This is a genomic window from Furfurilactobacillus entadae, from assembly GCF_045862745.1.
Taxonomy (GTDB): domain Bacteria; phylum Bacillota; class Bacilli; order Lactobacillales; family Lactobacillaceae; genus Furfurilactobacillus; species Furfurilactobacillus entadae.
In genome coordinates this window covers 1-103,082 of sequence record NZ_BQXN01000007.1, presented here as the reverse complement: position 1 = coordinate 103,082, position 103,082 = coordinate 1, and the positions used below count along the sequence as shown (strand labels likewise).

Below are 103,082 nucleotides of genomic sequence, written 5' to 3'. Positions count from 1 at the left end.
ACCACATATAGTGGTGTGCTTTCCCATCTGAGCTACAATGGCATGCACAGGGCACCAGCTCCCTTCCGCTACTATAACGACAAGCGATAATCGGTAGTAATCACCCATACTACACGGGTTGTAGTCACCCATACTGCATGGGTCGTGAACCTGCCATGGATTCAGTTCACATGTGCAGACAGGGCTGGTGTTGCTATCTGCACCTATACCGTGTGGTGGAATCGAACCACCCATACGTCCTATCACGGCTACCTTTAATTTTTTTGAAAGGGAAATCAACTTGGCAATCGATTACTTTAACATAATACAATGGACCGTTACCGCTGAGTTACCGCTCAATTACCGCTTTTATAAACATGTAGATCATAAAAATGGTCATACTTATCAAATGCATCCGCAAATTGATTTAGTGCTTCTGTCTTTAACTCGTTGTACCTAGTGTGTTCATAGCCAATTAACGTTTGCATGTTGGCGTTGCTAACATGGCGAAAGTAGCATCCTTTTATAATTTTCTTGCTCATGGCGTCGCATCCATCAACGGCCTTATGTACATTACACACGATGGTTTCAGCGGTTAGCTGGCGTATAATGTTGTTTTCTGCTGTGTTAGTAAAGTTTGGTGACTTGGGTTGTCCATCACTCATCGGTGATTTTAAGGCAGTTGTGTCAGTTTCTGCATAACGTTTGAATTTAGGATACTGCCGTTCGAAGAAAGTTCGTACTTGCGCTGCTGTCTTATCCCTGTCTACCTCAGGAAAGAGTTTGTCGTAATCAATTGCCAATTTGTTGCCCTCCACTTTAACTGATATACTTAGACCTGTCAGAGTTTTAGTAATCAGTCGTCCTCGTCGAGGGCGGCTTTTTTTGTTTATGAAGCAGTTATTTTGTATTGTTATTGACTTTTGAATAAGATGAACTTGTCAAATGTATTAGTAGCTTACGTCACTTTGTCAACGGAGGTGATTTTATGAAAGCTTTAGATATTACTGCGTTAGTTCTGTTAATTATTGGTGGCTTAAACTGGTTGCTAATCGGCGCCTTTAGCTTTGATCTAGTTGCTACCATATTTGGAGGCCAAGGAGCCATGCTTTCCAGAATAATTTATATACTGGTTGGCATCAGTGCCATTTATTGTCTTCGTTTCATCGGCTTGATTAACGAGCCTAAGAAGTAAGAACGTTTGTGGCCACACTTATGTGGCCTTTTTTATTCAAAAGATCGGAGGCTAACTAATCATGAACATAAGAATGTCCCGTAAAAGATTCAGCTGGTTGCTACTACTGTTGTGGATAATAGCAGTGGAGTTTATTGGAATCCTATCATCCCTTTTTGCTGGCAATATCAAAGCCATGTACGAAGGACTTAACCTACCCGTGCTTTCCCCACCATCTTACGTATTTGGACCTGTGTGGACAGTACTATACGCTTTAATCGGTATCGCTGGATATTTACTTGTGTATCATTCCACTAGTCCCAAAGAATTACGAACAAACCTTTTCCTCTTCTTCGGACAGCTATTCCTGAATTTTATCTGGAGCATTGTGTTTTTCGGAGGAAGTAACTACTGGGTAGGTGTAGCTATTATTATCGCCCTGGTTGCCGTCGTCTTTGCCTGCATTAACATCTTCCACAAGACAAGTACACTAGCATCATACTTGCTAGTGCCCTACGTAATTTGGATTACATTTGCCACATATCTTACTTTAGGAGTGGCAATTTTAAATTAATCCATACCTACTTTGAAATAACCTTTGAAACCTACCTAAATGGTGGGCTTTTTACTTTTCAGATTAAACCCACACCTATCCATTAACTTTCTTCCACACATGGGGCAATTTTGTAGGTAGCTCTTAAAGTCGCTCACCATGTCGTCAAACTCTTGTTGCGTTAGCAATTGATCGTAGTCAGTCGTCAAATCAACATGGCTGTTTCCGTCCAGCATGCCGCTAACCTGTAATGCTTCTCGTACAGTATGCTCGGTTAACATCGGTGTTTTGATCCGCTTCCGTTTGCCACTGGTAACAACTAAATCGGAACCAAACCCGCTCATAACAGACACTTGTTCAAAATGAATTTCGTTTACATAAAAGATTCGATTCAGATAATCTAATGCGGCTTGTAATTGATTTCCAAAATAATAAAAATCATCAAGGGGATAACGAAGCTCAACCTGACCGTCTTTCATTTCCTCAGCAAACTGTTTGCTAACACCATCTCTCAGCAGTTCTCTCGCAATGTTTTTAACTCCGTACGCTTCGATTATTTTCATCTCCCTCACTAACATGCCAGTCGCCCAGCCGAAGCATCTCCGCGATACCTTGGTCAACTCGCACACCCTTTACTTGATATTTATTCATGAACGTCGTAATGCCAATCCGGTGTTGCTCCATGTGATGGCCGCGACACAATGGCATAACGTAACGTCCAACGTGGCTCATCGTTCGCCGGTTATTACCCATGCCGACCGATTGAATATGTGCAATATCAGCGTGGCGCTGGCAAATTGCACACCGTCGGTATTTAAGTCCGTAGTAGCTCAATGCGTAGTCACCAGTAATGGCGTCCATGGTCTGCGTAGCAAACGGAATGTCTTGCTGCAAACAGAAACCAATCAGGTAATCAATGAACAACTGTGCGATTTCAATTCCGCAATTGCTCAATGAAAACTGCTCAATCCCATAGCTAATACAAAACTCCTCTTTACGTTCAGCCTTGGTAAGCTCTGGTAGGTAGTTTCCCTGAAACTCGTCTACATCCCGTAGTAACGCATAGATTTTCCGGCGTTGGTCAACAGTAATCATCCGTGGATCATGGACTAAAAACTCAACTTTTCCGCCCTGGTCTTTGCCCAGTTGCCGAAGCTCATGTGGCTCTAACCCTGTCAGTGGTTCAATTGTCAGCTGCTTATTAGTGGTCCTTACTAGCCGCCCGAACAAGTGCATTGGTCCCATCTTTTCCATCATGTCAGCGCCCAATTTCTTTCTTGATGACTGGTAAACGTGATTTTAACCATGTTTGTGATCTGCCCAAATTGGCGGCCATGACCGAAAAACTGAAATCACCACGCTTGACCATGTAAGTCAGGGCATAATGCTCCTGCTTCGTCATATCAATGTCACCAGAGTCATTCGGTAGCTCCTCGGCGATTTCTTTAAGCACATCCGTAGGTATATTCGAGATACTGCCATACGTGTGCTCACGAGCTCTTACAAGTTTCATAAAATTATTGTTGCGTGACATGGTTATCCCTCGCTCTTACTGCTCCGCTTCGTGCCCAGAACCTGTACAGCCACATCAAGCAGCCGATACGGTTCTGACGACGCCAAGCTCCCGTCGTGTTCGCGTGTAATGGTACTAATACTGTTGTATTTTGTGCTGAACAAAATGTACCGGGTAAAGATTTCGTTAACTCCCACCACAAGGGCGACATCGCCGCCCATAAATTTGATCCATTCACCTACCTTGACGGGCAAATTACTAAATTCTTTATCGATTACTTGAGTTGTCATGATTGCTTTTCCTTTCGTGTTTAAATCTCTGCTGAGTGTGGATCTGACACTCTGAACAGAGGAATAGTTGGCCCAGTCACCGGAGCTTTACGTGTCTGTGGAACCTTTGCCTGCCGCCTTTTCTCAAGCTCCTGCTCAATCTGCGGTAGCGAAGTTAAATTCTTGCCGGCCCAGTTAACTAGAACAGTGTCCATGTATTTAAGGCTATATGCTTGGTTAAGCGTTGCTTCACGCAAAGCCACTTGAACGATTTCAGGTTTAAAGTGATCCTCATCAAACCAACGAGCAATCGTCTGCATCTCAATGGGGCTGAGAGGACGACCGAACTCTTTTTCAATTTGGTTGAAAGTTTCTTCGCGCGCGCCCGTGTCATTCTTTAATTTATTACTGTCGTCATCGTCAAGTTCAAAACCGTTTGGTTTGGTTTGGTCTTGTTTAGTTAATGTGTCCGTTTTGTTGTTCGAAGTGTTGTCCGTTGTGTTAACCGAAGTGTTATCCGTTTTGTTGTTCGGAGTGTTGTTCAATATGGACAACACTACTTCATCAGTGAGTTCCATAATCTGGTAGCGAGGTGCTCTACTAGAGCCACGACTTTTATACTTTAAGAAGCTTTTCTCAATTAGCTGTTTACGGCTACGCTGAAACGCCGATTGAGATAGCCCAGACAACCCTTTAATTTCATCGGCAGTACAAGTGAATGACTCAATCCATCCCAAAGTGTTGTTCTTATGCAATAAAGCAAAGTACAGCATTCTGGAAGGTGCAGTGAGTTCTGCGCTTCCTGCAATCCTGAAAAAGGTGTTTATCTGATTGATGTAGTTCAAGCCGACACCCCCTTACAAATAATGACTGTCATGAATTTCATCGATTTGACTAGTTAGCTTGCAGTAATCACAATGTTCACATCGTGAGGGCCGCTCGTCGCCAGCAATCAATTTATTCACTTGGCCTTGGTAAGACCGGATGACATCATAGTCTTCTTCGAAATCGTTCTCGTGGAACTTGTATAATGCCGCTTCTGGTGTTTTCTCTTTCGAGATAGCCACAATATACGGCGTGAACTTTCGTCCGTACTGTTCTTCTAGCAGTAATTCATAAACCCCCAGCTGTAATGAGTAGTTGTACTCATCAATGAAATTGTGCGGGTTCCTGTAGGTTCCGTAGTTCTTGTGAATGTCTCGGGTCGTTTTTAGATCAACGAAATAGTTTTGATCAAGGTTCAGACAATCAATCTTCCCCTTCCAAGGAGTGCCAAACACATCCCCGGTCACAACAACTTCCTTTTCACCCTGATACAGCCCGTTAAACACGTCGTCATGCTCTAACTTGGTAATCATGCCTTCAACTAACGTGAAATCGGCCCGTAACTCACCCTTTTGTGTCATGAGCTTCTTTTTGTTTGCTTCAATAAAAGCTCGATGTGCCTGAACTGATTCGAAATAGCTGTGTAAAAAATTGCCTTGTAGAAGTGCCGTGCCAAAATCAGGTTTGTACTCACCTTTGATTTCTGCAACAGCCTCCGCTTCACACGCAACAAATTTCTTAAAAAACGTCGGAGACAACCACGCCTTGTCCGTCCATGGCTCGTAGTAATTAGCTTGGGTTAGTGATGGGTTTATTGTCGAGGAGGTCAGTTTGCTTTGCGTCTTCGGCACCACCATCGTTTTCATCTCCTTGTCTCTTGCCCGTTGCTTCTTTACCAGCTTCTGCAAAGCCATTCAGTTCTGCTTCCTCAGTATCCGGCGTCACATCTTTAATCTCGGTGTTTGATTCTGGCGTGATTTCATCAGAAGTAACCGCCGTCTGCATCTCAACGCTTAACGGTCCCCAAGTTGTTAACATGCTCTTAATGACTGTTTTACGGGCCATTTGGTTGTAGTGGTCACCCCACGGGCTACCCTTCTTGGGTGTTTGACCGCCAGCGGCCTTTGAGAACTGCATACGATGATCTTCCATTTGCTCACGGGTCCAATAAACATACTTTTCAAAACCGTTGTTCAGTTTAAAGTAACCAGCAAACCCAATAGCATCTTCATTCTTGTGTGAGCCATTAACTGGTGAGTAACTAAGTTCTTCCGTCAGAGGGTTCCAATTGATCAATTCACCCTCATAGACAGGAATCGCATTCAATCGAACGTAGCGTCCTGAACGCTGTGCTAGTTGGATGTACCCTTTGTAACCAATTTGTGGTTGGGCGTGCCCACCATAAGGAACCAAATATACATATCCGAGATTCTGATCGATTGGCAAGTCTAATGTTGCAGCAACCATGGCTGAATTGATGACTGACATTTGATCGACCTTGGCCAATGACTGATTAGAATTAGTAATGTTAATTAAAGAAGTAGCAAATTGCGTTGCCTTTTTTCCTAAAGCTCTGTGAAACATTTCTTGTACCTTGTCTTGAGCAACTAACTGCTTCATCGGTACGTTAGATAGCTGATTGTTCATAATTATCCCTCCGTAGCGATCATGAAGAACGCCTTTCCTTCGTCATTAATCCGGTCAACCAGGTCAACTGCCACCGTGTCACCATAGGCCGCAATCACATCCATCATATTGACTTCGTTATCGAGTAATTGCTGGCCGGTGAAGCTAAAGGCTCCAAACGTGTAAACACGATCTGGCAACACCTGTCGTTCAAATTCTGTTTCAGTCATTGCGGACGCCTCGTTTCCGTGATAATCTTTAAGTACGAATATTTATCTGTGTTACCTAGTCGTAAACCATTGCCGTGGTTTGCGGCTTTTTTGTTACCCAAAAAATTCTTGCGACCAAACACCACATTGCTTAACAATGCCGTTGATAACGTGTTGGACTTTGGCAGTTTTAGCATCAAATAATTCTCCCTTCCGTAGGCAGTTAAATAGTTCCTTTAAAATTTCCCACGTGCCGATAGTTAACATGATTTTCATGATCATAATCATTTGCTATAGCCTTCCTGCCCATCTAAGAGCATCTTCAAACGGAATATCCCACCGTCCGCCAATCTTGTGGCCGGGCATCGGGTTAGTTGTTTGCTGCAAATATCGAATAATAGTTGATGTTGACCGGTGCAACGTTGCAGCCATTTCAGCGGCATTGACATGTTTTTGCGTCGCTTTTTCGATCTTGGTCAACTTCCTAACTGGTACCTCACTGCGTACAATGTTCATATTTTTACCCTCTTTATCCACCAAATTGTTTGTTGTAATCATCGATTGCCGCCTGAATGTCAGCGCCGGTATATTCACCCGACGAGATCAACTCATTAATTTCCGAGCCGATTTCTTCAGCGAACTCCTTGGCCCAACAGTTAATAATGTCCCAGTCTGCCGACTTTCTCTCTTGCGCCGGAATTGCCATGGCAACAAAAGCATCACGTTCAATCTGCATACGTTCTTGCTCCTCGCGGTGTTGATTAACGCTAGCCGCGAACATGTCGGTCCTTAATTTGTCTGATTTAAAAAATGAAATTGTGCCAAAATCAGATCGTGCTGATGAAAATGCCAATCTAATGTTGCTTGTAACTTCAACAGCAACCTTCTTAACGTCATTAGGCACATTGGCTGCGCCTTTAAGGTATTTACTGATGGCAGGCTGTGTTCGGTACGATTCTTGGGCTAACTGCTTCTTAGATCCTTTAATAACCCCTAGCGCTAGGCTCAATTGTCTGACGTATTTAGCGTCTGCCTGCAACGTAGTCACCCCCTTTCAATTTGGCCTACTATGAATTAACCAGTCCGGCCGTTATGATTTAGTTATGGTTAAGCAAAGTCATACGCTAATTCTTCTGCTTCACGTTCTGCTACACCTTTTGAAACAGCTAAAACATTCTCAGCAAACTCTTGGTCATGCTGGCTTAGCAATGTAACCAATTCGTCAACAGTGTGTGTGGCGTCATTAGCGTTAATCATTTTCGCGTAACTGCGTACTTCTGTTTGTGACATATAATCACCTCCTTTGAAAATTGAATAATGTGCCACCTCTTATGCGATAATTAATGCAAAGGAGGTGATATAAATGAATGATGATGAATTAACAAATGACGAAAAATACTATCTATCTGTTCTGTACAAAGAATATCTAACACGGATAAATGCTGGTACAAACAAAAAAGAAGCAAAATTTTTCGATAATGTAGTTACATTGAATGCTTCTCTTTTCCCGGAGTGGTCAAGAAAAGAGATTTCAGAAATAATAGATGAATTAAAGGACGCCGGATTTGCTACTTGTGAGCACTACATGAACTATGCTGGTATGGCATCGGAAATCAAGATAACATCCAAGGCCGTTGCTTACGGCGAACAAAAATTCAAACGCAATTTGAACTCTGTTATAAACGGCATCGCCACTATAAAAAAGCTCATCCTTTAGCAGATTGGTTATGCACAAACCAGTCTTTAGCCACAAGATCGTTCACGTCTGGAATCCATCCCCAAAGGATGGGTTCTGTTTTTTTAAAGGGAACCATTAAAATTCCCGCTGGTGTATTAGTTGGAATAAGTATTCCTCTCGCCGGAATCCCAGTCTTTCTTCTAATTCCTTTGCCTTCACGCATTGCTTGTTTAATTGCCTTGTCAATCTTCACTTTATTTCGTCCTCCTACGTGTTCTGCCTTTCAAACTACGTAAACGAGTTTTTATCTACTTAGAGTAGTCAAAAGCGTCAAAAAAAATTTTCTCTTTCGGAATATCAAAGTAATCTTCGATTTTTTGCATCATTCTGGGTCGTGGCGTCCTTTTTCCAGATTCCCATGCAGTCACGTTTTTTTGATTCGTTCCTAAAGCAAAAGCCAACTGCATTTGTGTAAGTCCTTTGTCTGTACGTAACTTTGATAGCATATTGCTCATAAACTCGCCTCCTTTCAAACTACTATAAGTAGCTTATGAGAATAATATATACTACTTTAAGTAGCTTGTAAAGAAAAAAAGCTACTTTTTGTAGCTTTTAACCAAATATACTACTAAACGTAGTATATTTACTACATAGAAAGGAGCCAATTATGTTTCCGGAACGGTTAAAAGAATTAAGAACTGAACGGCGCCTCACTCAAGAAGAACTTGCATCCAAAATCAACGTTTCATCAAAAACTGTCGGTGCGTGGGAACGAGGAACTAGAAAGCCTCCGGTTGAATCTGTCTCCGATTTAGGACGTTTTTTTAATGTCTCAACTGATTATCTTCTTGGCAATTCAACAGATCGCCAAGAAGTTGATTTAGATAAGCCAGGTGCCATCCTTCGCTATAATGGTCGACCAATTCCTCCCGATGATTTGGAGGTGATCAAACGTATTCTAAGGAGCGTTGAACATGGAGATAAGTGATGTAGTCGATGATTTAGTTTGTTACGCTTATTCAGAGGACATCAATGTCATTTGGTCTGATGAACTTGATGAGAATACTCCAAGTGTTGTTTCAACTAAATTACGAACCATCATAATGAATGACAAGGTAGGCAGAGACGTTGCTATGGAATTGGCACACGAAATCAGCCATATTGAAAATGGCGATGATGAAACAGCTATACTCCCATTCTCGGCCGCTAAAGAGGTCGATTACGGCATAGAACATGACGCTAATCTTTGCGCTATTGATATGCTACTACCGTACTACCTAGAGGATTTTGAAATTGATCCAACACAAATAAATGTAATGGGATTTATGCGGCAATTTGGCATTCCATTGCATTTTGAGAATTATATTCGTGAAAAAATAAGCAAAACATACGCCTGGTAACTTAACGATCTAGACCAAGAAAAGATGTCTTTAAAAGCTAACTTCATTAAAAGGGGATTTACATGAGCACTCTAGAGAAGCACAAGAAACAAATTATTTGGGGAACTGTAACTACCATTATTGTTTTATTCATCATATTTGCAGGGATTGCTAACGCAAAACCAACTCTTCATGTTTCGGCGAAGACAATTTCGCCTGAAGCAACTTTAAGGGGAACTGCTGCAAGAGAATCCACCATTTACTTCAAAAACGAAAAAGATAGTGATGACACAACCCATGTTTCCACAGATAAAAATGGAAAATTTAGCATTGACACTCTCACAGCCAATTCTACCTATAAAGTATTCGCACAAAAAAATGGAAAAAAGAGTGAAACCATTAAAGTACACGTGCGTGATTACTCGGATAGCTCCGATGACGACACAACTACTGATTCAAACGACGATACAGATAACGACGACTCCACAGATACTGATGAATCAAGTGACAGCGATTCAGAATCAACAGTGAATACAGACGATTACAATACCGGCGTAACCTACGATCAAATTGCCCGTACTCCGGATGACTACAAAAATAAAAAGGTTACTTTTTCTGGCGAAGTTGCCCAAGTCCAGGAAGACGACGGGAATACCACGGTGAGAATTGCAATTGATGGCGATTACGATCAAATGGTCATTGCAATGTTTGATTCTTCTGCCACTGACGGAAGCCGAGTTCTAGAAGATGATAATGTTACCTTCTATGGAGTAAGCAGAGGAATCATTGATTATAACTCAACTATGGGTGGTAAAATTTCTGTTCCTGGAATCAGGATTGATAAATTAACAGATAACGGTCCATCAGGTAATTAATTCCACTAAATAATCGCCCTCCTGGGCTTTTATTTATAAGCAAAAAAGAACATATGTACCCCAAAAAGGAGAAAAATTATGACTGAAATTGAATTTAAAGAATATTTGGAAGCAAACTCCAACATCAAAAATATGTACTGTGAACAGGCACTAACCTTTCAAGTCAAACGAAATAACGCTAGGCCCGCTGCCAAGCGATGGAATGAAGCTAAACTCGATCATGCCGTCGAACGAATGTATAACCCGACTGTTGAGCAAATCTATAACCAGATTCAAGCTGCTATCCAAAATAAAAATGCCACCAGTAAGGATTGGCAGCATTTTTTGCAAAACAAAAATGTGTTTGAAGACATCGAGGAATCAATGACAGAAATCCAATTCTAAGTATTTCGACAGGGAGATTTTTTTATGGCATCTTACAGAAAATACACAGATAAAACTGGAAAAGTTACATGGCGTTTCCAAGTATACGTAGGCCTTAATCGGGCAACTGGAAAAAAGAAAAGAATAACTCGAAGCGGATTCACAACCTTAGCAGCGGCTAAAAAGGCCGCTAAAGCTCTAGAGGCCAAAATTTCTACAACTAACACCGAGTATAGCGAGCCCTCGCGAATGCTTCTACAAGATTACTTCAATTTGTGGGTATCAAAATATAAAACAAATGTTAAAGAAGGCACCATGATTATTCACAGATATAACATTAAACACTACATCAATCCCAACATTGGCCGTTACCGACTAGATCAATACACAGCACGTGACCATCAAGATTTTATTAATTCCTTGTTTACAGCTCCTGATTTTGGGCGTTCAAAGCAGGGCTTATCTTGGAACACGGTCAACGTAATTAATGCTACTGTTTCAAACGCGCTTCAAAAAGCGGTTAAATTAGGACTAATTGAAACTAATCCAACTTCAAGTGTCGAATTTCCACGCAAATTTAAGCCCAGCGCCAAAAACAAAAAGCTTCATTACTGGTCAGTCAATCAAGTAGATGAATTTTTATCATGGGCATCATATGGTGGTCGTGATCCTTTTTGGTACTTATTCTTTTTGACTATCTTCGACGCTGGTTTGCGTAAGGGTGAAGTTATGGCTAGACGTTGGGAAGATATAGATTTTCGCACCGGTATGCTAACAGTTAATAGCACCCGTTTATATCGTGCCGAAACCCCTGAAACGGTGGTCATTGATGATCCAAAAACCGATCATGGTTTTAGGAAAATTCCTATGACCCCACGGCTTTTTAATGCCTATCAAGAATACTATTCGTTTAAGTACGCTCAGGACACTGCGCTTATCGCCTCCCCCAATGGTCATCTACACGATAAAGATTTTATTTTTACGTACACGAAAGGACGTAATGTTGGGCGGGCAGTGCGGGCTCGTGCTGTGGAAACCGCATTTAGCGCGATAACTAAATTAGCCCAGCTTCCTAAAATTACGGTTCACGATGGGCGGCATACTTACGCAGTTCATTTACGACAGGCAGGTGTACCTTTGGAAGACATCCAAGACCTCTTGGGCCACATTGATGTTGAAACCACCAGAATCTATGCTGAAATCTCCCCAATTGTAAAAGAAAAAGCCGTCCAGAAACTGAACGACTTTTACTCAGAACACAACGCAAGTGATTTTGGCGCTTCCTGATCCTACTGCTTGAAGATAAGCTAAAATCGGCTAGGGGAAACATCAAAGGAAATATTAAGGCGCTTCGTTGAAAGATTAGGCCTACATATTTGCGTGATCAAAAACTATCTATCCCTTACTCCTGCACACGTTTCTGAATTTCCTTTGTTTGTTCTTCGAAGCCGGGCTTTCCAAGTAATGCAAACATGTTCGTCTTATATGCTTCAACCCCTGGTTGGTTGAATGGGTTGATTCCGTTCAGGTAACCAGAGATCCCAACAGCAATTTCGAAGAAGTAGATCAGGTAACCCAATGAGTATTCCGTTTGGTCAGGAATGTGAACGGCCATAACCGGAACATCACCATCAGTGTGAGCCAACGTAACGGCGCGGAAGGCTTGCGTGTTCACGTAATCCATTGTCTTTCCTTCAAGGTAACCGATTTGGTCCAAATCGCTGTCTTCTTCAGGAATGTCAATGTCGTAATTTGGCTTATCAACCTTCACAACCGTTTCCATCAGGTTCCGTCGACCCTCTTGGATATATTGCCCCAATGAGTGTAAATCCGTTGAGAAGTTTGCACTTGATGGGTAAATGCCCTTTTGGTCCTTCCCTTCGGATTCACCCATTAGTTGCTTCCACCATTCGGAGAAGAAGGCCATGGTTGGTTCGTAGTTTTCAAGCAATTCCGTTGTCTTCCCCTTACGGTATAAAATGTTCCGTAAAGCGGCGTAACGGTAGGCATCGTTTTCCGTTAATTTGTCTGAGGTGTAGGCAACAGAAGCATCGGCGGCCCCCTTCATCAGTTGGTCAATGTCAGCACCAGAAGCGGCGATTGGCAATAAACCAACGGCACTCAGAACTGAGAAACGACCACCAATGCCATCAGGAACGACAAATTCTTCGTAACCTTCGGCATCTGATTCTGTCTTCAAAGCACCACGAACACGGTCCGTTGTGGCGTAAATCCGGTCTTTAGCACCGGCTGCGCCATACTTTTCAATTAACTTGTCCTTGAAAATCCGGAATGCAATGGATGGTTCCGTTGTTGTCCCAGACTTCGAAATCACGTTAACAGAAAAGTCACGGTCGCCAATAACGTGGATCAAATCATGCACATAGGAAGATGAGATGGAGTTCCCGGCAAAGAGAACTAACGCACCCTTCCGTTCACTGGCTGGTAATGCCGTGTAAAATGCTTCATTTAAAAAGTCAATGGCAGCACGGGCACCCAGGTAAGAACCACCGATTCCGATCACAACCAACACTTCTGAATCGCTTTGAATCTTCTTAGCAGCAGCCTTGATCCGGCTGAATTCTTCCTTATCATATTCAGTGGGAAGATCGATCCAGTCGCGGAAGTCAGCGCCTGCACCTGTACCATTCCGTAGTTCTGAGTCTGCGGCGGTAACCATTGCCTGCATTTCACCCAGTTCATTGTCTTGAACAAACTTCTTCAGATTGGAACTATCAAACGAAATATGTGCCATGCTTTTTCTACCTCTTTCTTTCTATGATTACGATTACAAGTATACACTAAAACGGCGACAGGTGGGCAATGAAAGCCAATTCATAAATTGGTATATACCAAAACCAAATGATGCTTACGGTGTAGAAGCCCACTGTTTAAACACCTAGACCAATTAAAAAAACTTTGGTCTAGGTTTTAAAAAAAAGACCGCTGAACAATTTGTTCAGCGGTCTTTGCTTTTAATTCTAGTTTACATGGTTCCTAACATGATCCCACCGGCAATGATCAGTACCGATCCAATCACAATGTTAACCATTTCCCAGTGCGTCTTCCGTTCGCCCAAAAGCCAAATTGAACCAAAGGTGGAAATGATGATTCCCATTTGGGCCATTGAGTACGCAACGGCCAGCCCCACTTTAACGGTCGCTAAGAACATAAACAGGTTCCCAGTTCCCCAGAAGAGCCCGGTAATGATGTTCTTCCATGTTGGCAACTGCCACATCTCACGACGAGCACCAATCATAATCACAAACACCAACGCACCGATAAACATTCCGATTGATTGTGGTAACACAACAGCATGGGTGAACTTCGTTGGGTCACCAACGCCGCCCCACTTTTCAAACGACTTAATGATCCCGGTGTAAATGACGTAACCAACGGTTGAATATGTCAATGCTCGAGCACCGGCTGCCGTGTTGTCACTTTCTTCGGGCTGAACATTCCGTTTATCCCGCCGTGACGTTAAGGTTGCACCAATGATCAACGCAATGACAGCAATCGTGCCAAGGGTGTACTGCTTACCAGTCACCCATTCATGGAAGATAAGTACCCCAACCAGCGCGTTCCCGGCCAGTTGCAGTCCTGTTGACAGCGGAATCGTTTTGGACACCCCAATGGCCTTCATTGCAGTAAACTGACCACTTTGACCAACGACCCACAACAATCCGGATAAGGTCCCAGCGATCCACACCTTTGCGTCGAGTGCTGGCTGGTAAATGAACCAGGCGATGATTCCAAAAACCACGGCGCCCATCGTCATTCCTAACGTTTGTTGAGCAGCTGAGCCACCCAACCGTCCTGAAACAAGACCAATACTCCCCCAAGCAACAACGGGGATCAGTGCAATAAGAATACCCATGATTCAACGTTCTCCAATTCTAATTCTCTCAATGTCTTTTTATGCAGTACGATTCAATTAGTCGGTTACAATGGCCGCTGTGCTAGCAACCTTGGCGGAATCCGTCAGGTCGCTGTCATCGGCAAACCGTAATGCCAGTGAGGAAGCACCGATCACACCGGCGTCATTTCCAAGTTTAGCCAAGCGTAGTTTTGTTGAGGCGCGAACCGTTGCGAAAGCCTCTTTTTGGAAGTTTTCGTCAACAAGATCCAACAGGAATTGGCCCGCAGCAGAAACACCACCACCAATAACAATGTAGCTTGGGTTTAACACATTCCCAAGGTTGGCAACGGCCAATCCAAGGTATTGGCCGACTTTCTTCGCCACTTCGTTTGCCAAAAAGTCACCCTGCTTGGCTAAATCAAAGACAATCTTAGCGGTAATTTCATCACCGTTATCAACCATCTTCTTTAGCTTAGAATTACCAGCATATTCCTCAGCAAAATCATGTGCTAAATGAACGATCCCGGTTGCAGACGCGTACGTCTCTAAACAACCGTGTTTCCCACAGGTACATAAATAACCACCAGGTTGAACCGTCACGTGGCCAACTTCACCACCGGCACCGTTAACACCATGCTGCAAACGACCGCTGGCGATGATTCCACCACCAACCCCGGTTCCTAATGTAATGAAGTCCACGTCAGCTTCGTTATTACCTGCACCCTTCCAGCGTTCACCAAGTGCAGCAACGTTTGCATCGTTATCCAACGCAAACTTCATGTGTGTGCCAGCTTCGATCTGTTCCTTCGCATTCTGAGTGGTCTTCCAGTTCAGGTTGTAAGCCGCTGTTACTGTTCCGGCTTTAAGGTCAACCGTTCCCGGCGTTCCCATTCCGATCCCAACAAAATCGGCCGCAGCCATCTTGTACAAATCCAGGTGGTGATTAATAGATTGGATGATGTCAGGAATGATGTGTGATCCCTCGTCTAAGATGTTCGTTGGAACGCTCCATTTTTGTTGAACATCGCCATCCAGTGTTAAAATCGCAAATTTGATGGTTGTCCCGCCAAGGTCAACCCCAATCAATTTCTTCTTAGCCATAACTACATTCTCCTTAAGTCGCTCAATCTAATCGATCCTGTAAAAGGTTTACGGTTTATTCTCTTACAATGTAAGCGTTTTTACAAGCCTTTTTTACACATTTGTTCAAAAAATGTAACCGATAACATTATCGAAACACAATCATTTAAAGGATTCACGCCGCTGGCATAGACCACGCCATTTCAAAATCAAAAAGAAAAAAATTTTCATTGTCAACTGACCATTTTGGTGCATAAAAACAAACAACGCCCTGACTTTTTAAGTCAAAACGTTGCGTCATTGTTCACACTAATTTGGTTCAATAACCAGTGAAACAATTTTATCATCTTTTAATGTGAAGCGAAGCGGACCAGTTCCGTTAAAGCCTTCACCAGTTACCGTAATGTTTAAGATCCATTCAGTCGCCGATACCTGTTCACTCCCCACAACTTTGAACCGTGAGTGTTTACTGATATTATCGGACTGAATCCAGCCAGCCACTGCTTTTTGACCGTTATATTCGTTTCCCCAGTCGTTCACAGACCCATTTTCTGCAAACGTTGCCAACATTCCGGCCGCGTCCTCTGCATTATTTGTTTCCACAAACGTCGTTAATACTTCAGGAATTGCCATTTCGTTTCCTCCATGATGCATCATTATTAGGATCATTCACGGGTAGTATACAATATCCTTGTTCAAAACTGAATAATTAGCACCGTTTTAACAAAACAAAAAGGTCACCCATTTAATCATGGGTGACCTTAAGTTTAATAAGTTAATGCTTAGAAGTGGATGTAACCAGCAGCTTCGCTAGTTGAGATCGTCCGTGAATGTGAAGGTAGGCCTTCGAAGTTACCTTCGATGATGTTAACCGTACCGTTCCCGTTAACGCCAGTTACGTAAGCAACGTGCATGTAACCGAAGTAAGCAACTGAACCGGCTGTTGGTGTGTTGTTAACAGCAATTCCGCGAGCGGCAGCTGAAGCGCCCCAGGCGTTACCATTACCTAAGTAAGAGTATTCACTGGCTGAAACACCTTCAGAGCCCAAAATTGCGGCAACGAATGAAGTACATTGGCCAGCTGGGTACCCGGCATAGCCATTGTAGAAACCGGCCTCACCGGCAGCAATTGCGCCAGTACCAGCAGCAACAGTTTGTGTTGACGTTGTTGTTGTGTTAGTTGTCGTTGTGACATTTACATTGGTTGGTGCTGCGGCAGCTTGTGAAGCTGGAGCTTGGCTAGCTGCTGGCGCTTGACTAGCTGCTGGTGCTTCACTGGCAGCTTGACTAGCTGCTGGTGCCTGACTAGCAGCACTTGCAACTGACGTAGCAGCTGATGGTTGTGCGTCAGAAGTTGCTGAGGCAGCTGACGTTGCTTGACTAGCAGCTGAAGGTGCTTGGCTAGCAGCACTTGCTTGGCCAGTTGTGTGCAATACTTGACCAATGCTCAAAAGACCATCAGCACTTGATAAACCATTAGCGTTCATCAAGTCAGCAACAGAGACACCGAGCTTTTCACTGATTGTTGATAACGTGTCACCGGATTGAACCGTGTAGTCACCGTTAACATCAGTCTTAGCGGCTTGTGAAGCAGCTTGGCTAGGAGCAGCTTGTGAAGTCGTTGATATCTTGCCATCAGGAATGATCAGCGTTTGGTCGATTTGGATCAAAGCTGGGTTGTCCAAGTGGTTTGCCTTGGCAATGGCATCAATTGTTGTGTTGTTCTTTTGAGCGAAAGCCCAAACAGTATCACCCTTGATTGTCTTAACAGTTGATGCATTGGCAACGCCGGCAGTAGCTAATAAACTAACTGCAACCGTTGAAGTAAGTAACGTAGCTTTTAACGCTTTATTCATTCTTAAAATTCACTCCTAAAGTTTTCATTGTGACAATCTTAGTTACGATTTCTCTAAGATTTCTTAATTACCTAACAGGTTATATTTAACTACGAGATCACCTTAATTACCATTACAAGGAAATTACAATCATATGTCGCAAACTTTCACGAATTAATAGTTAAGGATTTATATTTTATTTTCGCTCACTTTGCCCGTTATTGTCGAACCTAAACCTTTTCATTTCGATGACCTCAATTCCCTGCCATGAGTGGCCTAGTTACAGTCAAGTTTGGTAACATAATCAGTCAATTTAATTGTGTTCCCACCTTATTTAATAAAAGCCTAGACGACAAATCATCCCGCGCATTTATTTTCAAGTTTGCTTCGTTTGAGCAACTAATTCACGAAAAAGTTAATCAGCGGCAATGCTAAGTACAGGCCCATGGCAAGTCCAGGCAACCACCAAGCCAGTCCGATAAGGGCAATATTAATGGCAAGTGTGATTGCGACAAGCGTGAGCACTTTTCGGTCTGAATAGTACGTTCCGGTTGTTTGCTTGTCCCATAGCTTCCGATGACTTTGTCGTGTAATCACCAGTTGGAACAAACTTGTGATCAAGTAGACGACACCAAGATTCAACACCGCAACTCTGGACGTATCGTTAATTACCCACTTGGTCATAACTGGCAGTAACGATAGTGATACAAGGTACAAAAAGTTGATCGTCAAATCTGTTTTATTGAAGGCTTTCACGATCGCGTATGCATTATGGAGTTGGTACCAAAAGCCTCCAACCATAAAAAAGCTGATGATAAAAATACCAATGGATTTTAGAAACATTAAGTAGTTTCCCTCCGTTGGTAACGGAATCTCCAAAACCATAATCGTAATAATGATGGCAATAACGGCGTCGTTAAAGACTTCCGTATGTTCCCGCAGCTTCTGCCCATCATCTTTTCGCAACGTTGCGATTTGTTGGTGCAACTGCTCAATTTCAGTTTGACTCTTCGCCATAAGTTTTAACCCCGTCCTTGTAAATGTCATTAAAAAAGAGCCAGGAGATTAGCCCTGGCCCTCATAACTTTGGTGATTGCTATGGATGTGACCACAAACAATCATGAATGGAGGTGGCGGGGATCGAACCCGCGTCCAAGCATATCGCCACCCGAACCTCTACGCTCATAGCTAAACCATTTAAAGTTCACTGACCAAAACGCCGTTTAGCAAGGCAACCGTGATCAGCTAAGTCTGATTAATCTCTTCTGCGCACTTCAGACGGGAGCTTGCAGCGTAACCCATATTTTTGAGACCCGCAACCCGCAACCTGGGCCGTAACGGACGGATCTACGTCAAGCTACAATTAAGCAGCTAAAGCGTAAGAATTGTTATCTTTTGCAGATAAAAATTAGGTAGCGTTTTTACGTGGCCGCAACCCACGAAGCGCAGTTCAAGCTCGACCTATACCTGTCGAATCCAGAACACCCCCAAAAAGGTGCGTCATTATCATACCACGCACCGTGGTAAACGTCTACGTTAACGATTATCACCACAAAAAAACCGTTGGCGTGAATCTTTCATCACGACAACGGTTTATAACGCCTCATTTGCGTTCATCAGCCGGTAAAGACTCCGACGATCAACCAGAGGTTTAGGATAATTAAGATGGCAGTGACTAACCACGCGGTCCACTTAACCCACGCTTTGTTTTTAAACTCACCCATCAAGTTTTCGTTACTGGTGTACATAACTAGTGGCACCATGGCAAACGGCAATGCGACACTCAAGAATACCTGTGAAAATGTCAGCAGGTTTTCAATTTTCGCTTCATCACCCTTGTAGATAACAGCAAAGATCAACACCGGTGTGATGGACATTAACCGGGTCAGTAACCGTTGTGCCCAGAGTGGTACCCGCAGGTGAATGAACCCTTCCATGATAATTTGACCAGCCAGGGTCCCGGTAATGGTTGAACTTTGACCAGAAGCCAGTAAGGCAATGGCAAACAACATACTCAGGATTGGACTCGCAATGGCACCAACGATCTTTGAGTTGCTCAATGCGTTGTAAAGGTCAACGAAGCGCCCGAGATCACTCTTCGTGCCAAAGAACAGTGCGGCCCCCAAGATCAACAGTAAACAGTTAACCACAAAGGCTAACGTCAATTGAATGTTTGAGTCAGCCACCGTAAACCGAATGGCCTTTTTCACGCTATCGCGGTCGTTCCGATCCAACGCCCGCGTTTGTGAAATGGATGAGCCAAGGTACAGGTCATGGGGCATAACCGTTGCCCCCACGATCCCCAAGGCCAAGTACAGCATTGGTTTATGCGTCAACATTTCACCAGGATGTGGGACGAAACCGGCCAAAATTTCCGGAACGTGTGGCTGGGCCAGGATAACTTCGTATAGGAAAACAAACAGAATGACGGCCACAAGGGTTGCAACCACCGCTTCAATTTTCCGGAAGCCCATTTTCATTAAGAATAATAATAGCAAGACGTCAAACGCTGTAATGATCAACCCAACAATTAGTGGGAACCCAAACAGTAATTCTAACGCGATCCCAGACCCAATAATTTCGGCCACATCGGTCGCCATAATGGCTAATTCAGTAATGACCCACAGGAAGATTCCCATCCCCTTGGAGGTTCGTTCGCGGGTAATCTGTGCAAGGTCTTTTCCGGTAACAATTCCCAGTCGAGCAGACATCGCTTGCAGCAACATCGCAATCAAACTCGACATCAGGATCACACTGATCAGTGCGTATTTATACTGTGCCCCACCGGCAATTGATGTAATCCAGTTACCTGGATCCATGTAACCAACGGCGATCAAGGCTCCGGGCCCCGTATAAGCCATCAACGTCCGGAAATATCCGGCGTGTTGTGGCACGAGGATCGACCCGTTAACCTCATCTAAACTTTTGGCATGGTCCCCTGTGGTGTTCACAAAGCGATCTTTATCACCATGCTTCTTATCGTGCTTCTTGCTCATGTTCGTGCCCTCTTTTCCGTTTTGATCCCTGATAAATCAGGTCTAATCCTTTAAAGATGGTCGCTAGCGTTGCTTCATCAAAAAACAGATCAATCCCCCAGTGGCGGCTTTGATTAGCTTTTTGCTAATTCAACGTAACATCGGACCGTTGGCCCCGTTAAACTTATTTATTTACCGATTCCAAACGTTCACTCCGTCTTTGAGAAATTTGTGACTCTTTCAAGCCCTGTAATACTATGTGCCGAAACCGCCGAAATTACAAGCCCCAACGTTCATTTGAAAGTGGTTACAATTGATTTTTTTTAAAAAAAAGTTTCGCCATCACTAACTTTTCACTTTTTTCAATTTGCCGACCAATAAAATAACACGACCCCTTTCCCATGATTTAGGAAAAGGCGTCGTGTTAATCGCTGCATTCAATTAATGACACGTCTCAATAAACGAACTCATCGTGTCAATCCGGTCGAAAATGCCGTTGATCATCAACGAATCGGGACCATTAGCCCTGTTGACAATCGGGCCGACCATGACTGTTTAGCTATCCTGATGGTTCTCGTCGGCAAACCGATCACCAAAGGCCCGGATAAACTTCAGCACTTCCTTTGCCTGATCCTCACCAAACGCGTTGATCCAAGAAGTAAATCGCCGGGTAACACGCTCACTAATAACATGTTCAGCCTGTTCACCCTTCGCTGTTAAGCTGAGATTCATCCGCCGCCGGTCATTTACGTCTGCCACCTGCTTGATGAGTCCCTTCCCGAGTAGCGTCCGGATCTGTCTGGACACGGCACTCCGCGTCACCGCTCTGCGCGCCGCAATCTCCATCAAGGTTAAGTCCGTCTCACGCGAAACATCATGCAAAATCAAATACTGTTCAAATGAGATGTGATACTCCTCAGCGGGACGTGAGACAAATTCATCGAGGTACTTCAAAAAATGAATGTACACATCAATCGATTCATTGAGTAAATCGTCGTTAATGGCCCCCGTCTTTTGCTGGGAGCCGTTTACACGACGTTCATCCGATCCTTGTTCATCGGCCATTCTTGTTCCTCCACTTCTTAGCGCGGTCGGACGTTAGCGTCTTGACCATCAACCGGTCGTTCTATTCCTATAATTATAGTCAAGATTGAGCAAACGCCCACTAAAAACACTTTTAAATCGCGTTTTCTGCCGTTCCACTGCGACATTAACCGCAAGTCTGCGCAGGAAAAGAGGTCGTGGCGACCGCTCGAAGCAGGATCAGAGTTCTCAATAACCTAAACATGACACCTTTATCAGTATGGCTAACCACACAGCTCGTTTTACCTTACTTTCGCCATTGCTTGGGGCTCCATAAGGTTCCCTCCATGGCGCCACGCAAACTATCAATTTCATCCTGCTGGGTCTTTAACCGCTCAATGGCTGCCTCGATCACCACTTCATTAGCTGGTGTTTTTAACGCCGTCAACTGATCAATGATCCAAGCACTCTGATCCTCCATGAACACACCTCCCAAATGATCCTTGTTCTCGGCAAGTGTAACACAGTCCTTCGCCTTTAGCTGTTCGCAAGGCTTAACCAAGAAAACCACCTCACCAAAATTAGGTGAGGTGGTTTTCTAACTGCGATCAACGCATGCTTAGTTATGATGTTTCTTCCGTTTACCAGCAAATAACAAGGTTCCCACGCCTAGTAGTACCAGCCCCCAAAGCGAGGTCGGTGCCACTGCTGCTTGTTCACCCGTCTTTGGTAAGTCATCCTGGTCCACAGACTTCGTGGCCGTCGTGGTTGGCGTTGATTTTGCGTCCGGTTCAGATTCTATCCCTGGCGTCAGTGTTTCACCGGGAAGACTTGGTTCGCCTGGTGTTTCAGGCTGCCCAGGTTCCCCTGGCACCACGGACGTTCCTGGTTCATCAGGACCAGCTGGTTCTGTTGGTTCAGTTGGTTCTGCCTTATAAACCACCGTTGCTTCATAGTCTGCGCTATCGGCCGTTAGTCCCGTGATTTCTGGAATCATGGCTTGATCTGGCACGTAGCCGGTAATTTCTGGTGACTGCTTTTCATCAAACGTCGTGTCATCGTTTTCTGCGACCCACGGACTGTAACTCAAGACTTCACCCGTGATTTTGTCATACGTTGCGATCCGCGTAAACGTAACAATATCGGCCTTATCATCGGCCGCTGTGGTCCCGTCTGCGTAAACGTAATGAATTGTTTCATGAATTTCATGGGTCAGGTCTAAGTTTTCAGGGTTCTCACCTGGCGTATACGTATCCGTCCCGTGCGTCAAGTGCACAACAAACTGTTGTGGTGTGGCGGTTCCCTGATTATAGAAGACCCCGGTCGCTGGATAATTATCGCTCACCAATTCATACCCGTGGTCCTTGTAACCATTAATTTGGGCAGTTGTTCGGTATTCATCCGTAGTGCCATATTTACCCTGAAGTGGCTTCGTCAACAACGTCTTTCCCGTTACATCATCAATATACGTCACGGTGGCGTTTTCAGTGTTTGCTGTGTAAACGACGGTGTGGACTTCATCGTTAGAATCAGCAGTCACGTTCAGCACTTCAGCGATTGCAGCCTGGTCCGGTGTATAGCCTGTAATGGCTGGGGACACCTTTGTTTCAAACGTTGTCTTCCCGTCATCGGCCACCCATGACCCAGGTGTTACCTCACCAGTCACCGTGTTGACGCTCATTGTCCGCGTGAAGTTAACGGTGTCCGTCACGGTCGGCGCCGCCGTCGTACCATCTTCATAAACATAGTGCACGGTTTGGGTCACCTGTTTGGTGTCATTTTCATCAAAAGCGACACCGTGAACAAAGTGCACCTCAAACCGTTGGGTCACACCCGGTTGGTCGTACACCACCCCGGCGGTTGGGTAGTTATCACTCACAAGGACATAGCCTTGGTTTTCGTACCCAGCGATGGTCGGAGCCGTTTTGTAGTCATCCGTTGTCTTATACGCCCCAGTCAGTGCCTGTGAATGAAGTGTCTTCCCTTCGGTATCATCGATGTACGTCACCGTTGCGTGCTCGACGTTGGCCTTGTATGTTACCGTGTGAACCAGATTCTCAGAATCCGCTGTGATCCCGGTTACTTCAGCGATTGCAGCCTGATCCGGCGTGTAGCCAGGAATGTTTGGTGAGGTCTTTGTTACAAACGTCGTGTCCCCGTTATCGGGAACCCAGTCACCATGCGTAATGTCACCCGTTACTGGGTTAGTCGTGGATGTTCGCATGAAGTTCACCACATCCGTCACCGTCGAGGCAGCGGTTGTGCCGTCTTCATAAACGTAGTGAACGGTTTGAGTAACCTGTTTTGTTTCCGGTTCATTAATCACCGTGCCATGTTTAAAGTGAACTTCGTAGGCCTGGACCACATTCGGTTGGTTATACACCACCCCACCGGTCGGATAGCCATCACTCACCAATTCATATCCCTGATCTTCATAGTTCTTGATCGACGCCGCGGTGCGGTAATCACTGGTTGTGCCGAACTGACCAGTCAATGGATCAATGTGCAACGTTGTGTTTGTGTCGTCATCAATGTACGTGACGATGGCGTGTTCGTTATTGGCGACATAAACGTACGTGACACTGCCCTCTTGGTCTGGCAAGGTCCCAGTTGGCGCAAGGCTGTTAGTGGCCATTTCTTTAAACGTGTAACCAGGAAATGCTAATTGAGTCGTTGCGTACCGATCACCAACGTAATTTGTGCCGTCAGGATACGTTGGGTTAACCGTTTCTGCGGCCAGTGATGTGCCATTCTCATCAACGTAGTGAACAGTCACCGCACTGGTCTGGCGGCTGAAGTGCACAATGATCTCACCAGGAATCGTCGTAAACGTAACTTGCCCAGTGGCACTGTCATACTCGGTGTCTGCATCCGCAATTGTGGTTACGTGTTGATAGCCCTTGCCTAACCCCTGCACCGTTTTGATGCCTTGGTTAATGGTGGACGCAGCATCCGCCGTATCCGCAACGTCACCATCAAGCTCGTCTTCATCAATAATTTCACGGCCATTATCCGTGTCATCGACGTACTTCACGTGCACCGTTCCCTTAGCCACGTAGTTAAACTCAATTAGTCGGTACTGTTGGAGGTTCTTTGAACCACCCGTGGCCGCGCTGATAAGAAACGCGTACGCCTTGGTTGGATCGCCCCACCGGGTAATGTCCGTTGTCCAGCTTCGCCCGTCGTAGTCAACCGTCATGAGGTGCGTTGCCCCATCGTAGTTGACGTCAATATCACGGAACTGACCATTTGGGTAGTCGACTGCTTTGGCATCATCATTTGTGCTGCGATTATCCTGGTAGGTTTGGGTGACGTTTTTATCATCCGTGTACATAAAGCTCCCGAAAGAATCGTTACTAAACCGCGATGGATCAGTTGACCAGTAACCGGGTTCTGACCCGTACGCATTGTGGTACGTGTCCACCTTGTAACCAAAAGCGTTGCTTAAGCCACCGATCCCCATGGCGTTTCCGGCGGCACCAACGCTATCCGTATCCCCATCATGGAATCCGAACCCGATGCCGTCTGCACCCTTTGGATTAGAACCGGTGTTAATTTGCCCCTCTAAATTAAAGCTTTGGGATAAATCAATTTTATTTTCAAGCGTTGCGTTCCCCGTCCGGTTGTTTTCATCCGGTGTCAACGTCAAAATCCCGGTGTTTTTATCATATGAAGCGGACCCATTCAGGGCAAAGTAATCTTCAAAATTATCCTTTGTGACTTCCACGCTTCCAGGCAGTGTTGAGGCCCGTTGACTCGGCGTTACAGCGGCCGTTGTTGCTGCTTGTGAAGCTGATGACTGTGCGGCTTGCGAGGCAGGCGTGCCCGTTGCAGTTGACGTTGCGGTCGTTGTTGAAACCGCTGATGTTGGTGTTAACGTTGCCTGACTGCTGGTCTGATCCGTCGCGTTTGCCGGTGCACTCGCCGTCGTTTGTGCCGGTGCCACCGTTTCGTCCGCCTGCGCAGTTTGCGTGCCATAAGCCATCAAGCTAATGGAAAATAGCGTTATGCCCGCCGTCACCCATTGCTTACCATGCTTATACATCTTAAAGTGTCGCACCTGTTCAGAAGCCATTTTCATGTTAACCCCTCACTCTTTCTAGCTTAATAAATTATATGATGAAATAATAATTCTTATAACAACTCCATTTTGTCGTTTCAGAGCGCGATTTCCTTTCAAAATTGTTCAATGCAAGCAACTTGATGATATGAAAATCCTTGAATAAATCGACCATTTAAATTCAAACCATTCAGTCGGGCATCAATTAATCCCGTCAAAAAAGGCAGTTTACTCGTTTGAGTAAACTGCCTTTTAATGTAGACCAATTAAAACATCGGGTGGTTATTCGCGCTATGATTGGGAAATGGTTGTTTAACGATCCAGTGCTCAACCAACCGTTCATCCCGGACCCGGAAGATGTCCACCTCTGCCACCTTGTCGCCCGCGGGGTCATCCTGCCGCATAACGTGGAGGTACACCAGGTCATCCCGGCTCCCAACACTAACCACGGTTCGTTGCGCGACCCGCAAGCTCCCGTTGGTTCCAAACAACGGCGCGTAGAACCGGAGCAAGGCATCGGCCCCATCCGTGATGCTTGGGTTATGCTGAATCAAATCGGGCGCTAGATAACGCGCCACCGCTGTGACATCGTGGCGATTAAAGAAGTCATTCCAAAAGGCCACGACTAACTGGCTGTTTGTAAATGGCTCCAGATCCGGCCGCTCATCGTCATTCAGTAATTGCAAGCTCCCACTAATGGCTGTCGGTTCTTCAACCGTAAACTGAACTCCGGTCACCGTGTGGCGATTAAGGTCAAAGACAAGGCTCATCGGCCCTTGATCACCTGACCAGTTCAAACTGACTTGTCCTTCGTTTAGCACGGTCATTTGTAATGGCTGGTGCGTCTTTGTCAGTTCTGGTTCAACAAGTGACCGCCACGCAATGTGTGCTTCGTCTTCAATTGTAATGATCAACTGGCGGCCATCCATCAATCGTAACAACACCTTACGGCCGTTCAGTGATTTTCCCATCATAACACCCCCTTGCATCAGTTGCGTCGATTATGAATGTAAGTGCCGTCCGTCGTGGAGACCAACGATACCCAGCACAACCATGATCACAATCGTAATTCCGGCAATAATTGCTAATTCAACTTGGAAGCCCATATGCTCATCTCCCCTTTCGTTACCTTTATTTTAACCGATTTGCGCCGTTTTGTAACCGCTTACATCTCGAGCGAGCTAAACTATTTCCAGTTAAAAACAATTTACCTGAATTTATGATTTTATATTGACAGCGCTTACATCAACCGCTAAACTATTTCTTGTAAGGTATTTAGTAATTACCTTCTAATCAATTCTCTTTCTCTCTTATGCCGGCCACCATCGTCAGATGGTGGTTTTTTGTTTCCTCATAAAAAGACTGCCCACACATCAGAAAGCGTGCGATAATGGGTATACAGACTTTTTAAGCGGAGGACATTAAAATGGCAGAAGAACCTGCACAATTAGACCAACCTGGCCATGAATCCCTGGATATGATTGAAGAAATCACCCGTAACGACGGCACCCGGTACATGGAGATCGGCAATACGGTTCATAACGGCCGGGCTGAATATGCTGCGGAACACGGCTTCATCAAGGAAGTTCGGATTTTAAAGTTAAACATCCCTGAATCTGCCAACGTGATCAAGTATGAAGATTACATCAATCACCATTTCTTAATGCAGGGGTGGGACATGACAGAATGGCAGGAATGGCTTAAAACAGATGCCATTCAGGCAACTGTTGACGCCATCCTGGCGGAAAACCAAGTCAGTTAAACACAAAAGGAGCCGACCATGTCGACTCCTTTTTTTGATGCTATTTGCTTAATTTTGATGCCGCTGCTTCATCAAGGATCACGATCACATCATCATGGTTTTGCAATGCACTCGCTGGTAGGTCAGGCGTTACTGGTCCTTCGATCATGGCCTTAACGGCATCAGCCTTTTCAGCACCGTAGGCTTCAAGAACAATCTGCTTATCCTTCATGATGGAGCCAATTCCCATGGAATAAGCGCGCTTTGGCACTTCTTCTTCGTTATCGAAGAACCGGGCATTTGCTTCAATTGTTGATTCCGTCAAGATGACTTCGTGCGTCGTTGAATCCAGTGGCGTGCCGGGTTCGTTGAACCCGATGTGCCCATTACGACCCAATCCCAGAATTCCTAAATCAATTGGGTTATCTTCGATGATCTGGTCGTAGCGCGCTGTTTCAGCAGCTGCGTCACTGTTTAAGCCATCAGGAACGTATGAGTGCGCAAATGGCTTCTTGTTAAAGAAGTGTTCGTGCATGAAGTAGTTGTAACTTTGGGGATGGTCAGGGCCTAAGCCCACGTATTCATCCAAGTTAACGGATGTGCAGTTACTAAAGTCCAAATCTGAGCTCGTAATTTCGTCATACGTTGAAATTGGCGTGCTCCCTGTTGCCAAGCCAAACACCTTGGCCCCATTTTCTAACGCATTCTTGAATACTTGAAATCCTTGCTTCCCGCCCTCTGCAGGATCTTTTACAACAATAACCTTCATGACGTGTCTCCTTTTCACTTATTGGTATAGTCCAATTATAACAAGCTTTTAAACTTTTACAAGCCCCAAGTGCATTTTATTTCTAATTCCGATCACGTAACGGCAGTCCCCCCCGACCACGTAAAAAACCAACTGACCGCCCGCCTTGGGGATCAGTTGGTTTTTAGGCAGCCCGGTCATAAGACCAGCCGTTAACACGCTAAACGTGGTTTCCCACTATTGAACCGTCACACTCTTCGCTAGGTTCCGTGGCTTATCCACATCCAAGCCCTTCGCCAAACTGGTGTAATAGGAAATCAATTGGGCTGGAATGATCGACAGCAAGGGACTCAGTAATTCATCAACGTCCGGCAAGATGATGTCATCATGACGATCAGCAAGTTCTTTGGTTACGATGGTCATGATGTGACTCCCACGGGCAGCCGTTTCAGCCAGGTTACTTCTGGTCAAGCCAGCAGTCTTCGCCTGCGTGATGATCCCAATAACCGGCGTTTCTGCTTCAATCAAGGCAATTGGCCCGTGTTTAAGCTCACCAGCGGCCACACCCTCTGAATGAATGTACGTAATCTCTTTTAGTTTCAGTGAGGCTTCAAGGGCCACCGCAAAATCAAGGCCCCGGCCAATGTAAAACGCATCGCGTTGGTGCACAAAGTTTGTTTTTGCGACCGCTTCAAACTGTTCCTTTTGATCAACCAATGACTGAATCCCGTTGGCAACCAACCCTAATTGACCGATCACATCAAAGTTAGCAGCCTCTGGGCGGGCTAACGCATCCCCCAGCCCCTTGGCAACCATGGCTTCCACTGCAATTTGTGCCGTGTACGCCTTGGTTGAGGCAACAGCAATTTCAGGTCCAGCCTGAAGCAACATCGTGTACGTTGCTTCCCGTGACAACGTCGAGTTTTGCACGTTCGTCAACGTTAAACTGTGGTACCCCAGTTCATTAATGTGCGTCAAAACTTCCCGTGAGTCCGCCGTTTCACCACTTTGACTAAGAAAAATAAAGAACGGGTGATCTGATAGTAGCGGCGTTTCGTACGCAAATTCAGAGGCCACGTACGCCTCCGTCGGAATCTTTGCCAGTCGTTCAAAAAGCCGTTCACCAACCAACCCGGCATGGTAACTGGTCCCGGCAGCAACGATGTATAACCGATCCGCAGCCTTTAAGTCAGCTAACAACTCAGGTTCTAACACAATGGCGCCATCAGGATCAGCATACGTTTGGACCAGTTTCCGCATCACGGCTGGCTGATCATCAATTTCCTTAAGCATGTAATGTGGATAAGTCCCCTTATCGGCTTCACTGGCATCCATGTCAACGTGGAATGACGCCCGATCAATGTGGTGCCCTTCAGCGTCCTCAATGTCCACGTGGTTTGGCGTTAAGATCATGATTTCACCGTCCTGCATTTCGATAAAATCATGCGTGTAGTCCAGCATGGCGATGGCATCAGAACAAACAACGTTGAACCCGTCACCAACACCAACAAGCAACGGACTCTTATTCTTGGCGACAAACAGGGTGTCTGGTTGCTCACGGTCCATCAATAAAAAGCCGTATGCTGAATCGCCAACAAGATACAGGACCTTCCGGAAGGCCTCTAGCGTCGTTAAGTGTTCTTCGCGAACAAAACGGTCAATCAGTTGAACCACGACCTCTGTATCCGTACTACTCTTGAACGTTACGTCACTGAGGTATGTTTCCTTCAGTGTCACGTGGTTTTCGATCACGCCGTTATGAACGAGATAAAACCGTTCATCAGCGGAGACCTGTGGGTGCGCGTTTGCGATGCTTGGTTCACCATGGGTCGCCCACCGCGTATGTGCGATTCCAGTCGATCCGTGAACCGCTGGTGTTAAGGCATCAACAAGGTCTTGCACCCGGCCCTTTTCCTTCACCAAATAGTCCGCACCATTTTGATCATTAACGTAGATTCCAGCTGAATCGTACCCCCGATACTCTAACCGACGGAGTCCCGTCATCAGCATCGTCACAGCTTCTTCATTTCCCGTAACACCAACAATCCCACACATAAAAAAATCCTCGCTTATAAATTGGTATAGACTATTATAAAAGTCCTTTTCGTATGTAAAATATTATAATACTACCGTTTTGCCAAAGCAAATGAATCCACCACTTTAAAATTGGTCTATATTATTGTTTCGAAATCAAAACGCATCACCCACCAGCAAATAAAAAAAGATGGCGCACCTTTTTCGGTGCACCATCGTCTTCGGTGATTCATTTAAATTTAGTTAGCACCCACTGTTTTTCGAACAACATCAGCAATTTCATCAACGTAACCGTCAACAATTTCCTGTGTTGGTGCCTCCGCCATCACCCGAAGCAGTGGTTCAGTCCCACTTGGCCGAACGAGAACGCGACCGTCACCGTGCATCTTTTCTTCAACGGTGGCAATGGCTGCTTTGATCTCTTCGTTTTCTAAGGCCGCCTTTTTATCAACGACCTTCACGTTAACCAACTTTTGAGGGTAGGTCGTCACATCGCTGGCCAGTTCGGACAGTTTTTGGCCCGTGACCATCACAATGTACATCAGCTGAAGGGCCGTCAGCATTCCGTCACCAGTCGTGTTGAAGTCAAGGAAGACCACGTGACCAGATTGCTCACCACCAACGTTGTACCCGTTCTTCACCATTTCTTCGACCACATAGCGGTCACCGACTTTGGTTTGAACACTGTGCATGTCATGGCTTTCCAAGGCTTTATACATGCCAAGGTTACTCATGACCGTGGTTACAACGGTATCCTTTTTCAAGCGGCCGTGTTCGCTCATGTACTTCCCACAAATGTACATGATCTTGTCACCATCAACGATGTTTCCCTTTTCGTCAACTGCAATACACCGGTCACCGTCGCCGTCAAACGCAACCCCCATGTCAGCACCCTTTTCCACCACAAGTGCTTGCAGTGCTTCAGGATGGGTCGATCCGACACCATCATTAATGTTCAATCCGTTTGGTGATGTGGCCATGGTTTCAAAATCAGTATCAACGTCTGCAAACAACCGGGACACTAACTTGCTCGTTGCACCGTTAGCAGCATCCACCGCAATGTGCAACCCCGTTAGCTTATCTGGAATCGTCTGAGTCAAGAATTGGGTGTACTTGCTGACCCCTTCCTGATAATCTTCAACGGTCCCTAAGCCGGCTGCTGATGGCCGTGGTAATGTATCTTCAGGGGCGTCCAATAGGGCTTCGATTTCTTCTTCCATGGCGTCTGACAGCTTAAATCCGTCGCCACCAAAGAACTTGATCCCGTTATCAGCCACCGGATTATGTGAGGCTGTAATCATCACCCCAGCGTCAGCCTGTTGGACTCGAACAAGGTAGGCGACCCCAGGCGTTGTGATGATGCCAAGCTTCAACACTTCGATCCCCACGGACAGTAGTCCGGCAACCAGTGCTTCTTCCAACATTTGTCCGGAAATCCGTGTGTCGTGTGCCACCAGCACTTGGGGTTGGTGATCCTTATCGGCGTGTTCAGTTAGCACAAACCCACCGGCCCGGCCAAGCCGAAAGGCAAGTTCAGGGCTTAAATCTTGGTTGGCAATTCCACGGACACCGTCTGTTCCAAAATACTTCATTTTTAATTTCCTCATTTCATGTCGGCTTTAAGAGCCGTTATCGCTACTACTTGATGCAGCACTTGATTCGCTGGCGCTACTTGAAGTTGACGAACTGGTGCCAGCACTATCGCTGCTACTTACTGACGCTGCGCTGCTGGCGCTACTTGCGTTTGTCGACTCACCATCCGTCGACTCCGTCACCCGAATGGTCACGTCTGCCGTTGACACGGAGTAGCTCCGAATGCCACTTATGGTTGGTGCAAGCGTCACCTGTTGCTTCGTCGTTCCTAATGGTAACCCCGAAACGTCAACGCTGGCAACCACGCTATTTTTAAGCTTGCTAATGGCTGACTTCGTTCCGTATGCAATAAGGCTGTTTACATCACTCGTAATCGTGTAAGACCGCCCATCCGCCGCATTCTTTGGCTGGAAGTCAATTGACACTTTCTTTGAGCTTTCATCAGAATTGATCGGAATTTTTACCGTTGCCATGGCTGGTGTCATCACAACGTTAACCGTTCGACCCAATGCATCTTGGGCCTCTAATTGAACGTTTTCATTAACATCCGTCGTACTACTCTTCGTCAGGTTAATTGGCGCCACCACCTGGCTGACCTGGTTCACTTCATCCGTAGCCCCGGTCACCTTGACCTTCGTCACCGATGTCGTTGGTGTCCCCAATTGGTACCCGCTGGCAAGATTACTTGCATCATACTTAACGTGCACTGGCATCGTGATCGTCTTCCGGTGAGCGATGGTCACGTTGATCGACTTTGGCTCAATTTGGTAACTCAGTTCCTTATTCAGCCCTGTGGCCGTTAGTTTCACATTATGCTTACCAACGCCTAAGCCACTTAAATCCGCACTGATCGTAAAGTTTTGCGTATTTGTCGTTGCCGTCACCAGCGCTGCTGGTCCGGTCACCTTGACCTTCACGTTTTCGGGATAGCCCGTCACAAAGTACTTGTTTGAGTTAACGTTCACCTGAAGTGGCACAGAAACGGTCTTGGTCTTCGTTGATGTCAACGAGGACACCCGGCTAGTGGCCGAATTTTTTGTGTCATTACTGGTAAAACTGGTAACGTACGCCACCAATAAAATCGCCAACACTAGCGCTGTCAACCGGTAAAACCACCGACTGTTGAGGAAGCGATTGAATTTACTCATTTCATTCGCCCCCCTTGAAAACGTGGTTAATGAGGTCGATCAGCCAGTTGCTTCGATCGGGCTCTGCCACGATCAGTTGTTTACGCATGTACTTTAGGTAATCTTCGCGTGAAAGGTCCCGCATCATCTCATTATGACGTGTAAACATGACCTCCCCCGTTTCCTCAGAGACCACAATGGTTAACGCATCCGTCACCTCGCTGATTCCAACGGCCGCGCGGTGTCTAGTTCCCAGTTCCTTAGGAATCAGGTTACTGTCAGATAGCGGCAGGTACGCCGTTGCTGAGGCAATTCGATTGTTCTTAATGATCACAGCGCCATCATGCAGCGGCGTGTTCGGAATAAAAATATTAATGAGTAATTCACCGGTCACATCTGCATCCAGGTCAATCCCCGTTTCGATGTACTCCTCAAGCCCTGTTTCCATCTGAATGGAAATCAGCGCCCCAATTCGGCGTTTGCTCATGTACTGGATCGCCGTATCCAGTGCATCAATTAACTTTTCTTCATCATCAAAAGCCGTATGACCCCGCTGAATAAACGAGCCACGGCCCAAGCGTTCGAGCCCCTGCCGAATTTCTGGTTGGAAAATAATCACGAGGGCAATAACCCCCCAGTTAATGATTTGATCCATCACCCATGAAACGGTATCAAGGCCCAGATACCAACTGGCAATTTTAATGACAATAATAACGATAATACCGCGAAACAGCATCACTGCCCGCGTCCCGCGAAGTAACATGATCAGTTCGTAAATGACGAACCAGATTACCAGCACATCCAATAACCGTGCGACGTTACCCCACGTTAACCAACTACTGGGATCAAATGTCATTGTCCATCCTCCTAAAGATCAATCAGTAGTAAGTATAGCAGATTTAACGGCCCTTAGTGCGGTGCCTCCGTTGGTAAGTCCTCACCCAGCATTAAAACATTTTCTGAGTAATTGACATACTGCCGCAAGTTCGCTGCCATTGCAAGATTGATCCGGTCTGCGTCCACAAGTTCCGTAATCGCCAGCCGTTCAGCGGCCAGTGCCCGGATCCGTAAGACCCGCAGGTTATCATCATAGTGGGCCCGGTGCGCCGGATTCCCCTTCACTGCTGGTTGGCGCCGCTCGATCCGGTACCGATAGTGGACAATGAGGTGATAAACGCTCTGCCGCTGCTGAGCATTTTTCTTACCGTTATGGGCCTTAAAGAACCGGGATAACTTACCAATTGCGGCTTTCGCCAATTCCGTTTGGATCAATACCCGCTGCGCCTCAAAGCCTGCCATATCATTCCCTGTTAATAGAATCCGTAGCCGGCGAAGCGCATGGCGCATCAACCGCCGGGCGGTGTGCCACGATGGCAACGGTTCGAAATGGTGAGCACGGTCAAGCTCCGTCAGTCGTCGCTGAATCTGTCGGCGGTAGTACCGGTAATTCCAGCCGCTCGTTTGGTGTTGTTGATGCAGTTCCTGCAACCGGGCGAGTTCACCCTGTAACCCCAGCTGCCGAATCTTAATTTCAAATGCCACCATTTGTTGCACTTCAGTGGAAGGCCGTGTTCGCAACTGCAATTGCCGCACGATGTACTGGTAATCAAGAATCAAATCGTAAGCCGCCCGCTGATTATCCGCCCGCCGCAATGATTCGACGGTCCGCACCGCTGTTTTAGCAAGGTACATTTTGGCTTCATCACTTGTCATTAGTGGCGGTCGGGCCGTCGTGGTTGCCGGATCATCCTGCTCACTGTCAGCTACGTGCTCCTCTAAAACGTCCAATTGACTCCCCCGGGTCAGCAGCAACACGTTTCGGCGGCTGATGATTGGTAATGCAATCGCCGCAACCACAAGGCTGACGATGATGACGCCTGCCGCAACAAAGAGGATGAGTGACCGTTCAGGAAACTTTGCGCCCCCGTTAATGGTCACCGGTAACGTCAAAACACCGGCTAATGTGATCGCCCCACGAACACCCGTCAACCCAGACACAATGGCCGTTTTAATGGTGACCGATTCCGTTTTGGCTGAATGGTGGTGCCAGCGATTGTTTAACTCATCAAGCCGGGCATAAACATAGATCCAGAGTGACCGTAAAAGAAATAAAATTGCCCACACGACGATAACATAGGCCAGTGCCCGCCACGTCCCTGTTTGTGGATCGGCAATGGTCGCCTTCATTGCGGTGGGCAGTTCATCACCCAAAATAATGAACACGATTCCGTTGAGCACGTAAACCACGATGTCCCAGGTCCGCTCAGTCAGTAACTGTTGCTCTGGAACGTCCTCTGCAACCCGGTTCTCAGACACATGGACCAACACACCGGCGGTCACCACAGCGATGACACCAGACGCATGAACGGCCTCCGCACCAAGATAAACAATGAACGGGCTCATAAGGCGAAGCACCGTGTTAAAGACCGGATCTTTGATCCCCGACCGACTCCAAACCTCACGCAACATTTGCAGTAAGGTCATGCCGACAAATCCAACCACTAGTCCCATCAGACTGGTGTACAAAAAGTCGCCCGCTGCGGACCACACCGAAAAGGCACCGGTAACAACGGCGGCAACGGCATACTTAAATCCGATCAACCCACTCGCGTCGTTGATTAAACTTTCACCACTCACTAAATGAATGATTGAAGAGGGCAATTCCACCTGCTCCGCAATGGACGTCACCGCTACCGGGTCCGTTGGCGATAAAATGGCCGCCAGCGCAAATCCGGCCGCTAATGGCAGGCCTGGAATAATCAGGTGAAAGAGCCAGCCACCCACAAGCGTCGTTAAAAACACGAGAATAACAGCGTTCGCTAAGATGGGGCCGCGTAACGTCCATAACTCCCGTTTGGGAAAACGTCGCCCATCATTAAACAGTAAGGGGGCAATAAATAATAGTAGAAACCAGTCTGTCTCTAACGGAATGGTGATGTGAAAAATAACGGACCATAAAAGCCCCATGGTGACCTGGATCAAACTAACCGGGATTGCCTCCAGGTAATGATCCAGGACGTTAGATAAGAGCACCAACACCACCAGGACAATCACCGCTTCAATAATGTTCATGGCATTCACATTCTTTCTTCATCAATTCTCTTACATCAATGATACAAAAAAACTGGCCGATCACCAATGACAAGGTGTTCCGCCAGCTACTTTTTTTAATCACAATGTGTCTTCATCACCAATGATCCGAACTTCGGTCTCCAGGCGAACGCCAAACTTTTCAAAAACGGTCTCCTGCACGTGCGCGATAACGGCTAAGTAATCCGTTGCCGTTGCACCGCCAACGTTCACAATGAAGCCCGCATGCTTCGTGGACACCTGGGCGCCTCCACTCGTGTAGCCCTGTAACTGACTGTCCATGATGAGTTTCCCAGCGAAGTAGCCCGTTGGCCGTTTAAACACAGACCCACACGAAGGATACTCCAACGGTTGTTTAGCAGCCCGCCGACCGTTCAGATCATCCATCTGTGCGCGAATGGCAGCCTTATCACCAGCGGTCAGTTCAAAACTGGCGCCCAAAACGATGTCACCAGTCTCCTGAACGTAGCTATGACGGTAGCCAAACGCCATCTCTGCCGCTGGGTACGTCTTAAATTCCCCATCGCGGGTCAATACATCCACCGTCACGGCAACATCCTTGATTTCGCCACCATACGCGCCTGCGTTCATGAAAATGGCCCCCCCAACACTCCCAGGGATTCCGGCGGCAAATTCAAACCCCATCAGGCCATTTTGGTACGCAACTTCGGTCGTTTCGATCAGTGCCGCCCCGGCATCTGCCTGAACGGTGGTTCCAGTCACCTGGATCTGCTTCATTTCCGTCAAAATGAGCACTAACCCCCGAATCCCACCATCACGGACAATGAGGTTGCTTGCACTACCAATCACCGTTAACGGCATGTCATGGTCGCGGGCAAATTCTACGAGTGCAGCCACTTCCGCACGTGTTTTGGGAAAGGCTAACCAGTCAGCTGGTCCGCCCGTCTTCGTGTTGGTGTAATGGCCCAGTGGCTCATTTTGCTTAACGTCACTTTGTTCAAACGCCATCTGTAAATCTACTTGTTGCATCATGTCACCTGTTAATTTCTTCCATTATTAAACTTTTAGCATTGCAAATACCTTGTCATTCTACCACGAATTTGCCGTTTACCCCACCATGACTCTCTGATCAGTTTTCCAGCAAAAGTGTGCTAAACTCAACTTATCTTATAATGAAAGCTAGGCGGCACTCATGAACTTCATTTCGTGGAACGTTAATGGTCTTCGCGCCATTCTAAAAAAGGGCTTTGAACAGACGGTTTTAGCGCTGGCCCCCGATACCATTTGTATTCAAGAAACAAAGTTGCAGGCTGATCAGGCAACCGTTGACCTTCCTGGTTATTACCAGTATTGGCATTATGCAGAACGGCCGGGCTACTCTGGCACCGCCATCTTTACAAAGCACGAGCCATTGGCTGTTCATAATGGCCTTACCGCTCCAGAAGATGACACTGAGGGCCGGATGATCACGCTAACGTACCCAGATTATTACCTTGTCACCTGTTACACACCAAATGCGGGTCAGGGTTTAAAACGCCTTGACTTTCGTGATGACTGGGATCAAAAATTTCGGTTGTACCTTCAAACACTTGCGGCGGAAAAACCGGTCATCATTTGCGGTGATCTAAACGTTGCCCACCATGAAATCGACTTGAAAAATCCCGCCAGAAACCATGAAACGGCTGGCTTCACGGATACCGAGCGAAAGAACTTCACGAACCTCCTCACCGCAGGCTTTACGGATAGTTTCCGGCACTTTTATCCAGACGCCACGGGACAGTACTCGTGGTGGAGCTACCGGTTCCATGCACGGCAAACAAACGCCGGTTGGCGGATCGACTACTTTTTAGTCTCCACGTCATTTGTGGATCACCTCACTGACGCCACCATTTTAGACACCGTCATGGGTTCGGACCATTGCCCCGTGCAACTCACCACCACACCACTTCATTAGCACAGGCGCCACCACTTTACAGTGCCGCTTGAACCCGTTACACTAGCGACATCATTATTTATTGGAGGATCACCGTCATGAACTTTGTTGCAATGGACTTTGAAACGGCCAGCGCACAACGCTACAGTGCGTGTTCGTTGGCTTTGACTGTTGTTCGCGACGATCAGGTCGTGGATGAATTTTACACGCTCATCAAACCAGATGTTCCGTTTTCTTGGCGGAACACCCAGATTCACGGCATTCACACCAGCGATGTGGCAAACGCACCAACGTTTCCCGAAATTTGGCCCCACATTAACCAGTTTTATACAAATGACCAACTGGTTGTTGCCCACAACGCACCGTTTGATAACGGTGTTCTGAAAAGCACGCTTAGCCACTATGAATTGGCCCCCGTGCACTACCTCACACTGGACACGGTCAAAACAAGCCGCCAGTTTTTCCCTGATTTTCCGAATCACAAACTAAACACGGTGAGTGACGCCCTCCACATTGACTTGGAACACCACCACAATGCGTTGGATGATAGTCTTGCCTGTGCGAACATTTTGATTTATCAAAATCAGCAATTTGGGGCCGCTGCCTTAAAACCATTTGTCAAACTAGCTTAATCCGTGATTTATTCTGCTCAGCACACTAAAAACGACGCCGTTTCCCAAACTTTCTTGGGCAACGGCGTCGTTTTTTTTCGATTATTCTCTTATCACTGTGATATCACAGTGATTTATTCGTGATCCAGACGGTGTACGGTTAACGTCATCTCTTGAGCTGGCACCTCATCGCCAACGGCATTCTTCACCGTCATTGAGTTTGTGACCTTGAAGCCAAGGTTACGGTACAACCGTTTGGCATAGGTATTCTCAAGCTGGACCGTTAACACAATGTGGGTCAACTCACTGGCTGTTTTAGCCCAGTAGAGCATTTCTTCCATCAGCGCAGAGCCAAGGCCCTCATTCCAGTAATCCTTTAACACCGCCACCCCAATTTCAGCGACAGCGTTATCCTTAGCAATGATGCTGCCAATCCCAATCAGCTGACCACCGTAATCGGCAACCATTAAATGATTGATGGTAGAGTTTGAAATGGCCGTTAACTGTGCTGCTTCTTCTGTCTCCGTCAATTCGGCGAGGCGTTCATCCGCCGTAAACGTTGTCGATTCCTTTTGTAGTGCTGCTAATAATGACAATACGTTGGCGGCGTCTGCCACCGTCACCGGACGAATATCAACCGTTGCTTCATCACTCATGCGCTTCATCCCCCATTTGCTGTAGAACTTGATCGTAGTGAACACCATGCGCCTCAAGCTGAAGCGTCCGGCGATCGATGTTTTCTTCATCCCTGGTCATGTGGATCATTAGGTAGGTTTCAGGTAGTTCACTGGCCACAAACTGTGACCACTCCACTACACTGATCCCATCGCCATTAAAATATTCATCAAGGCCAAGTTCGTCACCGCCACCCTGTTCTAACCGGTAGACGTCCATGTGGTACAACGGGAGCCGACCGTCCTGGTATTCACGAATAATGGTAAACGTTGGGCTCTTAACGTGCCGCTTAATGCCTAATCCAGTGGCGAGCCCCTTCGTCAACGTCGTTTTCCCTGCGCCCAGGTCACCGTCCAAAAGAATGACATCGCCAGCGCTCAATAATGGGGCCAACTGGGCACCAACAGCCTGCGTCGCTTCATCCGTCGTTGTTGTAATGGTTAACATCCTGTCACCTCACATTCATTTTGGGTTTAAGACAAGAAATCGCCACCCCAGTCAGGCGTTTGCCCCGGCTATGGAATCGCGATTACGTGTGTCCTTTACATCATTAATTAATCAACCGTGAGCGACTGTGCGGCCGTGATGATGGCAACCTTGTACACATCCTCTTCGTCACACCCACGGGATAAGTCAGAAACTGGTTTATTTAACCCTTGCAAAATGGGGCCAATGGCTTCAAAGCCACCAAACCGTTGCGCAATCTTGTAGCCAATGTTTCCAGACTGTAATTCAGGGAAGACAAAGACCGTTGCATGGCCCGCCACGTTTGACCCCGGCGCTTTTGACGCACCAACACTTGGCACGAAGGCGGCGTCAAATTGTAACTCACCATCAAGGGCTAAATCAGGTGCCTGTTCGTTAGCTAACTTAGTGGCTTCCTGAACCTTTGTCACCATGTCGCCCTTAGCTGATCCCTTTGTGGAGAAACTCAGCATGGCAACCTTTGGATCAATGTCAAAGACCTTGGCGGTGTGCGCAGATTCAATGGCCACCTCCGCCATGCCGGCTGCATCCAGTTCAATGTTGATGGCACAGTCAGCAAAGATGTAGCGTTCGTCACCCTTTTGCATCACAAACGCACCGGAAATCCGTTTAACACCTGGCTTTGTCTTGATGATCTGAAGGGCTGGGCGAACCGTGTCACCAGTTGGGTGCACGGCGCCTGACACCATCCCGTCAGCTTGATCCATGTACACCAGCATTGTCCCAAAGTAGTTCACGTCTTTAAGCCATTCGGCCAGTTGTTCACGGGTATTCTTCCCGCCCCGACGTTCTTCTAAGGCGTCCAACATGTCCTTTTGCTTATCTGCTGGGTATGTGGCTGGATCCAGTAACAGCAATGAACTGGCATCGAAGTGATTGTCTTCAACCGTCTGTTCAATGGCAGCTGTGTCCCCCAAAACGATTGGGTTCACTAGCCCTTCCTTAGCGAGGCGAATGGCCGCCCCAAGAATCCGTGGGTCTTCCCCTTCAGAAAAGACGATTGTTTTATTCTGACCACCAATTTTATCCTTTAAGCTATCAAACAAATCCATGTGTTGTTCCTCCAATTATCGTTGTCACTTACACGTTTTGAAGATCAGCCAACGAGGCCGTCGCTGGTAATTGCCAGTCGATGGGGGTCTCACCCATCGCAATGAGGGCCTCGTTAGTTTTGGAAAATGGTTTAGAACCAAAGAAACCGCGATACGCAGATAACGGACTGGGATGTGCTGACTGCAACACAATGTTCTTATGCGTATCAATTAACTTAATCTTATCACGAGCAGCCCGGCCCCATAAAATAAAGACCACCGGCTCTTCACGTTCAGATAGTTTTCGAATTGCAGTATCCGTTAACTGCTCCCACCCGTGATGGGCGTGAGAAAACGCCTGCCCGTCGCGAACCGTCAGCACAGAATTCAGTAACAGAACGCCCTGATCAGCCCACGCCTTTAAGAAACCATGATTCACTGGAGCGATTCCCAAATCATCATTCAGTTCCTTATAGATGTTAACGAGTGACGGTGGCACCGGGACACCGGGCATCACGGCAAAACTTAACCCGCACGCCTGGTGAGGACCGTGGTACGGATCTTGCCCCAAGATAACGACCTTGACGTCTTTAAACGGTGTCCAGTCAAACGCCGCAAAGATATGGTGCATTTCTGGATAGATGGTTTGCGTTTGGTACTCTTGCTTCAAAAAATTGTGTAACTCCTGATAGTACGCCTGTTCAAATTCAGGTTCCAAGACGGACCACCAGTCATTATGAATAAACGGTTTCATTCGCTCCACCTCAACGATTATTGTAGCAGACCTCCCCGATAAAATAAATTCACACTTCATTATATATAGAAAGAATCACTTTGACCGTGACCCATCCGCTCCCCGTGTTACAATGTGGCCAGAGTCATTTTGTTATAACCGTCATTTTGGGGGAGTTAACCATCATGCGACAACTATACATTCGTCAAACACCAGGTTTACTTAACGGCATTCGCCCCGTTCTTTCCGCTGATCATGAAACGCTCTACCTGCTTTCCGGTCAGTTTGGTTGGTCACGTGCGCAAATGTCAGCGTCAACACCAACCGGCGCGGTCCTTGCAGAAGCAAAGCAACTTTCTTTAGGCATCATGCCAAAGTTTGCACTTTACTATAATGGAAAAGAAGTTGGTGCCGTGGTTCGATCAATCGGCTTTTGGCGCGAGGTTGTGTACATTCGCGGCCTGAATTGGGTGGTCATGGGTAACCTGGCATCCGGTAAATATAAAATCTATCACGGCACTCACGTCGTTGCCAGCATGCGCCCGGTGACTGGTGATGACGGCGCCTACGATCAGCTGAGCGTGAACAACCACTCTGCTGAACCGGTTTGTCTGCTGATTGCTGCGATTATGAATCGCTGGGCAAACCAACACGCTCGCCGTCTGACTCATAATCGCAACCTTCGCTTAGCAAGGGAACCCAAAGCCCTTCGACCCGAATATCGAGAAAAATAACCCGCATTGCCACGTCACACATCACTGTGTGGCGTTTTTTTGCCCAAAAATCGGTATGTCAACCGACTTTTTCAGAAAAAACACCTGTTTTATAGGGCATCCTAAAATTCAATTATCGGCAATGATAGCCCTTTCAGAGCAATTATAACGGTTACATATTACAAAATATTTCAAAATCCATGTTTTATGACAAACTTCCCCGTTTTTGTAATGTCGTCGGTATTTGTATGTTATTTGAACACTGTATAGTAAGCATCGTTGTTTGAGAGAACAACACCCCCAGCCACGAATCCTCGTGAGGGGGATGCCAAGCGCATCGCCACCTTTAGCTGCGATGCCACACAATATATAGGAGTGTAACTTTCTACATGAAAATCAAACAACTTTTATTATCAACTGTTAGTGCCGGTGCTTTACTTGCTGTCGGTACAATCGCTGCCAACGCTGACACAAATGTTACCGTTAAGAGCGGCGACACAGTTTCAGAATTGGCACAAGCAAACAACACAACAATCGACGCCATCGTGAGCGCTAACGCTTTGACTAATGGTGGTAACTTAATCTACGTCGGTCAAACATTAACGTTACCTGACGGAACATCAACAGCAACTGCTTCACAGGCACCGGTTCAAGCATCTGTTGCTAGCCAAGCCCCTGCTTCACAAGCAACTTCTCTTGTTGCTTCTCAAGCTTCCGTTGCTTCACAGGCACCTGCTGCCTCACAAGCACCCGTTGCTGTTAGCCAGGCCGCTTCTCAAGCCCCTGTTGCTAGCCAAGCCCCTGCCCAAACTGTAACGACACAAGCCGTTGCAACAACGACAACGAGCTCAGCTTCAACAACCACTGTTAGCTCATCTTCAGATGACGCTGCTAAGGCGTACATCGCTGCTGGTGAATCTGGTGGTTCATACACCGCAACTAACGGTCAGTACATTGGTAAATACCAATTAAGTGCTGACAAGTTAAACGGTGACTACTCTGCCGCTAACCAAGAAGCTGTTGCATCACAATACGCCATCGCCCGTTACGGTTCATGGTCAGCTGCTGCTTCATACTGGGCAGCACATCACGCATGGTAATCTAAACCATTAAATCAAAAAGCCGTCCTTCGAGTGGTGTCGTTGGATGGCTTTTTTTGTGGGTAAATTGATTGCAAGATGAATAAAAGGGCCATTGATGGATAATCCATCAATGGCCCTTTTATGATTTCATCGATTACGTTAACGTCGTGCCAACTCGCGATCAGTTTCACGCTGTTGATCACGTTTCTTCAGGGCTTCACGTTTATCATACGCGTGTTTCCCCTGGGCAACACCAATCAAGACTTTAGCAAAGCCATGCTTGATATAAACCTTCAGTGGGACGATTGTCATCCCTTTTTGGGCCGTTGCCGCCAAAAGCTTGCCGATTTCCTTCTTGTGCAGTAATAACCGTCGTGTCCGTAACGGATCATGGTTAAACCGGTTTCCCTGCGTAAATTCGGCAATATTGACATTCATCAGGTACGCTTGACCATTTTTAATTGAAACAAAGCCGTCACCAATCGTGATGCGTGCCGCCCGTACGGACTTAATTTCCGTACCAGTCAGCTCGATTCCAGCTTCGTAGGTTTCAAGAATTGAATAGTCATGACGTGCCTTCCGGTTATTAGCTAACGCATCGTTTGTCGCTGGCTTCTTTTTGACCATCTTCACGCCTCCACGAATAACGTTATTAAACGGTTACTTGTGATTTTGATTTGAATGAACGGTTGGCTTACCACCACGGCCCGCACGATTCCGGTTGCTTTGGTAGTGGTTCGTCTTCTTGTCGCCGTTTTTATCATCACGACGCGCGTTGTTATGGAAGTTCCGGTTCCCGTGTCCATTCCGGTTACCACCGCCATTACCATTCCGCCGGTTGCCACCGTTACCACGGTTCTCATGTGGGACCCGGATATCTGTCGTAGGTGCTGATTGTGGATCAACAATCGTAAAGTCCACCGCAGCAGCGTTTTTATCGACCTTTTCCAGGTGAACCTTAATTGGTTGCCCAATTTGGAAGATGTGGTGGTGCCGATCCCCAATCAATGCCAGATGACTTTCATCAAAGCTATAGTAGTCATCCTTCATGTTAGAAATGTGAACCAGTCCTTCAACCGTGTTTGGCAGTTCCACGAACATCCCAAACTTCAGCACAGAACTGACCACGGCATCAAAGTCCTCACCGACACGATCGGCCATGTATTCAGCCTTCTTCATGTCATCAGTAGCCCGTTCCGTGTCAATTGAGCGCCGTTCACGTTCCGACGTATCCTTTGCAATCTGTGGTAATTCTGCGGCGTACTTCGCCTTCGCGTCATCACCCGTTCCCTGCGCACCGTACCACCGAATCATCCGGTGAACCATGTCATCTGGGTACCGCCGAATTGGTGACGTAAAGTGCGTGTAGTACTCTGCCCCCAACCCAAAGTGTCCCAACGGTTCGTCTGAATACTTCGCCTGTTTCATGGACCGGAGCATCATGGTTTGCACCATTTGTTCTTCCGGTGTCCCAGCGACTTCTTTCAAGACCGTCTGTAACATCTTTGGCTTCAAGTTGTTCGGGTCACCCTTAACGGTAATTCCGAAGACGCTCAAAAGGTCAAAGAACTTCTTAACGCGATCACCATCTGGTGTTTCGTGCACCCGGTAAAGGAATGGCACGTGCAAACGGTCAAAGTGTTCTGCCACAGTTTCGTTAGCAGCCAGCATGAACGATTCAATCATCCGTTCTGCCAGGCCCCGTTCGCGCAGTTCGATGTCCGTTGGGTGACCATTTTCATCCACAATGATCTTTGCTTCTGGTGCGTCAAAATCAATGGCCCCACGTTGGTGCCGCTTCTTGGTCAAGATCCGGTGAAGCGCACCCATGTCTTCAAACATCCCAACAAGGTCATCGTAACGTTCCATTGTCTTCGCATCATGGGCTTCCAAAATCTTGTTAACCGCCTTGTACGTCATCCGTGCGTGACTCCGCATCACACTTGGATACAGTTCGTGGCTCACAATTTTACCCGTTTCATCAATCTCCATATCACAGGTCATTGATAAACGTTCGACCCCTTCATTCAGGGAACAAATCCCGTTTGAAAGGCGCTTTGGCAACATTGGAATGACCCGATCCGTCAGGTACACGGAGGTGCCCCGCTTGTAAGCCTCTTTATCTAAGGCTGAGCCTTCCTTCACGTAATAACTCACGTCCGCGATGGAAACGCCAAGGCGGTAATGCCCGTTAGGTAATTTTTCAACGACAACGGCATCATCCAAGTCCTTACTTTCAATGCTATCAATGGTGACCAGTGGTTGGTCCGTAATGTCCACACGACCAGCACGGTCAGCATCCTGCACCGTATCAGGAATCGCATTGGCTTCATCCATAACTTCCTGAGGAAATTCGGATGGGACATCATGTGCGTACACGATTTGAAGGATGTCGATCCCAGGTTCATCAGCATTCCCAATGATCTTCGTTGCCAGTCCGCTCAATAATTGCGGATTTTGATCCGTTGGGTAGGCCGTCACATCAGCGGTTACGACGTCGCCATCAACCGGCGTGATCCCACCGTCAAGCACATCAAACGTGTAACTCCCGAGCTTCTTATCCTTTAACAGCACTTCCCCAATGACGGTTGGTAACTTTGCGTCACGTTTTGACCGAAATTCACCCACAACTTGGGTGTAGTGCCGGTCAACGATCTTCGTGACTTCACCTTCAGGGCCACGGTCTGAGCCCTTTGCTGCTGGCCGTAACACCTTGATTTCCACCGTGTCACCGGTCATGGCGTGCTTGGTGTGGTCTGAGTTGATGTAGGCGTCTGGTTGGTCATCAGCGTAGCCGACAAAACCAAAGCCCTTATCGTTCCCATGGAACATCCCAGAAAGTGGGCCATCCGTAGTCACGGCCGTCCACTTGCCGCCCTCTGTTACGCTGACTTTACCAGTGCGTTCTAGACCAGCGAGTGCCTGCACCGTCAGGGTGAATTCTGCTTCCGTTTGATTCAGGGCGGCGCCAATTTCAGCCGCCGTAAACGCGTCACCATGGTGGGCGTTTAATTGTGTCATGATTTGTTCTTGTAAATTACTATCTGCCATAATTACCTCAATTTAATTGTTATTAATGACTAAAAATATCCTGTAAGTAGGTTAAAACATCCGCTTGTAACGCCTTGTGGGCTGAATTAACGGTCAAAACGTGGCCCGCCTGTGCGTATTCATGGTAGTTAACGGTAACGTTCACCTCATGAAGCGCCTGTGCAAACGCGGGACCACAGGCTGGGTCAATCATTTCATCGCCCGTTCCCTGTGCCACAAACACAGGCTGTGTAATGGTGCCCAAGTTAGGAACGACCTCATTTTTAACAAACGTTTCAAGTGTCCGAAGCTGAGTCGGCTCATGTTCTGCCAACCATGCTAACCGGGTCTGTTGCTCCGATGAACTTAACGTTGTCCGTGCATACACCTGTTTGCTCAGGGTCAAAAAGCTGGCGGGCACGTTTGTCGGCCCAACCTGAACCACCGGTGAGGCAAACGTGCCGCCACCAACAAGGTCTGCGTCTAACTCCAATAACCGTGTGGCAAACAGCCCACCCATGGACAGGCCAAACACCGCGATCTGGTGGTAGCCCCGATCACGGAGATCCGCCACCGCCCGTTGTGCATCGGCTAACCACGCACTCGGAGTGCCTGCTGTAACAACGTCACGGGGATCCAGGGTGCCGTGACCAGTAAAGATGGGCGCGGCCACCGTGTAACCAGCCCGCGCCAACCCGCGACCAATCATGCCCATATCATTGCTGCTTCCTGAATAGGCGTGGAGTAACACTACCGCCTGTGGGCCAGCTTCAATGAACAGTGGTTCTGGCCGACGAAAATGAACCGTCATGTACGCATTCCTCCTTCAAGGCATCAAAAAAGGCTGGGTTAACCGCCCAGCCTACCGTCCATGAATGCACGCCACAAAAAGATCACGCACAAACAGGCCGTCATCACGAAATGGTGTTAGTGGTCACAAAAAGCAACCTACTTGTGTGCGTACAAGTAAACTAACGCCAAAGCAATTCCGAAAAACAGGATTCCCAAAACAACGGTGACCCGTTGCATGAACCCTTCGAAACCACGTGACTTCTGTTGAGCAAATAAGTCGTTTGCACCGCCCCCGGATAAAGCCCCCAGGGCATCATCCGTTTTTGTGGGTTGCATCATGACTGCAATAATAATAATGATTGCGATAACAACCAGTGCAGTTAACAAGAAATTGTACAAAACGGTTCCTCCCATTCAAAACGTGCGGTTTGTCTAAACAAACTTACCATAATTTACTTGAAATTACCAGTTTTTGACGGCTAATCCTCTGCTCGCGGACTAGTCTGTTCCGCTAGTTTTAAGATTGCATCATGGATAAACGCCCGGTTCTCATGTTGTGTTGTGATCACCAGTGTATCACCCGCACGAACAATGGTATCACCATGGGGAATCAACGTGCCTTCACCACGCCGAATCCCAATTAATAACGCGTTTGCCGGCCACGCGATCTCACGAACCTCATGATCAACCAGTGCTGTTCCAGCAAAAACAGGAACTTCCAGCCGGTCAGGTGCCCCGGTTGGTCTTTCAACACTTGGCGCCAATAAATTATGTAACAGTGATTCATAGATGGGCGCCCCACCACAAACATCGACCGTAATGTACGCCACCAAACAGACAACCGCTAATGGCATCAAATGTTTAAGGGAACCCACCATTTCCGTAATGAGCAGGATGGCCGTAAAGGGTGCCTTCCCGATTCCCGCAAAATACCCCGCCATGGCAACGATAATCAGGTTCACAAGGTAACCTTGTGGCAGGATTCCCCAGTTGATCAGGACCTGGCCGTACACCGCCCCAATAATGGCCCCCAACGTTAAAATTGGGAGAAAGATGCCCCCGGGCACACCGGACCCATACGCAACCATTGAAAAAATAAAACGAACGGTAAAGAGGGCCAACAGTAATGCCACACTCTGGCGCGACTGGGCAAGGTTAAGAATGACGGCGTTTCCGCCACCCAGGACACTAGCCCACCACCACCCAATCGGCACTGTTAGTAACAGGGCGATCACCCCGTCAAATGACCGTGGGGCGCGCAACATTGCGTACCATTTTGGCAGCCGCAACAGCACGGCTTGATACACCCGGCCAAGGAGGCCGAGCACAACACCCAAGCCCACCAACACCCAGTAGTCATGTAGTGGTAATGCTTGTGCGTAAGCCATGTGCAAGACCGGCACCTGACCAAAAACAAGCAATGAAACAAAGTTAGCCACAACCGCGCTAGTCAGTGACGTTAACCACACCAGCGGTGAAAAGTTATGATAAATTTCTTCCAAGACAAACAGCGTGCTCGCAATCGGCGCATTAAACGCGGCGGCTAAACCCGCGGCGGCACCGCTTGCCAATGCGACCCGTTGATCGGCTGCACTATTACCACGAAGCGTCGCGTAGCCCTGACCCACAGTAGCGCCAAGCTGAATGGACGGTCCCTCTCGTCCCAACATCATTCCGGAACCAATCGCCAAGAGACCCCCAACAAACTTTTTCCACAACGTCGGCCACCATGGTGCATGATACTCACCCGTTAGTTGCCCCTCAACCTGGGGAATCCCGGAGCCACTGATTTGCGGGCTCGTTTTTACCAGCCACGCAATTGCGCCACCCAAAAGGATCATCCCCACGATCCACGGAACTAATAACCATGGCTGCTGGTGCATCAGTCCGTAGCTTGCTTTGACCAAGCGGAGACTTTGTTCAATTCCAAACCGAAAGGCACTGACCACGACCCCCGTCAGCAACCCGACCATAATTCCCGTAATCACCGTTTTGACCCGTGTGGCATCCAGAACAGGCCCTTTTCGTTCACTCATCGCTATCGCCCCCTATAAAAACGTTCGCTGGTACTCATTAACAAAGTATTCAATGATCAACCGAACCGGCTGGTCATCAATAACTGCTAACTGTTCCGGCTGTAATAATTGTACTTTTTTCATTTCGTAGTACGTCATGAGCGCACCTGTTAACGTGATGTCATGACGCAGAAGAAATTGTTGATCGAGCAATGCACGGATCATCGTTTGGTCTTGCAGTAACAGTACGTCCCAATTGTAGTCACGGAACAGCCCCCGTGTCACCCCCGTTTGGTAATAAAACACGGCCTGTTGTTGCTGCGCTGCCAACACATCCTGTAAATTACGCGCTAATGCTTCATCTGCCTGGTGAAGATCCGCCAAAAACACCGGTGACACCGTCCGTGCAATCGTCAGCGACTGGTCAAATAAAAGCTGAAACTGACGGAAAAAATTGGCGTCATCGCCATCAAGTTTCGGCAAATCAAAGTCATTGATGTACGTTTGGTACACGTCAACGACCGCTTTGATCACCGCTTCCTTGGACGAAAAGTACTTATACGCTGTCCGTCGCGAAACCCCCATAATGGTGATCAGCTGGTTCATGGTCAATTGTTGAAAGCCATCCCTAGCAACAACGGTCATGACCCGTTCTAGCAAGGCTCGTTGTTTAGCCGCTTCTCGTTTTGTTAACATATTTACGCCCCCTCATCACGCTTATTCAGTATAGGTGTACAAAGTAAACGAAAGTAGCGAAAAACGTTTATTTTTATCATTTCTTTGCAAATAACCCGTCTGCCACAAAAAAATGGGTACGGAATAATTTCCGTACCCATTTTAACGTTCATCTCAGCAAGAATTACTTGCTAAGGATGGCGTTACGAGCTTGTTCGCTCAAGTTGTAGAATGAGTGAATGCCCTTGTATTCAGCAGTTGTGTTCAATTGGTCTTCAATCCGCATCAACTGGTTGTACTTAGCGATCCGTTCTGAACGGCTCAATGAACCTGTCTTGATTTGGCCGGCGTTAGTTGCAACAACTAAGTCAGCAATGGTTGTGTCTTCAGTTTCACCTGAACGGTGAGAAACAATGGCCGTGTAACCGGCTTCTTTGGCCATTTCAATGGCTGCAACTGTTTCAGTCAACGTTCCGATTTGGTTCAACTTGATCAAGATTGAGTTAGAAACGCCCATCTTGATCCCCTTAGCAAGGTAGTCAGTGTTTGTAACGAACAAGTCGTCACCAACCAATTGAACCTTCTTGCCAAGACGTTCTGTCAAGGTTGCCCAGTCTTCCCATTCGTTTTCATCCAGAGGATCTTCGATTGAAACAACTGGGTACTTGTCAACGATGCTTTCCAACAAGTCAGTGAATTCTGCGGCAGTGTAGCTCTTGCCGTCACCAACTAAGTCGTACTTCTTTGTTTCTGTGTTGTAGAATTCTGAAGCAGCACAGTCAAAGGCAATGGCGATGTCTTTACCAGGCACGTAACCAGCAGTCTTGATGGCTTCAACAAGAATTTCAAAAGGTTCTTCGTTGTTCTTCAAGTCAGGCGCAAAACCACCTTCGTCACCAACGGCAGTGGAGTAACCACGGTCGTTTAAGATGCTCTTCAAAGCATGGAATGTTTCTGAACCGTAACGAACGGCTTCCTTAATGGTTGGGGCACCAACAGGCATGATCATGAATTCTTGGAAATCAACCTTGTTGTTGGCGTGCTTCCCACCATTGATAACGTTCATCATTGGTGTTGGTAAGACGTGGCCATTGAACCCGCCTAAGTAGTTGTAAAGGGGAACTTCAAGTTCGTCAGCAGCAGCACGGGCTGCAGCCAATGAAACACCCAAAATGGCGTTTGCACCTAATTTACCCTTGTTTGGAGTACCATCTAATTTGATCATTGCTTGGTCGATGGCAATTTGGTCAGTAACGTCGTAACCAACGATTTCCTTAGCAATAAGGTTGTTGACATTGTCAACGGCCTTGGTAACACCCTTACCTTGGTACCGGCTCTTGTCACCGTCACGTAATTCAACGGCTTCATGTTCACCAGTTGAGGCACCTGAAGGAACGATTCCACGGCCCATTGCACCACTTTCCGTGTACAATTCAACTTCAACAGTTGGGTTACCGCGTGAATCTAAAACTTCGCGTGCATAAATATCTGTAATAATAGACATCTTATTCTCTCCTTATTGGGTAAATGTAGTCACAAAGACTTCCCCACTATTATATGTGTTAGACGTTTCACTATCAAGCTGATGCGCAATTATTTTCCTGGGTCGTTACTGATGAGCTCCAAAAATGATTCTGGTTCTAAACTTGCATTCCCGACCAACACACCATCAACGTCCTGCTTTTGCATAATCGCATTAATGTTGGCTGGTTTCACGGAACCACCGTACAAAACGCGAACATCATCCGCCACGTCATCATCATATACGTCGGCCACAGTTTGACGAATCAGGTAACACCCTTCCTCGATTTGGTCGGGTGTTGCCGGTGTCCCAACTCCAATGGCCCAGCTAGGTTCATAAGCAATGATGGCTGTGCGCGCCTGTTCTTCGGAAACACCCTTTAGTGCTTCGATCACCTGTGCCACGACCCAGTGAACCGCATCATTAGCCTCACGTTGGCCCATCGTCTCATCACAACAGATGATTGGGCGCATGTGGTTTCGGTACACCGCTTGCACCTTGAGGTTCACCATCTCATCCGTCTCACGAAATAACTTACGCCGTTCAGAGTGGCCCAAAATGACAAAGTCGACCCCCGCCTGACTTAACGCATACGGGCTGGTCTCACCTGTATAGGGACCGTTGTCCTCAAAGTAGCAGTTCTCTGCGCCAACCTCAATGGGCAAGTCACGTGTCTCACGAACCAGCTGATCCAAAAATAAACTTGGTGCACACACCGCTGTCTCAATTTCTGCGGCCGGGGGTAAATTACCACGAATCCCATCCACAAACGCAGCAACGGAATCGGCCGTCTTGTTCATCTTCCAGTTTCCTACAATCATCGGAATCCGCATCCACATTCCTCCTTTGCACAGTCAGTACATCGTTATTGTAGTGAACTTAGTCGCCAAATACTAGCGAGAACGCTTTCATCATTTGCTTCAAAAAAAGCTGACGCCGAAAATACATTCGACGTCAGCTCATTTAAATTACTTGTCGCTAATGGCAGCAATCCCTGGTAAAGTCTTTCCTTCCAGGTATTCAAGTGAAGCACCACCACCAGTAGAAATGTGGGTCAATTGATCAGCAACACCAAGTTGTTGAACGGCAGCCGTTGAGTCACCACCACCAACGATGGTCGTTGCGTCAAGGTCACCCAAGAACTTACCAATTGCCAACGTTCCCTTAGCAAAGTTAGGCATTTCAAACACACCCATTGGTCCGTTCCAAACAACTGTCTTCGCATCACGTAACGTGTTTTCAAACAGTTCGATTGACTTAGGACCGATGTCCAAGCCCATGTAACCGTCAGGAATGTCACCGTCAACGATTTCAGAAGCTGAATCGTTGTTGAATTCCTTGGCAATAACGGAATCAATTGGCAGAACCAGCTTGTCGCCAGCCTTTGCCATGATGTCCTTCGCCATGTCGATCTTGTCCTTTTCAAGTAAGGAGTTCCCAACCGTTAAGCCTTGTGCGGCAAAGAACGTGTAGGCCATCCCACCACCAACGATAACCTTGTCAGCTTTCGTCAACAAGTTGTCGATGACACCGATCTTATCAGAAACCTTTGCACCACCAAGAATGGCAACAAATGGGTGAACAGGGTTGTCCACAGCGTCACCCAAGAACTTGATTTCTTTTTCCATCAAGAAGCCGGCAGCAACAGGCTTGCCAGCAGCCTTCATGGCCGTTGCGATCCCAACGTTTGACGCGTGTGAACGGTGCGCAGTTCCGAAAGCATCGTTAACAAATTCGTCACCAAGAGAAGCCCAGTATTCGCCCAATTCAGGGTCGTTGCCAGATTCCTTCTTGCCATCTAAGTCTTCAAAACGGGTGTTTTCAAATAACAGGACTTCACCATCGTTCAAGTTACTGATGGCGTCTTCCAATTGTGCACCGCGTGTTGTTGGGACAAACGTTACGGGTTTGCCTAACAAGTTGCTCAACCGTTCAGCAACGGGACGCATGGATAATTCCTTCTTGTCATCTTCAGTCTTAATCCGACCTAAGTGACTGAACAAGATGGCACGGCCACCATGTTCGATAACATAGTTGATTGTTGGCAATGCAGCCACGATCCGGTTGTCGTTACCAATCACCCCATCTTTGATGGGCACATTGAAGTCAACACGCATTAAAACTTTTTTACCAGTTAATTCTAAATCAGAAACAGTTAATTTAGCCAAGGTAACATCCTCCTAACGGTTTGTTTGTACGGATTATAGTTTAACGATTTTTATCGTCAAAAACCACCGCTAACTGCAATTTATTATTAATGTTTGTGAAACGTTCCACGAAATTCGCCATAAAAAAGGCGGGCGGAGTTAACCCCGCCCGCCTTTGCCACGTTATCTCAAAAACGTAATGGTTTAAATTATGCTTCCAAAGTGGCGAACTTCAGCAACGTGCGGATCATGTTGCAAGTGAAGCCCCATTCGTTGTCATACCAAGCAACGGTCTTAACGATTTGGCTGTCACCGGCAGTGGTAACTTCCGTTTGAGTTGGGTCAAATACGGAACCATGAGCATCGTCAATGATGTCGCTTGAAACGATTTCGTCATCGTTGTAACCAAAGGCATCGTTACCTTCAGTGTGCTTCTTGATGGCTGCGTTAACTTCGTCAGCAGTAACCTTCTTGTCCAGAACAGTTACCAATTCAGTTAATGAACCGTCAACAACAGCAACACGTTGTGCGTGTCCTTGTAACTTACCGTTCAATTCAGGAATAACTAACCCAAGGGCCTTAGCAGCACCAGTTGAGTGAGGAATCGTGTTTGTTGAAGCAGTCCGATTACTACGAGCCTTTGAACCACGAGGGCCGTCCAGGATTGATTGAGTTGAAGTGAAGGCGTGAACCGTCGTCATCGTCCCAACCTTGATCCCGAATTCTTCGTTCATGAAGTAAGCCAAAGGTGCAAGACAGTTAGTGGTACATGAACCAGCTGACACGATCTTGTCATCGTTGTTCAAAACGTCCAGGTTAACACCAGGAACAACAGTCTTGATCTTACCAGCAGGTGCTGAGATCAGGACACGCTTTGCGCCGGCGTCCAAGTGGGCTTGTGACTTTTCAGCTGAAGTGTAGAAACCAGTACATTCCAGAACGTAGTCAACACCGTCGTTCTTAACCCAAGGAATGTTCGCAGCGTCGCGTTCAGCGTAAACAGGGATTTCCTTACCGTCAACGACGATACCTGTGTCCGTTGAGCTAACTTCACCAGGGAACTTGCCATGAGTGGAGTCGTACTTCAGTAAGTAAGCCAACATTGAAGGTGTGGTCAAGTCGTTGATGGCAACAACTTCGATGTCGCTAGTGTTCAATTCGTGGATCCGCTTCAAAGCTAAACGGCCGATACGGCCAAATCCGTTGATACCAATTTTAACAGTCATTGGTGAACTTCCTCCCTTAAGGAAAAGATATGATTAATACATGAAGAATTATAAGCCAAACAACACAATCCTGCAAACATTCCACTCAATTTTCATAACGGCGCCCGTTCATTTTCATAAAACTATTTTCAAAACGCCATTTTCCCGTTTGCATGATCATTAATCAGATTTATTTTCTGATTTTCAAAAGTGATTACGCATATTTATGAGCGACTTTGGCCGCCACGGCAGCGGCTAATGCACCCACCATGTCATCAATAAACGTGTTGACCTGCCCATCTTTTTGCTCGTCTAACCGTTTAATGACGCCTTCTTTTACCTTATCAACGTACCCGTAGTTTGTGACCCCGATGGTCCCGTACATGTTCGCAATGTTCAGCGCGAGCCCTTCGTCGACCCCAAACACACCCGCATCATTGCGAATAATGCTTTGCAATGGTTCCTGTAAATCACCGGCCGTCGCAAGTCGATCCAGTTCTAACGCCACCATGACATTATTCATCACTTCACGTTTATGAAGCACGTCAATCGTTTCTGCCTCAAACTCACTTAACGGAACATCTGGCAAATATGGCTTTTGTAGATCCTTTGTGATTGCCGCAATGTCTTTATACGTCACGTTTTTTGCCGCTAGTTGGGCGGTCATCAGGTCAAACGCCGCCTGGTCTGGATATTTAAAGGATGCATTATTCATAATAAATGGATGTCCTCCTTAATTTCTCATCGTTTGCAATTGTTTAATCACAAACACATGTTTAGTTTACGCCCTTTGCACCTAAAATTCACGTTTGACACTGCCGCCACCACACCAAATAAAATGGCCACTTTCCCACATCAGGAAAGCGGCCATTCATGTTTAAATCATTGTTATCGCGTACTTTCACGGACCACTAGCCGGGTCCCCATAACCACCTGTTTTGCGATCTGGCGGTCATGGTCAAGGGCATCTCGAACTAACTCCACCGCCGCCATCCCCATGTGATTAGTGGCCACGTGAACGGCCGTTAACCCTGGAATTGCGTAACTTGCGATGGATGTATCGTCAAACGTGACCAGCTGAACCTGCGCCGGCACCGCAATCCCCGCCTCAGTAAGGGCCTTTAGCGCACCAACCGCCATCGCGTCATTACTGATCACAAACCCAGTCGGCAAGTTGTGCCCCTGTTCCCGAATCAGTCGCTGCATTTCACGGTAACCAGACTGACGAGAATAGTCACCTTGGGCCATAACCGGTGTCGTATCAGACGATTGAACGGCGGCCTTAAACGGTTCGATCCGTGGGTCGATCACCGCCAGCCGGCCATCGACCGTCGTTTCTCTACCAGACAATAACCCAACCCGGTTGGCCCCGCCATTCAATAACGTCTTAACCGCCCCGGCTACCGCATGGTTAAAGTCGGTCACAACGGAATCATAGTTGAGGCCCAACGTATCAAAGTCAACAAAAACGAGGTGTCCGCCAAGTGAAGCCAGCTGTTCCACTTCTGCTGGCGAATACTTACCCAACGCGATCACCGCATCCACTGGTTCACTCAGTTGACCCAACCGCCCCGCAAAAACGGTGACCACCTGAAATCCGGCGGCTGCCGCAGCTCGTTCAATGCTGACCCGAATCGACAGGTAGTACAGGTCTTCCATTTCCTGTGTTTGTGAATACCACTCCACCACAGCAATACGTTTCACGGCCTTATTAACCGCTTGATGACGGTGTTTCGTGTAGTTCAACGCCTCAGCCGCTTCAAAGATCCGCCGTCGGGTCTCGTCACTGACCGCCATTGTGGCGTCATAATTTAGCACCCGTGAAACCGTCGCTAGCGACACCTGAGCCCGTGCTGCAATATCCTTCAAGGTCGCCATAGTGTCACCTACAACGCCGCAAGGAACCGTGCTTGAGCAGCACGCCCTGCGTCGTCCCATTTAAAGACCCCTGCATCAGCTAAGACCCGGGCAAAGACGGTTCCAATCGCGTCATGAACGACTGTTTCAACGTTTTCGGCCGTCACCGTGTTTGCGGACTTCAACATTTCTGCCCAGTCACGGTGGTAATCAGCCATGTCGTTTGGTTCATCCAGCAGGAACCGTTCAACTTCTTGCATCTCTGCTTTCAATCGGGCTGGTAAAATGGCGCGGCCCATCACTTCAATGAGGCCAATGTTTTCCTTCTTGATGTGTTGCACATCCTGATGGGGATGGAAAATCCCGTCTGGGTAATCCACTGACGTTTGGTTGTCACGTAAAACCAGATCCAACACGTACTGGTCACCATCACGATAGGCAATCGGCGTAACCGTGTGATGGCGCACATCACCGGTCATGGCCTTAACGGACACGGTTGCATCATCATAGTGGTTCCACACGGTCCGAATGTGTTCCGCTGCACTGCTTAAAGACTGGGTGTCCGTGCCACGTAAACGTAACGTGGTCATTGGCCACTTGACCACCCCACCAGCAACATCGGGGTAATCAGCCAGTGTAAACGGCGTTTCAATCGGGGCCGTCATCATTGGGAAGGTGTGGCGCCCGCCCTGATAGTGTTCATGGCTCAGCATTGAGCCGCCCACAATCGGCAGATCCGCGTTACTTCCAACAAAGTACTGTGGCAACGTTGTGATGATCTCAAACAGGTTCGTAAACGTTTGCCGATCGATTTTCATGGGCACATGCTGTTCATCTAAGAAGATGGCGTGTTCGCTGAAGTACGCGTATGGCGAGTACTGGAAGCCCCACGGCCGGCCACCGACCATCATCCGAATCACCCGGTGGTTACTGCGGGCTGGATACCCAAGCCGCCCACGGTAACCCTCGTTTTCAAGACATAACTGGCACAATGGGTAGCCACTGGCCGTGGTCGTCGCTGCGGCCGCAATTGCCTTCGGGTCTTTTTCTGGCTTTGAGAGGTTGATGGTAATCTCTAAATCACCAAAATCAGTGCCAGTGTTAAACACAATGTTTTTTGCGATCGCCGCTGTCTTAATGTAGTTGTTGGTTTGACTCAACTGATAAAAATAACTGGTGGCTGCCTCCGTTCCCTGCTGATAGGCCTGCCAAAAACGGGCATTCACCTGACTGGGTGTAGGCGTCATCAGATCCATCAGTTGACCGTCAAGTAGTTCACGCGCCGTTGGTGAATCTTCAATCGTCTGCTGTTTGACCGCCGCATCAACCAGCGCATCGCTCATTGCGGCAACACCCGTTTCTGTCTGGGGCACCGCTTGTTGATCGCCAATCAACGCATAAATCCGGTTGCGTAAGTACACTTGGTCCAGTGGTTCGTATGCGCCCGTTTGTAAGGCTTGTTTAATCAAATTCTCAATCGCATCTTCTGCCATAACGCGTTTTACCATCCTTGAACAAATTATTCTGTTACTTCACGGGCACCATCCGCAATTTCGGCAACGTAAAAGTCTGCTGCGTAGCCAAATGCCTGCTTGTATGTGTCGCCGACAACCTGACGCACGTGGTCCACTTGGTCACGGTCAACAATGGCAATGGCACAGCCACCAAAACCGCCACCAATGATCCGGGCACCCAGAACACCATCTTGTGACCACGCGGTCTTTGCCAACGTGTCGAGTTCTGGCACGCTCACTTCATAATCATACTGTAAAGAAATGTGGGAAGCGCTAATCAAGTGACCGAACCGGGTCAGATCATGATCATCTAAGGCCTGCTTAGCATCCAAAGTCCGTTGGTTTTCAAAGACCGCATGGCGAGCCCGCCGAATCAACGTATCGTCGTTGATCAGATACGTTGCCTGGTCAAAGGCTTCCTTGGATAGATCGCCCAGCGTCTTAACGTCAACGCCTGTCTGAATCCGGGCCAGTGCTTCTTCACACTGTGCACGCCGTTCGTTGTACTTTGAGCTGGCCAGATCATGTGACTTGTTACTGTTCATGATCAAGACAACGTTATTGCCGAGATCCACTGGGTAGTATTCATAATCCATGCTGTTCGTGTCGAGGAAGATGGCTTGATCCTTCTTCCCCATCCCAACAGCAAACTGATCCATGATCCCAGAATTCAAGCCGATGTAATCATTTTCGACCTGTTGACCAGCGTACACAAGGTCCAACTGGGTGAAGTCTAAGTTGAACAAGGACTTCAGCACGACCCCAACCAGTAATTCAATGGACGCTGAGGAGGATAATCCGGCCCCATCGGGTAAGTTCCCGTGAACGTACAGGTCAAAACCGTGGTCGTATTTGGCGCCCTTTTTAGCTAATTCGAACATCATGCCCTTCGGGTAGTTTCCCCACCCAAAGTCTTTATGGAAGTCCAGGTCGTTAATGTCAAACGTCAACGTACCGGCATCCGCTACGTTAGCCGAGTACATCCGCACCGTGTTATCTTCACGTGGACTAACGGCCCCAAACGTTCCTAAGCTAATGGCACACGGAAAGACGTGACCACCGTTGTAGTCCGTGTGTTCACCGATTAAATTGATCCGGCCAGGTGAGAAAAACACTTGTTGTGGTGCTTGCCCAAAGGCATCCGTAAATTCTTGTTTAATCGTTGCTACGTCCATGATTGTTACCGTCCTTTTGATTACTTGATTTCGTTAATTTCTTCTTGGTTCGCGCCAAGTTTTTGTTCCAGTTCCTTAACCACTTCGTCATGCTTCGCTTCCGTCAACTTAACCTTCGTAAAGTAAACGATTCCGGCCAACACGATCATGATCATTGGAATGTAGAAAATGTACATTCTGAAGTTAAACATTTGCCCAGATGTAATGTCACTCGGCTTAGCGTTCCCACTCATTCCGGCAAAGATGGCGGTCAAAACGGCAACCCCGTTGGCAAACGCACCGGCTAATTTATCAATCAGTGGCCGAACGGCTAACGTAACGGATTCGTTCCGTGTGCCCATGTGCAACTGCCCGTATTCAACACAGTCTGTGATGGTCATCAAAGCGGCTAGGAAGATCATTGGGTATGGGAAGAAAATCAGAGAAATGGCAACTAAACTTGCAACAACACTGCTCCCAGCAAACATGAAGACCACGTAACCAACAAGCATGATCACAATTCCGCCCACGTAGATGGCCTTCCGTTTGATTAAGCTTTCCAAAACTGGGAATAAGATAACTGAAACAATTCCCAAAACGGCAGTTACAACGCCGACCAGACTAAACGCACCAGCGTTCCCAATCACGTACTTGAAGTAGTATAGGAACAGTTGACTGGTAATCACGTAACCAAAGGCAAACAAGAAGTATGACAGTGATAACCACATCAATTGGTCGTTTTTGAACAACACCCTGAAAATACCAACAATGCCGACCTTTTCGGTATTTTGACGAATGACGTTGTCTTCTTCCTTGGTTCCAACGGCGGTCGATAAAGCCCCTAAAAATGAAACAACCCCAATTAAAATGGCAAAACCGAGCCACCCTGCTTTGTTTTGTTGACCGTTAGTAGCGCCAAACCAGCTAGAAACCAAAACAACCGTTGGCATGATAATAATGGCAACCCCTTGGGCACCCAACGTTGAGCCAAACCGGGCAATCGTCCCGAACTTCGCCCGCTTTCCAGAATCAACGGTCAGGGCAGGTAACATTGACCAAAACGCAATATCTTTAAATGAATAAAAAATGTCCAAAACAACAAAGGCAATTCCAAACAAGATCAGGTACAACGTTGGCTGACTAACGGACAGACCACCAAACGTGGTAAAAATCAGGATCAGCATCAGTGAACTAATCGCTGCCCCACCAAGCAACCAGGGCTTAAACTTTCCCCAGCGGGTGCGCGTGTTGTCAACTGCCCCACCAATCAGCGGATCAAAGGCAATTTCAACGATCCGAATGATCATGATCATCATCGTCACGATACTGATCATCTTTGTATCATTTGCGTGACTACCAGATTGGAACAGCTGGCTGGTCACAAAGAAAACAAAATAAGTGCTTAACGTTGCGTAGAACGCGTCATGCCCAAAGGCCCCAAACGCGTAAGATAAATATTGCTTCATTTGTTTCATGAGTCCGTTCTCCTTGTCTATCGTTCCAGTATTTTCGGTAGGACGTTAGCTGTAACGACGTTCAATGACTTTTTCCAAGATGTCATTTCGTTGCTTTGCCTTTGCGATGTCAAACGAGGTTTCTTCAAGATCGTTAAAATCTTGAACTAACAGCGTTGCTTCTAGATATAACGTTAACTGCCGTTTGATGTACCGCTTATTTTCCTCATCCGGACGTTGGGCGTTACCGCCTAACACTGCCCGAGCAAACTTATCTGGATCGATCGTGAGTTTTTGATTTTGACTTGCCATGTGATTGCCTCCCGTACAATTTTGTTTTTTTGTAAGCGCTTTCGTCATTCACTATAACCAGTTTTAGTAAACTTTACAATAACGATGTTTATCATGCAAAAGTCATGCAACCGGTTGTCATTGCTGATTAGCGGGCTTAACTAACTCGATTAACAATTTTATAAAGTTTTAGTAAAAAAACGTTCTTGCGGATTTTCATCCCCCAAGAACGCTTCCTTTATGACAACCAGCAGTTAGTTCTGCCGGAATTGATAACTGATCTCGTACGTTTGTGGTGCATTCGCTGGTAATACAATGTCACCAAAGCCATCGTGATGGATCGCATCAGGCAACCACTGGGCCTCCATGGCTAACGCTGTAAACGGCGTCGGCTCTGGCTGATCATACGCGTATGGGTCCGCCGTAAAGATGACCAACCCGTTGCGAGCTGAGTATAGATCTAACGCCCGGCCACTCTCAGGGTCACTGACCGTTGCAATCGGCCGATCAGTGCTTCCGTTGACCCGATAGGCATCATCAAACTCCACGCCCCCCGTTGTTGCCGCAAGCTTAGCTAACTGCTCGGTAACGGTGACGGGCTTCGTAAAGTCATACGCCGTATCCGTTACATCTGCAAACGCCCCGGTTGGCACCTTTTCATCGTTCAATAAGATGCGATGACGGCCATTAATAAACAGTTGTTGGCTACTTAGCTCATGGTGATCCGTCACGTTAAAGTACGTGTGAACGGTTGGATTAAACAATGTTACGGCGTCACTCGTCCCGGTGATCGTCCATGTTGCCCGGTCGGCATTCGTTAGTGTGTACGTCACCGCCACCGTCATGTCGCCTGGGAAGTGGTCGACCGTTCCGTCAACGGCTAGCGTTAACGTCACAGCGACTGATTCTGCATCCTGATGCTGATCCGAAACCGTCCACACCACGTCAGAAAAACCGTGTTTTCCACCATGAAGTGTATTCTTATTTTCGTTTTGATCACTGGTGTGTGTCGTGGTCGTGCCATCAATGGCGTACGTGGCGCCACCAATGCGGCCCGCCACCCGGCCAACCGTCTTACAAACGTAAAACGGCGTTGCTTCATAATCGTGTAAATTATCATAACTGATCAACAAATTCTTTTGACCACCATGACCATCAGCCACGTCAAACCCTTGCCACGTTGCGCCAAGCGTCAGGACCCGTAATGTCGTGCCGTGGTCATTTGTTAACGTGATCTGGGTAACATCCTGCCCGTCTGTTAAAGTTCCGAATGGTTGTTGTTCAATATTCATTTCCCTACCTCCGTGTTTACTAAACTTTACCACATAAGGTTAGCACTTTCTTGAAAGCGTTTTCAATAGAATGATACGATTCTTTATCATTTTTCCGCTGTCATTCATTCGTCTCGACTTTCTTTCTCAATGTTGCGCCTTATGCCAACACGTCGTATCATCAGTTCAAATGTTTAAACCATTCAACGAAAGGAGTCTTTTTATGGTTACGCAACAACAGCTCAACCAAGCCCGGACGAACTTTTCAGCATGTCAGCCCATGCTTGTTGCACTGGGCGATGAAGCCCGCCAAGCCATCTTATTAACTTTGATTGGCACGACCTGTGCAGAAGGCCTTCGGGTTGGCGACATCACCGCCGCCGTGAATTTGTCCCGTCCAGCCGTTTCGCACCACCTCAAACTGCTCAAAGATAGTGGCCTCGTTAACGTCCGCAAGCAAGGAACGATGAACTTTTATTCAGTCGACATCCGCACAAACTTCGCGAAATTAAAGGGCCTTGTCGAGATTATTGAAACCCTAAAGGAGGATCCCATCCATGACTAATACCATGACCGCCCTGGTCGTCGATCGACCAAAACAACCTGCTAAATTGACCACCGTTTCTGTTCCAACGGTTGGCCCACACGATGTTCTTGTTGCCATTCGCGCAGCAAGCGTCAACCCGGTGGACACCCGTTTACAAAACAATCAAATTCAAATTGCGTTACCCCACACACCCACATTTCCAATGATCATGGGCAACGACTTTGCTGGCACCGTTATGGCAGTTGGCGACCAAGTTACCGCGTTCAACATTGGCGATGACGTGTACAGTCGGCCCCGCGATGATCGTTCTGGTACGTTTACCCAGTACATTGCGGCCCGCGACACGGATCTCGCCCTTAAACCATCGTCTTTGACCTACGAAGAAGCTGCGGCGGTCCCCCTTGTCAGTCTCACCGCCTACCAGGCACTTCACGACTTGATGGCCCTAAAGCCCGGCCAAAAGGTCCTCATTCAAGCCGGTGCTGGTGGCGTTGGAACCAGCGCAATTCAGATTGCAAAACAGCTCGGGGCCTACGTGGCCACAACCACCAGTGCGGCGAACCAGCAATTGGTTAAAAATTTGGGCGCAGATGAAGTCATTGACTACCACACCACTAATTTCGATGATGTCATCCACGATTATGACGCGGTCTTTGATACCCTCGGTGGCGACGCCCTCATGGCCGCCTTCAAGGTTGTCAAACCGGGCGGCATTGTCGTGTCGATTGCGGGTATGCCAGACGCTGATTACGCTCGGCGCGAACAGCTCGGGGCCATTAAAGCCACACTGTTTGGCCTGGTCAGTCGGAAGATCACCCGGGCTGCGCGGCGGGCGCAGGTTCGCTACGCTTTTTTGATCATGCACGAAAGCGGTGACCAATTAGCCTTGCTGGCAGATCTGATTGATCGCGGTCAGTTTCACCCCGTCATGGACCGTGACTTTCCGTTAGCTGAGGCAACGGAAGCGCTCGCCTACTCTGCAAGTGGTCACGCCACCGGGAAAATCACCATCAGCATGCCGGATTAATCTCGCCCTATGAAAAATTTCGTTTGTCGGCGCCCGTTATTTTCGTTTATAGTGAATGTAACGCTAACCCCCTTGAAAACGAAATAACGGACCCCACATGATAACCCAGCAAACCCTTCCTTTCGACGCCATTGAAGACAGCGAACACTACGACCAGTGCACTTTCTTACCAGCTAATGACCAGATGCGTGCCGCAGATATTGTCTTTACTGCCTGTACCTTTCAACAGACAGACTTTCGCCACAGTGAGTGGCTCGACTGCACTTTTGACCATTGCGACTTTGGCAACACGCACTTTGACGACAGCGTTTTGTACCGTGACGTGTTTACCCATTGCAACCTGCTTGGAACCGACTTTCTAAATAATACCTGGAAGGACAGTCACATTAACGGCTGCCGGGCGGATTACAGCAACTTCAGCGGTAGCAAACTGACCGCGTGTGCGACAGCTGATACATCGTTTAACGGGGCGTCATTTATTGAAGTCACGTTTAAGGATGGCTTTTCGACCACCAGTTGTGCGTTCAACGACTGTAGTTTCATCGGCACGTGGATGAACAAGGTGGATCTGTCCGCCAGTGAATTTAGTAACCTTGAATTCAACCCCGGCGACATCCGCGGCCTCATCATCAACCAATTCCAGGCCAGCTTACTGATCGGCCAGTTTGGCGTTGTATTAAAGGCATAAATTCAGTGAATATTAAAATGGCTCCCTTCCAACTGATTTGGAAAGGAGCCATTTTTCTGTTGTTGCGCGAGCTATCAGTGTTATTCACGAATTAGGGCACTTGAAACGACGACAAGAACCAGTCCTGCTAAATAAATCATGGTGGTTACCCATAAATTTGAGAGACTAAAAAACTCATGATAAACGCTAGGCTAACCATCCTATAACGGCCTTGCATCAGTGTTTATTCCTCATGAAACTTCTTACTTAATTACTCAAAGACATCCCAGTGTTCAACAATTTCCTCATTTTCCAACCGAAATAGGTCAAAAAGAGTCAGCGTTTTGTTTGCGGATTCACTGTGAGTGACCGCTAAAACAAAGTTGCCGGCCCCTAACAACTGGCTAAGGTCCGTATAGGTTGGCAGCGTTCCCCCGCTCTGCTCAATGCGCCGGCGCATTTCAATGACCGCGGCAATCCCGTCACCCAGATTGTGATTGTGCTGGATGTACTGACCCGCGTTGAAAAACGTTTGAATCAGGCCTGGCCGTTCCTGCATCATTTCATCATGGACAAAGTTGCTAACCACCGCTTTATTGGCGGCAGTCAACGGGAAGTCACGAAACTCGGTCTCCCCGTCAAGTTGCGTGCGACCCGCCGGATTGGCACCAAGGAGTGGGTTCATTACGCCCCAGTGCTCAGTGATCGTTTGATTCGTAACGTGAAATATATCAAGAGCGACAAACGCTTTCTGATCGACCAACACCTGAGAATGGGCGACCACGAAGTCACCATCAGAAAAGCACCGTACCACTTCGATGTGGCGGTTTTTTGTAGTCGCAGATTTTCCCTGCCAGATGACGTTTGGCCCGTAATCACGGACGCCCGTTCCGGCCAGCAGTTCACTTGGCCCGCGATTTTGATTCATTTGGTCAATGACCGTTTGCACAATTTCAATCGGTGTCATTTATTAGCCTCCAGCAATAATTCAGTTGGGAACAGAACAGCTTTTCATAACTTCATTTCAGTAACTAAGTTTATCTCATTGTGCCGAGCACCCCAAGGGAACGCACTTTTCGTTAACTCACCAGGAAATAACAACCGGCCTGCGACATTTTTTTCAAATTGGCTAACATTTGCTAACGCTTTGTTGATCGACTTGTTTAATAATGGATGCCGCTGCGCACAAAAGGCGAAATCAAGCATTATCTTTGTGTTTACACTTTTAAAGAGAGCTAAAAATGCCCACCGATAAGAATCAGTGGGCATTTTTAACCATCTCGTCATATCCTTCTAGACTTTGTTTAGGCTTGAACTTCCTTCTTAATTTCTTCAAACACAGAATCAACGCCAATTCCGGTTAACAATGGGACTCCGGAAATCACCTTGTCCTTAATGCTGCTTGGCACCATTGTCGTCGAAACCACGATGTCGTAATCCCCATTTTCAATGTTTGCCACTTCATCAGCAATTTTCGATTGGTGGAAGGTCACTTGATCAACCAACCCTTGTTCTTCCAGGTAATCCTTGATTTTCCCCGTTGCAACCGTTGACGTTGCAATCCCGGTGCCACACACAACCATTAAATTTTTCTTTGTCATTATCCTATTGCTCCTTTTTGAAGTTATTCCGCGTCGGTATGTTTATGAAATCTATTCAACCAAATCATTAACGCAAGGGCAACCAATCCTAATCCGATGATCCCAATCCAAAGCAAGTTTCGGCCGATGCCAACAATCATCAGGGTCGTCCAAGCACCACCATCGGATAAGATGGAAATGCTTGAGTTCCCCTTCATGTTGAAGTGGGCAGTCTTTGCAACGGCCGTTAATAACGGGGCAGCCCATGAAGCAATCAGTAGTGAAATGGTCACATCCACAATTCCACCAATAACGATTCGGAACACGTTTCCGTTAAAGACTGCGGCCATAACGGCAATCATAAACGGAATGGTTGCCAGATCACCAAATGGTAACACTGTGTTTCCTGGCAAAATGACGGCAATCAGTAACGTCAATGGCACTAAGATCAAGGAAGCTGATAACACGGCTTCCTGACCAACAGCCAAGGCTGAGTCCATCCCGATGTACAGACTCCGACCTGGGAAACGTTTTTGAACCATTGTGTTAGCGGCCTCAGAGATGGGTGTTAGTCCTTCCATCAACAGTGAAACCATCCGTGGCATTAAGATTAACACAGCCGCGGTTGCCACACCCAAGTTTAAGATTTTGGCCACTGGGTACTTAGCTAAGGCACCAATAACGATCCCAATAATCAGTCCCATCACGGCTGAATCACCAAAAATTCCCAACCGCTTTTGAATCCGTTCTGGCGTCCATTCAATGTTTTTGACCCCAGGAATTCGATCTAACAACCAGTTAATCGGTAAAGCAAGGACGAACCCAGGTGCTGAGGCACCTTGTGGAAATGAAATCCCGGCTAATCCGTAGTGGCGTTGAATGGTTGGTGCTGCCAAGTCAGCCAAGAAGTAGATCCACATTAAGTGAACGACCATGGTGACCAATCCCAAGGCAAAGTTCTGAGTGGCCGCATAAACGAGTGACCCCGTGAACGCAATGTGCCAGTAGTTCCATAAATCGACGTCCAGCGTCTTCGTTAACCCAACGACCAGTAAAATGACGTTTGCCGCAACCCCAATCGGAATTGCCAAACTCCCAAGGACCGTTCCGTATGAAATGGCTGATGCAGCGGGCCACCCAACATCAATGGTCGATAAGTGAAGCCCAAAGTTTTTAACCATTGCTTGCGCAGCGGGCCCCAGGTTAGAGGTCAACAAGCCAATCACTAAGTTTAAACCGGTGAACCCAATTCCCACCGTCAATCCTGATTTGAACGCCTTACCAGGTTTTAACCCCAGCAATAACCCAAAAATTAGTAATAAGATTGGGAGCATAACCGTTGGACCGGCGCTCAGTAACCATTTAATAATCCCCATTATGATAAACTCCTCTGTTGTTAAATAATGTTATGTTGCTGTAAAAGTGCTAACACTGACTCTTGATCCTTTGCGTGCAGGAGGCTGTCCATAACGGCTGCCTCTTGAAACATTGTCATCAAATTTTGAAGCATGGTTAATTGTGCATGCGGCTCCGTGAGGGCCAACATGAAAATTAACTGAACGGGCACATCACTGCCATCCCCCATTTGTTTAAACGTCACGGGATGGGTCAACCGGGCAAAGGCAATCTTGGCGGTGTTCACGTGTTCCGCATCCGTGTGCGGAATTGCGACCCCCACCGTGGCCGTTTGAAGCCCTGTGGAAAAGTCCTGTTCACGTTTGATAATTGCATCACGATACGTCGCTTTGACGACACCTTGCTTGTGCAATTGTTCAGCGACCTGTGTTAGTGCATTAACGTCATCAGTTGCATCGACGTCTAAAAGAATCAACTCTTTCTCTAGCAGTACCATGCGGAACCTTCCTATTCACTGGTTTATTAACCGTTAAAATAAGCGCTTTCATTTAACTGTGATTTTATTATCAGGCCTATGATAGAATTATGCTATACACAAATAGACGGACTTTATTGTGCATTTGCACATATTGGCTAAAAATGGAGAATCCACATGCTTAAATTAGAAGGTGACATCCTCACCCGGTTGATTAAAACGATCCAAATTGACCTGCCGTATGAATTACAACTGTTTGATCATCGGGGGCGAAATTTGCAGACCGGAGAAGTCAATTCGGCTGCTCAGGAAACCATGCGGTTAAAGGAAACGACCGTCGATGATTGGGACGCACACCGCACCGGTGTCATTGCGCCAGTCCGGGTCAACATTAACGTTGGTGCCGTTGAGGTTATGGGTGCTCCGACCGTCGTTGCCCCGTTTGTTCGGATCATCGTGGATAGTTTTGAATTTTTGGTGCAGTCTGAGATCGAACATAAGCATGAGCAGATCGACTCCGAAGAGCGCTCAATTTTCTTCCACCAGTGGTTGCTTTTATCATCGCTGGACGACGCCGATCAACATTTCTTGGAGACCGCCCGCAAACCCAAAATTGATTTATCACGAAAATACCAGATTGCTTTGATCCGCATTCCCAGTGATGAAACGCAGCGAAAACAGCTCGTGACGATCTTAGAAGACTCCCCGTTGGCCTACTTGACCTTCACTCACCTGGAGTACATTATCTTCACTGAAAATGTGCGTGAATTAGACGGCATTTTGCAACAAGTTCGGCACCACCGTGATTGGCAAATGGGGGTGGGCAGCGTTCGGGCCTCTCTCCATGACTCATTACATGAAGCCATGCGGACCATTTTGATTAGTAAGTATTTAGAATACACCGACGTTTATTTTTATAATTCGTTAGTTGAAGTGGATGAACTCATGCAAAGTAATGTGGATGTCCGTGACCTCACCGAGACCATGATGGGCTTATCTGCCGCCCCCACCGGTGAAGAACTATTACGGACATTCTGGACGTATGCGCAGTTAAACGGTGACAATTCGTTAACTGCAAAGACATTAAACATCCACCGCAACACGTTACGTTACCGTCTAGACAAGCTCAGTGACGCGTTAAACGTTGACCCGCGAAACTTATCGGACTACCCCAGAGTGTACATCGCCTACCTGAAATACATTCGTAAACGCTTTATTGGGAATTTAATTTAGATTTAGTTGAACTTACAACTAAAATGAGTTACACTCATTTCATCTTCAGAAAGGGAAGTCGTTATGATTGAAAACACGATTTTACGCAACGTCGGTAGCATTTCGCGGGCACTAGATTCGATTAGCAACATAGAATTCAAATCACTCTCGCTGGAAAAAGGCCAATACCTATATCTAAGCCGTGTTGTTGAGCATCCTGGCATCACCCAAATGCAGCTTTCCACCCTCCTCAGTGTGGATAAAACGACAACAAATCGAGCCATTAGCAAATTGATCGAAAAGAACATCATTGTTAAATCTGATGATGAATTCAATCAAAAAAACAAATTGCTATACGCCACCCCTCACGGTGAGAAACTGTATCAGACCTTGAAAGCTGAAAATCAGTACTCCGATGCAGTCGCTTTAACCGCCCTTTCAGATGAAGAAATCGCGCTACTGGATAAATTGTTAGAAAAGGTCAGTCTCAACGTTGTTGCTGATTGGGCAAAAGTAAAAAAAGGGTATCACAGACCCTATTGAGGAGAAACTGTTCATGGCAATCAAGATTAAACGAGTCACGGTTAACGATGTGCATGCATTACAAGAAATCAGTATTAACACCTTTAAGGCGACGTTTGCGGCAGATAACGCTCAGGAAAATCTTCAACACTATCTGGCAACCGCCTACAATCAAACTAAGTTGATCGATGAAATAAATAATGACCAGTCCGAATTTGACTTTATCTTCTATAACGAACGTTTGGCAGGCTACCTTAAGTTAAATTGGCTAGCTGCTCAAACCGAGCCCCAAGGTGAAGACCATCTGGAAGTTGAACGCATCTACATTAAGCAAGAATTTCATCGCTTGGGCCTCGGCAAACACCTCATTAACCATGCCGTTTCAAAGGCTCACTCTTTGGGGATGACCTCGCTTTGGCTAGGTGTTTGGGAGCATAACCAAAATGCCCTCGCCTTTTACAAAACGTTAGGCTTCGTGCCATTTAGTGACCACACATTTGATTTCGGTGGTGACTTACAGCGGGACATTTTGATGGAAAAGGCCTTACCAGCTTTATCATAAATGTGCTTCGGTAGCACTTGGTTTTATGAAGAATTCATTTCCGTCTAAACACTTAACTAAAATGACCGCCAGTCTATGATTAAGGCTGACGGTCATTTTTTCAATCGTTGTTATTGATGTTACTGTTCGCCTCTTCGCTTATGAAAGCCTTTTCTTTAAGGCCACACACCTTCTCACCATCTGCCAATTACTAATTGTATTTTCAGCTCAAAACTGCATTATTATGCGCCCTAAATTCATCACCTGAATTGTTTTTTAACTTTAACGGCAAACATCTCTTGCCAAAGTTTACCGGGCTTTTAAAAGAATGTGGAGTAATTGTGAAACAACAATAATGATTGCCACACCAATAAGAGCAAGCCAGAGTGTGTGGACTCCAAAAATTAACCAAAGCAAAATTGCTAACAGCTCAAGACCAAAAATCACATAATTCATGTTTGTTTTCCTCACTACCCAAAAAATTACGTTAGCCGTTTACATAAATGATTACGATAATTTTACCATCCGAAAAACAAATTGTAGCCCTCAGTGTTTTAGATTACTCAATCTTACGTCAAAAATGCGTATTAAGAACGCATCGCCATCCTCAATGTCATCTTAAGGTTCACCCTTGCTCTTTGACTTTCAGATTCCAGTACGTATCAATCATAATCTCGACAGAAAAGGAGCGGCCATATAGCCGCTCCCTTTCCATCTTTTCACAATTCGAATCATTCTTTCAAGCTGACATAGGCCAACCTTACATTAGGTGACTACGCAACCCCGGTCTAGTCTCTAATCAGCGGTTACCTTAACGCAATGGCACGTCACTCTTTAGTTAAAGACAGCTCATCAAATTGTTACTTCATCTGAGCTGGACTAAACCGTCGCTCTAACCAGCCTAATATGGCATCTGACACGATCGCCATTAAGGCCGTTGGTAAAGCACCGGCTAAGATAATTGCTCCACCATTTGTGGCGTTAGTTCCACGAATAATGATATCGCCTAACCCACCGGCCCCGACAAATGAACCAATTGCTGTGATCCCAATCGCAAGAACCAATGCGTTCCGAATTCCCGCCATAATGACGGATAAGGCCAGTGGTAGCTCCACGTACCGTAACAATTCCAACCGCGTCATTCCAATACCCTTTCCTGCGTCTAAGACATCAGGATTAACATTTAACATTCCGGTATATGTGTTCTTAACGATCGGTAATAATGCGTACAAGAAGACAGTCACAATGACCGTATTAACACCTAGCCCTAAGCCAAGCATCAATACAGATAGCATTGCTAATGACGGAATCGTTTGAATTACATTTGCCACACCGATTACCCAGCCACTCATTTTTTTGTATCGCGCAATCACAATTCCAATGGGAATCCCGACAATTGCAGCAAACAGCACGCCATAAATTGAAATCAAAAAATGCCGATTAAACTGCACCAGTACATACATGCCATTTTGTTGAAAGTAAGCAACTAGTTGTTGCCAAATATTTAGGTTTGCCACGTTACTTACCCTCCTCAAAGTAATGGTGTGTTCGTAAAAATCGTTGTGCAACCGTCGCCGGTTCCTCTAAATTATTGTCCACTTGGTAATTCAGCTTTTGCATTGTCCGCTCATCAATTTTGCCATTTAACAATGCTAGCGTTGCTTTGAGCTTAGGGAATTCTTTTAAAGCGGCGTCATTAGCAACAACACTGCAACTATACGGCGGGAAGAAATTACGATCATCCTTTAAAACCTTTAGGTTATAACTAGCAATTCGTCCGTCCGTAGAGTAGCCAAGCACTGCGTCCATGCGACCGTTATCCAACGCATCATAAACTAACCCAATTTGCATCGGATAAACGTCATCAAAAGCGTATCCATAAACCCGTTTAAAGTCAGCATAACCGTCACCATGACGGTTTTCCCAGATTGGGTCAATACCAACCTTCATTGTCTTAGCAACTGGCTTTAAATCGCTCACTGAGTTCACATGATTTTGCTTCGCAAACTTCTGAGTGACCATCCACGCATACGTATCTGCAAAACCATAGCTCGGAAAGTAAGTCATGTGATAGTGTTGCTTAAAATATTTTGTGACATAGGCATCCGTTTGCGCTGGGGTCCGCGAGCGGTCAATTTGTTTGCCCATGATCGACTCTAAATCAGTCCCAGTGTACCGAGTTGCCGTAATATCAGCATCACCGCGCTTTTGTGCATTAAAGGTCACATTACCTGAACCAAGATTTGCAATGATCGTTCCCTTATAAGGGGTGTCGTGCTGGATTAGATCCTTCAACATCTCTGCCATAATCTGTGATTCTGTTGTAGACTGCGCTGCAATTCGCACGGTCCCTGTACTAGAGTTGTTTAACCCAGGAAAGCCACAGCCACTAAGGATTAACACCATGCTCAGGCTAACCAGTAAGATACCAATTAATTTTCGTCCCGTTTTTTTCATGACGTCGCACCTCTACTTTCAGAGTCTGTTTGCGCCGTTAACAGATGTTCGAGTCTCCCCAACAAAAAATCGACCACTAACGCCATCAATATTACAGGGATCGAACCACCTAAAATCAAATCACCGCGATAAAGATTTAGGCCGTTGAAAATGAAGTCTCCTAGTCCACCAGCACCAATGTATGAGGCCAGGGTCGCCCACGCAATGACATACGTTCCAGATAACCGAACTCCCGCCATAATAACCGGTGCGGCGAGTGGTAGTTCCACCATCCGAATTGATTCTAATTGACTCATTCCCATTCCCTTTTCCGCATCCAGCACGCTTGGATCAACGTCTTCAAGGCCTAAATACGTATTACGTAAAATTGGCAACAATGAATAGATAAATAATGCAACAATCGCCGGCTTAGCTCCAATTCCAAAAATTGGAATCATTAAGGCTAACAATGCCATTGCCGGTACTGTTTGTAGCACACTGGCCAACCCAATAATGATTCCGGCTGCTCTTTTAAACCGCGTTAATACAATGCCCAGTGGAATCGCGAACAACACACCTAGGAAAAGGGCAATCCCTGAAATGTACAGATGTTGCCATGTCTTGAATACAAGTTGGCCGCCGTAGTTTTGTAAAAAGGTCACCATGCTTATGCACCCGCCTTTTCATCCGTTTCGCTTGTTGAAACGCTTTCCTGCTCATTATCACCGTCTTCGCCAAACAATGCATCGTAGACGATATCCACTAAAGTTGCTCGGGTGACAATACCAACCAAGTGTTGCTGATCATCCACAACTGGAACGTTTTTATATCCATGTTTCAAGATTCGATCAACAGTATCACGAATCACCGCATTTTCATTCACATAAAAAATTTTTGAATTGACGATGTTGCTAAGCGGATTTTGCGGTGCATAATGATCGTTTAACGTCTCAATATCCACAAATCCCGTTAATTGCTGGTGCTCGTTGGTTACCAATAAGGTATCAACACGTCGATCATGCATCAGCTTTAACGCTCTGGCCATACTTTGATTGGCTTGCATGGCAACGGGGGTCTTTAACATAACCTGCCCAACAGTGGTGATGCTTGGCTTTGCTTGGATCAAACGTTCGCGTCCGATCAATTCTTCAACGAAATCATTAGCTGGATGACGAAGAATTTCTTCCGGTGTAGCGATCTGGACAGTCTTTCCATGTGACATCACCACAATTCGCGTAGCTAGCTTCATTGCCTCATCCATGTCATGAGTCACAAAGATAAACGTCTTCCCAGATTTTTGTTGTAAGCTTTTAACCAAATCCTGTAACAATTCACGTGTTACAGGGTCTAACGCGCTGAAAGCTTCGTCCATCAGGATAATATCCTGATCAGCCGCTAGCGCCCGTGCAACGCCAATCCGTTGCTGTTGCCCACCTGACAGTTCACCTGGATAACGATCCAAAAAATTCTCTGGCAACTCTACCATGTTAATCATTTCTTTAGCACGAGCTTGCCGCTTCTCTTCTGGCCATTTTAACAATTTAGGCACTAGCGTGATGTTTTCGCCAATGGTCATGTGTGGTAACAGGCCAATATTTTGAATAACATAACCAATCCGACGTCGTAATTGCACCGGATTCATGTCTGCAATGTCCTTGCCATCAATTTTAATGGTTCCAGATGTTTGCCGTAACATCCGGTTAATCATCCGCATTGTCGTCGTCTTTCCGGACCCTGAAGTCCCAATAAAACAGATAAACTCACCCCGGTTGACTTCTAAATTAAAGTCATCAACGGCAACCTTATTGCCAGCGTAGATTTTATTTAAATGGTCCATCGATAAAAACATTTGTATTTATAACCTCCAATTTGGTAGATGCTAACGTTCTCCGTACTTAATCACTTGAAGTGATCTGATTTTGATCATAGCGACTAACTCCCTAGCGCGGCTATTAACCACAAATTAACAAAAATCTTGCGCGACCCATCTAACCAGTCTAAAACTTTAACCGATCAATAGTAAAGGATAGCGACCTAATTATTATAAGCGTGGCTTGTTGTTTTGCATTACATTCATGTGCTCTGCCACACCTAATCAAGTAAAGAGTAGCACCGTTATGACCAATGATGGCTAACCCTTATTCCGTTGATTCGGCACTCATGAATAATTCCTGTAAGAATGCAAGACCGTTTCTCCCAATACGGAAACTTGACTAAAAACATAAATTTTGCAAAACTATATAATATAAAATATTTATTTTACTTAAGTAATTAAATTCATTTATTGGAGATGGCGTAATCATGTTAAAGGGACAATTTAGTAAACCACTTAGCGCACTCGTGGTTATTGCGTTAATGTGCGGAAACGCTTTTGGTTCTACAGCTCACGCAGCTGATCAATCAAATTCGTCTAGCTCAAGCGAATTAACCAGCGATGGAACACCACTTAAACCTGCGAGCTCGACCAGTACGACAGCAGAAGATTCTTCATCAAAGGCCACGTCTTCCGTGGGAATCCCTGTTTCTATTGATACCAACTTTACTGAGACAAAAACTGCTCTCGATGCATTGTTGATCAACATCAACGTCCATACAGATTCAAAAAACACCCTTCAAAAGGGCGATAAAATCGTTGTTAATTTAGACAGTAATGTCGTTGATTACAGCTCGCTGACTTTAAATTCAAACATTGATAAGTACTTCTCATCTTCTTTTGACCCAAATAGCAACACAGTCACTTTTACGAGCAAAGTTGACATGAATACCGAGGGAACGGTTACCATTGCACTTAGTTGTCATGCAAAAGACGCGGACGCTACGACAACAATAGCCGCAAACCTTATTGACACTACCGGTAATTCGCACAATATCAACGTGGCTAACCCCACGTTGACTGTCAAGAAAGATAACCCTGGTCAGGTGGTAATCCCCGGAGCCACGATTTATGGCGGGGTTCCGTCATGGTATACGGTCAATTATCCAAGTAATGGGTACCGAAATAATTCCATCGGCTTATTGTCTAAAGACCTCTGGGGATTTTCGTACAGTGCCCCATATCATTTTTACACGGTAACTTTTGCAACTAGGGAATCAACCGAGTTAGGAAAGTACATCGGGACAGTCACCGCAGATCATGACATTAAGCCAAATTCTCTCTACATTCAAAAAACTGACGCTGATAATCAAGTTACTGATATTACCAATAGTGCCCTCACATCTTTAAGCAATGGAACACTAAAGGTCCACTTTGATGATCTTAAACAATGGCAAATTTATTCCATCACTTTCGCCGTTGCTGCTCCTAATTTCACGGACAAGACAACGGTAGCTTCTTCATTTTCTCAAGGCTCAGCTAACGTTACTGCAAACATCACTGGTCAATATACAGGCACAAGCCAAGCCGGATTTGTGCCCTACATTGATGGCAAGGATATCACCTTTTATCAGAATGGGAAGTTCAACTTATTAGACCAGCTGACGGCCGGTGACGTAGAGGATGGCACGTTAACAAATGCCATTAAAGTGGTGGATGAAGGTGGCTTTGACATTTCAAAACCAGGAACCTATCTTGTTAAATATTCCGTCACCGATAGCGATGGGAATATTGTGACTTACTCGAGAAACGTGAGTGTGATTGCCTCAACTAAGGCCGGTGATGTAACTGCCACGTATGTTGACACAGATGGTCACAAAATCGCTGATGATCGTGTGCTTCATGGCAACATTGGCGACAAGTACACCACTACCCAAAAGCAGGTCAACGGCTACACCTTTAAAGAACTCCACGGTAGCGCAACAGGCGCCTTCACGGATACAGCACAGACTGTAATTTACGTTTACGCTAAAGACCACGCCGATAGTTCAAGTTCTGACAGTTCAAATCCTAGTTCAAGTTCTAATAACTTAAGTTCCGAACACAACAGTTCATCTTCAAGCAACGCTAACAATCAAGATAGTTCAAGTGCCTCAAGTACAAACAGTAATCAGATAACCGCGTCCACCTCTAGCAACCGGCCCAGTGATTCTAGTCAATCGATGCAATCATCATCGAAAGCTGACCAATCTTCGCAGAAGAGTCTCTTACCCAAAACAGCAGCAGAGGCCGCTTCATGGTTGGGGATCGCTGGTGTGTTAATTAGTGGCCTTGCTGGCCTTCTTGTTTTCCTAAAACGCCACGCACGCTAATTAACCCTTCGTAGTCATACCGAACAATTGACTTGAAAACCAGGATTTCTGACCCCATAAATAGATACACCATCTCGTTTTATATAATGAAAAAGCGTCATGTACAAGCCCCTTTCAGGCCGTGCATGGCGCTTTTCGAATGGTGCTGATAAAATTTTTAAGGCTCCTGAAAAAACGCGTTATTACCATCACAATTAATCTCATTCATCAATAAAATGTCCTTGACCTGAAACGCGTTTCAGAGATTATCCTTGGGTTAATTCAAGAACCACAATAGGAGATTTCATTATGATCAAACACATCTTTTCAGACATGGACAATACTTTGCTAGATTCACAGGGACACTTAAGTGAACACAACGCGACTGTTATCAAAAGTACTCACATTCCATTCACTCTGGTATCCGCACGTGCCCCCATGGAAATGATGTTTGCCATTAATCAATTACATCTGGCAACACCCCAAATTGCGTTTAACGGCGGGCTTATTTTTTCAATGGAAAACAGACGTCTTGTTCCCCTTGTTGCCAACAGCATTGAAACAACCGTTGTTCAGCAAATCCTCGGCAAACTTGGGCAACGCTTTCCCACTGTCAGCGTCAGTTGTTATGGTCAAAATTGCTGGTATGCCGAGAAGATCGATCAAGGAATTACGACAGAAAGTCGCCTCACTGGCCAATCACCGACACTAACTTCATTCAGCCAGTTATTAAACCAGCCCCAGCTTCACATATTCAAAATCATGATGATGTTTGATGAGGAACAAACACTGCACCATGTTCAGGATTACTTTTTAAAAATGGATCTCCCCGGAATCATTTTTCAACAATCTGGTCCGGTCTACCTGGAAGTCACGAGTGCGCTTGCCCAAAAGTCAGTTGGAATTCATTTTATTCAAGAACGTGAACATTTACAGACAGAAGAACTGCCTGCATTTGGCGACGGTCATAATGATCTCCCAATGCTCAATTCAGTCGGCCACCCCATCGTGATGGCAAACGCCAACCCTGAAATCAAGCAAATCGCTGAATTTATCACAACTGATAATGATTCAAACGGTGTTGCTTACGGCATTCAGCACCTATTAGCTGCCGAGAAGCGTAAACTGTAAGTAAACATTTGAAAAAGAAGGTTCGACTTGTGACAAACATCCACGGCATTGCCAAGAAAAGCGGCTATTCACCCGCGACAGTTTCACGCGTCATTAATCACAAAAAATATGTCAGTACGGCTGCTCAGAAAAAAATTGAACAAGTTATGCTGGCACTAGACTACACACCCAACGCTGTCGCCCGTGATTTGAGTCGCGGCAATACGCATAACATTGGCGTCGTTTTGCCACACAGTCATCACCCCTACTTTAGTAAAATCGTTACCGGCCTTATGGATGCGGCACTTTCAGCAGATTATCAGCTCGTCCTGCTCCCCTCAAAGTATGATCAAGCCATTGAGCTGACCTACTTAGAACAGCTTCATCAACACGCATTCGACGCACTCATTTTCGTTTCCCATGGTTTACCAACCAGCAAGTTGGCGTCTTATCAAAAATATGGGCGAATCGTTTGTTGTTTTAATCCCGAGGGAAACGCCATCCCAGCGTCCTACGTTGATCGCGATGCCGCCTACATTGAAGCTTTCACTTGGATCAAACAGCACCATTTCAATAAGGTCGGCATTCTTCTCAGTCGCAATTCCCGCTTAAGTGCGACCAGTCAATCAATGCACCGGGCTTATCAACAAGTCTTTAACCAGCCGATACCAGCAGCATTGATTTACACCCCGGTTGTGACGGATCAAGATGGCTATAAAGCGGGTGCCTATTACACGACACATCGGTTAGCCCCCAATTTTATTTTTGGCAATGGTGACGACATCATCGCCAGCACGCGCCAATACTATCTCGACCATCATTTGCCCATGCCTGGACTAATGGGTCAAGAGCATCAATTATCTAGTCAACTACTCGAAATTCCAACGATCGATCACCACTTCGAGGAAGTTGGACGTGCCGCGTTTGAATTAGCCCTAAGCGGTAAACAAGAACATCATAAAATTGATTCAACGTTCATTGATTACACAAGTATTTGAAGCTTACTTCTATATGTATTTGCCAACAAAAAGGCCAGTACACTGATTGTTAAATCAGTAAAGTCAAACCCCCAGAGTTGGACAAAATCCAATTCTGGGGGTTTAATATGACCAAATATAACGATGCATTTAAAGCAAACATTAGTCCAAGACTGGGCAGAGGTGATTTCGTCTTAAAACAATTAGCAACAGCCTTTAGACCGATAGTTAAACACAAGCAATTAATAACCATGGTCACCATTTTTTACCTTGTAATGGGGATTTCCCAATACTCGCAAATTTTATTTGCTCAACAAACCCATAATCTTTTACATTACTCAATCGCCTATTCTGCCATGGCAATTGCGGGCGCGCTCTCATTTTTGTTAAGCCCATTAGTGGCCCGACTTTCTCCACGTCAAACCGCGTTAATATTTTTACCACTATATGGTATCGGTATGCTGCTTAGAACCCTTCCTGGTAGCCTCCTTTTTTCCGCACTTTCAGGTTTACTTTCAGGTTTGGGAGCGAGTATCACCCTTCTTCTGATCAGAACTTGGATATACAGTGAAGCCGACCAAGATTCAGATGCAAAAGGGCCTTTAGTAGCAGCTCGTTATTCTGTAATGCAGTTAAGCACTTTGTTTGCTACCATCATTGCTGGGGCAATAGCTTCGTTATTTAAATCTTCAAATATTGTCTATATTGTTCTCTTATTGTCAGCGGCATTGATAATGGCCTCGTTGGGTCTTACAGTTCATATGCCAGCGAACCGAATGCAACAAAAAGAGAATCGCCTTTCTTTAATGGTTCCCAAGCACCGCCTTTTTGGGGTTAGTCTCATGTTAGTAACTGGTCTAATGGGGATAACGACGGCATTAATTGATCCAATTTTACCGGCAATTTTTCGACAAGCCGGTCTTTCCGTTGGTTTAACCACATTTTGGGTAACAACATTTGGCATTATTACCGTATTAGCTTCCTTCATTTTTCAGCGGTCTTCGCAAACGAAATCTCCGGTTCGAATGTTCTTAGTTGGTCAACTATGTGCCGGCATTTGCATGATTATCACGGGCCTGCTACCGGATAAAATGTTTTTTGCTAAAATTTTGGGCTTTGGCATTATGTCATTTTTCATCGCTAGTTTATTTATTTTCAAAGAGCTAATGGAATACGATATGTTCCCCAAAAGCGAAACAGTCATTTTATTAGGTGTCGCTCAATCTGGCTTTTTAGTGGGCGATGCCCTTGGCTCCCCTTTGGGCACGTTCACTTTTCAGCACTTTGGAAACTCGTTACTGATGATTTTATACGGTGCCCTATCGATCACAATTGGCGTTTTGTATTGGCTTCTTTATTTTCGGATGAAGGCAAATGTGAATTTGCCGGAACGGGACGATGATTGAATGGGTTATTTCATGAAGTAAGCCCTATTTAATTGGACAATTAAGCTAGATACTTGAAAGGCAGATTACCGGTATTCAACTGGCAATCTGCCTTTTAATTTGGTTTCGATTCTACTTTGGCTGTAATAGTCCAACCCAACCGTAAACCAAAGCCACTATAGTTGGATAGAGCTTGATTAAGCAGCTCATCTTTCATGATGTAAAAAATGATCCAGTACTTCTCAATCGTTTCATTGATTGCAAAATATAATAACCGCCATTCCTGAACATTAGCGAACATCCACGAACATTTAGATAGCAAAAGAGCCTTAACGATGATGAGTAAGTCAACGTTAAGGCTCTTTTATTAACTTCCGTAAAAATCACTTATGCGCCTGGAGGGATCGCATCATTTCAAACCGTAAACATTGATATACAGGGAAATACATTTAAAAATATCTTTCTGACTACCATTTTAACTACCACCATACGCTTACAGAAACTTTCATCAAAAGCTTTAGTATATTCATCTGATGCTATGCTTGCCTGAGCTCTTTAAAGTTTTTTTGAATGCCAATAAATATTACTTCTTACTTTCATTGCCACTTAAGACAGTCTGCTTACATTATTATTTACACAACCACTGCAGCAATTAAGAACCATATTGAGTGTACGGTGATGGTAGTTATTAATCGAGCTTTCCTAGTTGGTGACCATAATGGAAGCAATGCACAATGAATGATTATGAATTCATTATTATAATAAGCGAATCCAGATGAAACTAGGCGATAAATCGCCGATTCAATATCGACAACTTAACGCCTAGAGAATATTGCTATTTAGCTTTTAGGGTGCACCTCAGCAGATCATGACTGCTATGACCCCTTTTATATTATCGATATGGTGTGATGCTTTCCTCATTATATGATTTATCATATCATGAGTTGTCATTGAACATTCGGTTGTTACTTAATTTGAATACCATTTGCATTTAAGTCATGTAATTCGACAGATTGCGAATCACTAACATCATTAATATTGCTATCGTCTTTAGTAGAAATATCGTCAACATTAAGCTGACCACCTGATAACTTTAAATCTGATAAAACAACTTCATGCAATTCAGAGTTATCTTCGTCTGAACTATTATCATAAGATTTTGTGACCCGATATAAGGCAATCACTTTGTACCCGCCATTATCGCTGGAAGATTTAGCATTAAGGGTCACGTCTGAATCATTTTGATTTGATGTTGAAGAACCCCATGATCCATATCCACTACTTTTATCTGAATTTTGTTTCTTTTGAAATCTTAGTCATCAAAAATACCCCTAAAGTTGGAGTTTTTACTTTAACTTTAGGGGTATAAGTTCACGTTGATAATTAAATCAACGTTGCGGTTTTAAAATTAGTTTATAGCAATTTACAAACCAAAAATTTCCTCTTACTATTCACAGATAGACTAATGCGGAAGTATCTATTATGAACACTACGACGTTATTTCTAAGTGGTTTAATCACTGTCTTTTAAATCTTGTAAACAAACTCAGTACAAGCAAATTTGTAAGAACAGAAAGCCAAATAAATGTCATTAAAAATCTATTTCTAGATTGCCCAGTATATGGTAATGCCTCCTGTGCAGTATCATAATGCTCTGATTTTTCTTCTACCCGTTTATCAGACACCGTTGGTGGAGTCGATAGAGGTGTCGTTGGTGGCGTCGTTGGTGGTGTCGTTGGTGGCGTCGTTGGTGGCGCCGTTGGTGGTGTCGTTGGTGGTGTCGGTACTGGAATCCACAAAATCAATGGTAACAAATCACTTAGTAGTGGATATTCGAGCTCACCTAAAATCGTGTGATTCGTTTCTTCACCTGCACTTGTATTATTAAAAATATTGTTTACAAACATATTCCAATATTTATTAATATTAGCAGTGTGCCAATCTGGAAAAATCTGCTCCATTTCTCGACCAGGAATGGCAACAGGAACTAACGTAAAGTCTCCCGATATGCTCGGCTTTTCAATTGCGCTATTTATATCACCATTGCTATACCATTCTATCAATTGACTATAAAAGCTGTTTGCCATTCCAGAAATTTCTTCCAAGGATAAATCTGGGTATTGTTTAGCAAAAGATTGTTGTAACGCCATTAATATGTTTTCACTACCGCCATCAAAGCCTGCACGAATAATTTGTAATAGAGCTTCATTTACCGCAGTAGGAGCTGGTGTCTGAGCATATTGATCAAGTACTTTCCCAGTTTCTAGCGTAGCCTTTATATAATCTTGAATTTTGTTTTCACTGGATTGACTAATTTGTCCAACATTTTTAACATATTGTCCGATAATATCGTTGGGAAACTCAATAGCTGTCGTTTGTGATTGATTGATCAGATCTGCTAATTCATTTAAGAGTTTTGTTAGGCGATTAATATTTGACATCTTTTGTGACTTATTATTTTGTTCTCCAAGAAAATTATGGAGCTCGTCGATTTTATCTTTAACTGCTTCAGCCTTAATTTCAGCAATTTTATTTTCCAATTCTTCATTAGCATATATCTCTGAAATGTTAGACAACGAATTATAAAAATCATTAGTATGCAGCACATGATTCTCATTACTAATTTCATCGATTATCATGTCATTAAGATTTTGATTCAAAATAGAGGACTGATTTTTAAGAACGTCTTGTGTTGCCTTAACTAAGTTCTGCTCCGCTTTTTTTAAATCATCAAAGTTTACCGGCGCTTCGATTGTCAAATTCACCGATACTACTTGATCGCCACTTCTAAGCTTTACAGAATAAATTCCTGGTTTAGAGAAGTCAACGCCACTAAAATCAATCTCAATCGGCCCTGCTTTCGTTCCCAAACCAAAATCACTAGTTTTAGGAGTGGCATCACCTAGATTCATAACAAAATCTTTACCAGTCAATTTCTGAGGACTAAACGAACGAACAAAGGTCGCCGTGGGGCCTAATCCTGACTGATATAAGTTTAAAAAATTATCTAAGCTATAGGTTGGACCTGCTGGATTAGCAAGCGTTCCTGTACCAACCATTTTCCATGTTAGAAATTCATTACTAGATGGATCATTCCACCCTGCTGGCCATTCATAAAAATAATCGTCGAATGATAAATCAGTATTCACTCTAAAGCCGGAACCAATGGAAATTTGACTCAAATTTGGTGTATAGCCAAACATAGCATACATGTTTGTCTTGGGTTGAATTACCCAACTCGAAATGTTCAAGGTCTTTAAACTAGCCGTTCCATAAAACATATGCTTCATATCAACTACTTTTGAGGTATTCCACCCGCGAGTGTCAATCTGATTGACCTGTTTATCAAACGCAAACATTCCAGACATATTGGTTACCCTTGATACATCTACATTTTGTAATCCATCGATGCTTTCAAACCAAGGAGCATCAGTATTTCCATCATATGAGCTAAATAAATAACTTGCGTCGTTATTTGCAATAACTCCTGATTCAATAACGACTTTTTTAATTGTCTCGGAACTCAGAAACGAAGCATCCCATGTAGCAATACCATACCCATACGTATTAGCTAAAGTTCCTGCGTGCAAAGTTAATGTCCCTTGATCATCAAAATCCCATTTTACGGATCCATTTATCCCCGACTTTATTATGGCCGCTTTAGACAACGCTTGTACCGTATATGGGGATAGTTTTTCCGTACTTGAAGTGCTTGGAGTACTTACCGTACTGCTACTTGTTGCACTTGCACTGACCGCTGCACTTGTAGCACCTGCTGTGCTCGCCGTATTTGTGCCACTCGATACGCTTGTAGCACTTGCTGCGCTTGTGATGCCTGTTGCGCTTGTAGTATCATTTCCACTTTCCTGAACAGCGGCAGAGCTATCTGTTAAAACACTGTTTGAAATATCCGTGCTAGTTTTATCTTCAGAATCTGCTTGCTTGGATACTTGATTATTTGTTCCTTCATCGGATTCAACCAAAGATGTTTTATGCGCATCGCTACCCAAGACTAACTTATTTGGTTGGGAAATTGGCGCTGTTATTTCATTAGCGTCTAATACTGGTAATGTATCAGCATGAACATTTTGATTAGAGTAAACGGAGGCAACGGTAAAAGCAACCATGGTTATTCCACTAACAACCCAAAATTTTCCGGATTTATATAGTTTATATCGCGTTTTTAAATAGGGTTCCATACTTAGACACCATCCCGTAATTCATTGCGTTTTGTACAATTATATCCTACGCAACTATAACACTTTTTTATTTTTATTAAAATATATTTAATCAAATGAACTATATAATCATTTAATTTGCCATTTTAGATTAGTGAAGCTCTAAAGACTATATATGCATCCTAAGTCAACACGCCAATATAAATAGTCCAATATTTCCACTAATCTCAAATATTAACTAGCATTTTCCTGAACATCCACGAATATTTAGACAGCAAAAGAGCCTTAACGATGATGAGTAAATCAACGTTAAGGCTCTTTTATTAACTTCTGTAAAAATCACTTATGCGCCTGGAGGGAATCGAACCCCCATCTCAAGAACCGGAATCTTACGTGCGATCCATTACACTACAGGCGCAACTCGTTTATACCTAACTGGTACCTTACTATATTAGCGAATATTAGCCAGAAACACAACCCGAAAACCAACATTTTTGTCATTTTCCCCAAAAACGCTGAGAGGCAGTTAATTGTCATGTTAATAATTAACCTGCTATGATAATTTACATAAATAAAATTTATGGAGGAGATCAACGATGATTACAATTTTTCATAACGAAATCGGTCACCACAGCATTCACTTCCCCAAAGGTAAATACTTAACGTTTAATCTTGTTCACCCAACCCCCAACTCACCGTACCGCATCGAAATTATCGACACCAATCTAAATGGTGTCAAAAAACTTCAAGTTCGGTTTAGTCACCTGGGCCAAATTATGCGGCTCAATGAACCAGAACTTAGCTTTCAACTAATTTAATCAACCCATCATGGCCATCAATCCTTGCTGATAAAGGATTGACGGCCTTTTTTCTATCCCAAAACGCCCGTTAAAAAGTACTCGTTTTCATTTTGTTTCAAATTTCGAACACACAATATATAGATTTTCCAAAACTTTTTTCACATCATCTTGTGTCCGAGGTAAATTTCCGTCTAAGACCGGTAGACCAGTCGTCAGCCGGTGCTTAACCACGTTAACTGCTATATACAGAAAGCGTTTTGAGGACATTTTGTTTTCGCGGTTGATGATGCTAGTATAGCTATCAGTGCGTTACAGGCCTGAATCTTTAAACTCTACCGGGCCACAAATATAAATCATAGAATGGAGCGTTTATTTCATGCATCACATCACTAATTATTTTAAGTTTCTGGCTCACCAACTTACGGGGTGGCACACGGCCTCATACTGGCTCTTCGGGTTTTCACTCGGGGCCCAGGTCATGACACTTGTCTCCAACCCGTTCAGCTTGGTCAACCTGATCACCTTTATTGGGACGACCCTTGGGGTGCTCTGCATCCTCGCCATTAACCAGGCCAAAAGTGTTAATGGTTTTCTTGGGGTTCTGTCCGCGCTCTGTTTTGTGTATGTCGGTTTTGCCGCTAAGAACTACCTGTCCATCGCTGAACAGCTGGTTTACATGGCCACGTTGGACCTTCCCGTCCTGCTGAGCCCAAGCTGGAACAAAAACATGGTCAGCAAGATTCGCTCCTTTACGTGGCGGAGTACTTCCGTTGCCATTATTGCCACGATCATCACATACGGTTTGTCTGGCTTCCTGATTGGGGCCCTGACAAACGACCCGCGGCCATGGATCGATGCCATTTCATTTAGTATCTCTGCCTGTGCCGGCGTGATCTGTTTCCTTCGTTTCAAACAACAATACATCTGGTGGGTTGCTTCTGGTCTTGCCCAGATGGTCCTCTGGGCCGTCTCATTCCGTCAAGGTGATGCAACGCTTGCCATGTTCGTCAACAGTTCCGTTTACTTGTTGAACGACTTCTTGGCATTCACGATTTCACCTTGGTACAACAAGCAAAACCAGGCTTCCCAAGCAGCAAAAGAAACGGCGTACTTTGCCAACCTTGACGCTGCCAACAATAACTAACGTCAGCGGCTTATCCTGACCAGAGTAACGCACTCAAACATTCATTTAAAAATGAGTCTCCCTTTGGAGGCTCATTTTTCTTTGCGATCATCGCTACTGATCGCCCGTTCGTTGTTCCAGCAACCCTGCGAGTGTTGCCCGTTGAAACCCACCAATGAGGTCATGGATCGTTGTCAGTGACTCTTGTTGCCCACCTAACAACCATTCACGCCACATTCTGTACACACCAGCGCTCATAAACTGGGGCCAGTACGTTTGCTGGGCGGGCGTTAATTGTGACCACACATCAATCTGTTTATAAAACCGCAACATGTTGTCATTAAAAATTTCCTGAATGACGTGTTCAAACCCCCGGTCAACAGCCAGTTGAAGAACATCAATATTCGTCACCAAAAAATCACTGAGTGCCGCCATCTTTTCTGCTGGTTGTTTGTACATCACGGCGTCAAACTGAGCATCGATCAACGGCCTAAAGTGTGCCACCAGAATGTCATCTAATGTCGCAAAGTTCCGATAAAACGCCATCCGACTGACCCCCGCCCGCTTCACCACTTGGGTCACGGTAATATCCGTTAAATCTGTTGTCACCAACAATTGCAACAACGCGGTTGCGAGGTACGTTTGTGAATCCTGTTTGATTGATTGTGCATGTTGTGTCGCTGCCATTACACTTTCTCCATTCTGTCATAGATGCGCCGTTTTCACTTGAACAGCTGAACCCGTGACTGTATGCTACTGTCATTAACGTTACAAGTGTAACGGAAGCGAAAGGATTTCTCAATGACTTCACAACAAAAACAACTGGTCGTCGTAACCGGCGGCAGCGGCTTTATTGCCATCCACACAATTCTTCAATTACTTCAACAAGGTTACGCCGTTCGAACCACCGTTCGTGACTTAAAGAAGACAGCCCTCATTCACGATATGCTCACCACTGGTGGGTGGACCGATTTCAGCGACCTCAGTGTCATGGCCGCTGACCTGACACACGATGACAATTGGGCCACCATTATGACTGGCGCCGACTACGTCATTCACCCAGCCTCCCCAACCCCCACGCTGAACTTTAAAAATGAGGATGAAATGATTCGGCCTGCCATTGACGGCGTGCTCCGCGTCCTCACTGCGGCCCGTGATGCCCACGTTAAACGGGTTGTTTTGACCTCCGCTTACGGTGCCGTTTTTGCCGGGCATAAGAACCGCAAAACACCATACACCGAAGACGACTGGTCTGATCTCTCATCCGGCAAGGTGCACCCGTACCAAAAATCAAAGACGCTGTCCGAGCAGGCCGCTTGGCGCTTTATTCGTGAAGAAGGTAACGGCCTGGAACTTGCGACGGTCAATCCGGTCGCCGTTATGGGTCCCGTTTTAGCTGGTGATTACTCCCACTCCAACATTCAAATTCAGGATCTGTTAACAGGGAAAACGAAGGCTGTTCCACATGTTGATTCTGGTTACGTGGACGTCCGTGATGTCGCCAGTTTACACATTCTGGCAATGACCAAGGCCAGCGCGAGCGGCGAACGGTTCCTTGCTACCACTGGCGAGACATTATCCATGCTTGAGGTGGCTGACATTCTTCGAACGGCCTTTCCAGACTACGCGGCCAACATCCCCACCAAGATCATCCCCAACGCGGTGCTAAAGGCCGCCGCCTTAACCAACCCAATGTTGCGCATGGTGGCGGGATTGGTCGGTGTCTACGCAGAAACAAGTAACGCTAAAGCTGTGACGATGCTCGACTGGCACCCTCGTTCTGCCAAAACCGCCATTATCGCCACCGCTCAGTCCATGATCGATCTTGGGATCGTTCACCCCAAATAACAGCAACGGGCCCAGATGACTAATTCATCTGGACCCGGCTTTTTTTCTATTCAGTTAATGATACCGTCACGGTCCGTTTGGCCTTTGAACCGGCTTCCAAAACGACCGGTTGGTCCGCACAGCAAAGGGTCAGTTTACTCCCGCTCAACAGCTCAAACCGGGCCTGATTCCGGGTGATGTGAATGCCGATCTGGGTCCCTTGGTACTTGATTTTAAACGTCAGCGCTGTCCACTGAACCGGCAAGTGTGGTGCAAACACCAACCCCTGCTTGGTCTGGGCCATTCCAGCGACGCCATATACCATTTCCATCCAACTAGCACCCATACTGCCAAGGTGAACCCCATCCTGCGAGTTGCCCTGCCCGTTATTTAAATCTGTGAGTAAGGATTCCGCAATGTAGCGGTATGCCTTATGGTGCGCTTCGATGCGGTTAGCCAAAATGCTGAAGATCGGCCGCGATAACGACGAATCGTGGGTCGTCAGTGGCTCATAGTAATCAAAGTCCCGTTTTAACTGCGCCATGTCCTGATCTTCTGGGAACAAGAAGTCACTAAGCAACGTATCTGGCTGCTTGTTCACCTGATGCTTGTACAACCGCAGTGGGTGGTAGTGCAACAGGAGCGGATAATTATCGCGCGGCGTCTGATCAAATGGCCAGATTGGCATGTTAAACGCCCCGTCGTCCTGCATCTTGACCCCGAGTTCATCATCAAACGGCAGGTACATGTTATTGGCCGCATGATCAAAACTCGCAATTTCTTTGTCCGTTACCCCCAGTTCTTCTAAACGCCCCGGGTGCGTTTGCTTGAGTTCTTGTGCATACTGAACAGCCAACGCGAGGTTATGTTTTGCCATCCGGTTTGTATAATAATTATTATTAACCAACGCGGTGTACTCATCGGGCCCAGTGACCTTATTGATAACAAAGCGACCACCCTGAGGCCCATCCACACCAAAGCTCCCCACTCGTTGCCAGAACCGCGCCGTTTCAAGGATCAGCTCGAACCCAGCAGTCAGCAAAAAGTCCTGGTCACCGGTCACCTCGATGTATTTAGCAACCGCATAGGCAATGTCCGCGTTAATGTGCATCTGGGCGAGCCCCGCCGGAAAGTATGGCGAGGCCTCCGTTCCGTTGATCGTTCGCCAAGCAAACATCGCCCCACCGTCAAGCCCAAACTCCCTGGCCTGACGTCGGGCGGCATCCAAGGTATTGTAGCGATACATGAGCACCGATTTTGCCAGTGCTGGTTCCGTGTAAATAAACGCGGGCAACATAAACATTTCGGTGTCCCAGAAGTAATGGCCCTCATACCCGGCACCTGTGAGCCCCTTCGCCGGAATACTGGTGTTTCCATCGTGCCCGGCAGACTGGTGGAGGTGAAACAGATTGAACCGCAAGCCACGCTGCGTCTCTGGATCACCCTCTAGCTGAATATCTGTGTCCTGCCAAAACGCCCGCATTTGCTGAGCCGATTCTGTAAATAGCGATGAAAACGAATGGTGTTCTAAATGGTGATTAGCGTGTTTCAGGTAGGTATCATGGTTCATAGCCACATCCATCAAACTATGAATCTGGCCAATGGAATAGCCAAAGTCAAACGATTCGGCCAGCCCCTGTTGGAGATCAAGATCCATCACATACTTCGGCATCCCGTCCGTTTGATCAAACTGAACCAGTGAATCCTCCCCTAGATATCGCCACATTAAGATCAACCCCAGCTGACTTTTTTGTGTGGTGATCTGCATGGCGGGAAAATCAGCGTCAATAAACTGACGGTCAAGGACGTTTTTTCTGGTCACTGCCCGGATGTCGGTGCTCTTATCAAACACTTGATCAATGTACGGGTGTTCTTTATACAGCTTTACCGGACCACTAAAGTTCAATGGACGCACCGAATAGCTCTCACAAAAAATGGCTGAATCCGCCTGTGACGCAAACGTTGACATCGACAGCTGAAGCAGTTTGCCACTCAGGGCCGTGATTTCAAACAGTTCGTTCAGTAACCCCGTTTCCAGGTCGAGGTTCTTATCGATCACCCGCGTCGTAAACGCGACTTGGTCTGAACGTTGGCCATCCACCTCGATGACCAAGTACCGTGGGTCCGGCAGCTGCGCGATGGTTTGATTATTTTCTGGATAACCGGCATAGGTTTCCCCATATGTAATTTGACTAAGATCATAAAAACCGTTCACAAAGAGGCCTGGGGTCCCTGACGTTTGGCGGCCGTTACCTTGCAATGGGTTACTGGCCCGCACCCCCAAATGGCCGTTTGCCACCGCATAGATCGTCTCTAAAAAAGCTGGTGTTTGATCCGTCAACTCCTGTAAATGTAATTGAAATGATTGTTTTTGCTCGCTGATTGCCATCGCGCGCCGTCCTCACTTTCATCAATTTAACGCCTTAATCATAGTTCATTGCCGCTTAAAGCACCACGCTAAGGTTCTGTTGCCGGTTCTTGATCGACAATTATGGACAAAATAGTCGCGTCGCCGGCTTAAATGAGCTAAGATGAAGTTAGAATAACTCTAAGGAGGAACTGTTATGGCTCAGGTCATTGATGAAGACGCCATCCGCGTTTTAAAAGAAAACCAGCTGCGGGTCACACCACAACGACAAATTGTGTTGCACTACTTGATGACCCACCATAATCATCCTGACGTTGGCACCATGTTTGATGAACTAAAGCCAGATCACCAAGGGCTGAGTTTAGCAACCATTTACAACACGTTGAACACCCTGGTCGAGACGGGCATTGTCATTGAACTCGATAATGGTGACGCCGGAACCCACTACGATTATTATGGACGCCCCCACTTTCATGCCGTTTGTCAAAACTGTGGTAAAATCACGGACATCTTTTATGATGATTTTAGTAACCTGGAAACGGCCGCCGTTGAACAATCCGGCTACATGATTACCGAAGATCACATTGAACTTTTCGGGTACTGCCCCGACTGTCAAAAAAAGCTTGGCTTAACGCCAAATAAATAACTTGTTCGGTTTAACGATTCCAACAAAAGGGACTCGCCACTGTGTCATGTGGCGGGTCCCTTTTTGGTTATCTTAATTAATCATTTTGACTGCGTGTCCGTGGTAACGTTAACGCCAGCAACGCCCCAAAAATTCCTAGTGTCATGAAGACCCCGAACGTCCACCGGTAGCCCAAAATGGTCGCATTATGCACGCCCAGGCTGACTTTGTAACTCGCCGCTACCCGGCTCAACACGATCGTTGCCCCAGCAACACCGTGACCCCAATAACTGCCGAACGGTCGTTGTAACAGCCGTCCCGTGGGCAATGAGTTTATCAGGCAGTGCATTGGCACCCAGCGTGACCGCAGGCATCATCACAAAGGCGTTGCCACCTTCCGTAACGATCGAGGCCAGGATCAACGTGGTGACCGTTAAATGCGCTGTGGCACTGGTTAAGTACCCAAAGCCAAGCACAATTAAGCCCATCCCCACTAACACAACGTTCCGTGCACCGATGCGATCCATCAGCCGACCACTTAACGGATTCAACAGACTGAGGCCAACAGCTGCCGGAACCAGTGACAATCCAGAGGCTAACGCCGACAGACCCAGCACGTTTTGATAATACAGTGGCAACACAATCGTCGTCACAATTAAGGCCACGTAGGAAATCCCCGTCAGCAGAACCCCCGTCGTGTACACCCGGCTCTGGAAAACACGGAGAACCAGCAATGGTTGCTCCCGGCGCAACTGCCGCCAGCAGAACCAGCACGACGCAACCAGGCTCACAACCAACAGTCCAAGGAGACCCATTGAAAATTGACCAATCCCCCCCAGCGGTTCAACACGTAAAGCAAGCCGATGAAGCCGGTTGACGCCAAAACTGACCACCCATCAATCGTTGTTGGCGTCAGCGGCATCACGTCACGAATGGTCCACCATGAGGCAATAAACACACCTGTGACCAATACCAGAAAGAGGCCAAAGAGCCCCCGCCAGCTCGCCCATTGGAGAACAATCCCGGAAATAATTGGACCAACGGCTAACGCCGCTCCCATGATCAACCCAGCCGTGCCCATTGTTTGCCCACGGTGCTCCTTTGACGTAATCGTCAACAGCACCGTTTGAAACGACGGAAAGATGATCCCGACCCCAACGGCTTCGATCAACCGGCCAATCAAAAGAATGGGGTACGTTGGTGCCACGAGACAAATTAGCGTCCCGACGGCAAAGGCGGCAATCACTGACCGAAATAACGTACCAAATGGCACGTTATTTAGTAACCACGGGCTCACCGGAATCATCACGCACATGATCAACATAAACCCCGTCGTTAACCACTGAACCGCGGGTGTTCCAATGTTAAACGTTCGCATCAGCGTTGGGTAAGCCGTTGACAGTGCTGACTGACTGATTGACATACTAAACGTCCCCGTTAATAACGTCGCAATGAACCATAATCGGCGGTACGGAACCCCCGCCCGATCGACCCCCATTGTTGCTTCACTCACACTTGTTTGACTCAATCTCGTCACTTTCTCTCTTCGCTCTCTGCTGCCGTTAATCCTGGTTTGTGCGGTTTTCAACGTCCGCCATGCTTAGCAAATGATACGTTTGTGGGTGTTCTGGATCAAACACCTCAATTTGCGCCATCATCCCCGTGTCCTCGTGTTCCAAAATGTGACAGTGGTACATGAAGACGCCAAGAACATCAAACTTAACGCGGATGCGCACCGTCTCGCCGGCATTGACCCCGACAACATCCTTATACCCGTGTTCGTTTGGATACGGTGCGTGCCCGTTCCGTGACAAAATGAGGAAGTGACAGCCATGCATGTGGAATGGATGAATCATCCCCGTGTCCATTTCATTTGTATTGGTCACATCCCAATCCACAACGTCACCGATCTGTTGCCGCCGATCAATGCGTTGCATGTCAAACAGTTGCCCGTCCAAGCGAACCTCATCATCCATCCCGGACATGACCGTTGCTTCGACACCGCGGCCAGGGGTTGGTTGCCAGTCTTCGATCGCCACCAGGTGGTCAGGTAACGTTGTGTCATCTGCCACATAATGACCAACTTCAAACGTCATCAAAACAACGTCATCACTCATCAATTGAACCCGTTGGCCCGGTTTGTAATCACCAAAGTCCACAATGACTTCGGCCCGTTCCGCAGCGGTTAACATTAGTTTCGTCATTGGCACAGGTTCTGGCAGTAACCCACCATCTGAACCGATCTGGGTAAACGCATGGTTGTCACTGAAATGAAGCCGGTATTCACGCCGGTTCGCGCCATTCAAAATTCGGAGCCGGAGTCGTTGGGTGGTCACGTTAAACACCCCATTGACCGTCCCATTAACTAGCGGCGTTTCGCCGAGGGTCCCATCTTCATCGTAATCAGCCTCATAGTCCAGCTGATTTTCATGATACGTCCGGTCCTGCAAAATAACCGGGATGTCATCAACGCCATAGTTGCGTGGCAATGGTAAGGCTGCTTCCACATCATCCGTGACAACAACCGCGGCTGCCAGGCCATTCCAGACCTGACGTGCTGTGTTCGGACATGGGTGTGGATGAATCCAGTCCGTTTGTGCAGGTTGGTTCAGGGTAAAGTCAATGTCGCGTGCTTCCCCAGGATAAATTGGTGCGTGGGGTCCACCATCTGTGATTGGCCCAGGAATGTTTAATCCATGCCAGTGAAGGGTCGTGACTTCAGGCAGATGGTTAACGATATGTACATGGTAGTGCACGCCATCCCTTAATACGACGGTTTGCCCAAGCAATGAGGCATTGTAGCCCCAAGTGGTGGTCGTTGGCCCTGGTAAAATTGCCGTTTGGCCAACCTGGGCGGTAATCGTATACCACACGTCGTTCCCATCGACTTTGTCCGGTTGCAAGACGGCCGGCACATTCAGTGGTCGCTCTGGTGTCGTTGGGGCCATTAGTGGCACGTAACCACCATCATGAAGGTCATAGACTGGTTCATCATAAAAATAATCATTAGCGATTGGTTTGTTATTCATCTTAGAATCTCCCCGTTTGCTTGTCTTAGTTAGTCCTCATTTGTTTTAGTGTGGTGTGTAAACGCGTGCCAGCAATCAATGGCAGCCTGTGCAAACATGCCAAGTGCCATCACTTCCATTGCCAACATGTTTTGGTCCGCAAAGACCAGGTAAAGTAAGCCGGCATACACAAGTACAAAGATAACCGTCACAATTCGTGATGTGCTCCCCATCTTCTCGCCTCCTTTTCTTTATTGTATTCATTCTAAGTTAGAATGTCACTTAGAAGCCTCTCCCGTAAATTCAGTCATCAAAAAACGGTCGCTACAATGATTGCAGTGACCGCACTTTCCAACGTTAATGAAGTTTATAGAAATTCCGTCTGGCTTGTTGCGTCATACCGGTCTGTTTTAATCGGTTCCTCAGCAGCCTTCCCAAGTGAAATCGCCATCACCGGAATAAACCGCTCAGGGTCCATCCCCAAAGCAGGAATGATCTTCTTAAAGTCGTAGCCTGACCACGCTTTGGCTTCGTACCCGTGGGCCCGAGCAATGAGCAGCAATTGCATGGCAACCATCGCCCCATCGATCGTTGCGTCGGCCCGTAAAAAGTCTGGCGTCGCATTTTCATACATCGGTAAAAACGTGCCAAAAATCTGGTCAAGTTTGGCCTTATCGATCTTGCCATCCTCGTAGACCTTTGTCCACACCTTCCGGTACACCTCATGTGAGCGGGTGTCGCCAGCCACAAAAATAACGGCGGATGATGTATCCACCTGTGGATAATTAAAGGCTAACGTGGCTTCCCGAAGCTTTGCCTTTGCCTCTGGTGTATCAATCACCACAAAGTGCCATGATTGTAAATCACACGCTGACGGTGCCGTCGTTGCTTCTTCAATCATCGTTTGCAATTCGGTCCGGTCAATTTTAACGGCTGGATCAAAGACCCGAACAGAATGACGGTTAAACATCACATCTGCAAGATCGTTATTCACTAATGACGCTGGCTTAATGGTTTCTGACATGTTTTCAACCTCTTCACTAAGATTTCAGTCTATTGGTAGCGCTTACCTAAAGTATAACGATTCCTTTGTGATATTCCAAACATAATTCGTTTCCCATGAAAATACACAAAAAAACCGCACAATCATCATAAAGATGATTGTGCGGGACTAAATGCTTTTTGATGTACTGAATTAGAGACAATCAGAAAAGCGTACTCAACCGAAATTACTTAGCCTTAGGAGCTGCTTCGATCGTATCAGTCTTACCAGCAGCCCAACGTTGGATTGCGGCAATTTCTTTTTCACGGCGAAGACGACGTTGCCGTTTAGCAACCGGACGCTTGCCGGCAAATGAGTTCAATGGTTTCTTTTCTGCCATGATGCTTCTCCTCTCAATACGTTGTCAATAACAAATAACACTATACCAGCTTTTTGCCTTCAACACAACCCGCCGACGACAAACAGTGCTACACTTAGGGCAATTAACGATAAGGAAGTGACTGATTGTGGAGTACATCAACCTTGGTAACAGTGATTTACACGCATCAAACATTGGTTTAGGCATTATGCGCATGAACTTGCTTTCCGTTGCTGAGGCAACCACCGTTTTAGAAACAGCGGTTGACCTTGGCATTAACTTCTTCGATGGCGCCGACATTTACGGTGAGGGTAAATCGGACACCATTTTTGGCCAGGCATTAGCTGCGTCTGGACTCAACCGGTCTGACATTTACGTTCAGGGTAAGGTCGGAATCGTGCTCAACAAGGACCGGTCTCATGATGGCTTGGTCTTTGGGGCCCGTTACGACTTCAGTGAAGATCATCTTGTGACCGCCGCTCATGACGAATTGAACCGCATGGGGCTGGATTACTTTGACAGTTTATTGTTGCACCGGCCCGACCCGTTGATGGAACCTGACCAGGTCGCCCGTGCACTAACCACCCTTCAAACGGATGGCACCGCCCGTCATTTTGGGGTTTCTAATCAAAACCCTTATCAAATTGAACTGTTACAACACAGTTTGCACCAGCGCTTATTGATTAACCAACTGCAATTTTCAATCATGCACACCGGGATGATTGATGCAGAGATGCACGTCAACATGGCCGATGACCGGAGCATTGATCACGATAACGGGATCCTTGCGTACACCCGCCTTCACAACATGACCATTCAGGCCTGGTCTCCCTACCAGTACGGTATGTTTGAAGGGGTCTTCATTGATAATCCTAAATTCCCTGAGTTGAATCAAGAACTTCAACGTGTCGCAGACCGCTATGCCGTCACAAAGACCACCATTGCAACCGCATGGATTCTTCGTCACCCAGCAAAAATTCAAACCATTGTTGGGAGCATGAATCCAGCCCGACTAAAGGAAATCGCGTTAGCCAACCAGGTGCACCTAACCGCTCAAGAATGGTACGACATTTACCTGTCAGCTGGCAACGATTTACCGTAAACAGACATTATATATAGTAGAACTCACTAAAAGTGGCGGTTCGTGGATGCTCATCATCCGGCGAACCGCCGCTTTTTGTCTGCCATGAGTAACCTAATTTTGGTCAGTGACACTCGTTTGGTGTTTGATTCCCCAGCCGGTCACTCCGCTAATAATGGAGAAGACTGGTGATAAGAGGCTAAACAGCGTGAACGGTAAAAACGCTAGCGTGCTCACACCCAGTGTGTTCGCCGCAAAGACGCCTGCGACGCCCCAAGGCACCAGGTAGTTGATAACCGTTCCACCATCCTCTAACGCCCGGCCTAATGCGACAGGCGCTAAACCAGCCTCATCAAACGCCTTCTTGAACGCCCGGCCAGGTAAAATAACGGACAGGAATTGTTCCCCAATAAAGAGGTTCACACCGATCCCCGATAAAATCACGGCCGTAATCCGAGCGCCGTCTGACTTCAAGTGCTTCGCAAACGGCGTCATGATGGCGTCGATCAGGCCGAATTCCATCAACAATCCACCGAGTGATAGCGTCAAAACGATCAACGAAACGGTCCCCATCATGCTAGCAATACCGCCTCGTGATAAAAGAACGTCCACTTCCTTATTGCCGGTATGAGAAACAAAGCCGGTTTCAATGATGCTGGCAATTTTCGTTAACTGGGTTCCCGGATGTTCAATGAGCAACATCACCAACGAAATTCCAATGTTTAAAAACAACGTCGGAATGGCTGGCACCCGCCGCCAAGCGCAGAGGAACATGCAGGCGATGGGCACGATGGCCCATGCCGAGATCGTAAAGTGCGCCGATAACACCGCAATCACTTTATTGATACTGGCCAAACTGGTTCCCTTTTCACCACTTCCCAAAACGGCGAAGACAATTAGTGAAACGACAAAGGCGGGAATAGTTGTCCACATGAGGTTCACAATGTGCTTAAACAAATCTGCGTCCACGACCGCCGCCGTTAAGTTTGTCGATTCAGACAGCGGTGATGATTTATCACCAAACACCGCCCCGGAGATGATTGCCCCAGCGACCAGCGCGGGATTCACGTGCATCGTGACCCCCATCCCTAAGAACGCGATCCCCACGGTTGAGATGACGGTAAACGCACTCCCTACGGCACTACCAACCAATGCACAAACCACAAAGACGGACGGGACAAACCACTGAACGCTGATTAAATGAAACCCAAAAACCATCAGGGTCGGAATGATGCCGGCCGCGATCCACGTGCTGATCAGCGCCCCAACGAGAATAAAAATAAAAATTGGCACGATCCCGGTTTCGATTCCGTCCTTAATTCCGGCATTGATTTTTGACCACGGCAACCGGTGGGCCACCGCCCACGCCATGAGAAGGCCCATGACTAACATAACTGGTACTTGGGGTGACAATCCAAACTTAATGACCCCCAGCCCCATAATGACTAACATCCCAATTAAAACAACCAGTGCTTCATTGCGCCCCACTTTAAACGTTTTCTTTTCCATAATTGCTACCTCTTTCATCAATGCTCAGTCAACACCACACACGTTGCGCATCAATATCGGGGCGTGCCCCCACTTGTCTCTGTCATCTGCTTTCCTCCCCTAAACAAAAAAATCGTCCCTGCTATGCCAATGCATAACAGGGACGATTTTCACCGTGGTACCACCCAGCTTAGTGTCCGGCTTAGAAAATTCCCGCACCAAAAACACTCACTCTCACCGGGATAACGGTCCGGTGGTGCCCGTTCATTAACGTCTTCAAGTAGTTCGCAAAAATGGCCCTGATCGGTTCGCAGCACCCACCGACTTCCTGACACCCAGACCATCCGCTACTCGGGATGAAAACACCTGATTAAATATTAATTAGAAAAATACCAGTTTTTGTCATTGATGTCAAACATTTTTTACAACCAGACGCCAAGGGCAAATAATACGGTGTACCCCACAAAGAACAACGCGGTGCTCTTCAGCACTGCCCCGTACGTTTTTTGTTTATCCTGAACAGCAAAGAACGGCTGAATGCCCCGCCACATTACTGGCAGCAACAGGACACTCAGTAACGTGGGCCACGGCGCGATTCCGGCAAAGAAGTTGACCAGTGGCCACAATGACCCAACAACCAGTAGCACTTTCATCAGGGCAACCGCCCGTTTTCGCCCAATAAAGTAGGCCAGTGTGTGCCGATGGTTCTTAATGTCTTCTTCCAGATCCGCTGTATTGTTAGACAGTTGGACCATGAAGAAGATCAGGGTCAACGGTAAGCATAATGTAAACGTGGTTCCAACCATCCCGATGGTAAACGGTTGATGACCATAAATACTAACGTAGACACAGACTAATTGAATCAAATACGAAATGGATAACGCCACAACTGCCTCACAAATTGGCATGGCGTTTAACGGTTTCGGTCCGGCCGTGTAAAAAATTCCGATGGCATAACCAATTAGTCCAAAGACGAGAATCGGCCACCCCGTCCGCATAATTAAGAACAAGCCAGGAACCGCTGACAAGGCGTACAAACTGGCAGCTAACCACCAGACACCTCGTAACGGCAATTGCAACCGCCCAAGTGGGTTGGTGTGCGCCGCATACCCTTCTCGATCGGCCGCATGAACGTAATCATAATAGTTATCCGACACGTTGACAGCTAAGTCAAAAATGAAAACATCCACTAAACACAATAAGACGTTCACCCAATTGACAATACCATACCGCGATTGCGCAATTGCCGCCCCCAAAATAAACCACACAATGTTTAATGGTGCGGTGTAAATTTCCGTTAATTCCACGAATATCGGCCACGTTAGCCACTTTTTCTTCATTCCGTTTTCCCCCTCAACTCTTGTACCTCTAAGGCTACCACATGTTCACGAAAAAATTGCGCACAAAAGCCGGGATTTTGTTTGACCTTTTTTGACCTTTGGGTTAAACTACAATTACGTTGATTAGCAGAGGACCATTATAAGTGCTAATCCACAACGCAAAATACAAGGAGGCCTCTCTCATGGCTTTAATTCCAACTGTTATCGAACAGTCCAGCCGCGGTGAACGCGCCTATGACATTTACTCACGACTGTTAAAAGACCGGATCATTATGGTATCTGGACCAATTGAAGACGACATGGCAAACGCCATCATCGCCCAACTTTTGTTCTTAGACGCCCAGGATTCTGACAAAGATATCTACATGTACATCAACTCCCCAGGTGGTGTGATCACTTCTGGGATGGCAATCTACGACACGATGAACTTTGTGAAGTCCGACGTGCAAACGATCGTCATGGGGATGGCTGCTTCCATGGCTTCCATCCTTGCCACTTCTGGTGCGAAGGGCAAACGTTTTGCCTTACCTCACTCAGAAATCTTGATTCACCAACCTTCTGGTGGTGCTCAAGGGCAACAAACTGAAATCGAAATTGTCGCAGAAGAAATTCTGAAGACACGGAAGATGATCAATGAATTGCTGGCTGAAAAGACTGGCCAAGACATTGAAACCATTAACCGGGACACTGAACGGGATAACTACATGACCGCTCAACAGGCCCTCGATTACGGTTTGATCGACCACATTATGCAAAACTCCAGCGAAATGAAGTAATGCGAAAAGCACTGCCCGGTTAAATCCGGGCAGTGTTTTTTTTTCGTTCATCAAAATCGCTTTAGATAGGCCTCAACCAGGTCGTTGGTCTGCCCCGCCGCCAGAAATTCCTTTGCGGAGCCCGTAAAGAGGATCTTGCCTGCGTTTAAAAAAATCAGGTTGAACATGTCGTCAATGTTCTGAAATTGATGCGAGGTTGCAATCACCATCTTCCCGCGTTGATTGAGGGCCTTTAGTTTCATCATCACCTGGCGCGCCATTTTGGGGTCTAACCCGCTCTCTGGTTCATCAAAAAGATAGAGGGTTCGCTCTAATCGAGAAACGGCCTCAATGATGACTAACCGCCGTTGACCACCTGACAACTGCCGAAACTGGACATCAACAAATCGCTTTAATTCGTCAGGAAGATCACTTACCGTAAATTTTTCGCGGGGGTTCTCGATCTCAGCAATCAGTTTCATCGTGTTGAAGACCGTCGCTTCACCAATAAACGGGACCCCCTGAAGTTGGTACGCAATTTCATCACCAGCCGGGAAGTCCACGAAGTTTTCTACGGGGCGTTGATTAACACCCGCGATAAAATCTAACAACGTCGTTTTCCCAATCCCATTTGGGCCAAAAATCACATTCACGTTATCCTTTGAAAAATGAACGCTTAAATGATCATAGAGTGACACACCACTCGGTAACTGATACGAGAAATTTTGAATTTCCATGCTTTGTCCCCCTTACCGTAACGTCGCAGAATTAAGGTTGATTCTTGCAATAATCAGATTACCAATCAGTAGATAGAAAACCGCGATGCCACTCAGGATAAGCGCCGGCATTAACGCTGGCGCAGTCTGACTAAAAAGGACTTGATAAACGTTTTTCACGTAAACAGTCGGCGCAAGGAAGGACAAGATTCCGTTTAGGCCAACTTGAGCGCTTTTTACAGCAAGTAGCCCCATTCCAAAGACAAGATATCCAGTAATTACAATGCCAGATTCCTGCCCCTTCATTGGCACCAACAGCAAAAACGCTGTAAAAAAAACAATAATCGGGATCAAAATAAAGTTGATCAACATCGCCACCAGCGTGCTCAAGATCACGTGGCCGTCAGCCCGATAACAACAAAGGGCAATCACATTAAAGATGAGCAACTCAACTTGAATCACAAAAATCTGTGGGATTAGATTTGCATAAAAGATGAGCCGTTTGTCACCAGCGATAAATGAAAACATTTTTAGAAAATTATTCTCACGCATGTTTATCATGCCATTAATAATGCCGTTTAAGACACCAGCAACAATTATGTAGGACCAATAACCTGAAAGCATCTGTAAGACCTGCCCACTCGCTAGCTGTCTTGCCCCACCAGCAAAGAAATGATAAAGAAAGAAAACGGCTGGGAAGAGTAATGTATAGACAATGACGAGTTTATTATCCAAGACAATGTTCGTTTCAAATTTCCCCAGTGCAATTGTCTTTTTTAGATTGACCATAACCAACCCCCACTTCTGAAACAACGCTCTGCAAAAGATGCCTTTATAATTCCCTCACTGTGATTATACGATAACCGAATCTTTTATCATCATTTTCTCATTTTAAGACCATTCACTCATATTGTCAATTCAAGGCACGCTCACCAAAATAAGCGATCCGTTACCGACATCATGCCAGTAACGGATCGCTTATTTTGGTTCGTTCGTTATTTCGCTAACACCGCCGCCATGATCATGTCACACACAGTGCTAAACGGCATGCTTGCCCGCGAATAAACACCCTGATTGAGGTTATCCACATGAAGTTTTACCGTTGAAAAAATGATGTTACGGTGCAAGGACAGATCCACTTGCCGAAGATCGTGGTTAGCGATTCCGGCTGCCAATAATTGTTGAACCCGGCTCGTTGCCACGATTGCCCGAACTTTCGGGGCGTCCACCGTTTCCTGACGCATCGTTTCCTTTAGCTTTTGGATCACGGTCATGCTTCCGGGATGAGCCACCGCATAGTCGAACAACTGTTGCAGATACAGCCGCAGGGTTGCTGCAAACGTTAGGTCGCTTACATCTAACGCCAAGTCGCCCTGATATAAATTGGTTAATTCGCGAATGTATAACGCCGTCAATAACTGTTCCCGGCTCGTAAAATAAACGTACAAACTGGACTGAGAAATCCCCGCTGCACGGGCAATCTTTGTTGTTGAGACGTCGCCAACACTCCCATCAATGATGAGTGTCGCTGCCGCATTTAAAATTGCTTGATATTTTTGTTCATCTTTCTTCTTCATAGGTTCTCATGTTACCGAGACCGGTTTAAAATGTCAATTGTTGACACCGATAGAGTTATCGGTTATGATAGCTAACAGATTTTATAAGCGATAATATTATCGCTAATTACATTTTAAACTCAAAAGAGGCATTCTCATGAAAATTTTTATTACTGGTGGTTCCGGCTTTATTGGCCAAACTGTTGTTAAAGATTTAGTTGAAAAAAATTATGACGTTGTTGGTCTTGCTCGCTCAGACCGTTCGGCGGCCATTCTCACCAGTCTTGGTGCAACCCCGGTCTCCGGGACATTGACCGACCATGACGTGCTTGCGCAACAAGCTTCGGCTAGCGATGGTGTCATTCATCTTGGGTTTACCAACGACTTCAATCATTATGACGAAGCTGTTAAACAGGACCAGGCAGCCATTAAGGCGATTGGGGACGCACTCATTGATTCCAATAAACCGTTTGTTAACACTTCTGGGACCCTGATGATCACAGATCTGGGCCGCCCTGCTCTGGAAACGGACTTCACGGCCCACCCAACGGATCGGGCCCTTTCGGAAGCTAACTCATTGGCTTACGCTGATCAAGGCGTCCGCGCCATGGTCGTCCGCCTGTCACCAACCGTTCATAGTGCCGCCCGTCAAGGGTTTGGTTCATTACTCGCCCAAATCGCTGTCGCTCAGCACCGGGCCGCCTTCGTAGATGAGACCACCGTTTGGCCATCCGTTCACAGAGACGACGCTGCTGCCTTGTTTGTTGCTGCGTTAGAACGTGGGACAGCTGGTCACGTCTACCACGCTGTCGCTGAAGAAGGCATCAGCGTAAAGGCCATTGAGGAGACAATTGCAACCAGTCTTCATTTGCCAATCAGCCAGTTAACGCCACAAGACGCCGCCACCTACTTTGGCTGGTTTGTGGGCAGTATCAGTGCAAACAACCCAACCAGTAGCGCCCAAACCCAGGCAGAGCTGGACTGGCACCCAACGCATGAAGGTCTATTAACAGACCTTGCTGATTTCTTGGCCATTCCTGCCAACGTTGAGCAACTCAAACAAGCCCACTAAAAAAAAGAAGCATCCACTGACCTTTA

106 protein-coding genes, 1 tRNA gene, 1 other RNA gene and 1 pseudogene are annotated in these 103,082 nt (G+C 46.4%); 31 read left to right on the top strand and 78 right to left on the bottom strand.

The window, feature by feature from the left end:
- Positions 1 to 335: 335 nt before the first annotated feature.
- A complete protein-coding gene (locus tag ACKTR5_RS04955) occupies positions 336 to 782 on the bottom strand; it encodes an ArpU family phage packaging/lysis transcriptional regulator (protein WP_407879685.1) in 447 nt (148 codons plus the stop codon).
- A 185-nt stretch (positions 783 to 967) separates the two neighbouring features.
- Between ACKTR5_RS04955 and ACKTR5_RS04950 the strand changes: the two genes are divergently transcribed.
- Together ACKTR5_RS04950 and ACKTR5_RS04945 are read left to right on the top strand one after the other, a co-directional pair.
- Positions 968 to 1,174, top strand: a complete 207-nt coding sequence (locus ACKTR5_RS04950; RefSeq protein ID WP_407879683.1) for a DUF378 domain-containing protein — start codon at positions 968 to 970, stop codon at positions 1,172 to 1,174.
- A 73-nt stretch (positions 1,175 to 1,247) separates the two neighbouring features.
- Positions 1,248 to 1,727, top strand: a complete 480-nt coding sequence (locus ACKTR5_RS04945; RefSeq protein ID WP_407879691.1) for a TspO/MBR family protein — start codon at positions 1,248 to 1,250, stop codon at positions 1,725 to 1,727.
- A gap of 35 nt (positions 1,728 to 1,762) precedes the next feature.
- Here ACKTR5_RS04945 and ACKTR5_RS04940 read toward each other — a convergent pair whose 3' ends face one another.
- The 11 genes from ACKTR5_RS04940 to ACKTR5_RS04890 form a co-directional block, all read right to left on the bottom strand.
- Positions 1,763 to 2,269: a hypothetical protein gene (locus ACKTR5_RS04940; protein ID WP_407879681.1), complete on the bottom strand. Its 507-nt coding sequence runs from the start codon at positions 2,267 to 2,269 to the stop codon at positions 1,763 to 1,765.
- On the bottom strand, positions 2,241 to 2,963 hold the full coding sequence (locus tag ACKTR5_RS04935; RefSeq protein WP_407879680.1) for a putative HNHc nuclease: 723 nt from the start codon (positions 2,961 to 2,963) through the stop codon (positions 2,241 to 2,243). Before ACKTR5_RS04935 ends, ACKTR5_RS04940 begins: the two co-directional genes overlap by 29 nt.
- Position 2,964: 1 nt before the next feature.
- Positions 2,965 to 3,240, bottom strand: coding sequence for a hypothetical protein (locus ACKTR5_RS04930; RefSeq protein WP_407879678.1), 276 nt, complete (start codon positions 3,238 to 3,240; stop codon positions 2,965 to 2,967).
- A gap of 2 nt (positions 3,241 to 3,242) precedes the next feature.
- Positions 3,243 to 3,509 (bottom strand): hypothetical protein, encoded by a 267-nt coding sequence (locus ACKTR5_RS04925; protein WP_407879676.1) that lies wholly within the window; start codon positions 3,507 to 3,509, stop codon positions 3,243 to 3,245.
- 20 nt (positions 3,510 to 3,529) lie between these two features.
- Positions 3,530 to 4,333: a DnaD domain-containing protein gene (locus ACKTR5_RS04920; RefSeq protein WP_407879674.1), complete on the bottom strand. Its 804-nt coding sequence runs from the start codon at positions 4,331 to 4,333 to the stop codon at positions 3,530 to 3,532.
- Positions 4,334 to 4,345: 12 nt separating this feature from the next.
- Entirely contained in the window at positions 4,346 to 5,221 is an 876-nt protein-coding gene (locus ACKTR5_RS04915) for a PD-(D/E)XK nuclease-like domain-containing protein (RefSeq protein WP_407879689.1), read from the bottom strand.
- Positions 5,103 to 5,960, bottom strand: a complete 858-nt coding sequence (locus ACKTR5_RS04910; RefSeq protein ID WP_407879672.1) for a recombinase RecT — start codon at positions 5,958 to 5,960, stop codon at positions 5,103 to 5,105. Before ACKTR5_RS04910 ends, ACKTR5_RS04915 begins: the two co-directional genes overlap by 119 nt.
- Before the next feature lie 2 nt (positions 5,961 to 5,962).
- A complete protein-coding gene (locus ACKTR5_RS04905) occupies positions 5,963 to 6,169 on the bottom strand; it encodes a hypothetical protein (protein WP_407879670.1) in 207 nt (68 codons plus the stop codon).
- A 270-nt stretch (positions 6,170 to 6,439) separates the two neighbouring features.
- Positions 6,440 to 6,706 carry a hypothetical protein gene (locus tag ACKTR5_RS04900; RefSeq protein ID WP_407879668.1) on the bottom strand — a complete coding sequence of 89 codons (267 nt, stop codon included), beginning with the start codon at positions 6,704 to 6,706 and terminating at the stop codon, positions 6,440 to 6,442.
- On the bottom strand, positions 6,678 to 7,187 hold the full coding sequence (locus ACKTR5_RS04895; protein WP_407879666.1) for a hypothetical protein: 510 nt from the start codon (positions 7,185 to 7,187) through the stop codon (positions 6,678 to 6,680). The genes ACKTR5_RS04900 and ACKTR5_RS04895 overlap by 29 nt, the downstream gene beginning before the upstream one ends.
- Positions 7,188 to 7,255: 68 nt before the next feature.
- Positions 7,256 to 7,438: a hypothetical protein gene (locus ACKTR5_RS04890; protein ID WP_407879664.1), complete on the bottom strand. Its 183-nt coding sequence runs from the start codon at positions 7,436 to 7,438 to the stop codon at positions 7,256 to 7,258.
- Positions 7,439 to 7,511: 73 nt separating this feature from the next.
- Between ACKTR5_RS04890 and ACKTR5_RS04885 the strand changes: the two genes are divergently transcribed.
- Positions 7,512 to 7,865, top strand: coding sequence for a hypothetical protein (locus ACKTR5_RS04885; RefSeq protein ID WP_407879662.1), 354 nt, complete (start codon positions 7,512 to 7,514; stop codon positions 7,863 to 7,865).
- On the opposite strand, the gene ACKTR5_RS04880 is transcribed toward ACKTR5_RS04885, so the two are convergent.
- Both ACKTR5_RS04880 and ACKTR5_RS04875 read right to left on the bottom strand, forming a co-directional pair.
- The gene (locus ACKTR5_RS04880) at positions 7,855 to 8,079 is read right to left on the bottom strand and encodes a Thoeris anti-defense Tad2 family protein (RefSeq protein ID WP_407879660.1); all 225 of its coding nucleotides are present in this window, start codon (positions 8,077 to 8,079) and stop codon (positions 7,855 to 7,857) included. The genes ACKTR5_RS04885 and ACKTR5_RS04880 overlap by 11 nt on opposite strands.
- Before the next feature lie 55 nt (positions 8,080 to 8,134).
- A complete protein-coding gene (locus ACKTR5_RS04875) occupies positions 8,135 to 8,341 on the bottom strand; it encodes a helix-turn-helix transcriptional regulator (protein ID WP_407879659.1) in 207 nt (68 codons plus the stop codon).
- A gap of 152 nt (positions 8,342 to 8,493) precedes the next feature.
- Between ACKTR5_RS04875 and ACKTR5_RS04870 the strand changes: the two genes are divergently transcribed.
- From ACKTR5_RS04870 to ACKTR5_RS04850, 5 genes are all read left to right on the top strand, one after another.
- Positions 8,494 to 8,814, top strand: a complete 321-nt coding sequence (locus ACKTR5_RS04870; protein WP_407879657.1) for a helix-turn-helix domain-containing protein — start codon at positions 8,494 to 8,496, stop codon at positions 8,812 to 8,814.
- Positions 8,801 to 9,226 (top strand): hypothetical protein, encoded by a 426-nt coding sequence (locus ACKTR5_RS04865; RefSeq protein WP_407879655.1) that lies wholly within the window; start codon positions 8,801 to 8,803, stop codon positions 9,224 to 9,226. Before ACKTR5_RS04870 ends, ACKTR5_RS04865 begins: the two co-directional genes overlap by 14 nt.
- A 62-nt stretch (positions 9,227 to 9,288) precedes the next feature.
- Positions 9,289 to 10,080, top strand: a complete 792-nt coding sequence (locus tag ACKTR5_RS04860; RefSeq protein WP_407879653.1) for a hypothetical protein — start codon at positions 9,289 to 9,291, stop codon at positions 10,078 to 10,080.
- Between the two features lie 78 nt (positions 10,081 to 10,158).
- Positions 10,159 to 10,464 (top strand): hypothetical protein, encoded by a 306-nt coding sequence (locus ACKTR5_RS04855; protein WP_407879651.1) that lies wholly within the window; start codon positions 10,159 to 10,161, stop codon positions 10,462 to 10,464.
- A gap of 24 nt (positions 10,465 to 10,488) precedes the next feature.
- Complete coding sequence (locus ACKTR5_RS04850) at positions 10,489 to 11,730, top strand: tyrosine-type recombinase/integrase (RefSeq protein ID WP_407879650.1); 1,242 nt, start codon at positions 10,489 to 10,491, stop codon at positions 11,728 to 11,730.
- Between the two features lie 115 nt (positions 11,731 to 11,845).
- Here ACKTR5_RS04850 and ACKTR5_RS04845 read toward each other — a convergent pair whose 3' ends face one another.
- From ACKTR5_RS04845 to ACKTR5_RS04790, 12 genes are all read right to left on the bottom strand, one after another.
- On the bottom strand, positions 11,846 to 13,198 hold the full coding sequence (locus ACKTR5_RS04845; RefSeq protein ID WP_407879648.1) for a glucose-6-phosphate isomerase: 1,353 nt from the start codon (positions 13,196 to 13,198) through the stop codon (positions 11,846 to 11,848).
- Between the two features lie 231 nt (positions 13,199 to 13,429).
- Positions 13,430 to 14,320 (bottom strand): GRP family sugar transporter, encoded by an 891-nt coding sequence (locus ACKTR5_RS04840; protein ID WP_407879646.1) that lies wholly within the window; start codon positions 14,318 to 14,320, stop codon positions 13,430 to 13,432.
- A 57-nt stretch (positions 14,321 to 14,377) separates the two neighbouring features.
- Positions 14,378 to 15,403, bottom strand: a complete 1,026-nt coding sequence (locus tag ACKTR5_RS04835; protein WP_407879644.1) for an ROK family glucokinase — start codon at positions 15,401 to 15,403, stop codon at positions 14,378 to 14,380.
- Positions 15,404 to 15,691: 288 nt separating this feature from the next.
- Entirely contained in the window at positions 15,692 to 16,015 is a 324-nt protein-coding gene (locus tag ACKTR5_RS04830) for a nuclear transport factor 2 family protein (protein ID WP_407879642.1), read from the bottom strand.
- A gap of 149 nt (positions 16,016 to 16,164) precedes the next feature.
- Complete coding sequence (locus tag ACKTR5_RS04825; RefSeq protein ID WP_407879640.1) at positions 16,165 to 17,238, bottom strand: CHAP and LysM peptidoglycan-binding domain-containing protein; 1,074 nt, start codon at positions 17,236 to 17,238, stop codon at positions 16,165 to 16,167.
- 378 nt (positions 17,239 to 17,616) lie between these two features.
- Entirely contained in the window at positions 17,617 to 18,234 is a 618-nt protein-coding gene (locus ACKTR5_RS04820) for a TMEM175 family protein (protein WP_407879638.1), read from the bottom strand.
- A gap of 105 nt (positions 18,235 to 18,339) precedes the next feature.
- Positions 18,340 to 18,706, bottom strand: a transfer-messenger RNA (tmRNA) gene (ssrA, locus tag ACKTR5_RS04815).
- Positions 18,707 to 18,833: 127 nt separating this feature from the next.
- Complete coding sequence (locus ACKTR5_RS04810) at positions 18,834 to 20,213, bottom strand: Nramp family divalent metal transporter (RefSeq protein ID WP_407879636.1); 1,380 nt, start codon at positions 20,211 to 20,213, stop codon at positions 18,834 to 18,836.
- A gap of 534 nt (positions 20,214 to 20,747) precedes the next feature.
- Positions 20,748 to 21,257: a MarR family winged helix-turn-helix transcriptional regulator gene (locus ACKTR5_RS04805; RefSeq protein ID WP_407879634.1), complete on the bottom strand. Its 510-nt coding sequence runs from the start codon at positions 21,255 to 21,257 to the stop codon at positions 20,748 to 20,750.
- 265 nt (positions 21,258 to 21,522) lie between these two features.
- On the bottom strand, positions 21,523 to 21,696 hold the full coding sequence (locus ACKTR5_RS04800; RefSeq protein WP_407879632.1) for a hypothetical protein: 174 nt from the start codon (positions 21,694 to 21,696) through the stop codon (positions 21,523 to 21,525).
- A gap of 138 nt (positions 21,697 to 21,834) precedes the next feature.
- The gene (locus ACKTR5_RS04795; RefSeq protein WP_407879630.1) at positions 21,835 to 25,296 is read right to left on the bottom strand and encodes a mucin-binding protein; all 3,462 of its coding nucleotides are present in this window, start codon (positions 25,294 to 25,296) and stop codon (positions 21,835 to 21,837) included.
- A 245-nt stretch (positions 25,297 to 25,541) separates the two neighbouring features.
- Positions 25,542 to 26,246, bottom strand: a complete 705-nt coding sequence (locus ACKTR5_RS04790) for a nuclear transport factor 2 family protein (protein ID WP_407879628.1) — start codon at positions 26,244 to 26,246, stop codon at positions 25,542 to 25,544.
- A 455-nt stretch (positions 26,247 to 26,701) separates the two neighbouring features.
- Between ACKTR5_RS04790 and ACKTR5_RS04785 the strand changes: the two genes are divergently transcribed.
- Positions 26,702 to 27,037, top strand: a complete 336-nt coding sequence (locus ACKTR5_RS04785; RefSeq protein ID WP_407879626.1) for a hypothetical protein — start codon at positions 26,702 to 26,704, stop codon at positions 27,035 to 27,037.
- A gap of 40 nt (positions 27,038 to 27,077) precedes the next feature.
- On the opposite strand, the gene ACKTR5_RS04780 is transcribed toward ACKTR5_RS04785, so the two are convergent.
- The 7 genes from ACKTR5_RS04780 to murB form a co-directional block, all read right to left on the bottom strand.
- Positions 27,078 to 27,785 (bottom strand): glucosamine-6-phosphate deaminase, encoded by a 708-nt coding sequence (locus tag ACKTR5_RS04780; RefSeq protein WP_407879624.1) that lies wholly within the window; start codon positions 27,783 to 27,785, stop codon positions 27,078 to 27,080.
- Between the two features lie 216 nt (positions 27,786 to 28,001).
- A complete protein-coding gene (gene glmS, locus ACKTR5_RS04775) occupies positions 28,002 to 29,819 on the bottom strand; it encodes a glutamine--fructose-6-phosphate transaminase (isomerizing) (RefSeq protein ID WP_407879622.1) in 1,818 nt (605 codons plus the stop codon).
- Between the two features lie 218 nt (positions 29,820 to 30,037).
- Entirely contained in the window at positions 30,038 to 31,390 is a 1,353-nt protein-coding gene (gene glmM / locus ACKTR5_RS04770) for a phosphoglucosamine mutase (RefSeq protein WP_407879620.1), read from the bottom strand.
- A gap of 27 nt (positions 31,391 to 31,417) precedes the next feature.
- Entirely contained in the window at positions 31,418 to 32,539 is a 1,122-nt protein-coding gene (locus ACKTR5_RS04765) for a CdaR family protein (RefSeq protein WP_407879618.1), read from the bottom strand.
- A gap of 1 nt (position 32,540) precedes the next feature.
- Complete coding sequence (gene cdaA, locus ACKTR5_RS04760) at positions 32,541 to 33,374, bottom strand: diadenylate cyclase CdaA (protein WP_407879616.1); 834 nt, start codon at positions 33,372 to 33,374, stop codon at positions 32,541 to 32,543.
- Positions 33,375 to 33,427: 53 nt separating this feature from the next.
- Entirely contained in the window at positions 33,428 to 35,590 is a 2,163-nt protein-coding gene (locus tag ACKTR5_RS04755; RefSeq protein WP_407879614.1) for a cation:proton antiporter, read from the bottom strand.
- 99 nt (positions 35,591 to 35,689) lie between these two features.
- Positions 35,690 to 36,598 (bottom strand): UDP-N-acetylmuramate dehydrogenase, encoded by a 909-nt coding sequence (gene murB / locus ACKTR5_RS04750; RefSeq protein ID WP_407879612.1) that lies wholly within the window; start codon positions 36,596 to 36,598, stop codon positions 35,690 to 35,692.
- Between the two features lie 163 nt (positions 36,599 to 36,761).
- Between murB and ACKTR5_RS04745 the strand changes: the two genes are divergently transcribed.
- Both ACKTR5_RS04745 and ACKTR5_RS04740 read left to right on the top strand, forming a co-directional pair.
- Positions 36,762 to 37,523 (top strand): exodeoxyribonuclease III, encoded by a 762-nt coding sequence (locus ACKTR5_RS04745; RefSeq protein WP_407879610.1) that lies wholly within the window; start codon positions 36,762 to 36,764, stop codon positions 37,521 to 37,523.
- A 77-nt stretch (positions 37,524 to 37,600) separates the two neighbouring features.
- Positions 37,601 to 38,134 carry a 3'-5' exonuclease gene (locus ACKTR5_RS04740; protein ID WP_407879608.1) on the top strand — a complete coding sequence of 178 codons (534 nt, stop codon included), beginning with the start codon at positions 37,601 to 37,603 and terminating at the stop codon, positions 38,132 to 38,134.
- A 113-nt stretch (positions 38,135 to 38,247) separates the two neighbouring features.
- Here the strand turns inward: ACKTR5_RS04740 and ACKTR5_RS04735 are convergent, their stop codons facing one another.
- The 4 genes from ACKTR5_RS04735 to ACKTR5_RS04720 form a co-directional block, all read right to left on the bottom strand.
- Entirely contained in the window at positions 38,248 to 38,769 is a 522-nt protein-coding gene (locus tag ACKTR5_RS04735) for a GNAT family N-acetyltransferase (protein ID WP_407879606.1), read from the bottom strand.
- Positions 38,762 to 39,235 carry a tRNA (adenosine(37)-N6)-threonylcarbamoyltransferase complex ATPase subunit type 1 TsaE gene (gene tsaE / locus ACKTR5_RS04730; RefSeq protein ID WP_407879604.1) on the bottom strand — a complete coding sequence of 158 codons (474 nt, stop codon included), beginning with the start codon at positions 39,233 to 39,235 and terminating at the stop codon, positions 38,762 to 38,764. Before tsaE ends, ACKTR5_RS04735 begins: the two co-directional genes overlap by 8 nt.
- Before the next feature lie 107 nt (positions 39,236 to 39,342).
- Entirely contained in the window at positions 39,343 to 40,326 is a 984-nt protein-coding gene (gene pta / locus ACKTR5_RS04725; RefSeq protein WP_407879602.1) for a phosphate acetyltransferase, read from the bottom strand.
- 28 nt (positions 40,327 to 40,354) lie between these two features.
- Positions 40,355 to 41,059, bottom strand: coding sequence for a uracil-DNA glycosylase (locus ACKTR5_RS04720; protein ID WP_407879600.1), 705 nt, complete (start codon positions 41,057 to 41,059; stop codon positions 40,355 to 40,357).
- Positions 41,060 to 41,223: 164 nt separating this feature from the next.
- On the opposite strand from ACKTR5_RS04720, the gene ACKTR5_RS04715 reads away from it, so the two are divergent.
- Together ACKTR5_RS04715 and apf are read left to right on the top strand one after the other, a co-directional pair.
- A complete protein-coding gene (locus ACKTR5_RS04715) occupies positions 41,224 to 41,772 on the top strand; it encodes an LURP-one-related/scramblase family protein (protein WP_407879598.1) in 549 nt (182 codons plus the stop codon).
- A gap of 368 nt (positions 41,773 to 42,140) precedes the next feature.
- Positions 42,141 to 42,851, top strand: a complete 711-nt coding sequence (apf, locus tag ACKTR5_RS04710; RefSeq protein WP_407879596.1) for an aggregation-promoting factor — start codon at positions 42,141 to 42,143, stop codon at positions 42,849 to 42,851.
- Between the two features lie 141 nt (positions 42,852 to 42,992).
- Here apf and smpB read toward each other — a convergent pair whose 3' ends face one another.
- The 17 genes from smpB to ACKTR5_RS04625 form a co-directional block, all read right to left on the bottom strand.
- Complete coding sequence (smpB, locus tag ACKTR5_RS04705) at positions 42,993 to 43,460, bottom strand: SsrA-binding protein SmpB (RefSeq protein WP_407879594.1); 468 nt, start codon at positions 43,458 to 43,460, stop codon at positions 42,993 to 42,995.
- 33 nt (positions 43,461 to 43,493) lie between these two features.
- Positions 43,494 to 45,884: a ribonuclease R gene (gene rnr / locus ACKTR5_RS04700; protein ID WP_407879592.1), complete on the bottom strand. Its 2,391-nt coding sequence runs from the start codon at positions 45,882 to 45,884 to the stop codon at positions 43,494 to 43,496.
- Positions 45,885 to 45,906: 22 nt separating this feature from the next.
- Positions 45,907 to 46,674 (bottom strand): alpha/beta hydrolase, encoded by a 768-nt coding sequence (locus tag ACKTR5_RS04695; protein ID WP_407879590.1) that lies wholly within the window; start codon positions 46,672 to 46,674, stop codon positions 45,907 to 45,909.
- A 137-nt stretch (positions 46,675 to 46,811) separates the two neighbouring features.
- Positions 46,812 to 47,054 (bottom strand): preprotein translocase subunit SecG, encoded by a 243-nt coding sequence (secG, locus tag ACKTR5_RS04690; protein WP_407879588.1) that lies wholly within the window; start codon positions 47,052 to 47,054, stop codon positions 46,812 to 46,814.
- Positions 47,055 to 47,134: 80 nt separating this feature from the next.
- A complete protein-coding gene (locus ACKTR5_RS04685) occupies positions 47,135 to 48,691 on the bottom strand; it encodes a ClC family H(+)/Cl(-) exchange transporter (RefSeq protein ID WP_407879586.1) in 1,557 nt (518 codons plus the stop codon).
- A 12-nt stretch (positions 48,692 to 48,703) separates the two neighbouring features.
- A complete protein-coding gene (locus tag ACKTR5_RS04680) occupies positions 48,704 to 49,366 on the bottom strand; it encodes a TetR/AcrR family transcriptional regulator (protein ID WP_407879584.1) in 663 nt (220 codons plus the stop codon).
- 163 nt (positions 49,367 to 49,529) lie between these two features.
- Entirely contained in the window at positions 49,530 to 50,849 is a 1,320-nt protein-coding gene (gene eno, locus ACKTR5_RS04675) for a phosphopyruvate hydratase (RefSeq protein ID WP_407879582.1), read from the bottom strand.
- An 89-nt stretch (positions 50,850 to 50,938) separates the two neighbouring features.
- Positions 50,939 to 51,700 (bottom strand): triose-phosphate isomerase, encoded by a 762-nt coding sequence (gene tpiA, locus ACKTR5_RS04670; protein WP_407879580.1) that lies wholly within the window; start codon positions 51,698 to 51,700, stop codon positions 50,939 to 50,941.
- Between the two features lie 135 nt (positions 51,701 to 51,835).
- Positions 51,836 to 53,035, bottom strand: coding sequence for a phosphoglycerate kinase (locus ACKTR5_RS04665; RefSeq protein WP_407879579.1), 1,200 nt, complete (start codon positions 53,033 to 53,035; stop codon positions 51,836 to 51,838).
- Positions 53,036 to 53,223: 188 nt separating this feature from the next.
- The gene (gene gap, locus ACKTR5_RS04660) at positions 53,224 to 54,240 is read right to left on the bottom strand and encodes a type I glyceraldehyde-3-phosphate dehydrogenase (protein ID WP_407879577.1); all 1,017 of its coding nucleotides are present in this window, start codon (positions 54,238 to 54,240) and stop codon (positions 53,224 to 53,226) included.
- A 193-nt stretch (positions 54,241 to 54,433) separates the two neighbouring features.
- Entirely contained in the window at positions 54,434 to 54,934 is a 501-nt protein-coding gene (locus ACKTR5_RS04655) for a phosphatidylglycerophosphatase A family protein (RefSeq protein ID WP_407879575.1), read from the bottom strand.
- Between the two features lie 173 nt (positions 54,935 to 55,107).
- A complete protein-coding gene (locus ACKTR5_RS04650) occupies positions 55,108 to 56,097 on the bottom strand; it encodes a LacI family DNA-binding transcriptional regulator (protein ID WP_407879573.1) in 990 nt (329 codons plus the stop codon).
- Between the two features lie 8 nt (positions 56,098 to 56,105).
- Positions 56,106 to 57,569: a UDP-glucose--hexose-1-phosphate uridylyltransferase gene (locus tag ACKTR5_RS04645; protein ID WP_407879571.1), complete on the bottom strand. Its 1,464-nt coding sequence runs from the start codon at positions 57,567 to 57,569 to the stop codon at positions 56,106 to 56,108.
- A 26-nt stretch (positions 57,570 to 57,595) separates the two neighbouring features.
- Positions 57,596 to 58,765 carry a galactokinase gene (locus ACKTR5_RS04640; protein WP_407879569.1) on the bottom strand — a complete coding sequence of 390 codons (1,170 nt, stop codon included), beginning with the start codon at positions 58,763 to 58,765 and terminating at the stop codon, positions 57,596 to 57,598.
- A 20-nt stretch (positions 58,766 to 58,785) separates the two neighbouring features.
- Positions 58,786 to 60,219, bottom strand: coding sequence for a glycoside-pentoside-hexuronide (GPH):cation symporter (locus tag ACKTR5_RS04635; protein WP_407879567.1), 1,434 nt, complete (start codon positions 60,217 to 60,219; stop codon positions 58,786 to 58,788).
- Positions 60,220 to 60,264: 45 nt separating this feature from the next.
- The gene (locus ACKTR5_RS04630) at positions 60,265 to 60,510 is read right to left on the bottom strand and encodes a hypothetical protein (protein ID WP_407879566.1); all 246 of its coding nucleotides are present in this window, start codon (positions 60,508 to 60,510) and stop codon (positions 60,265 to 60,267) included.
- A gap of 233 nt (positions 60,511 to 60,743) precedes the next feature.
- Positions 60,744 to 61,781 carry an aldose epimerase family protein gene (locus tag ACKTR5_RS04625; protein WP_407879564.1) on the bottom strand — a complete coding sequence of 346 codons (1,038 nt, stop codon included), beginning with the start codon at positions 61,779 to 61,781 and terminating at the stop codon, positions 60,744 to 60,746.
- Positions 61,782 to 61,983: 202 nt separating this feature from the next.
- Here ACKTR5_RS04625 and ACKTR5_RS04620 point away from each other — a divergent pair, with 202 nt between their 5' ends.
- The 3 genes from ACKTR5_RS04620 to ACKTR5_RS04610 all read left to right on the top strand — a co-directional run bounded on the left by ACKTR5_RS04620 (position 61,984) and on the right by ACKTR5_RS04610 (position 64,022).
- Complete coding sequence (locus ACKTR5_RS04620; RefSeq protein ID WP_407879562.1) at positions 61,984 to 62,325, top strand: ArsR/SmtB family transcription factor; 342 nt, start codon at positions 61,984 to 61,986, stop codon at positions 62,323 to 62,325.
- The gene (locus ACKTR5_RS04615; protein ID WP_407879560.1) at positions 62,318 to 63,334 is read left to right on the top strand and encodes an NADP-dependent oxidoreductase; all 1,017 of its coding nucleotides are present in this window, start codon (positions 62,318 to 62,320) and stop codon (positions 63,332 to 63,334) included. Before ACKTR5_RS04620 ends, ACKTR5_RS04615 begins: the two co-directional genes overlap by 8 nt.
- 97 nt (positions 63,335 to 63,431) lie before the next feature.
- Positions 63,432 to 64,022, top strand: coding sequence for a pentapeptide repeat-containing protein (locus tag ACKTR5_RS04610; protein WP_407879558.1), 591 nt, complete (start codon positions 63,432 to 63,434; stop codon positions 64,020 to 64,022).
- 250 nt (positions 64,023 to 64,272) lie between these two features.
- Here ACKTR5_RS04610 and ACKTR5_RS04605 read toward each other — a convergent pair whose 3' ends face one another.
- From ACKTR5_RS04605 to ACKTR5_RS04590, 4 genes are all read right to left on the bottom strand, one after another.
- A complete protein-coding gene (locus ACKTR5_RS04605; RefSeq protein WP_407879556.1) occupies positions 64,273 to 64,968 on the bottom strand; it encodes a hypothetical protein in 696 nt (231 codons plus the stop codon).
- Between the two features lie 337 nt (positions 64,969 to 65,305).
- Positions 65,306 to 65,602: a PTS sugar transporter subunit IIB gene (locus ACKTR5_RS04600; RefSeq protein ID WP_407879554.1), complete on the bottom strand. Its 297-nt coding sequence runs from the start codon at positions 65,600 to 65,602 to the stop codon at positions 65,306 to 65,308.
- A 23-nt stretch (positions 65,603 to 65,625) separates the two neighbouring features.
- The gene (locus ACKTR5_RS04595) at positions 65,626 to 66,957 is read right to left on the bottom strand and encodes a PTS galactitol transporter subunit IIC (RefSeq protein WP_407879552.1); all 1,332 of its coding nucleotides are present in this window, start codon (positions 66,955 to 66,957) and stop codon (positions 65,626 to 65,628) included.
- Between the two features lie 20 nt (positions 66,958 to 66,977).
- A complete protein-coding gene (locus ACKTR5_RS04590) occupies positions 66,978 to 67,433 on the bottom strand; it encodes a PTS sugar transporter subunit IIA (protein WP_407879550.1) in 456 nt (151 codons plus the stop codon).
- A gap of 156 nt (positions 67,434 to 67,589) precedes the next feature.
- Here ACKTR5_RS04590 and ACKTR5_RS04585 point away from each other — a divergent pair, with 156 nt between their 5' ends.
- The 3 genes from ACKTR5_RS04585 (at position 67,590) to ACKTR5_RS04575 (ending at position 69,708) form a co-directional block, all read left to right on the top strand.
- On the top strand, positions 67,590 to 68,645 hold the full coding sequence (locus ACKTR5_RS04585) for a PucR family transcriptional regulator (RefSeq protein ID WP_407879548.1): 1,056 nt from the start codon (positions 67,590 to 67,592) through the stop codon (positions 68,643 to 68,645).
- A gap of 63 nt (positions 68,646 to 68,708) precedes the next feature.
- Positions 68,709 to 69,167 (top strand): MarR family winged helix-turn-helix transcriptional regulator, encoded by a 459-nt coding sequence (locus ACKTR5_RS04580; protein ID WP_407879546.1) that lies wholly within the window; start codon positions 68,709 to 68,711, stop codon positions 69,165 to 69,167.
- A 13-nt stretch (positions 69,168 to 69,180) separates the two neighbouring features.
- A complete protein-coding gene (locus ACKTR5_RS04575; RefSeq protein WP_407879544.1) occupies positions 69,181 to 69,708 on the top strand; it encodes a GNAT family N-acetyltransferase in 528 nt (175 codons plus the stop codon).
- 288 nt (positions 69,709 to 69,996) lie between these two features.
- Here ACKTR5_RS04575 and ACKTR5_RS04570 read toward each other — a convergent pair whose 3' ends face one another.
- The 5 genes from ACKTR5_RS04570 to ACKTR5_RS04550 form a co-directional block, all read right to left on the bottom strand.
- The gene (locus ACKTR5_RS04570; RefSeq protein WP_407879542.1) at positions 69,997 to 70,143 is read right to left on the bottom strand and encodes a hypothetical protein; all 147 of its coding nucleotides are present in this window, start codon (positions 70,141 to 70,143) and stop codon (positions 69,997 to 69,999) included.
- Between the two features lie 404 nt (positions 70,144 to 70,547).
- Positions 70,548 to 71,204: an ABC transporter permease gene (locus ACKTR5_RS04565; protein ID WP_407879540.1), complete on the bottom strand. Its 657-nt coding sequence runs from the start codon at positions 71,202 to 71,204 to the stop codon at positions 70,548 to 70,550.
- 1 nt (position 71,205) lies between these two features.
- Positions 71,206 to 72,144, bottom strand: coding sequence for an osmoprotectant ABC transporter substrate-binding protein (locus ACKTR5_RS04560; protein WP_407879538.1), 939 nt, complete (start codon positions 72,142 to 72,144; stop codon positions 71,206 to 71,208).
- Positions 72,141 to 72,788, bottom strand: a complete 648-nt coding sequence (locus tag ACKTR5_RS04555; protein ID WP_407879536.1) for an ABC transporter permease — start codon at positions 72,786 to 72,788, stop codon at positions 72,141 to 72,143. Before ACKTR5_RS04555 ends, ACKTR5_RS04560 begins: the two co-directional genes overlap by 4 nt.
- A 2-nt stretch (positions 72,789 to 72,790) precedes the next feature.
- Complete coding sequence (locus ACKTR5_RS04550) at positions 72,791 to 73,972, bottom strand: betaine/proline/choline family ABC transporter ATP-binding protein (RefSeq protein ID WP_407879534.1); 1,182 nt, start codon at positions 73,970 to 73,972, stop codon at positions 72,791 to 72,793.
- Between the two features lie 452 nt (positions 73,973 to 74,424).
- Between ACKTR5_RS04550 and ACKTR5_RS04545 the strand changes: the two genes are divergently transcribed.
- The 5 genes from ACKTR5_RS04545 to ACKTR5_RS04525 all read left to right on the top strand — a co-directional run bounded on the left by ACKTR5_RS04545 (position 74,425) and on the right by ACKTR5_RS04525 (position 80,585).
- Positions 74,425 to 76,308, top strand: coding sequence for a MucBP domain-containing protein (locus ACKTR5_RS04545; protein ID WP_407879533.1), 1,884 nt, complete (start codon positions 74,425 to 74,427; stop codon positions 76,306 to 76,308).
- Positions 76,309 to 76,596: 288 nt separating this feature from the next.
- Entirely contained in the window at positions 76,597 to 77,418 is an 822-nt protein-coding gene (locus ACKTR5_RS04540) for an HAD family hydrolase (RefSeq protein ID WP_407879531.1), read from the top strand.
- 29 nt (positions 77,419 to 77,447) lie between these two features.
- Positions 77,448 to 78,395, top strand: coding sequence for a LacI family DNA-binding transcriptional regulator (locus ACKTR5_RS04535; protein ID WP_407879529.1), 948 nt, complete (start codon positions 77,448 to 77,450; stop codon positions 78,393 to 78,395).
- Between the two features lie 107 nt (positions 78,396 to 78,502).
- On the top strand, positions 78,503 to 79,780 hold the full coding sequence (locus ACKTR5_RS04530) for an MFS transporter (RefSeq protein ID WP_407879527.1): 1,278 nt from the start codon (positions 78,503 to 78,505) through the stop codon (positions 79,778 to 79,780).
- Between the two features lie 727 nt (positions 79,781 to 80,507).
- A complete protein-coding gene (locus tag ACKTR5_RS04525; protein ID WP_407879687.1) occupies positions 80,508 to 80,585 on the top strand; it encodes an IS3 family transposase in 78 nt (25 codons plus the stop codon).
- 139 nt (positions 80,586 to 80,724) lie between these two features.
- Here the strand turns inward: ACKTR5_RS04525 and ACKTR5_RS04520 are convergent, their stop codons facing one another.
- The 3 genes from ACKTR5_RS04520 to ACKTR5_RS04510 all read right to left on the bottom strand — a co-directional run bounded on the left by ACKTR5_RS04520 (position 80,725) and on the right by ACKTR5_RS04510 (position 84,354).
- On the bottom strand, positions 80,725 to 80,943 hold the full coding sequence (locus tag ACKTR5_RS04520) for a hypothetical protein (RefSeq protein ID WP_407879525.1): 219 nt from the start codon (positions 80,941 to 80,943) through the stop codon (positions 80,725 to 80,727).
- Positions 80,944 to 81,275: 332 nt separating this feature from the next.
- Complete coding sequence (locus ACKTR5_RS04515) at positions 81,276 to 83,957, bottom strand: BspA family leucine-rich repeat surface protein (RefSeq protein ID WP_407879523.1); 2,682 nt, start codon at positions 83,955 to 83,957, stop codon at positions 81,276 to 81,278.
- Between the two features lie 325 nt (positions 83,958 to 84,282).
- Positions 84,283 to 84,354: transfer RNA gene (locus tag ACKTR5_RS04510), tRNA-Arg, on the bottom strand.
- Positions 84,355 to 84,532: 178 nt separating this feature from the next.
- On the opposite strand from ACKTR5_RS04510, the gene ACKTR5_RS04505 reads away from it, so the two are divergent.
- Together ACKTR5_RS04505 and pnuC are read left to right on the top strand one after the other, a co-directional pair.
- The gene (locus ACKTR5_RS04505; RefSeq protein WP_407879521.1) at positions 84,533 to 84,754 is read left to right on the top strand and encodes a hypothetical protein; all 222 of its coding nucleotides are present in this window, start codon (positions 84,533 to 84,535) and stop codon (positions 84,752 to 84,754) included.
- Between the two features lie 358 nt (positions 84,755 to 85,112).
- Entirely contained in the window at positions 85,113 to 85,880 is a 768-nt protein-coding gene (gene pnuC, locus ACKTR5_RS04500) for a nicotinamide riboside transporter PnuC (protein WP_407879519.1), read from the top strand.
- 93 nt (positions 85,881 to 85,973) lie between these two features.
- On the opposite strand, the gene ACKTR5_RS04495 is transcribed toward pnuC, so the two are convergent.
- On the bottom strand, positions 85,974 to 86,546 hold the full coding sequence (locus tag ACKTR5_RS04495; RefSeq protein WP_407879517.1) for a TetR/AcrR family transcriptional regulator: 573 nt from the start codon (positions 86,544 to 86,546) through the stop codon (positions 85,974 to 85,976).
- Between the two features lie 114 nt (positions 86,547 to 86,660).
- Between ACKTR5_RS04495 and ACKTR5_RS04490 the strand changes: the two genes are divergently transcribed.
- Positions 86,661 to 87,707, top strand: a complete 1,047-nt coding sequence (locus ACKTR5_RS04490) for an SDR family oxidoreductase (RefSeq protein WP_407879515.1) — start codon at positions 86,661 to 86,663, stop codon at positions 87,705 to 87,707.
- A 46-nt stretch (positions 87,708 to 87,753) separates the two neighbouring features.
- Here the strand turns inward: ACKTR5_RS04490 and ACKTR5_RS04485 are convergent, their stop codons facing one another.
- Positions 87,754 to 90,075, bottom strand: coding sequence for a glycoside hydrolase family 65 protein (locus ACKTR5_RS04485; RefSeq protein ID WP_407879513.1), 2,322 nt, complete (start codon positions 90,073 to 90,075; stop codon positions 87,754 to 87,756).
- A gap of 175 nt (positions 90,076 to 90,250) precedes the next feature.
- Between ACKTR5_RS04485 and ACKTR5_RS04480 the strand changes: the two genes are divergently transcribed.
- Positions 90,251 to 90,700: a Fur family transcriptional regulator gene (locus tag ACKTR5_RS04480; protein WP_407879511.1), complete on the top strand. Its 450-nt coding sequence runs from the start codon at positions 90,251 to 90,253 to the stop codon at positions 90,698 to 90,700.
- A 76-nt stretch (positions 90,701 to 90,776) separates the two neighbouring features.
- Here the strand turns inward: ACKTR5_RS04480 and ACKTR5_RS04475 are convergent.
- The 5 genes and pseudogenes from ACKTR5_RS04475 to ACKTR5_RS04455 form a co-directional block, all read right to left on the bottom strand.
- Positions 90,777 to 92,177 (bottom strand): annotated as a pseudogene (locus ACKTR5_RS04475) (MFS transporter).
- 64 nt (positions 92,178 to 92,241) lie between these two features.
- Entirely contained in the window at positions 92,242 to 93,708 is a 1,467-nt protein-coding gene (locus ACKTR5_RS04470; RefSeq protein WP_407879509.1) for a multicopper oxidase family protein, read from the bottom strand.
- Positions 93,709 to 93,737: 29 nt separating this feature from the next.
- The gene (locus ACKTR5_RS04465) at positions 93,738 to 93,920 is read right to left on the bottom strand and encodes a hypothetical protein (RefSeq protein ID WP_407879508.1); all 183 of its coding nucleotides are present in this window, start codon (positions 93,918 to 93,920) and stop codon (positions 93,738 to 93,740) included.
- A gap of 134 nt (positions 93,921 to 94,054) precedes the next feature.
- The gene (locus ACKTR5_RS04460) at positions 94,055 to 94,711 is read right to left on the bottom strand and encodes a nitroreductase family protein (RefSeq protein ID WP_407879507.1); all 657 of its coding nucleotides are present in this window, start codon (positions 94,709 to 94,711) and stop codon (positions 94,055 to 94,057) included.
- A gap of 205 nt (positions 94,712 to 94,916) precedes the next feature.
- Positions 94,917 to 95,069, bottom strand: coding sequence for a hypothetical protein (locus ACKTR5_RS04455; RefSeq protein ID WP_407879506.1), 153 nt, complete (start codon positions 95,067 to 95,069; stop codon positions 94,917 to 94,919).
- A 127-nt stretch (positions 95,070 to 95,196) separates the two neighbouring features.
- On the opposite strand from ACKTR5_RS04455, the gene ACKTR5_RS04450 reads away from it, so the two are divergent.
- Positions 95,197 to 96,150 carry an aldo/keto reductase gene (locus ACKTR5_RS04450; protein WP_407879504.1) on the top strand — a complete coding sequence of 318 codons (954 nt, stop codon included), beginning with the start codon at positions 95,197 to 95,199 and terminating at the stop codon, positions 96,148 to 96,150.
- Between the two features lie 93 nt (positions 96,151 to 96,243).
- Here ACKTR5_RS04450 and nhaC read toward each other — a convergent pair whose 3' ends face one another.
- Positions 96,244 to 97,638 (bottom strand): Na+/H+ antiporter NhaC, encoded by a 1,395-nt coding sequence (gene nhaC / locus ACKTR5_RS04445; protein ID WP_407879502.1) that lies wholly within the window; start codon positions 97,636 to 97,638, stop codon positions 96,244 to 96,246.
- 401 nt (positions 97,639 to 98,039) lie between these two features.
- Entirely contained in the window at positions 98,040 to 98,957 is a 918-nt protein-coding gene (locus tag ACKTR5_RS04440) for a prenyltransferase (protein ID WP_407879501.1), read from the bottom strand.
- A 182-nt stretch (positions 98,958 to 99,139) separates the two neighbouring features.
- Between ACKTR5_RS04440 and clpP the strand changes: the two genes are divergently transcribed.
- Positions 99,140 to 99,733 carry an ATP-dependent Clp endopeptidase proteolytic subunit ClpP gene (gene clpP / locus ACKTR5_RS04435; protein ID WP_407879499.1) on the top strand — a complete coding sequence of 198 codons (594 nt, stop codon included), beginning with the start codon at positions 99,140 to 99,142 and terminating at the stop codon, positions 99,731 to 99,733.
- Between the two features lie 50 nt (positions 99,734 to 99,783).
- Here the strand turns inward: clpP and ACKTR5_RS04430 are convergent, their stop codons facing one another.
- The 3 genes from ACKTR5_RS04430 to ACKTR5_RS04420 form a co-directional block, all read right to left on the bottom strand.
- On the bottom strand, positions 99,784 to 100,449 hold the full coding sequence (locus ACKTR5_RS04430) for an ATP-binding cassette domain-containing protein (protein ID WP_407879497.1): 666 nt from the start codon (positions 100,447 to 100,449) through the stop codon (positions 99,784 to 99,786).
- Between the two features lie 12 nt (positions 100,450 to 100,461).
- Positions 100,462 to 101,217, bottom strand: a complete 756-nt coding sequence (locus ACKTR5_RS04425; protein WP_407879496.1) for a hypothetical protein — start codon at positions 101,215 to 101,217, stop codon at positions 100,462 to 100,464.
- Positions 101,218 to 101,423: 206 nt separating this feature from the next.
- The gene (locus ACKTR5_RS04420) at positions 101,424 to 102,005 is read right to left on the bottom strand and encodes a TetR/AcrR family transcriptional regulator (protein ID WP_407879494.1); all 582 of its coding nucleotides are present in this window, start codon (positions 102,003 to 102,005) and stop codon (positions 101,424 to 101,426) included.
- A 136-nt stretch (positions 102,006 to 102,141) separates the two neighbouring features.
- Between ACKTR5_RS04420 and ACKTR5_RS04415 the strand changes: the two genes are divergently transcribed.
- Entirely contained in the window at positions 102,142 to 103,056 is a 915-nt protein-coding gene (locus tag ACKTR5_RS04415) for an SDR family oxidoreductase (protein ID WP_407879492.1), read from the top strand.
- Positions 103,057 to 103,082 lie beyond the last annotated feature (26 nt).

Excerpts from the sequence above, each read along its gene's own strand:
- rnr (WP_407879592.1), bottom strand. The coding sequence starts at position 45,884 with ATGGCAGATAGTAATTTACAAGAACAAATCATGACACAATTAAACGCC.
- ACKTR5_RS04780 (WP_407879624.1), bottom strand. The coding sequence starts at position 27,785 with ATGAAGGTTATTGTTGTAAAAGATCCTGCAGAGGGCGGGAAGCAAGGA.
- ACKTR5_RS04545 (WP_407879533.1), top strand. The coding sequence starts at position 74,425 with ATGTTAAAGGGACAATTTAGTAAACCACTTAGCGCACTCGTGGTTATT.
- glmS (WP_407879622.1), bottom strand. The coding sequence starts at position 29,819 with ATGTGTGGGATTGTTGGTGTTACGGGAAATGAAGAAGCTGTGACGATG.
- ACKTR5_RS04655 (WP_407879575.1), bottom strand. The coding sequence starts at position 54,934 with ATGAATAATGCATCCTTTAAATATCCAGACCAGGCGGCGTTTGACCTG.
- ACKTR5_RS04580 (WP_407879546.1), top strand. The coding sequence starts at position 68,709 with ATGATTGAAAACACGATTTTACGCAACGTCGGTAGCATTTCGCGGGCA.
- ACKTR5_RS04650 (WP_407879573.1), bottom strand. The coding sequence starts at position 56,097 with ATGGCGACCTTGAAGGATATTGCAGCACGGGCTCAGGTGTCGCTAGCG.
- pta (WP_407879602.1), bottom strand. The coding sequence starts at position 40,326 with ATGGATTTGTTTGATAGCTTAAAGGATAAAATTGGTGGTCAGAATAAA.
- ACKTR5_RS04460 (WP_407879507.1), bottom strand. The coding sequence starts at position 94,711 with ATGTCAGAAACCATTAAGCCAGCGTCATTAGTGAATAACGATCTTGCA.
- ACKTR5_RS04835 (WP_407879644.1), bottom strand. The coding sequence starts at position 15,403 with ATGGCTAAGAAGAAATTGATTGGGGTTGACCTTGGCGGGACAACCATC.
- ACKTR5_RS04600 (WP_407879554.1), bottom strand. The coding sequence starts at position 65,602 with ATGACAAAGAAAAATTTAATGGTTGTGTGTGGCACCGGGATTGCAACG.
- ACKTR5_RS04610 (WP_407879558.1), top strand. The coding sequence starts at position 63,432 with ATGATAACCCAGCAAACCCTTCCTTTCGACGCCATTGAAGACAGCGAA.
- ACKTR5_RS04865 (WP_407879655.1), top strand. The coding sequence starts at position 8,801 with ATGGAGATAAGTGATGTAGTCGATGATTTAGTTTGTTACGCTTATTCA.
- ACKTR5_RS04480 (WP_407879511.1), top strand. The coding sequence starts at position 90,251 with ATGGCTCAGGTCATTGATGAAGACGCCATCCGCGTTTTAAAAGAAAAC.
- ACKTR5_RS04905 (WP_407879670.1), bottom strand. The coding sequence starts at position 6,169 with ATGACTGAAACAGAATTTGAACGACAGGTGTTGCCAGATCGTGTTTAC.
- ACKTR5_RS04855 (WP_407879651.1), top strand. The coding sequence starts at position 10,159 with ATGACTGAAATTGAATTTAAAGAATATTTGGAAGCAAACTCCAACATC.
- ACKTR5_RS04745 (WP_407879610.1), top strand. The coding sequence starts at position 36,762 with ATGAACTTCATTTCGTGGAACGTTAATGGTCTTCGCGCCATTCTAAAA.
- tsaE (WP_407879604.1), bottom strand. The coding sequence starts at position 39,235 with ATGTTAACCATTACAACAACGACGGATGAAGCGACGCAGGCTGTTGGT.
- ACKTR5_RS04795 (WP_407879630.1), bottom strand. The coding sequence starts at position 25,296 with ATGAAAATGGCTTCTGAACAGGTGCGACACTTTAAGATGTATAAGCAT.
- ACKTR5_RS04570 (WP_407879542.1), bottom strand. The coding sequence starts at position 70,143 with ATGAATTATGTGATTTTTGGTCTTGAGCTGTTAGCAATTTTGCTTTGG.
- ACKTR5_RS04550 (WP_407879534.1), bottom strand. The coding sequence starts at position 73,972 with ATGTTTTTATCGATGGACCATTTAAATAAAATCTACGCTGGCAATAAG.
- ACKTR5_RS04625 (WP_407879564.1), bottom strand. The coding sequence starts at position 61,781 with ATGAATATTGAACAACAACCATTCGGAACTTTAACAGACGGGCAGGAT.
- ACKTR5_RS04910 (WP_407879672.1), bottom strand. The coding sequence starts at position 5,960 with ATGAACAATCAGCTATCTAACGTACCGATGAAGCAGTTAGTTGCTCAA.
- ACKTR5_RS04735 (WP_407879606.1), bottom strand. The coding sequence starts at position 38,769 with ATGAGTGATGAAGCAACGGTTGATATTCGTCCGGTGACGGTGGCAGAC.
- ACKTR5_RS04505 (WP_407879521.1), top strand. The coding sequence starts at position 84,533 with ATGATTACAATTTTTCATAACGAAATCGGTCACCACAGCATTCACTTC.
- ACKTR5_RS04415 (WP_407879492.1), top strand. The coding sequence starts at position 102,142 with ATGAAAATTTTTATTACTGGTGGTTCCGGCTTTATTGGCCAAACTGTT.
- ACKTR5_RS04515 (WP_407879523.1), bottom strand. The coding sequence starts at position 83,957 with ATGGAACCCTATTTAAAAACGCGATATAAACTATATAAATCCGGAAAA.
- ACKTR5_RS04470 (WP_407879509.1), bottom strand. The coding sequence starts at position 93,708 with ATGAATAACAAACCAATCGCTAATGATTATTTTTATGATGAACCAGTC.
- ACKTR5_RS04465 (WP_407879508.1), bottom strand. The coding sequence starts at position 93,920 with ATGGGGAGCACATCACGAATTGTGACGGTTATCTTTGTACTTGTGTAT.
- tpiA (WP_407879580.1), bottom strand. The coding sequence starts at position 51,700 with ATGCGGATTCCGATGATTGTAGGAAACTGGAAGATGAACAAGACGGCC.
- ACKTR5_RS04765 (WP_407879618.1), bottom strand. The coding sequence starts at position 32,539 with ATGAGTAAATTCAATCGCTTCCTCAACAGTCGGTGGTTTTACCGGTTG.
- ACKTR5_RS04810 (WP_407879636.1), bottom strand. The coding sequence starts at position 20,213 with ATGAGCAAGAAGCACGATAAGAAGCATGGTGATAAAGATCGCTTTGTG.
- ACKTR5_RS04605 (WP_407879556.1), bottom strand. The coding sequence starts at position 64,968 with ATGACACCGATTGAAATTGTGCAAACGGTCATTGACCAAATGAATCAA.
- ACKTR5_RS04805 (WP_407879634.1), bottom strand. The coding sequence starts at position 21,257 with ATGGCCGATGAACAAGGATCGGATGAACGTCGTGTAAACGGCTCCCAG.
- ACKTR5_RS04740 (WP_407879608.1), top strand. The coding sequence starts at position 37,601 with ATGAACTTTGTTGCAATGGACTTTGAAACGGCCAGCGCACAACGCTAC.
- cdaA (WP_407879616.1), bottom strand. The coding sequence starts at position 33,374 with ATGACATTTGATCCCAGTAGTTGGTTAACGTGGGGTAACGTCGCACGG.
- ACKTR5_RS04590 (WP_407879550.1), bottom strand. The coding sequence starts at position 67,433 with ATGGTACTGCTAGAGAAAGAGTTGATTCTTTTAGACGTCGATGCAACT.
- ACKTR5_RS04720 (WP_407879600.1), bottom strand. The coding sequence starts at position 41,059 with ATGAAACCGTTTATTCATAATGACTGGTGGTCCGTCTTGGAACCTGAA.
- ACKTR5_RS04945 (WP_407879691.1), top strand. The coding sequence starts at position 1,248 with ATGTCCCGTAAAAGATTCAGCTGGTTGCTACTACTGTTGTGGATAATA.
- ACKTR5_RS04925 (WP_407879676.1), bottom strand. The coding sequence starts at position 3,509 with ATGACAACTCAAGTAATCGATAAAGAATTTAGTAATTTGCCCGTCAAG.
- ACKTR5_RS04455 (WP_407879506.1), bottom strand. The coding sequence starts at position 95,069 with ATGGCAGAAAAGAAACCATTGAACTCATTTGCCGGCAAGCGTCCGGTT.
- ACKTR5_RS04715 (WP_407879598.1), top strand. The coding sequence starts at position 41,224 with ATGCGACAACTATACATTCGTCAAACACCAGGTTTACTTAACGGCATT.
- ACKTR5_RS04680 (WP_407879584.1), bottom strand. The coding sequence starts at position 49,366 with ATGTTAACAAAACGAGAAGCGGCTAAACAACGAGCCTTGCTAGAACGG.
- smpB (WP_407879594.1), bottom strand. The coding sequence starts at position 43,460 with ATGGTCAAAAAGAAGCCAGCGACAAACGATGCGTTAGCTAATAACCGG.
- ACKTR5_RS04820 (WP_407879638.1), bottom strand. The coding sequence starts at position 18,234 with ATGGCGAAGAGTCAAACTGAAATTGAGCAGTTGCACCAACAAATCGCA.
- ACKTR5_RS04950 (WP_407879683.1), top strand. The coding sequence starts at position 968 with ATGAAAGCTTTAGATATTACTGCGTTAGTTCTGTTAATTATTGGTGGC.
- ACKTR5_RS04640 (WP_407879569.1), bottom strand. The coding sequence starts at position 58,765 with ATGGACGTAGCAACGATTAAACAAGAATTTACGGATGCCTTTGGGCAA.
- ACKTR5_RS04850 (WP_407879650.1), top strand. The coding sequence starts at position 10,489 with ATGGCATCTTACAGAAAATACACAGATAAAACTGGAAAAGTTACATGG.
- ACKTR5_RS04860 (WP_407879653.1), top strand. The coding sequence starts at position 9,289 with ATGAGCACTCTAGAGAAGCACAAGAAACAAATTATTTGGGGAACTGTA.
- ACKTR5_RS04800 (WP_407879632.1), bottom strand. The coding sequence starts at position 21,696 with ATGGAGGATCAGAGTGCTTGGATCATTGATCAGTTGACGGCGTTAAAA.
- ACKTR5_RS04790 (WP_407879628.1), bottom strand. The coding sequence starts at position 26,246 with ATGGGAAAATCACTGAACGGCCGTAAGGTGTTGTTACGATTGATGGAT.
- clpP (WP_407879499.1), top strand. The coding sequence starts at position 99,140 with ATGGCTTTAATTCCAACTGTTATCGAACAGTCCAGCCGCGGTGAACGC.
- ACKTR5_RS04490 (WP_407879515.1), top strand. The coding sequence starts at position 86,661 with ATGACTTCACAACAAAAACAACTGGTCGTCGTAACCGGCGGCAGCGGC.
- nhaC (WP_407879502.1), bottom strand. The coding sequence starts at position 97,638 with ATGGAAAAGAAAACGTTTAAAGTGGGGCGCAATGAAGCACTGGTTGTT.
- ACKTR5_RS04555 (WP_407879536.1), bottom strand. The coding sequence starts at position 72,788 with ATGGTGACCTTTTTACAAAACTACGGCGGCCAACTTGTATTCAAGACA.
- ACKTR5_RS04885 (WP_407879662.1), top strand. The coding sequence starts at position 7,512 with ATGAATGATGATGAATTAACAAATGACGAAAAATACTATCTATCTGTT.
- ACKTR5_RS04635 (WP_407879567.1), bottom strand. The coding sequence starts at position 60,219 with ATGAAACAAATGAAGCAATATTTATCTTACGCGTTTGGGGCCTTTGGG.
- ACKTR5_RS04785 (WP_407879626.1), top strand. The coding sequence starts at position 26,702 with ATGGCAGAAGAACCTGCACAATTAGACCAACCTGGCCATGAATCCCTG.
- ACKTR5_RS04575 (WP_407879544.1), top strand. The coding sequence starts at position 69,181 with ATGGCAATCAAGATTAAACGAGTCACGGTTAACGATGTGCATGCATTA.
- ACKTR5_RS04540 (WP_407879531.1), top strand. The coding sequence starts at position 76,597 with ATGATCAAACACATCTTTTCAGACATGGACAATACTTTGCTAGATTCA.
- ACKTR5_RS04685 (WP_407879586.1), bottom strand. The coding sequence starts at position 48,691 with ATGAGTGAACGAAAAGGGCCTGTTCTGGATGCCACACGGGTCAAAACG.
- ACKTR5_RS04870 (WP_407879657.1), top strand. The coding sequence starts at position 8,494 with ATGTTTCCGGAACGGTTAAAAGAATTAAGAACTGAACGGCGCCTCACT.
- ACKTR5_RS04425 (WP_407879496.1), bottom strand. The coding sequence starts at position 101,217 with ATGGTCAATCTAAAAAAGACAATTGCACTGGGGAAATTTGAAACGAAC.
- ACKTR5_RS04940 (WP_407879681.1), bottom strand. The coding sequence starts at position 2,269 with ATGAAAATAATCGAAGCGTACGGAGTTAAAAACATTGCGAGAGAACTG.
- eno (WP_407879582.1), bottom strand. The coding sequence starts at position 50,849 with ATGTCTATTATTACAGATATTTATGCACGCGAAGTTTTAGATTCACGC.
- glmM (WP_407879620.1), bottom strand. The coding sequence starts at position 31,390 with ATGAAGTATTTTGGAACAGACGGTGTCCGTGGAATTGCCAACCAAGAT.
- ACKTR5_RS04620 (WP_407879562.1), top strand. The coding sequence starts at position 61,984 with ATGGTTACGCAACAACAGCTCAACCAAGCCCGGACGAACTTTTCAGCA.
- gap (WP_407879577.1), bottom strand. The coding sequence starts at position 54,240 with ATGACTGTTAAAATTGGTATCAACGGATTTGGCCGTATCGGCCGTTTA.
- ACKTR5_RS04840 (WP_407879646.1), bottom strand. The coding sequence starts at position 14,320 with ATGGGTATTCTTATTGCACTGATCCCCGTTGTTGCTTGGGGGAGTATT.
- ACKTR5_RS04585 (WP_407879548.1), top strand. The coding sequence starts at position 67,590 with ATGCTTAAATTAGAAGGTGACATCCTCACCCGGTTGATTAAAACGATC.
- ACKTR5_RS04430 (WP_407879497.1), bottom strand. The coding sequence starts at position 100,449 with ATGGAAATTCAAAATTTCTCGTATCAGTTACCGAGTGGTGTGTCACTC.
- ACKTR5_RS04825 (WP_407879640.1), bottom strand. The coding sequence starts at position 17,238 with ATGAATAAAGCGTTAAAAGCTACGTTACTTACTTCAACGGTTGCAGTT.
- ACKTR5_RS04845 (WP_407879648.1), bottom strand. The coding sequence starts at position 13,198 with ATGGCACATATTTCGTTTGATAGTTCCAATCTGAAGAAGTTTGTTCAA.
- ACKTR5_RS04935 (WP_407879680.1), bottom strand. The coding sequence starts at position 2,963 with ATGATGGAAAAGATGGGACCAATGCACTTGTTCGGGCGGCTAGTAAGG.
- ACKTR5_RS04560 (WP_407879538.1), bottom strand. The coding sequence starts at position 72,144 with ATGAAAAAAACGGGACGAAAATTAATTGGTATCTTACTGGTTAGCCTG.
- ACKTR5_RS04830 (WP_407879642.1), bottom strand. The coding sequence starts at position 16,015 with ATGGCAATTCCTGAAGTATTAACGACGTTTGTGGAAACAAATAATGCA.
- ACKTR5_RS04875 (WP_407879659.1), bottom strand. The coding sequence starts at position 8,341 with ATGAGCAATATGCTATCAAAGTTACGTACAGACAAAGGACTTACACAA.
- murB (WP_407879612.1), bottom strand. The coding sequence starts at position 36,598 with ATGCAACAAGTAGATTTACAGATGGCGTTTGAACAAAGTGACGTTAAG.
- ACKTR5_RS04630 (WP_407879566.1), bottom strand. The coding sequence starts at position 60,510 with ATGGCAAGTCAAAATCAAAAACTCACGATCGATCCAGATAAGTTTGCT.
- ACKTR5_RS04420 (WP_407879494.1), bottom strand. The coding sequence starts at position 102,005 with ATGAAGAAGAAAGATGAACAAAAATATCAAGCAATTTTAAATGCGGCA.
- pnuC (WP_407879519.1), top strand. The coding sequence starts at position 85,113 with ATGCATCACATCACTAATTATTTTAAGTTTCTGGCTCACCAACTTACG.
- ACKTR5_RS04595 (WP_407879552.1), bottom strand. The coding sequence starts at position 66,957 with ATGGGGATTATTAAATGGTTACTGAGCGCCGGTCCAACGGTTATGCTC.
- ACKTR5_RS04755 (WP_407879614.1), bottom strand. The coding sequence starts at position 35,590 with ATGAACATTATTGAAGCGGTGATTGTCCTGGTGGTGTTGGTGCTCTTA.
- ACKTR5_RS04485 (WP_407879513.1), bottom strand. The coding sequence starts at position 90,075 with ATGGCAATCAGCGAGCAAAAACAATCATTTCAATTACATTTACAGGAG.
- ACKTR5_RS04890 (WP_407879664.1), bottom strand. The coding sequence starts at position 7,438 with ATGTCACAAACAGAAGTACGCAGTTACGCGAAAATGATTAACGCTAAT.
- ACKTR5_RS04440 (WP_407879501.1), bottom strand. The coding sequence starts at position 98,957 with ATGAAGAAAAAGTGGCTAACGTGGCCGATATTCGTGGAATTAACGGAA.
- ACKTR5_RS04645 (WP_407879571.1), bottom strand. The coding sequence starts at position 57,569 with ATGGCAGAAGATGCGATTGAGAATTTGATTAAACAAGCCTTACAAACG.
- ACKTR5_RS04495 (WP_407879517.1), bottom strand. The coding sequence starts at position 86,546 with ATGGCAGCGACACAACATGCACAATCAATCAAACAGGATTCACAAACG.
- ACKTR5_RS04695 (WP_407879590.1), bottom strand. The coding sequence starts at position 46,674 with ATGACGGTTCATTTTCGTCGGCCAGAACCACTGTTCATTGAAGCTGGC.
- apf (WP_407879596.1), top strand. The coding sequence starts at position 42,141 with ATGAAAATCAAACAACTTTTATTATCAACTGTTAGTGCCGGTGCTTTA.
- ACKTR5_RS04615 (WP_407879560.1), top strand. The coding sequence starts at position 62,318 with ATGACTAATACCATGACCGCCCTGGTCGTCGATCGACCAAAACAACCT.
- ACKTR5_RS04530 (WP_407879527.1), top strand. The coding sequence starts at position 78,503 with ATGACCAAATATAACGATGCATTTAAAGCAAACATTAGTCCAAGACTG.
- ACKTR5_RS04930 (WP_407879678.1), bottom strand. The coding sequence starts at position 3,240 with ATGTCACGCAACAATAATTTTATGAAACTTGTAAGAGCTCGTGAGCAC.
- ACKTR5_RS04900 (WP_407879668.1), bottom strand. The coding sequence starts at position 6,706 with ATGATTACAACAAACAATTTGGTGGATAAAGAGGGTAAAAATATGAAC.